Source organism: Natronosalvus caseinilyticus (assembly GCF_017357105.1).
GTDB classification, from domain to species: Archaea; Halobacteriota; Halobacteria; order Halobacteriales; family Natrialbaceae; genus Natronosalvus; species Natronosalvus caseinilyticus.
The window spans coordinates 2,209,069-2,322,063 of sequence record NZ_CP071596.1 but is presented as its reverse complement, the minus strand read 5'-3'; the positions used below and the strand labels follow the sequence as shown (position 1 = coordinate 2,322,063).

The 112,995-nt window shown below is 64.4% G+C and carries 108 protein-coding genes, 1 tRNA gene and 1 pseudogene (2 of these 110 cut by a window edge); 53 read left to right on the top strand and 57 right to left on the bottom strand.

Going from position 1 to position 112,995, the window contains the following annotated elements; genetic code table 11:
• From J1N60_RS11205 to J1N60_RS11185, 5 genes are all read right to left on the bottom strand, one after another.
• On the bottom strand, positions 1-561 hold the 5' portion of the coding sequence (locus J1N60_RS11205) for a Gfo/Idh/MocA family protein (protein ID WP_312907467.1). The gene continues 438 nt to the left of window position 1, outside the view; the window shows 561 of its 999 coding nt (coding positions 1-561); its start codon is at positions 559-561; its stop codon lies off the left edge, out of view.
• Entirely contained in the window at positions 558-1,520 is a 963-nt protein-coding gene (locus J1N60_RS11200; protein ID WP_312907466.1) for a Gfo/Idh/MocA family protein, read from the bottom strand. Before J1N60_RS11200 ends, J1N60_RS11205 begins: the two co-directional genes overlap by 4 nt.
• Before the next feature lie 315 nt (positions 1,521-1,835).
• The gene (locus J1N60_RS11195) at positions 1,836-2,609 is read right to left on the bottom strand and encodes an AAC(3) family N-acetyltransferase (protein WP_312907464.1); all 774 of its coding nucleotides are present in this window, start codon (positions 2,607-2,609) and stop codon (positions 1,836-1,838) included.
• Positions 2,610-3,049: 440 nt separating this feature from the next.
• Positions 3,050-3,802, bottom strand: a complete 753-nt coding sequence (locus tag J1N60_RS11190) for a fumarylacetoacetate hydrolase family protein (protein ID WP_312907463.1) — start codon at positions 3,800-3,802, stop codon at positions 3,050-3,052.
• 155 nt (positions 3,803-3,957) lie between these two features.
• Positions 3,958-5,430, bottom strand: coding sequence for an amidase (locus tag J1N60_RS11185; RefSeq protein WP_312907462.1), 1,473 nt, complete (start codon positions 5,428-5,430; stop codon positions 3,958-3,960).
• Between the two features lie 104 nt (positions 5,431-5,534).
• On the opposite strand from J1N60_RS11185, the gene J1N60_RS11180 reads away from it, so the two are divergent.
• The 5 genes from J1N60_RS11180 to J1N60_RS11160 all read left to right on the top strand — a co-directional run bounded on the left by J1N60_RS11180 (position 5,535) and on the right by J1N60_RS11160 (position 10,479).
• On the top strand, positions 5,535-6,311 hold the full coding sequence (locus J1N60_RS11180; protein ID WP_312907460.1) for an HpcH/HpaI aldolase family protein: 777 nt from the start codon (positions 5,535-5,537) through the stop codon (positions 6,309-6,311).
• Positions 6,312-6,599: 288 nt separating this feature from the next.
• A complete protein-coding gene (locus J1N60_RS11175; RefSeq protein WP_312907459.1) occupies positions 6,600-6,758 on the top strand; it encodes a hypothetical protein in 159 nt (52 codons plus the stop codon).
• A complete protein-coding gene (locus tag J1N60_RS11170) occupies positions 6,755-7,822 on the top strand; it encodes a Gfo/Idh/MocA family protein (RefSeq protein ID WP_312907458.1) in 1,068 nt (355 codons plus the stop codon). Before J1N60_RS11175 ends, J1N60_RS11170 begins: the two co-directional genes overlap by 4 nt.
• Before the next feature lie 211 nt (positions 7,823-8,033).
• Positions 8,034-9,323, top strand: a complete 1,290-nt coding sequence (locus tag J1N60_RS11165) for a DegT/DnrJ/EryC1/StrS family aminotransferase (protein WP_312907456.1) — start codon at positions 8,034-8,036, stop codon at positions 9,321-9,323.
• A 109-nt stretch (positions 9,324-9,432) separates the two neighbouring features.
• Positions 9,433-10,479 carry an NAD-dependent epimerase/dehydratase family protein gene (locus J1N60_RS11160; RefSeq protein ID WP_312907454.1) on the top strand — a complete coding sequence of 349 codons (1,047 nt, stop codon included), beginning with the start codon at positions 9,433-9,435 and terminating at the stop codon, positions 10,477-10,479.
• An 85-nt stretch (positions 10,480-10,564) separates the two neighbouring features.
• Here J1N60_RS11160 and J1N60_RS11155 read toward each other — a convergent pair whose 3' ends face one another.
• Positions 10,565-12,013 carry a hypothetical protein gene (locus J1N60_RS11155; protein WP_312907453.1) on the bottom strand — a complete coding sequence of 483 codons (1,449 nt, stop codon included), beginning with the start codon at positions 12,011-12,013 and terminating at the stop codon, positions 10,565-10,567.
• Positions 12,014-12,311: 298 nt separating this feature from the next.
• On the opposite strand from J1N60_RS11155, the gene J1N60_RS11150 reads away from it, so the two are divergent.
• The 4 genes from J1N60_RS11150 (at position 12,312) to J1N60_RS11135 (ending at position 17,969) form a co-directional block, all read left to right on the top strand.
• Complete coding sequence (locus J1N60_RS11150; protein ID WP_312907452.1) at positions 12,312-14,369, top strand: hypothetical protein; 2,058 nt, start codon at positions 12,312-12,314, stop codon at positions 14,367-14,369.
• A 292-nt stretch (positions 14,370-14,661) separates the two neighbouring features.
• Positions 14,662-15,423, top strand: coding sequence for an IclR family transcriptional regulator (locus tag J1N60_RS11145; RefSeq protein WP_312907451.1), 762 nt, complete (start codon positions 14,662-14,664; stop codon positions 15,421-15,423).
• A 306-nt stretch (positions 15,424-15,729) separates the two neighbouring features.
• Complete coding sequence (locus J1N60_RS11140) at positions 15,730-16,617, top strand: GNAT family N-acetyltransferase (protein ID WP_312907450.1); 888 nt, start codon at positions 15,730-15,732, stop codon at positions 16,615-16,617.
• 908 nt (positions 16,618-17,525) lie between these two features.
• Positions 17,526-17,969, top strand: a complete 444-nt coding sequence (locus J1N60_RS11135) for a universal stress protein (RefSeq protein ID WP_312907449.1) — start codon at positions 17,526-17,528, stop codon at positions 17,967-17,969.
• Positions 17,970-18,042: 73 nt separating this feature from the next.
• Here the strand turns inward: J1N60_RS11135 and J1N60_RS11130 are convergent, their stop codons facing one another.
• From J1N60_RS11130 to J1N60_RS11110, 5 genes are all read right to left on the bottom strand, one after another.
• Entirely contained in the window at positions 18,043-18,396 is a 354-nt protein-coding gene (locus tag J1N60_RS11130; RefSeq protein WP_312907448.1) for a hypothetical protein, read from the bottom strand.
• 175 nt (positions 18,397-18,571) lie between these two features.
• Complete coding sequence (locus J1N60_RS11125) at positions 18,572-19,039, bottom strand: metal-dependent transcriptional regulator (protein ID WP_312907446.1); 468 nt, start codon at positions 19,037-19,039, stop codon at positions 18,572-18,574.
• Positions 19,040-19,290: 251 nt separating this feature from the next.
• Positions 19,291-20,109 carry an ABC transporter permease gene (locus J1N60_RS11120; protein WP_312907445.1) on the bottom strand — a complete coding sequence of 273 codons (819 nt, stop codon included), beginning with the start codon at positions 20,107-20,109 and terminating at the stop codon, positions 19,291-19,293.
• The gene (locus J1N60_RS11115) at positions 20,109-20,786 is read right to left on the bottom strand and encodes an ABC transporter ATP-binding protein (protein WP_312907443.1); all 678 of its coding nucleotides are present in this window, start codon (positions 20,784-20,786) and stop codon (positions 20,109-20,111) included. Before J1N60_RS11115 ends, J1N60_RS11120 begins: the two co-directional genes overlap by 1 nt.
• A 121-nt stretch (positions 20,787-20,907) precedes the next feature.
• Entirely contained in the window at positions 20,908-22,416 is a 1,509-nt protein-coding gene (locus J1N60_RS11110) for a chromate transporter (protein WP_312907441.1), read from the bottom strand.
• A gap of 138 nt (positions 22,417-22,554) precedes the next feature.
• Here J1N60_RS11110 and J1N60_RS11105 point away from each other — a divergent pair, with 138 nt between their 5' ends.
• Positions 22,555-22,923, top strand: a complete 369-nt coding sequence (locus tag J1N60_RS11105) for a winged helix-turn-helix transcriptional regulator (RefSeq protein WP_312907440.1) — start codon at positions 22,555-22,557, stop codon at positions 22,921-22,923.
• A gap of 173 nt (positions 22,924-23,096) precedes the next feature.
• Here J1N60_RS11105 and J1N60_RS11100 read toward each other — a convergent pair whose 3' ends face one another.
• Together J1N60_RS11100 and J1N60_RS11095 are read right to left on the bottom strand one after the other, a co-directional pair.
• Positions 23,097-24,524 carry a hypothetical protein gene (locus J1N60_RS11100; RefSeq protein WP_312907438.1) on the bottom strand — a complete coding sequence of 476 codons (1,428 nt, stop codon included), beginning with the start codon at positions 24,522-24,524 and terminating at the stop codon, positions 23,097-23,099.
• Positions 24,525-24,684: 160 nt separating this feature from the next.
• On the bottom strand, positions 24,685-25,266 hold the full coding sequence (locus J1N60_RS11095; RefSeq protein WP_312907436.1) for a DUF7998 family protein: 582 nt from the start codon (positions 25,264-25,266) through the stop codon (positions 24,685-24,687).
• Between the two features lie 127 nt (positions 25,267-25,393).
• Here J1N60_RS11095 and J1N60_RS11090 point away from each other — a divergent pair, with 127 nt between their 5' ends.
• The 4 genes from J1N60_RS11090 (at position 25,394) to J1N60_RS11075 (ending at position 28,113) form a co-directional block, all read left to right on the top strand.
• On the top strand, positions 25,394-26,431 hold the full coding sequence (locus tag J1N60_RS11090) for a sodium:calcium antiporter (RefSeq protein ID WP_312907434.1): 1,038 nt from the start codon (positions 25,394-25,396) through the stop codon (positions 26,429-26,431).
• A 132-nt stretch (positions 26,432-26,563) separates the two neighbouring features.
• Positions 26,564-26,893 (top strand): cupin domain-containing protein, encoded by a 330-nt coding sequence (locus J1N60_RS11085; protein WP_312907432.1) that lies wholly within the window; start codon positions 26,564-26,566, stop codon positions 26,891-26,893.
• An 83-nt stretch (positions 26,894-26,976) separates the two neighbouring features.
• Entirely contained in the window at positions 26,977-27,537 is a 561-nt protein-coding gene (locus tag J1N60_RS11080) for a dihydrofolate reductase family protein (protein WP_312907430.1), read from the top strand.
• 87 nt (positions 27,538-27,624) lie between these two features.
• A complete protein-coding gene (locus tag J1N60_RS11075; RefSeq protein ID WP_312907428.1) occupies positions 27,625-28,113 on the top strand; it encodes a DUF2267 domain-containing protein in 489 nt (162 codons plus the stop codon).
• A gap of 80 nt (positions 28,114-28,193) precedes the next feature.
• Here J1N60_RS11075 and J1N60_RS11070 read toward each other — a convergent pair whose 3' ends face one another.
• The 3 genes from J1N60_RS11070 to J1N60_RS11060 form a co-directional block, all read right to left on the bottom strand.
• Positions 28,194-28,658 carry a YbhB/YbcL family Raf kinase inhibitor-like protein gene (locus tag J1N60_RS11070; protein ID WP_312912578.1) on the bottom strand — a complete coding sequence of 155 codons (465 nt, stop codon included), beginning with the start codon at positions 28,656-28,658 and terminating at the stop codon, positions 28,194-28,196.
• Between the two features lie 694 nt (positions 28,659-29,352).
• On the bottom strand, positions 29,353-30,024 hold the full coding sequence (locus J1N60_RS11065) for a helix-turn-helix domain-containing protein (RefSeq protein ID WP_312907426.1): 672 nt from the start codon (positions 30,022-30,024) through the stop codon (positions 29,353-29,355).
• Positions 30,025-30,152: 128 nt separating this feature from the next.
• Complete coding sequence (locus J1N60_RS11060; protein WP_312907425.1) at positions 30,153-30,368, bottom strand: hypothetical protein; 216 nt, start codon at positions 30,366-30,368, stop codon at positions 30,153-30,155.
• Between the two features lie 195 nt (positions 30,369-30,563).
• On the opposite strand from J1N60_RS11060, the gene J1N60_RS11055 reads away from it, so the two are divergent.
• The 6 genes from J1N60_RS11055 to J1N60_RS11030 all read left to right on the top strand — a co-directional run bounded on the left by J1N60_RS11055 (position 30,564) and on the right by J1N60_RS11030 (position 35,098).
• Positions 30,564-30,797, top strand: coding sequence for a DUF2249 domain-containing protein (locus J1N60_RS11055; protein WP_253434883.1), 234 nt, complete (start codon positions 30,564-30,566; stop codon positions 30,795-30,797).
• Positions 30,798-30,990: 193 nt separating this feature from the next.
• Positions 30,991-31,284, top strand: a complete 294-nt coding sequence (locus tag J1N60_RS11050; protein ID WP_312907423.1) for a DUF2249 domain-containing protein — start codon at positions 30,991-30,993, stop codon at positions 31,282-31,284.
• 197 nt (positions 31,285-31,481) lie between these two features.
• On the top strand, positions 31,482-32,585 hold the full coding sequence (nirK, locus tag J1N60_RS11045) for a copper-containing nitrite reductase (RefSeq protein ID WP_312907422.1): 1,104 nt from the start codon (positions 31,482-31,484) through the stop codon (positions 32,583-32,585).
• A 382-nt stretch (positions 32,586-32,967) separates the two neighbouring features.
• Complete coding sequence (locus J1N60_RS11040; RefSeq protein WP_312907420.1) at positions 32,968-34,431, top strand: heme o synthase; 1,464 nt, start codon at positions 32,968-32,970, stop codon at positions 34,429-34,431.
• Positions 34,428-34,883 carry a DUF3054 domain-containing protein gene (locus tag J1N60_RS11035; RefSeq protein WP_312907418.1) on the top strand — a complete coding sequence of 152 codons (456 nt, stop codon included), beginning with the start codon at positions 34,428-34,430 and terminating at the stop codon, positions 34,881-34,883. The genes J1N60_RS11040 and J1N60_RS11035 overlap by 4 nt, the downstream gene beginning before the upstream one ends.
• Positions 34,884-34,960: 77 nt before the next feature.
• Entirely contained in the window at positions 34,961-35,098 is a 138-nt protein-coding gene (locus J1N60_RS11030; RefSeq protein WP_312907417.1) for a DUF7560 family zinc ribbon protein, read from the top strand.
• A 69-nt stretch (positions 35,099-35,167) separates the two neighbouring features.
• On the opposite strand, the gene J1N60_RS11025 is transcribed toward J1N60_RS11030, so the two are convergent.
• Both J1N60_RS11025 and J1N60_RS11020 read right to left on the bottom strand, forming a co-directional pair.
• Complete coding sequence (locus J1N60_RS11025; RefSeq protein WP_312907415.1) at positions 35,168-35,629, bottom strand: pyridoxamine 5'-phosphate oxidase family protein; 462 nt, start codon at positions 35,627-35,629, stop codon at positions 35,168-35,170.
• A gap of 62 nt (positions 35,630-35,691) precedes the next feature.
• The gene (locus tag J1N60_RS11020) at positions 35,692-36,366 is read right to left on the bottom strand and encodes a helix-turn-helix domain-containing protein (RefSeq protein ID WP_312907413.1); all 675 of its coding nucleotides are present in this window, start codon (positions 36,364-36,366) and stop codon (positions 35,692-35,694) included.
• Between the two features lie 172 nt (positions 36,367-36,538).
• On the opposite strand from J1N60_RS11020, the gene J1N60_RS11015 reads away from it, so the two are divergent.
• The 3 genes from J1N60_RS11015 to J1N60_RS11005 all read left to right on the top strand — a co-directional run bounded on the left by J1N60_RS11015 (position 36,539) and on the right by J1N60_RS11005 (position 39,664).
• Positions 36,539-38,602, top strand: coding sequence for a sensor histidine kinase (locus J1N60_RS11015; protein ID WP_312907412.1), 2,064 nt, complete (start codon positions 36,539-36,541; stop codon positions 38,600-38,602).
• Between the two features lie 270 nt (positions 38,603-38,872).
• Positions 38,873-39,034 (top strand): DUF7560 family zinc ribbon protein, encoded by a 162-nt coding sequence (locus J1N60_RS11010; RefSeq protein ID WP_312907411.1) that lies wholly within the window; start codon positions 38,873-38,875, stop codon positions 39,032-39,034.
• 249 nt (positions 39,035-39,283) lie between these two features.
• Positions 39,284-39,664 (top strand): helix-turn-helix domain-containing protein, encoded by a 381-nt coding sequence (locus J1N60_RS11005; RefSeq protein WP_312907410.1) that lies wholly within the window; start codon positions 39,284-39,286, stop codon positions 39,662-39,664.
• A 31-nt stretch (positions 39,665-39,695) separates the two neighbouring features.
• Here the strand turns inward: J1N60_RS11005 and J1N60_RS11000 are convergent, their stop codons facing one another.
• From J1N60_RS11000 to J1N60_RS10980, 5 genes and pseudogenes are all read right to left on the bottom strand, one after another.
• On the bottom strand, positions 39,696-40,808 hold the full coding sequence (locus J1N60_RS11000; protein WP_312907409.1) for an aminotransferase class V-fold PLP-dependent enzyme: 1,113 nt from the start codon (positions 40,806-40,808) through the stop codon (positions 39,696-39,698).
• A 30-nt stretch (positions 40,809-40,838) separates the two neighbouring features.
• A pseudogene (locus tag J1N60_RS10995) lies at positions 40,839-41,870 on the bottom strand (NAD(P)/FAD-dependent oxidoreductase).
• Positions 41,867-42,226, bottom strand: coding sequence for a thioredoxin (gene trxA, locus J1N60_RS10990; RefSeq protein ID WP_312907407.1), 360 nt, complete (start codon positions 42,224-42,226; stop codon positions 41,867-41,869). The pseudogene J1N60_RS10995 and the gene trxA overlap by 4 nt, the downstream one beginning before the upstream one ends.
• Before the next feature lie 215 nt (positions 42,227-42,441).
• On the bottom strand, positions 42,442-42,972 hold the full coding sequence (locus J1N60_RS10985; protein WP_312907405.1) for a DUF2243 domain-containing protein: 531 nt from the start codon (positions 42,970-42,972) through the stop codon (positions 42,442-42,444).
• A 1-nt stretch (position 42,973) separates the two neighbouring features.
• Entirely contained in the window at positions 42,974-43,315 is a 342-nt protein-coding gene (locus tag J1N60_RS10980) for a four-helix bundle copper-binding protein (RefSeq protein WP_312907403.1), read from the bottom strand.
• Positions 43,316-43,452: 137 nt separating this feature from the next.
• Between J1N60_RS10980 and J1N60_RS10975 the strand changes: the two genes are divergently transcribed.
• Positions 43,453-43,740, top strand: coding sequence for a DUF7967 family protein (locus J1N60_RS10975; RefSeq protein WP_312907401.1), 288 nt, complete (start codon positions 43,453-43,455; stop codon positions 43,738-43,740).
• 87 nt (positions 43,741-43,827) lie between these two features.
• Here the strand turns inward: J1N60_RS10975 and J1N60_RS10970 are convergent, their stop codons facing one another.
• On the bottom strand, positions 43,828-44,865 hold the full coding sequence (locus tag J1N60_RS10970; protein ID WP_312907399.1) for a sulfite exporter TauE/SafE family protein: 1,038 nt from the start codon (positions 44,863-44,865) through the stop codon (positions 43,828-43,830).
• 1 nt (position 44,866) lies between these two features.
• Positions 44,867-45,016 carry a DUF7512 family protein gene (locus J1N60_RS10965; protein WP_312907397.1) on the bottom strand — a complete coding sequence of 50 codons (150 nt, stop codon included), beginning with the start codon at positions 45,014-45,016 and terminating at the stop codon, positions 44,867-44,869.
• 528 nt (positions 45,017-45,544) lie between these two features.
• Here J1N60_RS10965 and J1N60_RS10960 point away from each other — a divergent pair.
• A complete protein-coding gene (locus J1N60_RS10960; RefSeq protein ID WP_312907395.1) occupies positions 45,545-46,390 on the top strand; it encodes a universal stress protein in 846 nt (281 codons plus the stop codon).
• Positions 46,391-46,443: 53 nt separating this feature from the next.
• On the opposite strand, the gene J1N60_RS10955 is transcribed toward J1N60_RS10960, so the two are convergent.
• A complete protein-coding gene (locus J1N60_RS10955) occupies positions 46,444-47,094 on the bottom strand; it encodes a molybdenum cofactor guanylyltransferase (RefSeq protein WP_312907393.1) in 651 nt (216 codons plus the stop codon).
• Positions 47,095-47,314: 220 nt separating this feature from the next.
• Between J1N60_RS10955 and J1N60_RS10950 the strand changes: the two genes are divergently transcribed.
• A complete protein-coding gene (locus tag J1N60_RS10950; protein ID WP_312907391.1) occupies positions 47,315-47,770 on the top strand; it encodes a pyridoxamine 5'-phosphate oxidase family protein in 456 nt (151 codons plus the stop codon).
• A 42-nt stretch (positions 47,771-47,812) separates the two neighbouring features.
• On the opposite strand, the gene J1N60_RS10945 is transcribed toward J1N60_RS10950, so the two are convergent.
• The 3 genes from J1N60_RS10945 to J1N60_RS10935 form a co-directional block, all read right to left on the bottom strand.
• The gene (locus J1N60_RS10945) at positions 47,813-48,541 is read right to left on the bottom strand and encodes a DUF2270 domain-containing protein (RefSeq protein WP_312907389.1); all 729 of its coding nucleotides are present in this window, start codon (positions 48,539-48,541) and stop codon (positions 47,813-47,815) included.
• A 119-nt stretch (positions 48,542-48,660) separates the two neighbouring features.
• Positions 48,661-49,098, bottom strand: a complete 438-nt coding sequence (locus J1N60_RS10940) for an NINE protein (protein WP_312907388.1) — start codon at positions 49,096-49,098, stop codon at positions 48,661-48,663.
• 60 nt (positions 49,099-49,158) lie between these two features.
• A complete protein-coding gene (locus J1N60_RS10935) occupies positions 49,159-49,608 on the bottom strand; it encodes a DUF2085 domain-containing protein (protein WP_312907387.1) in 450 nt (149 codons plus the stop codon).
• A gap of 95 nt (positions 49,609-49,703) precedes the next feature.
• On the opposite strand from J1N60_RS10935, the gene J1N60_RS10930 reads away from it, so the two are divergent.
• Both J1N60_RS10930 and J1N60_RS10925 read left to right on the top strand, forming a co-directional pair.
• Positions 49,704-49,994 carry an amphi-Trp domain-containing protein gene (locus tag J1N60_RS10930; RefSeq protein ID WP_312907385.1) on the top strand — a complete coding sequence of 97 codons (291 nt, stop codon included), beginning with the start codon at positions 49,704-49,706 and terminating at the stop codon, positions 49,992-49,994.
• Between the two features lie 169 nt (positions 49,995-50,163).
• On the top strand, positions 50,164-50,631 hold the full coding sequence (locus tag J1N60_RS10925; protein ID WP_312907383.1) for an NUDIX hydrolase: 468 nt from the start codon (positions 50,164-50,166) through the stop codon (positions 50,629-50,631).
• A gap of 249 nt (positions 50,632-50,880) precedes the next feature.
• Here J1N60_RS10925 and J1N60_RS10920 read toward each other — a convergent pair whose 3' ends face one another.
• From J1N60_RS10920 to J1N60_RS10895, 6 genes are all read right to left on the bottom strand, one after another.
• Positions 50,881-52,266 (bottom strand): sodium:calcium antiporter, encoded by a 1,386-nt coding sequence (locus J1N60_RS10920; protein ID WP_312907382.1) that lies wholly within the window; start codon positions 52,264-52,266, stop codon positions 50,881-50,883.
• 71 nt (positions 52,267-52,337) lie between these two features.
• The gene (locus J1N60_RS10915) at positions 52,338-53,003 is read right to left on the bottom strand and encodes an AIM24 family protein (protein WP_312907380.1); all 666 of its coding nucleotides are present in this window, start codon (positions 53,001-53,003) and stop codon (positions 52,338-52,340) included.
• Positions 53,004-53,303: 300 nt separating this feature from the next.
• Positions 53,304-54,251: an amino acid ABC transporter permease gene (locus tag J1N60_RS10910; protein WP_312907379.1), complete on the bottom strand. Its 948-nt coding sequence runs from the start codon at positions 54,249-54,251 to the stop codon at positions 53,304-53,306.
• Complete coding sequence (locus tag J1N60_RS10905) at positions 54,248-54,979, bottom strand: amino acid ABC transporter ATP-binding protein (protein ID WP_305882359.1); 732 nt, start codon at positions 54,977-54,979, stop codon at positions 54,248-54,250. The genes J1N60_RS10910 and J1N60_RS10905 overlap by 4 nt, the downstream gene beginning before the upstream one ends.
• 4 nt (positions 54,980-54,983) lie before the next feature.
• The gene (locus J1N60_RS10900) at positions 54,984-55,712 is read right to left on the bottom strand and encodes an amino acid ABC transporter permease (RefSeq protein ID WP_312907377.1); all 729 of its coding nucleotides are present in this window, start codon (positions 55,710-55,712) and stop codon (positions 54,984-54,986) included.
• Positions 55,713-55,719: 7 nt separating this feature from the next.
• Positions 55,720-56,505: a transporter substrate-binding domain-containing protein gene (locus tag J1N60_RS10895; RefSeq protein ID WP_312907375.1), complete on the bottom strand. Its 786-nt coding sequence runs from the start codon at positions 56,503-56,505 to the stop codon at positions 55,720-55,722.
• A 304-nt stretch (positions 56,506-56,809) separates the two neighbouring features.
• On the opposite strand from J1N60_RS10895, the gene J1N60_RS10890 reads away from it, so the two are divergent.
• Complete coding sequence (locus J1N60_RS10890) at positions 56,810-57,610, top strand: glycosyltransferase family 2 protein (RefSeq protein ID WP_312907373.1); 801 nt, start codon at positions 56,810-56,812, stop codon at positions 57,608-57,610.
• Positions 57,611-58,032: 422 nt separating this feature from the next.
• Here the strand turns inward: J1N60_RS10890 and J1N60_RS10885 are convergent, their stop codons facing one another.
• Positions 58,033-60,288 carry an NADP-dependent malic enzyme gene (locus J1N60_RS10885; RefSeq protein WP_312907371.1) on the bottom strand — a complete coding sequence of 752 codons (2,256 nt, stop codon included), beginning with the start codon at positions 60,286-60,288 and terminating at the stop codon, positions 58,033-58,035.
• A gap of 127 nt (positions 60,289-60,415) precedes the next feature.
• Here J1N60_RS10885 and J1N60_RS10880 point away from each other — a divergent pair, with 127 nt between their 5' ends.
• Positions 60,416-60,910 (top strand): phosphopantetheine adenylyltransferase, encoded by a 495-nt coding sequence (locus tag J1N60_RS10880; protein ID WP_312907369.1) that lies wholly within the window; start codon positions 60,416-60,418, stop codon positions 60,908-60,910.
• 129 nt (positions 60,911-61,039) lie between these two features.
• Here J1N60_RS10880 and J1N60_RS10875 read toward each other — a convergent pair whose 3' ends face one another.
• A complete protein-coding gene (locus J1N60_RS10875) occupies positions 61,040-61,717 on the bottom strand; it encodes an IS6 family transposase (protein ID WP_312907368.1) in 678 nt (225 codons plus the stop codon).
• Between the two features lie 631 nt (positions 61,718-62,348).
• Between J1N60_RS10875 and J1N60_RS10870 the strand changes: the two genes are divergently transcribed.
• The gene (locus J1N60_RS10870; protein ID WP_312907366.1) at positions 62,349-66,479 is read left to right on the top strand and encodes a glucodextranase DOMON-like domain-containing protein; all 4,131 of its coding nucleotides are present in this window, start codon (positions 62,349-62,351) and stop codon (positions 66,477-66,479) included.
• Between the two features lie 341 nt (positions 66,480-66,820).
• On the opposite strand, the gene J1N60_RS10865 is transcribed toward J1N60_RS10870, so the two are convergent.
• Positions 66,821-67,129, bottom strand: coding sequence for a cyclin family protein (locus J1N60_RS10865; protein ID WP_253434773.1), 309 nt, complete (start codon positions 67,127-67,129; stop codon positions 66,821-66,823).
• 257 nt (positions 67,130-67,386) lie between these two features.
• Here J1N60_RS10865 and J1N60_RS10860 point away from each other — a divergent pair, with 257 nt between their 5' ends.
• The 7 genes from J1N60_RS10860 to J1N60_RS10830 all read left to right on the top strand — a co-directional run bounded on the left by J1N60_RS10860 (position 67,387) and on the right by J1N60_RS10830 (position 72,811).
• Positions 67,387-67,557, top strand: coding sequence for a hypothetical protein (locus J1N60_RS10860; RefSeq protein ID WP_253434770.1), 171 nt, complete (start codon positions 67,387-67,389; stop codon positions 67,555-67,557).
• Between the two features lie 47 nt (positions 67,558-67,604).
• Positions 67,605-67,686, top strand: a tRNA-Leu gene (locus tag J1N60_RS10855).
• 256 nt (positions 67,687-67,942) lie between these two features.
• Positions 67,943-69,097 carry an ADP-forming succinate--CoA ligase subunit beta gene (sucC, locus tag J1N60_RS10850; protein WP_312907362.1) on the top strand — a complete coding sequence of 385 codons (1,155 nt, stop codon included), beginning with the start codon at positions 67,943-67,945 and terminating at the stop codon, positions 69,095-69,097.
• Entirely contained in the window at positions 69,094-69,963 is an 870-nt protein-coding gene (sucD, locus tag J1N60_RS10845) for a succinate--CoA ligase subunit alpha (RefSeq protein ID WP_312907361.1), read from the top strand. The genes sucC and sucD overlap by 4 nt, the downstream gene beginning before the upstream one ends.
• A 183-nt stretch (positions 69,964-70,146) precedes the next feature.
• On the top strand, positions 70,147-70,989 hold the full coding sequence (locus J1N60_RS10840; protein ID WP_312907359.1) for an RAD55 family ATPase: 843 nt from the start codon (positions 70,147-70,149) through the stop codon (positions 70,987-70,989).
• Between the two features lie 206 nt (positions 70,990-71,195).
• Positions 71,196-72,152 (top strand): hypothetical protein, encoded by a 957-nt coding sequence (locus tag J1N60_RS10835; RefSeq protein WP_312907357.1) that lies wholly within the window; start codon positions 71,196-71,198, stop codon positions 72,150-72,152.
• Complete coding sequence (locus tag J1N60_RS10830) at positions 72,149-72,811, top strand: DUF8135 domain-containing protein (protein ID WP_312907356.1); 663 nt, start codon at positions 72,149-72,151, stop codon at positions 72,809-72,811. Before J1N60_RS10835 ends, J1N60_RS10830 begins: the two co-directional genes overlap by 4 nt.
• Positions 72,812-72,922: 111 nt before the next feature.
• On the opposite strand, the gene J1N60_RS10825 is transcribed toward J1N60_RS10830, so the two are convergent.
• The 4 genes from J1N60_RS10825 to J1N60_RS10810 form a co-directional block, all read right to left on the bottom strand.
• Positions 72,923-73,114 carry a 30S ribosomal protein S17e gene (locus J1N60_RS10825; RefSeq protein WP_254155956.1) on the bottom strand — a complete coding sequence of 64 codons (192 nt, stop codon included), beginning with the start codon at positions 73,112-73,114 and terminating at the stop codon, positions 72,923-72,925.
• 23 nt (positions 73,115-73,137) lie between these two features.
• Positions 73,138-73,782, bottom strand: coding sequence for a DUF447 domain-containing protein (locus tag J1N60_RS10820; RefSeq protein WP_312907353.1), 645 nt, complete (start codon positions 73,780-73,782; stop codon positions 73,138-73,140).
• Entirely contained in the window at positions 73,779-74,633 is an 855-nt protein-coding gene (locus tag J1N60_RS10815) for a triphosphoribosyl-dephospho-CoA synthase (protein ID WP_312907351.1), read from the bottom strand. The genes J1N60_RS10820 and J1N60_RS10815 overlap by 4 nt, the downstream gene beginning before the upstream one ends.
• 82 nt (positions 74,634-74,715) lie before the next feature.
• Positions 74,716-76,251, bottom strand: coding sequence for a PQQ-binding-like beta-propeller repeat protein (locus tag J1N60_RS10810; RefSeq protein WP_312907349.1), 1,536 nt, complete (start codon positions 76,249-76,251; stop codon positions 74,716-74,718).
• A 412-nt stretch (positions 76,252-76,663) separates the two neighbouring features.
• Here J1N60_RS10810 and J1N60_RS10805 point away from each other — a divergent pair, with 412 nt between their 5' ends.
• On the top strand, positions 76,664-78,859 hold the full coding sequence (locus tag J1N60_RS10805; protein WP_312907348.1) for a CDC48 family AAA ATPase: 2,196 nt from the start codon (positions 76,664-76,666) through the stop codon (positions 78,857-78,859).
• A gap of 88 nt (positions 78,860-78,947) precedes the next feature.
• Here J1N60_RS10805 and J1N60_RS10800 read toward each other — a convergent pair whose 3' ends face one another.
• The 3 genes from J1N60_RS10800 to J1N60_RS10790 form a co-directional block, all read right to left on the bottom strand.
• Complete coding sequence (locus J1N60_RS10800; RefSeq protein WP_312907346.1) at positions 78,948-79,673, bottom strand: protein sorting system archaetidylserine decarboxylase; 726 nt, start codon at positions 79,671-79,673, stop codon at positions 78,948-78,950.
• A 94-nt stretch (positions 79,674-79,767) separates the two neighbouring features.
• Positions 79,768-82,593, bottom strand: a complete 2,826-nt coding sequence (locus J1N60_RS10795; RefSeq protein ID WP_312907344.1) for a DEAD/DEAH box helicase — start codon at positions 82,591-82,593, stop codon at positions 79,768-79,770.
• Between the two features lie 5 nt (positions 82,594-82,598).
• Complete coding sequence (locus tag J1N60_RS10790) at positions 82,599-82,721, bottom strand: hypothetical protein (protein WP_312907343.1); 123 nt, start codon at positions 82,719-82,721, stop codon at positions 82,599-82,601.
• Positions 82,722-82,732: 11 nt separating this feature from the next.
• Here J1N60_RS10790 and J1N60_RS10785 point away from each other — a divergent pair, with 11 nt between their 5' ends.
• The 3 genes from J1N60_RS10785 (at position 82,733) to J1N60_RS10775 (ending at position 87,435) form a co-directional block, all read left to right on the top strand.
• Positions 82,733-83,911 (top strand): tRNA sulfurtransferase, encoded by a 1,179-nt coding sequence (locus J1N60_RS10785; protein ID WP_312907341.1) that lies wholly within the window; start codon positions 82,733-82,735, stop codon positions 83,909-83,911.
• A gap of 304 nt (positions 83,912-84,215) precedes the next feature.
• Positions 84,216-85,736 (top strand): outer membrane protein assembly factor BamB family protein, encoded by a 1,521-nt coding sequence (locus tag J1N60_RS10780; protein ID WP_312907340.1) that lies wholly within the window; start codon positions 84,216-84,218, stop codon positions 85,734-85,736.
• Between the two features lie 586 nt (positions 85,737-86,322).
• Positions 86,323-87,435, top strand: a complete 1,113-nt coding sequence (locus tag J1N60_RS10775) for a glutamate-cysteine ligase family protein (RefSeq protein ID WP_312907338.1) — start codon at positions 86,323-86,325, stop codon at positions 87,433-87,435.
• A gap of 103 nt (positions 87,436-87,538) precedes the next feature.
• Here J1N60_RS10775 and J1N60_RS10770 read toward each other — a convergent pair whose 3' ends face one another.
• Positions 87,539-88,699 (bottom strand): aminopeptidase P family protein, encoded by a 1,161-nt coding sequence (locus J1N60_RS10770; RefSeq protein ID WP_312907337.1) that lies wholly within the window; start codon positions 88,697-88,699, stop codon positions 87,539-87,541.
• Between the two features lie 217 nt (positions 88,700-88,916).
• Here J1N60_RS10770 and J1N60_RS10765 point away from each other — a divergent pair, with 217 nt between their 5' ends.
• Both J1N60_RS10765 and otsB read left to right on the top strand, forming a co-directional pair.
• The gene (locus J1N60_RS10765) at positions 88,917-90,572 is read left to right on the top strand and encodes an alpha,alpha-trehalose-phosphate synthase (UDP-forming) (protein ID WP_312907336.1); all 1,656 of its coding nucleotides are present in this window, start codon (positions 88,917-88,919) and stop codon (positions 90,570-90,572) included.
• Between the two features lie 7 nt (positions 90,573-90,579).
• On the top strand, positions 90,580-91,380 hold the full coding sequence (gene otsB, locus J1N60_RS10760; RefSeq protein WP_312907335.1) for a trehalose-phosphatase: 801 nt from the start codon (positions 90,580-90,582) through the stop codon (positions 91,378-91,380).
• A 75-nt stretch (positions 91,381-91,455) separates the two neighbouring features.
• Here otsB and J1N60_RS10755 read toward each other — a convergent pair whose 3' ends face one another.
• A complete protein-coding gene (locus J1N60_RS10755) occupies positions 91,456-92,217 on the bottom strand; it encodes a zinc metalloprotease (protein WP_312907334.1) in 762 nt (253 codons plus the stop codon).
• A gap of 80 nt (positions 92,218-92,297) precedes the next feature.
• Entirely contained in the window at positions 92,298-92,585 is a 288-nt protein-coding gene (locus tag J1N60_RS10750; protein WP_312907333.1) for a hypothetical protein, read from the bottom strand.
• Positions 92,586-92,833: 248 nt separating this feature from the next.
• Between J1N60_RS10750 and J1N60_RS10745 the strand changes: the two genes are divergently transcribed.
• Positions 92,834-93,100 (top strand): hypothetical protein, encoded by a 267-nt coding sequence (locus J1N60_RS10745; RefSeq protein WP_312907331.1) that lies wholly within the window; start codon positions 92,834-92,836, stop codon positions 93,098-93,100.
• A gap of 228 nt (positions 93,101-93,328) precedes the next feature.
• Positions 93,329-94,276 carry a biotin--[acetyl-CoA-carboxylase] ligase gene (locus J1N60_RS10740; protein ID WP_312907330.1) on the top strand — a complete coding sequence of 316 codons (948 nt, stop codon included), beginning with the start codon at positions 93,329-93,331 and terminating at the stop codon, positions 94,274-94,276.
• 15 nt (positions 94,277-94,291) lie between these two features.
• On the opposite strand, the gene J1N60_RS10735 is transcribed toward J1N60_RS10740, so the two are convergent.
• A complete protein-coding gene (locus J1N60_RS10735) occupies positions 94,292-94,774 on the bottom strand; it encodes a universal stress protein (protein WP_254155928.1) in 483 nt (160 codons plus the stop codon).
• 131 nt (positions 94,775-94,905) lie between these two features.
• Here J1N60_RS10735 and thiC point away from each other — a divergent pair, with 131 nt between their 5' ends.
• From thiC to J1N60_RS10720, 3 genes are all read left to right on the top strand, one after another.
• The gene (gene thiC / locus J1N60_RS10730) at positions 94,906-96,357 is read left to right on the top strand and encodes a phosphomethylpyrimidine synthase ThiC (protein WP_312907325.1); all 1,452 of its coding nucleotides are present in this window, start codon (positions 94,906-94,908) and stop codon (positions 96,355-96,357) included.
• A gap of 203 nt (positions 96,358-96,560) precedes the next feature.
• Positions 96,561-97,460 carry a PhzF family phenazine biosynthesis protein gene (locus J1N60_RS10725; RefSeq protein ID WP_312907324.1) on the top strand — a complete coding sequence of 300 codons (900 nt, stop codon included), beginning with the start codon at positions 96,561-96,563 and terminating at the stop codon, positions 97,458-97,460.
• 243 nt (positions 97,461-97,703) lie between these two features.
• On the top strand, positions 97,704-98,084 hold the full coding sequence (locus J1N60_RS10720; RefSeq protein WP_312907323.1) for a hypothetical protein: 381 nt from the start codon (positions 97,704-97,706) through the stop codon (positions 98,082-98,084).
• 262 nt (positions 98,085-98,346) lie between these two features.
• On the opposite strand, the gene J1N60_RS10715 is transcribed toward J1N60_RS10720, so the two are convergent.
• Positions 98,347-99,030: a hypothetical protein gene (locus J1N60_RS10715; protein WP_312907322.1), complete on the bottom strand. Its 684-nt coding sequence runs from the start codon at positions 99,028-99,030 to the stop codon at positions 98,347-98,349.
• 253 nt (positions 99,031-99,283) lie between these two features.
• Between J1N60_RS10715 and ppsA the strand changes: the two genes are divergently transcribed.
• Positions 99,284-101,629, top strand: a complete 2,346-nt coding sequence (gene ppsA, locus J1N60_RS10710; RefSeq protein ID WP_312907320.1) for a phosphoenolpyruvate synthase — start codon at positions 99,284-99,286, stop codon at positions 101,627-101,629.
• A 36-nt stretch (positions 101,630-101,665) separates the two neighbouring features.
• On the opposite strand, the gene J1N60_RS10705 is transcribed toward ppsA, so the two are convergent.
• The 3 genes from J1N60_RS10705 to J1N60_RS10695 all read right to left on the bottom strand — a co-directional run bounded on the left by J1N60_RS10705 (position 101,666) and on the right by J1N60_RS10695 (position 103,930).
• On the bottom strand, positions 101,666-102,133 hold the full coding sequence (locus J1N60_RS10705; protein ID WP_312907318.1) for a hypothetical protein: 468 nt from the start codon (positions 102,131-102,133) through the stop codon (positions 101,666-101,668).
• A gap of 171 nt (positions 102,134-102,304) precedes the next feature.
• On the bottom strand, positions 102,305-102,961 hold the full coding sequence (locus J1N60_RS10700; protein ID WP_425499352.1) for a class I SAM-dependent methyltransferase: 657 nt from the start codon (positions 102,959-102,961) through the stop codon (positions 102,305-102,307).
• Positions 102,962-103,195: 234 nt separating this feature from the next.
• Positions 103,196-103,930 carry an SDR family NAD(P)-dependent oxidoreductase gene (locus J1N60_RS10695; protein ID WP_312907314.1) on the bottom strand — a complete coding sequence of 245 codons (735 nt, stop codon included), beginning with the start codon at positions 103,928-103,930 and terminating at the stop codon, positions 103,196-103,198.
• Positions 103,931-104,112: 182 nt separating this feature from the next.
• Between J1N60_RS10695 and J1N60_RS10690 the strand changes: the two genes are divergently transcribed.
• The 3 genes from J1N60_RS10690 (at position 104,113) to cruF (ending at position 107,496) form a co-directional block, all read left to right on the top strand.
• Positions 104,113-105,621 carry a phytoene desaturase family protein gene (locus tag J1N60_RS10690; RefSeq protein ID WP_312907312.1) on the top strand — a complete coding sequence of 503 codons (1,509 nt, stop codon included), beginning with the start codon at positions 104,113-104,115 and terminating at the stop codon, positions 105,619-105,621.
• Positions 105,622-105,746: 125 nt separating this feature from the next.
• On the top strand, positions 105,747-106,619 hold the full coding sequence (locus tag J1N60_RS10685) for a prenyltransferase (protein WP_312907310.1): 873 nt from the start codon (positions 105,747-105,749) through the stop codon (positions 106,617-106,619).
• Positions 106,612-107,496 (top strand): bisanhydrobacterioruberin hydratase, encoded by an 885-nt coding sequence (cruF, locus tag J1N60_RS10680; protein ID WP_312907308.1) that lies wholly within the window; start codon positions 106,612-106,614, stop codon positions 107,494-107,496. The genes J1N60_RS10685 and cruF overlap by 8 nt, the downstream gene beginning before the upstream one ends.
• A 158-nt stretch (positions 107,497-107,654) precedes the next feature.
• On the opposite strand, the gene J1N60_RS10675 is transcribed toward cruF, so the two are convergent.
• From J1N60_RS10675 to glpB, 4 genes are all read right to left on the bottom strand, one after another.
• Complete coding sequence (locus tag J1N60_RS10675) at positions 107,655-109,286, bottom strand: PQQ-like beta-propeller repeat protein (protein ID WP_312907307.1); 1,632 nt, start codon at positions 109,284-109,286, stop codon at positions 107,655-107,657.
• 142 nt (positions 109,287-109,428) lie between these two features.
• Positions 109,429-110,607, bottom strand: a complete 1,179-nt coding sequence (locus J1N60_RS10670) for a Cdc6/Cdc18 family protein (RefSeq protein WP_312907305.1) — start codon at positions 110,605-110,607, stop codon at positions 109,429-109,431.
• A complete protein-coding gene (locus J1N60_RS10665) occupies positions 110,607-112,049 on the bottom strand; it encodes an anaerobic glycerol-3-phosphate dehydrogenase subunit C (protein WP_312907304.1) in 1,443 nt (480 codons plus the stop codon). The genes J1N60_RS10670 and J1N60_RS10665 overlap by 1 nt, the downstream gene beginning before the upstream one ends.
• 226 nt (positions 112,050-112,275) lie before the next feature.
• Positions 112,276-112,995 carry the 3' portion of a glycerol-3-phosphate dehydrogenase subunit GlpB gene (gene glpB, locus J1N60_RS10660; protein ID WP_312907302.1) on the bottom strand. Its footprint extends 591 nt past the window's final position, so the window shows 720 of its 1,311 coding nt (coding positions 592-1,311); its start codon lies beyond the right edge, outside the window — the gene reads right to left on this strand; its stop codon occupies positions 112,276-112,278.

Sequence of the window (112,995 nt, the reverse complement as noted above, 5' to 3'; positions counted from 1 at the left end):
CGTGAGGTGATAGACGAGGTCGACGATGTGAACCGAGTGGTCCATCACGGCACCGCCGCCAGCGGCTTCGGGATCGACGAACCAGCCCCCGGGCATCTGCCCGCGGTTCGTTCCGGAGATGGCGAGGAGGTCACCGACCTCGCCGGCGTCGAGGGTCTCCTTCGCCCGCTGGGCCGGGCCGCAGAACCGAAGCGGCATGGTGATACCGGCGCGGATACCCGACTCTTGCCAGACGTCGACGATCACCCGTGCGTCCTCGAGAGTCGGTGCGAGCGGCTTCTCACAGAGGACGTGGACGCCGGTGGCGGCCGCCCGCTCGAACCACTCGCGGTGGGCGGCGTTTGGTGCACAGATCACCGCGGCGTCGATCTGCTCGAGGAGTGCGTCGGCGTCGGCGACGTACTCGGTGCCATGGCGTTCGGCCGTTTCCTGGCCGCGGTCTGAATCCCCGTCCGTAACGCCGACGAAGTCGACGTCCTCGCGGTCGGCGAGTTCACCGGCGTAAGCGTCCGTGTGGACGTGAGCGGTCGACAGGATACCCATCGCGATGGGGTCGCTCATTTCGCCACCTCCTCGGGTGCGACGGGGACACCGCGGTCGGCCGAGCGCTCGGCGGCGAGCGCGAGACGAAGCGCTTCGATCCCCTCCGAAGCGCCGACCTCGGGGTCCGAACCGTCGTCGAGACAGGAGACGAAGTGCTCGAGTTCCCGCCGATAGCCGTTCTTCGCGAGCGGGCTCTCGACGGTCACGTCGCCGTCGGTCCACTCGGCGTAGGCTGACTCCTCGGCACTCGAGAACTCGACCAGGCCGTCGTCGCCAGCGAATTCGAGCTCGACGGTAAACGGCCGCGAGTCGGGTTGGGCCCACGAGGACTCGACGTAGCCGACGGCACCGTTCTCGAAGCGAAGGGTGACGAACCCGTGTTCGGACTCGTCGTCGCGGTGGCGGCGGGCGAACACCCGCTCGACGTCGCCCCAGCACCACCGGAGGTAGTCGAGATCGTGGATCGCCAGGTCGACGAAGATGCCGCCGCTCTTCTCGCGGTCGGCGAACCAGTTATCAGAGCCCCAGTCCGGGAACGGCGAGAGTCGCCGAGCGCGAGCGACGCCCTCGTTTCCGACCTCGAGGTCGCGAGCGTGTCGGTAGTTCGGGAAGAAGCGGGCGACGTGGCCGAGCATGAACGTCAACTCGGCGTCGGCGACGATCTCGTCGATCTCGTGTGCCTCCGAGAGGGTGCTGGCGATCGGTTTCTCGAGGAAGACGTCGACGCCGGCGGCGGCGGCCGTCCGAACCAGTTCCACGTGGGTGTGTGTCGGGGTACAGATGTCGACGTAATCGGGGTTCGTCTCCTCGAGCATCGTCGCGACGTCCGTGAAAGTCTCAGCCTCGAAGCCGAACTCCGCGACGAACTCGTCGGGGCCGCTCGGCGAGGCGACACCGACGATCTCGACGTCCATCTGGGCGTACTCCGCCGCGTGGGTTCGAGCCATGAATCCCGCCCCCGCGATACAAGCTCTCATACTGAGCACTGACACGCCAGAGCACTAATAAGCGTTTCGTGGGACGAGTCGAAGCGGGGGCGAACCGGGGAGCGATACACCGGTCCGAGTGAACTCGGTGGCTGGGCCGACCCGTTTCGCGACTGTCGAAAGAGGTACGCGGAACTGTCGTCTACGCATCGTCTTCGCTCGAGGTAGCCGACGGTCGAGAGCCCGAAGCCGCAACGGCGACCCGCGATCGCCGTTTCGAATGACGAAACAGAGCCTTGGTGTGTGTTCACACAGATATCCGGCGAACGTGACCCCAGCTTCCAGGGGGGACTGGTGACGTCCCAGTCACTGCCAGTCAGCGATGCGGCGGCGCGCGTACGCACACCGTTCACAGTCGGGAACGTCACAGAGGAGGAGCCCCGGCTGCTTATCGAGTACCTCCACCACCAGCGAGAGGAGCCTCGGCCCGTCGACGAGGCGCGCGGTTGCGTCGCCCACGCGTCCCTCCCGCTCGAGGCCCAGCCGGGTCGCGATACTCCCGACGACGCCGAATCCGCGGGAGCAATGCACCTGGTTCACCTCGACGGTTTCCGCCGATCCGTCCGCCCCTCGCATCGTCGTCTCGGCGAGTTGATCGCGGTAAGGCAGGTTGGCCAGTCGCTCGGCAACGTGGAGCGCCGAATTCGTCGTGTGGTCGACGCCGAGGAGGAGTATCTGCCCGTCTCTCTCGTCGATAAGCCGGTGGATCGGACTGCCAGGACCGATCGAATTTCGCAGTTCGTGGTCGGCGACCAGCGACTCGGCGCCCGGCCCGATCGCGGCGACGGACTTCGTCGGATGCGCGCTCCGGACTGCTTCCGGGTGATTCCTGCACGCCTCGGTGATCGCTCCGACAGTCGAGGGGGACATCTCTGGATCGTACGCCCGATCGTACCTGGTGAACGTCGGCATCAGTACGGTCCCATCGCCTACGGTATCACAGAGTGCGTCGACGACCGTTCGTGCGCCACCGTCGACCCAGCCCAGACTGCTCAGGGAACTGTGAACGATCACGCTGTCGCCGGCCTCGAGTCCGAGGCCACGGAATCCACCACGAAGTTCCTCCCGGGTGAGACTCATACTCCGTTTCTCTCCGGATTCGGGCATAACTGTTGCGACCGATCGATAGTCACTGGACAGCACAGACGGAGTTGTTTTGCTATTCGAAACGGCCGTGGCCATCGGCTCGAGGACGCGTCGTCTACCTGCGTGAACCGCCCATTGTCGCAGACTGTGGGTCTATCGCTCCATCCAAGTAAAGACAGATCACTCGAGACCACTCCCCTACGATTACACGCCTATGCCTGTAATGTTCTGGTGGCGAGGATCGATTGTCCCTCCTGTAGAACGCGAACGCATCACGCCAACGAGTCACAGGGGGTTTGGTGTTCTCAAACGCCCAATTCGGCCAAATACGTGTATAGACGGCCGAATACCGGATCCTCGAGCAATGACGAGTGCCACGTTACCAAGAAACACGTTTTGTGATTCGAAACGTAACTCGACCGCTGCGCTTCGAGTCACCCGCGATCGATTCGAACTGCGTGCTCGAGCGTTCCGATCCCCTCGATTTCGATTTCGACCCAGTCGCCGTCGGAAAGCTGTGCGACACCGGTGGCGCTTCCCGTCGCGATTACGTCGCCTGGTTCGAGCGTGAGATACGACGTGATCTCCTCGATCACTGCCGCCTCCGAGAACACGCAGTTCGATCGGTTCGTCCGTTGTTTCACCTCACCGTCGACACGCAGTTCCATGGTTGCATCGTCCGGTACGTCCTCCGGCTTCGCGAGGACGGGACCGATCGGCGTGGCGTCGTCGATTGCCTTCGCGCGAACGAGGTTCGCCGGATCGTAGCGGCTTTCCGGCGGCGAGAGGTCCGTAATCTCGTTGAGACACGTGAACCCGGCGATGACGTCCATCGCCTCGTCGCGAGAGACGTTTCGACACTGCTCGCCGATGACGACCCCCAGTTCCAGCTCGAAACAGTACTCGCCTTCGCCCTCGAACGTCGAGACGCCACCGTGACCGACCAACGTGTTCGGCGGCTTGACGAACAACAGTAGATCTCCCGGCGTCCTGGGCGATTCGTCGTCCTTCTCGAGGACGTTCGATTCGTAGTTCGGCCCGACACCGATCACCTTTGTCGGTTCCGTCGGCGGGAGTATTTCGACTTCGGTGGGGTCGTAGCTTCGGGTGTCCGTTTCGATCCCCTCTGCCGTCCAGTTGCCGGTCGCGACTCGCCCGGCAGCGTCGATGAATCTCGTCTTTCGCATCACCTCGGTCGAGACTCGAGAGAGCGATAAAGGTACTGGAACGGGGGACGATTGGTCGCGGCTCGCAGGTTCGATTCGTCTCCGTTTCCGCCCGGCGGTCGCCTCCTTCCCTCCTGCTCGACGGTGACTCACGCCCCATCAACGACCGTGCCCGATCAAATCGTTGGCAACGGAACCCGTACCCGTCGATCGTCGATCCGTTCGAACGCGGCGCTCGCCGCGAGGACGGTATCGTCGCGAAAGCGTCGGCCGGCAATCTGGAGGCCGACCGGGAGCCCCCCGTCGGTGAGGCCGGCCGGAACCGACGCCGCCGGGTGACCGGTGAAGTTGAAGGGCAGCGTCAGGTGCCACCCGCCTGAGGGGATCGGTTCGCCGTCGATAGAGCGGGGGCCATCGGTCGTCTTGTCGAACGCCGGGACGCCGACCGTCGGCGAGAGCAACAGGTCGTACTCCGCGAAGACGTCCTGGAGCCCATCGAGGACGTCCGTCCGGGCAACGTCGACGAGTTTGTAGTCGATCGCCGGATACTCCCGCCCACGTTCGATCGTGTCGATACTGTACTGGGACAGTGCGTCCCGATGGTCCTCGTAGAGATCGATCCCGTGTTCGCGCTTTACGTGGATATTGTGAAGCGCGTGGCCAACGGCCGACCACCCGGTGTACATCGTCTCCAGAATCTCCTCGTGAGAGCGTCCGTAGTCGACGTCGACCCGCTCGGTCGTGACGTCGGTGGCCGCTTCGAGCGCGTCGACGGCGTCGTCGACGACGGCGCGCACCTCGTTCGCGACTGGAAAGACACCGAGGTCGGGACTGTATCCGATCCGGAGGTCGCCGATCGCCTCGGTCACCGGGTCGGTTACCGCGTCGACGTACGCCGTTCCGTCGTCGGGGAGGCTGAACGGATCCCGCGGATGCGGCCCGGCCAGTACGGACAGCATCAGGGCAGCGTCCTCAGCGGTCCGAGTGATCGGTCCGGCACAACACGTGGGCGAGTGATGGGAGAAGGCGTCCGGCCGACTCGCGATCGGAACGCGGCCGTAGGACGGTTTCAACCCGAAGACGCCACAGAACGAGGCTGGAATGCGAACCGAACCGCCTGCGTCAGTTCCGTGGGCCAGCGGGACCAGTCCGTCGGCGACCGCCGCGGCGCTCCCGCCCGAGGAGCCGCCGGCGGTCCGCTCGAGGTCGAACGGCGTGGGCGTCGGACCGCGAAGCCGGTTGTCCGTCGTTCCGCTGCGCCCGAATTCGGGCGTATTGGTCTTGCCGATCACGATCGCACCGGCGGCCTGCAACCGTTCGGCGACGATCGAGTCTTCGCTCGGAACGTTGTCTTCGAACACGCGCGACCCGTACGTCGTCCGAACGCCGGCGACGTCGTAGAGGTCCTTGATCGCGACGGGGACGCCGTGGAGTGGACCGAGCGGGTCCCCATCGTCGATCGATCGCTGGGCGGCTCGCGCCTGCTCCCGGGCACGGTCGTCACAGACGGTGAGGAACGCGTTGATCGTGTCGTTTCGTTCGTCGATTCGCTCGAGGTGGGCCTCGACGACGTCGATTGGCGACAGGTCGCCTCGTCGAATCGAATCCGCGAGGTCGGTCGCCGAGCGACTACAGAGATCAGCTGTCATCGATACCTCGAGCCACGAATCCCGGTACGATAAGCGCTTGCGTTCGTGGGCGTGGCGACGGCCGAAGAAACACTTACTACGGTGGTTCGTCTCGTAACGGGTGGATGGATCATACGAACAGCATACGCCAGGAAATCGAATCAGGGGGCGTCGTTCTCGGCGCGGAAACTGCGACGTTCTCGCCGTCGGTCGTCGAAGTCTACGGCGACGTCGGCCTCGACTTCGTGTGGCTCGACTTCGAGCACGCGGGTCCGAGCCCGTACGATAGCACCGTTCTCGAGAACCTCACCCGTGCGGCTGAGCTCGCGGGGATCGAACTGCTCGTCAGACTGCCGACCGGCGAGCCGCCGTTGATCCGGAAGGTCCTCGACGCTGGCGTCAGGTCGATTCTGATCCCGCGCGTCGAGACCGCGGCAGAGGTACGGACAGCAGTCGAGGCAACCCGGTATCGGTACGAGGGCGGCGTCGGCGACCGCGGCGTCGGCAACAGTCGAAACAGTACCTGGGGGAACTCCGAACCGAATCAGGTCGAACTCGAGGACGACTCCGTGGCGATCGGCGTCATGATCGAAAACGAGACGGCGATCGAGAACCTCGAGTCGATCCTTGCCGTTCCGGAACTCGACTTCGTCTTCGTCGGTCCCGCGGACCTCTCGGTCTCCCTCGGCGGGTCGTGGCTCGATCCGCCGCCCGAACTCGACGAGCGGGTCGATTACGTGGTCGAGACCGCGGCGGACGCGGGGATGCCGGTTGGCGGAGTTGCGACGTCCGTCTCGTCCGCACAAGCGGCGGTCGACCGCGGCTATCAGGTGCTCCTCGTCGGCGGCGAGCTCAGTTCGGCGCGGAGCGTCCTCGGGGAGAAACTGGCGAGTCTCCGTTGAGGTCGCGGTCTCGACAGAGAACACGTCTTCTGTCGCCGATTATGTAGAAATACGCCGGTTATCGCATCGTCGACTCCATAGAAACAGGCTCGTTATCGCATCGGCGAATCGAGACGAGAGCCAACGACGATTTTCGAATAGCCCCCTCCGGCGATGGCCGATCTCGATGTGGAATTTACGCACCCACAAATTACATTATACTGAGGTCCATAGCGGAAGGCGGAGAACAATGCAGCCCAGTCGCCCATCTCAATCAGGAGCAGATTCGCCGTGACGTTCGACGTCTTCATGAACGAATACTGCGCGCCCGAACACGACTTCGATGGTACGGACCGTGACGAGCAGGCCGATCCAGTCACAGCGCCCTCTGCGCTCGTCTCGAGGACGGTTACGTTCGGGACGCTCGAGACGCCCGACACTCCAATCCTACCGGAGGGACGCCGGTGACCGATCGAACGATCGGCTACGCCGGCCTCGACCACCATCACGCGGAACCGTACCTCGAGACGCTCGAGACGCTCCCCGCGAGCGTTACGTGCGCCTGTGAACCGGATCCGGACTTCGACGCGTCCACCATTGCCCCCCTCGACGACGTTCCCGTATACGACGATCTCGAGCAGTTACTGAGTTCGGAATCGCCGGACGCGATCTTCCTGACGCTCCCGAACAGGGACACTCCCGGAGCGATCGAACAGGCCCTCGACGCGGGTGTCGACGTCTTCACGGAAAAGCCGGCAGCCCGAACCGCCCACGAACTCGAGCCGCTACTCTCGCGCGTCGATGTAGCCGACGAGACCGTCTGTGTCTCCTATCCCTGGCAATCACACCCGATCACGACGGAACTCGTGGCCCTCGTCGAGGAGGGATTCTTCGGCGACATGCGAGCGTTCGACGTTCGATACGTCGCCTCCCAGCTGTCGTTCCGGGACACCGACCACTTCATCTTCGACGAGGACGCGAGTCGCGGTGGCATCCTCCAGTGGCTCGGCATCCACTGGCTTCAGTTACTCACCGTGCTCCTGGAGGAACCGATCGCCCGCGTCAACGCGTGCATGGTCGACGGATCCGCGGCGGTCGAGGTCGAGGACGCGGCGACGTTGCAACTCGAGACGGCCGACGGCGTGCTCGGGACGCTCCACTGCGGTTACTACCTCGGCGAGGACCTCTACGACACGAAAATCGACCTCTACGGGACTCACGGTCGGAGCAGCTGGGATCCGATGGGGCGGGAGTTCGGGTTCGACGAGGAGACGACGCTCGAACTCGACGACGCGAGCGGCGAGTGGGCGTGTACGCCTCACCGGACGATCACCCACGAGTACGACCCGGCACCGGGCTACGGTGGGTCGTGGGGCAAGGAGTTCGTCGAGGCGTTCTTCGAGGCCTGCGACGGCAAGCGCGACCCGCCGGTCACGCTCCAGGACGCCGCCGCGGTCCTCCGGGTTCTCGACGCCGCCTACGAATCCGCGGAGAACGGCGAGTGGGTCGAGGTCGAAAACGCCGGTCACTGAGAGACACTGGTAACTGAGAGCCGTTCGTTCGCTCGAAGCGTTCGAACCGGACCCGGACTCACGAAACCGCTGCTCGAGTGGTAGCGATCGCTGGTGCCCCGAAACGCGACTGCTGGTGTCGAGTGCAGCGACCGTCATCTATATTGTGATCAAAATCACTAGTCACGTGTACCCACATGACGTATCCAACTGAGCGGAGGACGACGAACCGATGAGTGGTGTCCTCGCGATAAACGGCGGTCCCGAAGCGGTCACCGTCAACGACGACGACGTGTTCTCGTGGCCGATCATTACGGACGAAGACGAAGCAGCCGCCCTCGACGTCCTCCGGCGAGGAGCGATGTCCGGTACCGAGGTTACGAAACAGTTCGAAGCGGAGTTCGCGGACTGGCAGGGCCAGGAGTTCGGCCTCGGCCACAGTTCCGGAACGGCGTCGCTTCTGGGGGCGATGTACGGCGTCGGTGTCGGCGTCGGCGACGAAGTCATCGGCCCCAGCGTCACCTACTGGGCGGCCATATTGCCGTGTATGGCGCTGGGCGCGACACCGGTGTTCGCGGATATCGAGCCCGATACCCTGTGTATCGACCCCGAAAGCGTCGAAGAGCGCATCAGCGAACACACGAAAGCCATCGTCGTCGTCCACAACTACGGGCATCCAGCCGACATGGATCCGATCGTGGAGATCGCCCGCGAACACGACGTCGCGGTCATCGAGGACGTCTCCCACGCTCACGGCGGGGAGTACAGGGGCCGCAGGCTGGGGAGCATCGGCGACGTCGGCGCCATGTCGCTGATGAGTCGGAAGTCCTTCGCCGTGGGCGAAGCCGGAATGCTCGTCACCGACGACCGAGAGATCTACGAACGGGCGGTCGCGTTCAGCCACTACTCGCGACACTCCGACACTCTCGAGCGAGAGGACCTGGTTCGATTCTCCGGCCTCCCGTTCGGCGGTCACAAACACCGGATGCACCAGATCAGCGCGGCCGTCGGACGCGTCCAGCTGGAACACTACGACGAACGCATGGGGGAGATCCAGGACGCGATGAACTACTTCTGGGACCTGCTGGAGGACGTCCCAGGTATCCGCGCCCACCGACCCGACGACGAGGGGAGCAACGCCGGCGGTTGGTACGCACCGAAGGGACTGTACGATCCCGAGGAACTGGGCGGGTTACCGGTCGCCGACTTCGCCGACGCGGTCGCAGCCGAGGGATCCGTCTGCCGCGGTGGGTGTAATTTCGCGCTTCACACGCATCCCCTCCTCAACGAGGCCGACGTCTACGGACACGGGAAACCGACTCGCCTCGCACACGCCCACCGCGACGTCCGCGAAGAAGAAGGCGACCTCCCCGTCGCCGAGGGAATTCAGGAGCGCTGTTTCGCCGTGCCGTGGTTCAAACAGAACCGACCGGCAGTAATCGAGCAACACGCGGACGCCTACCGCAAGGTCGCGGAGAACTACGAAGAGTTGTTAGAAACGGTTTCCCAGGCTGACGACTGATCGGTGGCGGATCCGATCGAATTTGCCGACGCACATCGATCAGACAGGCCGTCGGTACCTTTATATCGAATTGTCGTTTCCATTCGAAGGTAACCCACGATACCCAGCTATGAGCGAAGGAAATACACGCCCCGCTGCAGTCTCGACCGAAGCACAGCTAGAAGACCTCCTCTCTGAACCCTACCCCGAGGACGTCGAATTCGCCCGACAACTCGAGGGCGATATCATGGTTCTCGGTGCGGGCGGAAAGATGGGGCCGACGCTCATCAGGCGGATCCTGCGTGCGAACGAGGAAGCTGACGCCGACACGACCGTGTACGCCGTCTCGCGGTATTCCGACGGCTCCCTCGAGGAGAGACTCCAGTCGTGGGGCGCCGAGACGATCCGGGCGGACCTCCTCGAGGAGGGCGCGCTCGAGTCGCTGCCGAACTGCGAGAACGTCATCTATCTGGTGGGCATGAAGTTCGGTACGACCGGCCAGGAGCCCAAAACCTGGGCGATCAACGCCTACCTCCCCGGCCGCGTCGCGAGCCGGTTCGCGGATTCGCGGATCACCGCGCTCTCGACGGGCAACGTCTACCCGCCGGTACCGGTCGACTCCGGCGGCTCGGTCGAGACGGACGTGACGGGGCCGGTGGGCGAGTACGCCCAGTCGTGTCTGGGACGCGAACGCGTCTTCCAGCACTTCTCGAAGGAAAATGGGACGCCCACGTGTCTCCTCCGGCTCAATTACGCCGTCGAGTTGCGCTACGGCGTGTTGCTCGACCTCGCGAAGCGAGTGTACGCCGAAGATCCGGTTCCGCTCGAGATGGGCCACGTCAACGTAATCTGGCAGGGTGACGCCAACTCCGTCTGCTTCCGTTCGCTGGACCTGGCGGATTCACCGGCCGACATTCTGAACGTCACCGGGCCGAACGTCCTCTCGGTGCGCGACCTCGCCCAACAGTTCGCCGACGAATTCGGCTGCGACGTGACGTTCCAGGGCGAGGAGAAGGAGACGGCGTTACTCAACGACGCGAGTCGGAGCCACGAGCTATTCGAAGAACCGAGAATGGCGGTCGACGACGTCGTCGAACTCGTCGCCTCGTGGGTCGAACAGGACGGTCCTACCCTCGGCAAACCCACGAAGTTCCACGTCCGGGACGGCGAATTCTGAGAGGGGCCGCTGACAGGGAGGCGATTCCTTCTCCTGGCCGCATCGATGTTCGAATCCCAGTTCGACCCGACTCGAGAGCCCGTACCTACTCGTACATCGACTCGATTTCCCACGCCTCGAGCGGCGTGAACCGCGACGGATCGAGTTCGAAACGCCGGCCGAACGGCGCGTCGATTACGCTTCCGAATTGCATGTGACCGTCCGCGACGTCGAGCGCGGCGAATCCATCCTCGTGACGCTCGTAGAGGTCGCCGTGGGCCTCGAGGAGCGTCTCCTGGAGGTCCTCGGGGAGAAAGCTCAGGCCGCGATAGTAGTGGTGGCCGTTGCGTTCGATGTGATCCAGTCCGAGCGTCCCCATCACCGCCAGGTCGTGGAGCAATTCGACCGGACCGATCGTGGTGAGGTCCTCCCCGCTCATGACGTAGTCGCCATCCGTCTCGCGGCGGCGTTTCTCGATGAGACAGGCGTTGACGACGCCCTTGAAGACGCCCTTGCAGTTCTTGTGGCTCGTGCCGGCGTAGCCACACTCGAGGGCGCGTCCGGCACTGTCCAGCCGATCGTCGGACTCGTCGATGATGATCGGCGGACTGTCACTCCACTCGGAGAGGACCTCGCGCGTCTCGTCGGTGAGCGCCTGCTCGCGTGGGAGCGGCTGTTCGACGTAGGCCACGTGATCGAAGACGGCGGCGAGGGCCGGATCGTCGGCGTGGCGTTCCCACTGCTCTTTGAAGACGCGGACGCTATCGTACTGCTCGTTCGCGTCGAGCGTGCAGAGATACGTGTCGTGTGCCCCCTCCTCGAGAACCGCACCGATTTGGGCGAGTCGGTCTGCGTCGCGCGCTTCGTCCGCCGAGAGTTTGATCTTGAAGTGGGATATTCCGTCGCGCTCGACGTACTCCTCGAGGGCCTGCGGGAGTCCGTCCTCGAGCCGGTTCGTCGCATCGATTTCGTCCCGCCGGAGCGGATCCGCCAGTCCGACCGTGTGGCGAACGGCCGCTTCTCGAGTCGGGTTCTCGGGCAGGTACGTGGTGAGCGATTCCCCCTCGAGTTCGGGGTAGATTCGTCCGGGGTCGACCCCGAAGGCGCCGTTGCGGATTCCGTCCGCGAAGGTGATGTCCTGATGGCGACAGAAGGCGTCGACGAGTGCCTGCTCGACCATGCTCACGCCGTAGCCCCAGAGCAGCGGCGGGTGTTCGGTGTCGGCGGCCCACTGACGCTGGCGCTCGTAGAGGTCGTGCCAGAGGTCGAAGACGGTCGGTGCGGGCTCGAGGTCACGGGCGTGGTCACAGGCAGCGGTGAACACCTCGAGCAGGCGCTCGTTCTGTTCGACCAGCGAGAGGTCGGGATCCTTGAGAAACCACATTGGGGCGATTCCGACCATCGAGACGCCCGTCACCCGCTCGCCGTCGACCGCGATCTCGATATCGAGAAAGTGGTGGGCTCCCTCGGTCGCGACGACGTTGCCGAAGTGAAACGGCATTCGGGTGTCGTTGTTGCGCACGTACTGGTCGGCACGGACGACTTCAATTTCCATACCGGGAGCAGTGCCAGGAGAGACATAAGTGTGCGTGATTGGGGCCAACGAGGCGGTCGGGCGGCATGGTCGGGAAACGGGGCGTGTGGTCAAGCGCTCTCGATTGAGACGACGTGCCCGCGGCTGAGTCTCGAGATCAGACGACTGACGTCGTCAGTCACGAGAGAGGAACTGGGCGCTCAACATCGGCCATGTGACCGTTCTCCTGAGCGTGGATTGGATTGAACGTTCACAGACTGTTGTCAATCAATTTAAGTTAAATTTAATTACCACAGTGCGGTGGTTGTCATTGGCTACCATGACTGATGCTAGCGAACGGGGAGAGACAGACGTATCCGACCGTGACGGCACGGTTGGCAGTACATTGAGTCGACGAGCGGCGATGAGCGCACTGGGGTTGGCCGGCCTCGGATTGGTGAGTGGCCAGGTCGGTGCGCAGGAGCGAAGCAAACAGCCGTGGACCCGCTGGGAAGGCGACGTAAACGCCGATGGCCACGATTTGCTCGCTCTGGGCGGACTCGAGATGGCGGCGACGTCAGAACGGATCTCGGATTTTGCCGGGCAGAACCTCAGCGTCGACGAGGGCGTGTTGAACGCCGACAGTACACTGGTTGACGTGATCGACATCGACGACTACGGTGCAGATCCGACGGGTGAGGAACCGTCGGACGACGCACTCGACGCGGCGATCGACGATCTGAGCGACGGCGACACCCTGGTGATGACCGACGGGGAGTACTGGTTCGACGGCGAACACGAGATCTTCGAGGACTACGTGACGGTTCTCGGCACGGGATCGAAACTGCGGGTCACCGGCGTCGGGTACGGGGCGTACGCGCACTTCATCTCGTTCGGTAACTGGACTGCCGTCAGCGACTTCGGCGGCGATACGGTCAACGCGACTGACGTCAGCGAAGGCGATCAGCGGATCGAAGTCGAGGACGTCTCGCCGTTCAGCGTCGGCGACGACGTCACGATCTCGGAGTCGAAGTACAACAACTCGCCGACGCTTTCCTGGGGCGGCACCGCCGGGCGTGGCACCTGCCCAACGAGGGCCGTCATCCGCGAAATCGACGGGTCGACGCTCTATCTCGACCGCGGCCTGAACTACGACCACGGCGCGGGTAACGCCGGCGTGTTCCTGCTGGACTCGGTCGTCGGTGGCCGGTTCGTCGACATGCACCTGACCGACGGCGGCGGCGAGGACGAGACCGAGGGCTTCCTGATGAGCGCCTACGCACGCGACTGCAAGTTCATCAACTGCACTGCCGAGAACTACGTCGGGTTCCCGTTCGTCGACATCCACTCGCTCCGAACGGTGATGGTCGACTGCGAGGCGACGAAACCGGTCCTCCCTGAGGGTCGAGCGTCTTCCCACTGGGAACCCTTCCAATTTCGCGGCAGTACGGACCCGACGGTCGTGCGCCCGTCGATCGACACCTGCCGGCGCGGGATCGACATCAACGCCGGGTCGAACGTGGTCAGAATCTTCGACCCGCGGATCAGGAACGCGTACCTCCACGGCATCTGCTTTCACTCGAACGCCACGCAGCAGGTCTACGGCGCCTACGAGGTCTACGGCGGCCGGATCGAAGGCGCCGAGGAGATACTCCACGACAAGTACCACGCCGGATACGGACTCTCGCTGTCGCCCAACCAGAGTCACGTGAAGGCGTTCGGAACGACCGTCGTCGGTCGCCCCGCCGCCGTCAATACCCCGTACGGCCAGGCATCGAACCTCACACTCGAGGGATGCGAACTCGAGACGTTTGCCGGGACTGGCGCGAACGTCGTAAACGGCAATCTTCGAAACTCGAAGTTCGAATCTGTCTCCATCGTCGGTCGCGGCGGGAACGACGACGTTGCCCTCAATCTCGCCGGAGCGGAGAACGTCTCCGTTTCCGGGGATGTCTCAGGAAGCTTCACGGACGACGTGGTCTACGTCGGAGACGCCGAGAACGTGACCCTCGAGGTCGACGTCCTGAACAACGATACCGCCGCCAGCGACGTGACGATCGAACGCTCACGGAACGTATCGGTGACCGGTACGCTGCACGGGAGCGGCCGGTCCGTCGCCACGAGCGGCGACGTCTCCGACGTCCGCGTCGTCGACGTCGACGCGAAGGCAGACGCGCCTCCCATCGGCCACCACGGTGCCGACGGCACCGTCTCCAACCTGTGGGTGACGGCCTGTAACACCGTCGGCGGTGCCAACACAGACATCGACTTCGCCAACGAACTGGAGGCGGAGGTCGAGGGTCTGTGGATCCAGAACAACGTCTGTGGCGACGTGTCATTCCACGGGAGCGCGAGTGACGAAGACAAGTTCGTGACTGGGAATCTGACCGGCCAGTAGCCGATCTAATCTCTCCATCACCTCTCCAGCCGGTGAGCGGACGAATCCGCGACCAGCTTTCCCTCCTCGAGCCGGTCGTGGACAGTCCGTCGTACCTGAAACGCCAGTCGAAATACGTCCCGCCGATTCGAGGCCGATACGGACTCCGACTGGACCGATGGTCGTCCCGTGACATAACGTAATACTGGATCTATGGAGTGCATATCGAGGGCAAACGCGCTCCAGTAGATGTCATTTGAGTGTGTTTAGCAGAGCCAAACATTTATCTTTCACATGCGCCCATTAGCCAGGTATGGCCGAAGCAAAGAATCCGGTTCAGGCGGTCCAGCGCTCCCTCGAGATCGTGGATATGCTCCGGGACACCGGTGGGGCCCGCGTCACGGAGGTCGCCAGGGAGATCGGCGTCTCGAAGGGGACTGCCCACTGCCACCTGGCGACCCTCGAAGAAGGTGGGTACGTCGTCAACGAGAGTGGCGAGTACAAACTGGGATTGCGGTTCATCGACCTCGCCCACTACGCGAAGAACCGCATCGACATCTACGACATCGCGACGACGGAGGTCGACACACTCGCCGAAGAGTCCGGAGAGATGGCGCTATTCACCGTCGAAGAAGACGGCGAAGGAATATGTCTGTACACGGCCCAGGGCGCAAATGCCGTCCAGACCGAGATCTACGTCGGGTATCGAAACGCCCTCTACCACACCGCTGTCGGGAAGGCGATGCTCGCGTTCATGCCAGCGAACGAGCGCGACCGGCTCATCCAGGACATGGAGTTCGACGCCTTCACCCCGAACACGATCACCGACGAGGAGGCGTTACGCACGGAACTCGAGACGATTCGTGAGAGCGGAATCGCGTACAACCACGGCGAGACGATCCAGGGGCTCGTCGGCGTCGGCGCGCCGATCCGCGACCAGGACGGGACGATCTACGGCGCGATCAGCATCATCGGTCCGGTGCGCCGGATGGACGAGGAACGCCTCGAGACGGAAATACCGGAGATGATTCGGCGGGCAGTCAACATCATCGAGATCAACATTACCTCGCTGTGAACGCGTTTCCGTCTCCGTGAACGCCGTCGGCGAAGGGACACGCCGGCATCAGGGACACTCGAAACGGAACTCCGTACGTCTCGGACGGGCCCCGTGCTGATTCGTCGAAACGGGGCCGTACTAGGTCGAAACAGACGAGACGTCGTTCGGGAGACGGTCGGACGCGACTGGAGCACGTGCCCGTCGTCTGGATATCCCCGAGAGCGTTGCAATTGGGCGGCACAGGCTCTCCTCTTGCCCAAAATCAGGGTCTCTCCACCCCAACCGCCAGAACTATGTTCGTTCTGGAACATCCATTCCCATCGAATGCTCGAGATACGACCACTCACGGCCGACGACCTCGACGACGCGCTGGCCCTCTCGACGCAGGCCGGCTGGAACCAGCTACCCGCCGACTGGGAGCGGCTGCTCACCTGCTGTCCAGCGGGCTGTTTCGCCGGCACCGTCGACGGCGAACTCGTCGCGACGACGACCGTGATCACCTACGGTGCTGACGGCGACGGAGCGGACGTCAGCTGGATCGGGATGGTGCTCGTCGACGAAGCCCACAGGGGACAGGGGTTTGGTAGTCGAATCTTCGAACACGGACTCGAGTACGCACGCGAGAACGGGGGCGACCTCGTCGGCCTCGACGCGACACACCTCGGAGAACCGATCTACCGAAACGACGGGTTCGAGCGCGTCGAACCCGTGTTCCGCTGGCAGGGTACCCTTCTCCGGCCAGAAGACGTAGCGGACGACCAGGAACCGGGACACGGTAAGGAGACCATCGAACGCCTCACCCCTCCGGACGTCGACGCCGTCCTCGAGTTCGATCGCCGCCACGTCGGTGTCGACCGGAGCACGCTACTCGAGGAACTGTTCGCCGAGTCCGAGGTTCGCGGGTTCTACTCGCGAACGTCGTCCGGGGTCGAGGGCTACGCAATCGTTCGACCGGGGAGAACGCACTGGCAGATCGGGCCGCTCGTGGCGATCGAGCCATCCGTGATCGATCACCTGCTCCGGGCCGTTTCGGCCGACCTCGCTGGTGAGGCGGTGATCGTCGATTCACCGGAACGAGGTCCAACCACGACCTCCCTCGAGACGTTCGGGCTCTCCCGCGAGCGAGAACTCGTGCGGATGACGTATCCGGACCGCGAACCGGCGCTGGCCGCCGAATCGGTCCACGGATTTCTCGATTTCGCGTTCGGCTGATTCGATTCCGCTTCGTCTCACGAAATGGGCTGTTAGCGGTCTCATAGCGTCTCGTCCACAATTGATATCGAGTGGCCGTTTGGACAGGAAAGCCACGGCCGTTACGAACTCGGTCGAGTGGTTCTCGCCCCTGGTTCTCGAGGCGCGACGAGCGACCGAACCGCGAATCACAGTCACGAGCGTGTAAGTATCTGCGTCACGATCAGAAGCTTTCGTCAAAAATTGTCAGCTTTGAGTTTGGTTTGGTCGTCGTCATCCTTAGTAGTGTATATAATACACACTATAATTCCAGATACGCTCTCGACTTCCTCCCCACTCGATAGGAAAGCATACAACGCGAAACTCGACGACACAAGGTTCGTTTGGAGCGTAGTCGACGGACCGTTGACCGCCCAGCTCTGTTCTAATGAGAGCAGGGAATTGTCGTAGCCGACAACCAGGAATACGCTTCAGAAGGAACGTATTGCTCGATCGACCGACTCAGGAACTCCGTTCTGGGTCGCTGTCGCATCATCAAAGTCGACGACACGAGGAAACCGGTTCGCCCCAGTTATATTGTGAGATTAGACCAATACTAATCTCTGCGGATAGTGGTAGAAAAGCATTAATACCGGCTCGAGACGGCTTCGTCGACCTCACCACACAACTCGTTCTACTGAGACACACGATAGCAATGCTCTCGTGCGTGCACGACAGATTAACATCCTCTCCGCGATAAAGGGCGAGGATTCCACAAAGCGGATATGCGGGTTGCGCGCTTCCTCGAGATTCACGTACGCTTTCGCGTGACCCGTCGAAGGCCACCACCGAGATCCGTTTGCAGCGATTGAAATGCCCCTCACGCTCGAGCGAGTGGCGGAACGTGTCTTTTTCACTGCAGGGCGTGTCAATCGATACAGAGACCGACAATGTACGACGAGATCCTCATTCCGACAGACGGGAGCGCCACTATCGATCAGACACTCGAGCACGCCCTTCCGATCGCTGCCGACAACGATGCGAGGGTCCACGCGCTGTCGGTCATCGACACGCGGATCGTCCAAGCAGCAACGGGCGAGACGCGCGAGGAAATCAAGGTCCAACTCGAACGCGAGAGTGAAGCGGCCGTCGCCGACGTCACCGACCGAGCGTCGGAGGCCGGACTCGAGGGAGTCGAGGCGGTCGAGCGCGGCACACCAGCCAAAACGATCCTCGAGTACGCCGAGACTCACGACGTCGATCTGATCGTCATCGGCACTCACGGGAAGAGTCCTCGAGAGAAACGGATTACGATGGGGAGCGTCTCCGAACGGGTCGTCGACAAGTCCCCGATTCCGGTGTTCGTCGTCCGTAGCGCCGATGGGGTCGTATAGACCGGCGGATTTCTATAGCCCAACGAGTTTTGCTGTACCTCGTTTGAGAGAGTGACCTGACCAGCAGGCCGCGTCAGTACTCGTTTTGCACCTTGTCCATCTTACACTGGACACAGAGGTCGTCAGCGAAGCAGGCGATATTATCGTAGGGACAGTCGTAATCTTCGACGGTTACGGAGAGGCTCCGCTTCGCGTGTTCCCACTCGGCCGCCCAGTCTTCGATGCGCGTATCGACCGAGGTGAACACGACCTCGTCGTCGCGGTCGATGATTTTCGCTGCAGTGACGTCGTGTTGATTTTCCTTCACCACCGCTATCGCGTCATAATAGGACGCACACCGAACCTCTTCAATTCCGTCAGTATCGTCCAACAATCGAACTCTGATGGAACCATCGTATTCCTCAGTCGGGTCCAGCCCACCTGGCATAGTGGTACTCATGGGACGACACGATAAAAGGCCCCACCCCCGCCCGTTTCTACGGCGAATCGATTTCGGGAAAGGGCCTCGGGAGCGACTCGAGTTCCGCCCTCGACGCTCGTCTCTTGCAGTATCCGACGAGAACAGGTGGGTAGCGATTCACGGCCTTCTGCGGGCTATCGGGCTATCCGAACGTTCTAACGAGGCACGTCCCGTCGTCGGCCAGACGACGACACGTTCGTTCGCTGGTCCGGTCGATACGCTCCTCGAGGCGGACGAGTCCTCGCCTCGGGAGTTCGTACCCGATACGGTAGGCGGTCTCGTCGTCGATGGCGTACGAGAGCGTACGGTCGAAGAAGGTGGCGACGACGCACTGACGCCACGCCAGCGCTTCCGCGTGTGCCGTTCCGCAGTCGGTCAGTTCGAACCCGGCGTAAGGTTCCGTCTCGAGAAGTGCGGCGTCGGCGAGTACGTCGACCATCTCGGTGACGCTGGCCGGCGCGACCGACAGCCGTTCGGCGAGTTCGCCGACTTGCACGCGACGGGTTCCGCGACCTGAGAGCCAGTAGCCGCCGAGGAGGTACCAGCCGGAGGTGGCGGTGAGCACGTTCGTCGAATCCGGATCTGAGCGCTCGCGCCTCGAGTCGCCCAATGGTACCCTCGATCGTTCACGGCTCGAGCCTGCTGTGGTGTCCGTCGACCACTACTCGCGCGTTGAGCCGGGAAATTCCTCGTCCGAATACGTTCGTATCTCGTATTCTGGTTCCGTTGAAATCCTTCAGCCCTGACAAGAACTGCGTGCTGAATACAGGGCGCGAATGCAGCACGAACCGAGGATGATCAATACAAATTGTGAACGGTCAGTACAGGAGAGCGATAACGACCGACGTCTGCGGCAGAGGTTTAGCTGCTCGAGTCCGTCTCGACGTGGCGCAACTGTTCGGCGTCGGTGAAGACGTACTTCCCGATCAACAGACTGCTAGTCATACTCGTCAACCCGCCGGCGGCGAAGATCATCGCCATGATGACGAACTGATAGAGCGCCGCGTAGATCGGATTCTCGCCCGCGAGGATCATCCCGGCCATGATTCCTGGGATCCAGACCCAGCCCAGGCTCTTCAGCGAGTCGATCACCGGGATGAGCGACGCCTGGACCCCTGTCTCGACGTGCCGTGAGATGACGGCCGTCGGCGGTGCTCCAAGTGCCAGTCCTGCTTCGATCTCCGCCCGGTTCGATGCAATTTCACTCTTGAAACGATCCAGTGCGAGCGAGTTGATCTGCATCGCGTTCGCGATGATCATACTTCCGACGGGGACGAGGTTCCGAACCGTCGCCTCGATCGCGCCAGCGAGCGTCATCGTGACGATCACGAGGCCCGATCCGAACACGATCGCAAAAAACGACACCCGCACGACGCCCGGCAACCCTTCGCCGCGGTTCTTCGAGATCCACGTCGCCCCGATCATCATCCCCAGCAGGATGACGCCGCTCCAGACGAAGTCCACCGTCAATAACACGCCGACGATCGATCCCATCGCGACGATCTGGATCAACCCCCGGACGAGGGCGACGGCGAGTTCGCGCTCGAGCGTCAGCCCTCGAAGATGGGAGAGTCCTACCACGAGCGCGGCGAGGACGGCCGCGACAGCGACCTGTGCGAGCCCCGTGAGGAGAACGGGATCGGCGAATTGTTCGAGGAACTCCTCGAGTACGGCGTCCATCAGGCCAACACCTCTTCAACCGGACCGACGCGGTCGACGCGACCGTTCCGAAGGACCAGCACGAGGTCACCGATTCGTCGCGCCTGATCCTCGTCGTGGGTAACCATTACGACGGTGAGATCGAGCTCACGGATGAGGTCGACGAGAAGTGCCTCCACGCGCTCTTCCGCTGCCGAATCGAGGTGGGAGGTCGGTTCGTCGAGCAGGAGGACATCGGGTTTGTTCAGCAGGGTACGAGCGATCGCGACGCGCTGTTTCTCGCCGCCCGAGAGCTCTTCGACGTCACGGTCCTCGTAGCCGGTGAGTCCAAGGCGTTCGAGCAATTCCGCGAGGTGCGTCTCGTCGATCGACTCGTCCCGGAGGAGCGGGCCACGAGCGACGTTGTCGAAAACGGTTCCGGGGACGAGCGCGGGATCCTGCGGAACGAGCCCGACGCGTCTGCGGAGACCTCTCGGGGGCAGATCCCGGTAATCCTCGCCATCGAGGAGCACCGTCCCCTCGGTCGGCTCGTCGAGACGGTTGAGCAGTCTGAGAAACGACGATTTCCCTGCGCCCGACGGGCCGACGACGACGAGCACGGTCGATTCGGGGACCGACACTGAGACGTCTTCGAGAAGGCGGTCGCCGTCGACGACCCGTCCGAGAGTTCGCGTCTCGAGTTTTGGAGTCGGCGTCATTGTTGATACAGACTCTGGCTCGCTCGAGCGGGAAGTGAGGATCGATCGGTTACACGCGGAGAGGGAGACCGATCGTACGAGCGCAGACGAGAAATCGCGTGAGTTCGGGTGAGATGTCTGATCATGCGAGCAACACGAGATGGTAAAACAGCCCAGCGGCCATCGCTATGGCGAGTGTTCGGAGCATTCCCTGCTTGAACCGGAAGATCAGCGCGAACGAGCCGGCTACAATTACCAGTGCGGCAACGTCGAGCGTCTCGAAGAAGGGAACGAGAAGGTCCATCCCGTACCCGTCGTATGTCCAGTGGTCCTCGAAGAGGACGTGCAGGCCGAACCAGACGGCGAGATTGAGAATGATACCGACGACGGCGGCGGTGATCCCCGAAAGGGCTGCCGTCAGCGATTCTTTTCCGCGGAGATACTCGATGTACGGCGCCCCGAGGAAGATGAAGAGGAAACAGGGAACGAACGTCACCCAGGTGACGACGATCGAACCCAGGATACCGGCGACGAGCGGATCGAGCATTCCCGGATTTCTGTACGCACCCATGAAGCCGACGAACTGGACGACCTGCACGAGCGGGCCGGGCGTCGTCTCGGCCATTCCCAGGCCGTCGATCATCTCGCCCGCCTCAAGCCAGCCGTAGGTTGCAACGGCTTCCTGAGCGATATAGGCGAGAACGGCGTACGCGCCACCGAAGGTGACGACCGCTACCTGGCTGAAGAAAATACCCTCCTGAGTAAATATGTGGCCGGCACCGAGAACGAGGTAGAGGCTCAATAGCGGGCCGAACCAGAGCGCTCCCCAGAAGGCGGCGACACGAGCGGCCCGCCACGTCGACGGTCGTTCGTGGTCTGCGATGAGTTCGTCCGAGATGACGGCCTCGGTCTCGCTCTCGTCGCTCGCGATTGGCTCGCCTCGATCGTCCAGGATCGATTCGTCCTCGCTTTCGCGGGCGTTTACCCCGTCTTCGTCACCTTCATCGGAACCGTGTCCCGTAATGACGGTGAACACCTCTGGGGCATATCGATGGCCGAAGAAGCCGACGAGCCCCGCGGTGAGAATAATTATCGGAAACAGGATATCGAAGACGAAGATACCGATGAACGCCCCCGCGGCGATGGCGACCATGGCCGCGTTTGCCAGCGCTCGAGAACCAATTCTGATCAGGGCCTCGACGACGATTGCGAGGACGGCAGCCTGCAGGCCGAAGAAGATCGCCTCGACGGACGTCACCTCCCTGAACTCCGCGTAGAGGATGCTGAGTGCGAGGATCGAGACGAATCCGGGGAGGATAAACAGCGTCCCGGCGACGATCCCGCCTTTCGTTTTGTGCAACAGCCAGCCGATGTACGTCGCGAGTTGTTGAGCTTCCGGTCCTGGTAGCAACATCGTGTAGTTCATCGCATGGAGAAATCGACGTTCGCTAATCCAGCGCTTCTGTGAGACGAGCAGTTTGTGCATCACGCCGATCTGTCCGGCGGGACCACCGAAGCTGTAGGCAGCGACCTGCACCCAAATCCAGAACGCCTCGCGGAACGAAACGTCGTGATCCGGGCCCGAGGCGACGTTCCCGGTCGAAGGTGTCGTGTCGGTCGATTCGTTCGAGTGGGCCGAATCGTCTGTCATTGACTACTGATCGATTTCGGACCGGATTATAGGTTCGAGTCCTCCGTTCAACAGTCGGTTCGGCAGTCGACAGCCGCTTCGAGCTATCAAAGCGAAGGGTGGAAAACAGGTATACTCCCGGCCGTTTATAGTCCATGTATGAACTCTGCTAGATGCGGTTGTGGGTGTAACGAGCCGGAAATCACCTACTACGAGCCGCTCATCGGTACGCTCGAGCTCCTTGCGAACAAGTACGCTCTCGAAACGATCGGTGTCATCGGTTCACACGGTCCGATGCGTTTTGCGACGCTCGAAGCGCACCTCCCAGAAGCGAGCAGTTCAACGCTCTCAAACAGGCTGCACGAACTCGTCGACGGCGAGTTGTCGACGAGGACGCAGTACGACGAGGTGCCCCAACGCGTGGAGTACGAGCTAACCGGACGCGGTCACGAACTTCAGGCTGCGTTGGAACCAATGCTCGAGTGGGCGTCGTCTCACGAGATTCCAGCACAGCCCCACGAGAGTTAACCCAGAGGAGAAATATTTCGCCGGTCAATACGCACGTGTAGTGAGTGGATGATTCACCGATGCCAATGTAATATAACCGATGTCGCTGTGCTGCACTCATCCTCTCTATGCAGGACGGGCGGTTCAAACCGATCACTCACTGAGGATTTCCCGAGCCCTATTGCTGTCTTCGGTCACCTGGGAGGCGAGTCGACGCCGGACTGGGGCTCAACCTGGGACCGGGGCTGAGAGGGCGGCGGCTCGCTTCCTGGCTCGTCGCTCGAGAACCGGCCGAACAGCAAGCCCGGAACCGAGTGGGGACTGTGGCGTCTAAGGATCAGGATCACGTTGAGCAGAAAGAGCGCAGCGCCGACTGTGACCGAGAGCCCACCGACGGTCGAGACCGTTCCCAGGGCCCCCGAGGCTCCCGAGAGTTCGAACGCGTCGCTGGCGACCAGCAACCCCACTCCGACGACGAAACAGACGAAGTCGACCCGTGCCACCCGGTCGTCGTAGAGGTCGTCGATCATAGGCACCGGTTCGAGACCGAGACGGTCGCTGTACCGGTGGACCCAGACGATGAACGGAACCACGTGGGAGAGCGTCCCGAGGACGACGAAGCCGACGACGCCGAGGATCAACAGCGAGAAGGCGCCGGGGGCGCCGAAGAGCGTAGCGGGGTCGAGTGGGTCGCGGAACCAGGCGAGAGCGGTCCAGATCGCCCACCCACCCATCGCCACGGCGAGGACGGCGTACCGACTGAGCATCGGCGTCCAGGGCACCTGCGCCTCGAGGAGCCGACGGGCCAGGATCACGCTCATTCCGAGGGCGCTGGCGACGACGAGGATCGCACCGATGCGTGCGAGTGGCGCGACGTCGAAGAGCCGTCCCCCAGCCAGCGCGAGGACGCCCACGGGATGGCCGACCGACTCAAGTCGACGGAGCGGGAGGTCGATTCCGTGGAGACTCGACTGGGTAAACATCGTGGCGAGCTGGTAGAGCGCCCCGTAGACGGTCGTGAGGACGGCCCCGTAGAGCGCGAGGGTCGCGTGGCTCATCCGGACCGATCCGTGGTTCACGGGCGTATCCGCGAGAATCGGCCGCGTCAGGCCGGCCGCGAGAACCACGCCCAGGCCGGTCAGCAGGACGAAGAAGCCCAGCGCGATGGCGAAGTGACGCTCGGTGACGTCCCACGGTCGAGCCGAGCGAAGCGTTCGCCCGACGTTGTAGACGAACGTCCAGAACCCCGCGAGCATCACGACCCCGCCGAGCGGGAGCCAGCGGTACGCGCCTAGCAGTAGCGCGGCGGCGAACGCGAGGAGGCCGGCGACGACCAGCCACAGCTGCGCGATCGCCAGTTGCCTCGAGTGAATGGCGACGCCCGACCAGACCGGGACGAACTGGGTCATCGCGCCCATGATCGTCACGGCGACCCAGCCCACCAGCAGGAGGTGAACGTGTACCAGCCCGAGGTTCCCGGGAACGAGTGTTCCGTCGAACGACTGGACGGCTCCCGCGAGGGCCCCGGCGAGCAACAGCCCGGTCCCGACCAGAAAGTGTCGAAGAGGGATCGTCATCGGCGGACCTCGATCCGCGTCGATCGATCCCGGTATCGCGCTCATAGTCAGTGAAAGGGGCTCGAGCTACCTCGAGATGGTTCCGAACATATTCCGGTCGGCGTTCGCTGGCGGGTATTTTGGCGGTGAGGCGGCGAGCGATGAGCGACGAGAGCACCTCCTGAGAAACGAGAAACCACGACCCAGAAACGCGACGGTCACAACCTCAGAACGGCGCGTCCGAACTGCCCCGGCTCGGCCCCGTCGCACCCATCGAGCGCTCCATCGGATTGGACCCGATGTCGCCGCTCGGCTCGTGATCGACTGCACCCGTTTCGAGAAAGACGGCCTCGACCTCCTCGAGCTGGGCGTTGATCGCCTCGCTCTGGTGGTGCATCGGCGCCGCGCGAACCGAGACGAGGTCGTACTCGTGGCGGTCGGAGAGGCCGTTCCAGGCCCGGAACGAGCCGATCGTGAGGGTGTGTGTCTGCGGGCAAAACGGCGTCGTCGGGGTGAACTCCGCCCGGAGGACCGCGGGGTCGTCGCGGTCCCGGGCGTACCGGTAGCCGGCGCCCGGGTGGCGGGTGTCGAGGTTGAGCCTGGCGAGGTTGTAGTTGAAGGTCATGTCGTAGACCTTCCGCTCCTCGAAGCAGTCTCGCGTGAGCCGATGAAACGCGAGGTGATCGTCGCCGGTCAAGAGGTCGTGTTCCTCGAGGGACGGCCCCGGCTTCGGAAGGTTCTCCGGAACGTAGTCGTCGTAGTCGTCGAAGAGGTCCTCCGCGCCGAACGGGGATCGAAAGCCGCGCATACCGAACGGGAGGGGCTCCGGTATCCTATGGGTAGTCCCGGACATATTCGCGTCGATGGCGACGGGCGCGTCGAACACGTCGACATTTCGGACCGATTTATATCCTTCCGTCCCAACACGTCCGGCAATGGTCTTCCCAGGAGTCCTCGCGGGCGGGTCGCTGGCCGACGTCGCCGTCGTCCTCGTGGCCACGGGCGTGATATGGATCGGGAGCGGCTGGCTCGAGGGGTCGGCCGATACGCTCTCGGCGTACTACGAACTCCCGGCCGTCGTCCAGGGATCGATCGTAGTCGCCGTCGGCTCGAGTTTTCCGGAACTCGCGAGCGTCGTGTTCACGGCGCTGGCCGGGACGTTCGACATGGGTGTCGGGGCAGTCGTCGGCTCCGCGATCTTCAACATCCTGGTGATCCCCGCGCTCGCCGGCATCTTTTCGCACGGAACCATGGAGACGAATCGGGCCATCGTCTACAAGGAAGCCCAGTTCTACATGATCGCCGTCTCGGGGCTGATCATCACGTTCGCGCTAGCCGTGATCTACAACCCCGTCCCCAACGGCTCGGGGCTCGGCGGCGAAATTACCCGCCCGCTCGCGATGCTCCCGATCGGGCTGTACGGCCTGTACCTCTTCATCCAGTGGCAGGACGTCAGCGATTACGAGGCCACGGAGGCGAAGCCGTCGATCGACCTCGCTCGAGAGTGGGCGAAACTCGCCGGCGGATTGCTCCTGATCCTCGTGGCGGTCCATCAGCTGGTGGGTAGCGTCGAATCGCTGGGCGCGACGTTCGGCATCCCGGAGTTCCTCGCTGGCGTCACGATTATCGCGGGTGCGACGAGCCTGCCTGACATGCTGGTGAGCATTCGGTCGGCTCGAGGCGGCAACGAGGAGACGAGCCTCGGTAACGTCCTCGGTTCGAACACGTTCGACCTGCTCGTGGCGATTCCCATCGGCGTGTTGATCGTCGGGACAGTCGCGGTGGACTTCGCGGTCGCCATCCCGATGTTCGGCGTGCTCACCCTCGCCACGGTGGTCCTCTTTGCGGTCATGCGAACCGACCTCTCGTTGACCACCCGAGAGGCGTACCTGTTGCTCGTGAGCTATCTGGTGTTCGTCGGCTGGGTGATCGCGGAAACGATCGGCGTGACCAGTTTGATCAGGGGTGTCTGAGACCAATCGTCGCTCGAGATTTGGACGTGGGCGCATCGCTCGAGGTCCGGTCGCGACCGTATCGATCGAGGTCCGGCACCCGAATCGATTCGGACGAATCCCCAAGGCTTCGGTATGCGTGCGTACCACTATATGCCACAACCGACCACCGATTCCGCTGCACCCACCGAACGCGCTGTCCTCAAGGACCTCGAGGGCTCACCCCACGCCCGCGTCTTCGAGGGCGAACCACAGACGATCAGGCTCACGCTCTCCGCCGGCGATTCCATCGCCTCTCACCAGCACCCCGACCGACAGATCGTCTTCTACCTGCTCGAGGGACGCCTGACCGTCACGCTCGGCGAGGACGACCACGACCTCGAGGCCGGCGATATCGTTCGCTTCGACGGCGACCAGTACGTCTCTCCGGCGGCCATCGAGGACAGCGTGGCGTTGCTGGTGCTGGCGCCTCGAGCCGATTAGCGATTAGCGATTAGGCCCGTCGTTATCGACGGGACGCACTCTTCGAGGCCAAGAACGATTGCCCCTGGAGTCGTACGAGCAGCGTGACCACCGGGACGATCACCCTCTACATCGCGATCAGCGTCGACGGATTCATCGCCGACGACGACGGCGACGTCGAGTGGCTCGAAGAGTTTGAATCGACGAGGGAGCGCGAAAGCGAAGGCGAAGGTGAAAGCGGATACGACGCGTTCTTCGCAGAGATCGACGCCCTCGTGATGGGCGCAAATACGTACGAACAGGTGCGGTCCTTCGGCGCGTGGCCCTACGAGGACAGGCCGACGTACGTGTTAACTCACGACGATACCGAACCGGTCGTGGACTCCGTCGAGACCGTCGAGTTCGTCGACGAACCGGTTGCGGATCTCGCTCTCCGACTCCGGGATCAGTACGCCAGTATCTGGCTCGTGGGTGGCGCTCAGGTCGCCCGGGCGTTTCTCGAGACGAGGCAGCTGGACCAACTCCAGTTGACCATCGCTCCCATCCTGCTCGGCGGCGGGATTCGCCTGTTCGGGACGAACGGGCCGAGAAACCGGCTGACGCTGGAAAAGACGACGTCGCTCGAGAGCGGGCTCGTCGAGCTTCGGTACGCAATCCAGGAGTAGTGGTTTCCCCTCGAGGTCGCTCGGGTAGTGAACGGGTATCTCCGCCCACTGTTGGTTTATAACGCTATTCGTCGTCCGTTCACTGCCATGAATTTCGACGAGTTCACCGGCGAGGTCCAGCACCGCCTCGAGCTTCCCGGCACCGGCGAGACCGTCCGCGCGACCCGGGCGACGCTTATGACGTTAGGACAGCGCATACCCGAAGGGGCAGCCGAGGACTTCGCGGCATCGCTCCCGATGGAGATCCAGTGGTACATGACCGGCGCCGTCCACGAGCATGGCCAGCGATTCGACTGGAAGGAGTTCGTCTCACGGGTGAGTGACATCGAGCGCGCCGACCCGCCTGAAGCAGCCTACCACGCTCGAGTCATCGTCGACTTCGTTCGGACGCAGGTTCCTGCTTCTGACTTCCAGCAACTCCGCGACCAGCTGCCCGAGAGCGAAGACGAAGAGAATTGGCGGAAGCTCTTCGAGGTCGTCGACGGCGGCGGCTGGGGCGAGGCCGAGGAGGCTCAGACCGGCGGCGGTCCACAGTCGACGGACGACGGTGACGGGGACGGGGACGGCTCCGAGTGACAGAGACAGGGACAATAACCGCCTCGAGTACCTCGACGGCGGTCGAATTGTCGGATCCCGTCCGAATCCGCCCAGCCGACCTACGGCGGATACGTCCCGGTCAACTGCGTCTGTGCGATCACGTGCCCGTTCATCGCCCTTCCGAGTTCGTCGGCCGAGGCGCCCGCCTCGAGGTCGAACACCGCGTCGAGGGCGTACGCCTTGAATCGATAGGTGTGCTCGGCGTCCGGTGGCGACGGGCCGCCGTAGCCGACGCCGCCGAAGTCGTTCTCGCCCTCGACGGCACCAGCGGCATCCCAGTCCTCCGGGATCGTGGTCGTCTCCGGCGGCACGTTCCACATCAGCCAGTGGACCCAGATCCGCCCGGCCGGTTCGACGGCGTCTGGATCGTCGACCACCAGGGCAAGCGAGTCGGCTTCGTCCGGTACCCTCTCGATCTCGAGCGGCGGGTTGACGTCCCGTTCGCTACGTCCGTACTCGTCGGGAATGCGCTCGCCGTCGTCGAAGGCGGGGCTGGTGAGTCTGAGGTCACCCCGCTGGTCCACTCTCGAGAGAGCGGGGTTGTCGTCGCTGTTCCCACCGCCGGAATCGCCGGGACCGCCGAATCCGCCGAAACACCCCGCGAGAATCGCGACGAGTGCGGTCGTAATCGTGCGTCGTGTCATGTTCATCTCCGTTCCTGTTGCGTCTCAGGTTCGCGTTCTCGAGCGCTCCGATGACCGTCGTCGTTTCGATCAGGACGACGCCCGCGGTCTCGAGTCGGTACGGAAGTCGAGCGCCCGAGTCGGGTACGAGAACCACTGCCAGGGGAATAAAACACCCACCCCGTCGGCGGCGGGGAGTACCGCTTCGATCGGTAGCGGTTGTCGTCGTTCGACGTGTGAGATGCCCGTCGGAGGGTTCTCGCGGCATTCGTCGCCCACGTACGCGATCCGAGTTATCCTGAACGCGGTCTGGCGGCACTCCCCTGTGTACGCGTGCGCCATCGGCGTATTGGGCCTAACGCTCGGTCTCGAACCGTGACGAATGCAAGAATGCGATATACTTCAATAAGTATAGTTAGTAGGGATCCGCGGCCCCACTCGAGCGATCGACGAGAGCTGAAACCACGACTGGCTGTCGCGAACTGAACGGGCGCTTCGGACTCGTTCGACGTTTCGTCGCCGACTCGAGCGTGGTTCGGCTCCCGAAGCGGTCGGTGATGGTGTCGACGAACTCCTCGTCGGGCGTCAGAATCGATCAGGACACCAGCTCTTCCTCGAGCGGCGGGTGTCGCTCCACGTCGACCAGATTGTCGACGAACTGCTTGATGATCGCCTCTTCAGCGCGGTGGAGCGTCTCGCTGCAGGTCGACTTCGCGATGTCGAGACGGTCGGCGAGGTCGGTCAGCGAACACCGGCGCGGGGTATCGTAGTACCCGTGCTCGACGGCGGCGACGACGAGTTCGTGCTGTCGCTCGGACAGTAACTGCGTGTCGTGGAGCCGTTCCTGGACGCTGTCGATGCGGTACTCGAGCCCGAACCGGGAGAACTGGTCGGCCAACTGGGAGAGTCGGTCCCGAGAGCCGGCGACCTCGAGCGTCGCTTTCCCCTGGCGAATCTCGACTGGGAGTTCGATTGGCATGCCGGAATCGCGCGAGGAGAAGAGCAACAGCGGAGCCGTGGTCTCGAAGTGGACCGTCGCCTCGTTCTCGCTCCACTGAATCAGCGAAATTTCGGTGAGCTGCGGGTGGTCTTCCATGTCCTCGAGGACGGCCGGGACGTCGGGGCCGGTGATTCGAACCAGGGCGAACCCCGATTCGGCGCCCGGAACCGCGGCGTCGACGTAGAAGGTCGCCTCCGGGTGGGCGCTCGAGACCTCCTGCACCCACACCTTCTCCGGGAGCGTGACGGTGAGCGTCGCGTGAGCCATACGAACACGTTCGGGTGCGTTCCCCTAATGAGTACCCCAGAATATGATCGGTCGGGAACGACCGCGGGGTTTATCATCTCGAAACGGAATCGCGGCAGGATCTCGCTCGAGATCGACGAGCAGCGGCGCTAGCGTTCTCCAGACGACGGATGGAAGTCGGCATAGACCGGCCAGAAGGGGACCAGCAGAAGGAAGACAGCGACGACGAAGGCGGGGACAGCCAACCGCGCTGGCAGTCCGAGCCACCACAGCAGGGCCGTGCTTCCGAGGGCGAGTCCGACGTGGAGGAGGACCGCGACCTGAACGGTGAGGAATCCGTGTGTACCAGCATCGGTCGGATACATCGAGTATCAGTACCGTTCGGATCCGCATAAGTGTTCTCGCGTATCCGACACGACGGTCGTCCGAACGCTACCTAATTATGGTGTGATACGCACGTGAGCACGCGATTCGGAGACGAGAGACGTCTGCGAGCCCAGAATCGACCCGAACGTATTCGGAGGAACGCCGATACCGGTGGAACCACTACCGACGACTGCATGACGACACTCGACGTCAGATCGATCCCGCCGGTCGACCGCCACCCGACGATTCACGACGCCTTTGACGAACTCGAGGCAGGCGAAACGCTGACGATCATCAACGATCACGAACCGAAGCCGCTGTTCTACGAGTTCCAGGCGGAAGTCGACGAGTTCGACGTCGACGGATACGCCGTCGAACAGGCCGAGGCGGGGAAATTCGTTGCGGAGTTCCCGAAACGAGCCGAGTAACGCACCATTCGAAACTGGTACTCTTACCCCGTCATCTCCACCGTTCGCGCGAAGACGCGAGCGTTTTCGTCTGTCGTCCGCAGTGATCACGCTGAGTTGTCATCCTCACCTGGCACCCTCGTCCATCAGTCTCGCTCGTCACCCGAACGCATTCGCGAACAAGTAGACGACCCTCGAGTTCATTTGTAGACGTATGTCTACTCACGGCCAGGGCCACGACCACAATTACAACCACGAGTCCGTCGTCGAACGGACGGCAGCGCCCGAGGACCGACCGCGAACCGTGCTCGACGTTCGATCGCTAGGGCCGCCGGCCCCGCTCGCGAACACGCTCGAGCGGCTGGTGGAGCTGCCCGAGGAGACGGTGCTGATCCAGCGAAACGACCGCGCCCCGCAGTTCCTGTATCCGAAACTCGAGGATCGAGGCTACGTGTACGAGACGCTCGAGATGGACGCCGAAGTCGTGACCGTCATCTGGCGAGCGTGACCGGATAGTGGGGTGTCGTCCCCAATTTCACCGAATTCGAACCCCGTCTGAACGAACTGCTTGAAGTTGACACCCTCATAACGAGGGGTCTTTTAAATATTTAAACTCCTATCCGAACACCTCCGTACGTATTTCCATTGTCCGGGAATCGTATTCATACTTGAACATACGTCAAGTCAAACTCCCAGGTGAGGACAATGACCCAACTGAATTCGAAACGACGGCGGTTCTTGCAGGGACTCGGTGTGGCTGGTGCAGTAGCGGTCGCTGGCTGTGTCGGGAACGCTGACGAGGGGAACGGAAACGGCAACGGAAATGGCAACGGCGAAGAACCAGCGGCCGACACGGAAGAGTCGCTCGCGAGTGCGAAACCGGTCGACGTCGACCGCGTCGCGGCCGATCCGACGGACATTCCAGCGCCGGTCGACTGGACCGAGCCGCGCCACCACGAAATCTCGATGACGACGACGGAGGTCACCGCGGAGATCGAACCGGGCGTCACCTTCGACTACATGACGTTCGACGACCAGATCCCGGGACCGATGATCCGCGTACGTCGGGGCGACACGATCCACCTCACGCTCACGAACAGCGAGGAGAACTCGATGCCACACAACATCGACCTTCACGCAGTCTACGGCCCCGGCGGGGGCGCCGAGGACACGACGATCAGTCCGGGCGAGAGCGCGGAGATCGAGTTCAAAGCGATGTACCCCGGCGTGCACGTCTACCACTGTGCGGTCCCGAACATGGACTACCACATCAGCGCCGGGATGTACGGCGCAATCCTCGTCGAGCCCGAGGACGGCCTCCCGGCGGTCGACCGCGAACTGTACTTCGGCCAGAACGAGCTGTACACGAAGGGCGCGCCCGGCGAGGAGGGCCATCACGCGTTCAGCTTCGACAAGATGAAAGCCGAGGAGCCAACCTACGTCACCCTCAACGGCGAGGCCTACGCGTTCACCGGGAACGGCTACGGCCCCGTGACCGTCCAGAAGGGCGAACGGGTTCGCGTCTTCTTCGCCAACGGCGGGCCGAACCTGACGAGTGCCCTCCACCCCATCGGGAACGTCTTCGACGCGTACTACCGCGAAGGCGACCTGGTCTCCGAGCCGGGCCGCTTCGTCGAAACCGCGCCAGTCGTCCCCGGATCCGTCGCGGCCGGCGAAATGGAGACTCCGGTTCCCGGACCGATCAAACTCGTCGACCACGCGCTCACTCGAGCCGCCCGGCGGGGGATGCTGGGCGTCATCGAGGTCGAGGGCGAACCTGAACCCGAGATATTCAATCCGGAACCGTAGGCTCGCCGTGTGCGGAGCTCGCTTTTCTTTTCCACGTTTTCTCTCCTCTACGATTCGACCCGCTTCTCATCCACGACTCGCGACGGTCGATGAACTGTCACTCGTCGAACGTACCGTCCTGTCGGATGTAACCAGGTGCAGATCCAGGCTCGAGGGATGGATCCCTGACCGTTCTGATAACTGGCGACGGAACCGACGACCGTCGGATCTGACGGTAAGGAACGTCAGAACTGCTACCCGCAACCTCCCCCTCTTACCCTCGAGACCTCTCGCCGCTCGAGCCGGTCGAAACATGTTCGGGGGAATTGTCGGGTACGACCGTTTCGAACGCCTTCGTGTGAACGGGAACTGAACCGCCCGTTCGAACACGCTCTACCCACTCATGACGACCCTGTTTACGACACGTCGATTCGTTCTCCTTCTCGCGACAACGACGCTCGCGACCTACGCGCTGCTCGCGACGGGGGCGGCGCTCGCGACGACCGACGCCGGGAGCGCCTGCGGGACGTGGCCGCTCTGTACCGACGGAATCGCCTCACTGACCGACCCGACGCTGATCGCCGTTCTCGGCCATCGACTGCTCGCCGGGATCGTCGGTCTGGTACTCGCCCTGACGATGGTCGGCGCCTGGAAGGCGGAGGCGAGTCGACGGACGCGTATCGCCATCAGCGGCGGCGTGGCCCTCTTCGTGATCCAGGTCGCCGTCGGTGGACTCGTCGTTGTTACTGGAGAACCCGTCGCGAGACGAGCCCACCTCGCGATCGCTGCCGTGCTCTTCACCGCGCTGCTCGCCGCCCTCGGCTGGACGCTCGAGGGCGAGTCGACCACCGAACGGACCACAGTCGACACCGCCGAGCCTGCACCGTCGTCCGAACCTGCAAGCGAATCGCCGTCGTCCGCACCCGCGAGTGAGCCGCCGTCGAACCCGACTCGAGCCAACGCGGAACGGTCGACGCACGCCCGACTCCGTTCGAAGGGGCGAACCTACCTCGAGTTGACGAAACCGCGGTTGATGTGGCTGCTGTGTCTGCTCGCGCTCGCGGGGATGGCGCTCGCGACGACCACCGGTCAGTGGCCCGACGGCGTGACCGTCGTGGCGACGCTCGCCGGCGGGGTGCTGGCGACGGGAGCGAGCGGGGCGTTCAACCACGCCTACGAGCGCGACCGTGATCAGCAGATGTCGCGAACGGCGGACCGGCCCGTGGCGACCGATCAGGTGTCGGCCGCTCGTGCGACCCTCTTTGCGTTCGCGCTGGCCGTCCTTTCGATGGTCGTGCTCGTGACGCTGGTCAGCCGTCTCGTCGCGGCGCTGACGCTGGCGGCCATCGTCTACTACAGCGTACTCTACACCGTCGTCCTCAAACCGAATACGACCTGGAACATCGCGATCGGCGGCGGGTCGGGCGCGCTTCCGGCCCTCATCGGCTGGGCTGCCGTCACGGGTTCGATCGGGCTGCCGGCGATCGTGCTCGCGCTGATCGTCGTCGTCTGGACGCCGGCGCACTTCTACAACCTCGCGATCGTCTACCGGGACGACTACGCGCGGGCCGGCTACCCGATGTTTCCGGTCGTCTCGGGCATCTCGGCCGCCCGGCGCCGGATCCTCCTGACCCTCGGCGGAACGCTGGTGATGACGACCGTGCTCGGCCTCGTGACCCCGCTCGGTTGGCTCTTCACCCTCTCGACGATTACCGCGGGTGGAATGTTTCTCGTCGCGGCAGTCGTGCAGTGTCGCCGCCGAACCGACCGCGCGACGCTCCGGACGTTCCACGCCTCGAACGCCTACCTCGGCGTCGTCTTGCTCGCCATCGTCGCCGAAGCGCTCGTCGTCGGAGTCCGACCATGACCATGAACGCGATATCCCAACGCATCCGACTCGCCAGCCTCGACTCGAGTACCGCCGTCGTCGCCGCCGTCGTCGCTCTCGGCGACGGAATCGCCATCCTCGCCTTCTTCGGCATCGGCTTGTTCTCGCACGCGGTCGAGCCGTGGGTGTACCCGATCCACACCCTTCGAACCGCCGTGCCGTTTCTGGTCGGCTGGCTGTTCGTGAGTATGCTCGTCGGGACGCTCCGGTTCGACACGCTTTCCAGCCCCACCAGGACCCTTCGATACGTCACGCTCGGCTGGATCGGCGCTTCGTTCGTCGGCGCCGCGATTCGGGCGACGGAATACTTCCCCGGGGGTGCCCCGCTCGAGTTCGTCCTCGTCAACGTCGTCTTCGGGCTGGCCTTCGTCCTGCCGTGGCGACTCTGCGTTTCGCTGCTCGGTCGTCGGACGCTTCGACGTCCCGTTTAAACACCCCCACATAGTGTGGCTAGACCCCTATCGAGACCCGTCGTGTTCGTCTAGGTAGAGGTGCCCAACCGACTCCAATGAAAACACACGAGTTTACCTGTCCGGACTGCGGCCAGCGAGGCCCCGTGGACGGCGACGTGCGCGACGCGACGGTCGAGTACGGGTGCCCAGTCTGCGGAACGACGGTTTCCCGCGAACACTTTCTCGTTCACTGATTGCGTTTTAGCGCGCCCAGCCACCGCCCGAGGGACGGACCGAGGATCACACCGAAAAACCGACAGGAGCTACGCGTCCCCGCGATCGATTTCGGTTCGGCGCCCGCTCAGGTCGTCGGGTTCAAACCGATAGAGTTGGATGTCGAGATTCGCTTTCGACTCGCCCCAGATTTCGAACAGCGGTCGCTTCGTCGTCCCGTACTGCTCAACGTCCTCGACGGTGAGATTGGCCGGGTCGATCGTCTCGAGCGTACCGACGGCCACGATGCTGTGGTAGGTCTCACCGCCATCTCGTTCGTTGTAAACGACGAGACGAACCTGGGGAGAAGAGGCGAGAAACTCGCGTTTCTCGCTTTCGGGCGTCGAAACCAGTCGCATGTAGAACGATCGGCTGTCGGCGTCGTATCCGTAGGAGATCGGGATCGCGTACGGCGTGTTGTCGCTGGCGAGTGCCAGGACGCCAGTCTCGTGGCGATTCAGGAAGGCGTCGATCTCCGTCGCCGTCATCTCGGTTTCCTCGGCTAGTGACATCGTCGTATGCAGAGTCAAAGCCTATGCGGCATTAAACTATTTCCGTTGTCGGTCGCCGACGGTCACGCGTCAGTCTCGAGGATGTCCTCGAAGAGCTTTCGCTGAGCGGCGACGAGGTGTTCGGTGAACGTCGACTGGCTAATGTCGAGCTCGGCGGCGATTTCGGTCGCGTTGGCCCCTTTCGGCCGCTCGAAATACCCGGCATCGTAGGCGGCCTGCAGGACCTCGTGCTGGCGGTCGGTGAGTTTCCCACGGTTGACGAACACTTGCTCTTCGGTCGACCCCTGCAACGGCGGCTGGAGGAGTCGCTGGACGTCGATATCGGGGTATCGTTCGCGGAACTCGGTCATGATCGCCTGGAGCTGGTCGAAATCCTCGGCGTGAAAGACCAGCGTGAGGCCCCCGTCCTCGGCGACGTAGCGGTGGACCGGACAGCCGAACGAGCCGAGACAGGCGCAGGGACACCTCGAGTCGTCGTGCGTGTGACGATAGAGGTTGGTGGGCCCGTAGGAGAAGATCGGACCGGAGACGTCGTCGATCTCCTCGTCGGTAGCGGCGAGGAACTCCGTGGTGCTCGTGGTACTCCTGGTATTTCCCTCGCTGTCGCTCGAGTTACCCTCGCTCGCCGCACTCGTCGACACCCGATCGACCGTCGTCCCCGTCCGCTGTGAAAAGGCCGCAATTGGACAGCCCTCGGGCGACCCGACTTTCACCGTCGCGCGAATTCCCGGCGACATCGTCTACCGGTGGGTTCGAAGTCCGGCCTAATGAAGATAGGGTTCCGCGGACTCGGGGCCGACGTGTCGGTCGACGGTCACTCGGCGAGCCACGGGGGACGGCGGTACTGTCGTTGAAGCGACGGTCGGATATCCAGAAGTACTATTTATTTGGCCCTTCTTTCGGAATGGTATGAATCCCCTGGCCCGATTCCACTCGGCGTTCGGTGGGCGTCGTGCGATCCTCGCACTCGGGGGACTGTACGCCGTTATCGGGGTGAGCTGGCCACTCACGCAAGTCGGCGAAGCGCTGTCGAGTTCGGCGGCAATAATCGTCGTCGTCCTAGTCAGCGGGTCCGGCCTCGTGCTCCTCTACGGGGGATACGGGCTGCCCCGGACCGACATTCAGCCGAGGTTCTTCACGACCATCGCCAGCTGGTGTCTCCGCGCGATTGGCGTGGTCGCCAGTATTCTCCTCTTCATCTATCTCGCCGGTCAGTTGTCGGATCCAGTGAACAACTTCCTCATCCTCTCTGCGCTCGCTGGCGTCGCCGGATTCGGCGCAGGAGCGTACGACGCGCGCGCAAAATCGCGAACGTACGTTCTCGAGCAGCGCAATCAGGAACTCCAGGACACGCAGGCGGAACTCGAAGAGACGCTCGATCGCCTCGCGGCGTCCGAACAGCGCTACCGAACGTTGACGGAGAACTTTCCGAACGGAGCCGTCGCCCTACTGGACACCGAGTTACGACACACGCTCGTCGCCGGGAACGCCCTCGAGGAAACCGGGTACGATCCGACCGAACTGCAGGGAAAACGCGTCCAGGACGCCTTCCCGCCGGAGGTCGTGGACGTCGTCGAACCGCACTATCGCGCGACGCTCGAGGGCGAATCGACAGTTTTCGAGCTGGAGACGCCGGAACAGGTGTTCGAGTTCCGAACCCATCCGTTGACCGACGAGGGCGGACGCGTGTACGCCGTGCTGGTCATGTCCCAGGACATCACCGATCGAAAACGCCGCGAACAGGAACTCACGGACCGGATTCGCCAGCAACAGGTCGTCGCCGATCTCGGCCAGCTCGCACTCGAGACGGACGATCTCGACGAACTCATGCACGAAGCGGCCCAGCGGGTGAGGGCCGCGCTCGACATCGAGTACTGCAAAGTGCTCGACCTCGATCCCCAGGCTGACGAACTGCTCCTCCGCCAGGGAGTGGGCTGGAAACCCGGGCTCGTCGGAGGAGCGACGGTTTCCGCCATCGAAGCCGACTCGCAGGCGGCATATACCCTGGCGAGCGATCGACCTATCATCGTCGAGGATCTGAAGTCGGAAACGCGGTTTACCGGTCCGGATTTGCTCCGAAACCACGACGTTCGTAGCGGAATTAGCACCATCATCGGCCCGAGTAACGATCCATGGGGGATCCTGGGAGCCCATGACACCGATCCGCAGGGCTTCAGCGACGAAGACGTCACGTTCGTCCAGAGCGTCGCCAACGTCATCGCGGAGGCCATCGAACGCCACCAGTACCAGCACGAACTCGAGCAGTCCGTGACCAGCCTGCGAGAATCCAACAAGCGTCTCGAGCAGTTCGCCTACGCCGCCTCCCACGACCTCCAGGAACCGCTCCGGATGGTCTCGAGTTACCTCCAGCTCATCGAGCGCCGCTATGGCGACGCCTTCGACGAAGACGGGGAAGAGTACCTCGAATTTGCGATTGGCGGGGCCGACCGCATGCGGGGGATGATCGAAGGATTGCTCGCCTACTCGCGGGTGGAAACGAGCGGCGAACCGCTCGAGCCGGTCGATCTCGAAGCCGTCCTCGAGAACGCTCGCGAGGACCTCCAGGTGCAGATTTCCCGGAGCGACGCGACGATGGCGGCCGAATCGCTCCCAATCGTCGAAGGCGACCACGATCAGTTGCGACAGGTCTTCCAGAACCTGGTGAGCAACGCGATTCAGTACAGCGGCGACGAGCCGCCGTCGATTCACGTCTCGGCGGAACGAAACGGTTCCAGATGGGTCGTTTCGGTTCGCGACGACGGGATCGGAATGGATCCCGACGAGACGGATCACATCTTCGAGGTATTCTCCCGGCTGCACAGCCGAACGGAGTACGAGGGAAGCGGGATTGGACTCGCCGTCTGCGAGCGAATCGTCGAACGCCACGGCGGCGAGATCTGGGCAGAGTCGGAACCCGATGGCGGAACCACAGTTTCGTTTACCCTTCCTCCGGCCGGTGAGCACATCGAGTGAGGGCCGCAGCGGTCACCATTACGGATGGATTGACGCGCGGACGCGTCCAGTCCAACTGGACACTCGAGCGTGATTCGCCTACTCGCGCTCGATCCATCTACGGTGACTCTCGAGCCTCGAGCGACGTCCTCGACGTCGTCGACTCGTCGTTCGGTCTCATCGAAGCGAGGAGTCGCCCCAGAAGGACGAGACTCGACGTCACGAGGTATTCTCATACCCTCAGAACGAGAGTGGACAACTTATTACTGGAGGCTGTCTGACCTAGTAGCAATGAGTGCAAGTGAGGACTATCGCTTCGTCTGTCCCGAGTGCGCCCAGGCCATCACGGTCAACGCGTCGATGCGGGACGCCCTCGTCGAGAACGGCTGTGTGGTCTGTGGGAGCACCGTCTCTCGAGCGGACTTCGAAGAGCTGGCCGAAAGCGACGCCTGAAGAACCGCCCGTCACCGACGCGTCGAACGCCCGTTTCTCTCTTTTCGCAACCAGCCGATTTCTCGATGGACGACTGTTCTCGATGGACGGCGACTGACGATTCGTGTACGAGACGACCTCGTTCCAACAGCCACTCGAGGCCGTGTGATGCGTTCACAGGTCTCGAAACCCCTATTTTCGCCACCCTATATAAACGACCCACGATATCGGTGGTGTACACTCGAGGGCCATCGGTTCCTCTACAGAAGTATGAGCCAGTCACTGACCGCGACGACGAGCCCCTTCGGATACGACACCCCAAACGACGAGACGACGATCACGACCGGCGACGACGTCCAGACGATTCTCGACGCACTCACCGACGCCGACTGCCGGACCATCCTCGAGGCCCTCAACGAGGACGCCGGGTATCTCACCGCATCCGAACTCTCCGAGCGCTGTGACGTCCCCCTCTCGACGACCTACCGCAAGATCGAGAAGCTGACCGACGCGGGGATGCTCGACGAGAAGCTTCGCATCCGCCGCTCGGGCAAGCACACGAGCGAGTACGGCCACCGCGTCGACGACGTCCAGATCTCGGTCGAAGCCGACAGCGGGATCGAACTGTTGCTCTCTCACCCCACCGCCTGATTGGCTCCGATTCTTCTCCTTCCTTCTGCAACTATCGTTCCAACGACTCGAGCAACGCGTCCAGGTCGTCTCGTGTATTGAACGCGTGAATTGACGCCCTGATAGCGTCCGGGTACGAGAGCGACCGAACGGCGACGTCCTGTTCGGCGAGGCGCTCGACCGTCGCTTCCGGATCGGGCACGTCGATCGTGACGAGCCCGGACTCGAACTCGCGAGGGCTGAGCAATGCGGAGTCCGGGAGGCCATCCTTGAGGTACCCGGTGAGGTCGGCGATACGGGATTCGATCGCGTCCGTCCCGAGCTCCTGGTGATAATCGATCGCCGCCGCCAGGCCTTCGTAGAGGGCCGGACTGGTCGTGCCGACCTCGAACCGACCGGCACCGGGTGCGTACTCGTAGTCGCGAGCGGCGGCGTCGATCACGCTCCGGTAGCCGATCGCACCCGGTACGCACTCGCGTTCGGTCCCTTCGCGAACGTAGAGGAAGCCGGCGCCGAAGGGGCCGAGCAGCCACTTGTGACCGGCGCCGACGACGAAATCGGCGCCCCACTCGGTGACGTCGACGGCCGTCTGGCCGGGCGACTGTACGGCGTCGACGAGGACCCGTGCGCCGGCATCGTGTGCCAGTTCGACGAGTTCCGCGATCGGCAGTCGCGTTCCGTGGGTCCAGGTAATCGAACTCACGACCAGCAGCGTCGCTCCCTCGAGTGCGTCCTTCGCGGCCTCGAGGTCCAGTCGGCCGTCTTCCGTCTCGAGGACGCGAACCTCCGTGCCGCGCGTACGCTCGAGCCGACGCCACGGCAGGATGCCTGCCGGGTGCTCGAGGTCGGTGCGGACGACGACATCGTGCTCGTCCCAGTCGAACGCGCCAGCGACGCGGTTGATGCCGTCGGTCGTGCTCTGGGTGAGCGCGATTTCGGCCTCGCGAGCGCCGATGAGGTCTGCGACCGCCGTCTTCGCCCGCTCGAGGCTCGAGCCGGCCGCGGCGTACATGCCCTCGCCGGTCGGCGCGTCGTACTCGTGGGACTCGAGGGACGACTCGATCGTCTCGACGACGGGCCGGGGGCTGGGTCCGCCGGCGCCGGTGTTCAGGTAGACGCCGTGCTCGAGCGCCGGAATGTCTGCGCGAAGGGTCTCGTAGTCCATGAAGGTAGGTGCGTCTACTCGTCGAAGGCCCTAATCGTTGGCCTCGATCGTGAGGGCTGCCGGTTTCGCTGCCAGTTCGGCGTCCGTCTCCTCGAGCCAGGCCTCGGCGTCGAGCGCGGCCATGCTCCCCGTCCCGGCTGCGGTGATCGCCTGGCGGTACTGCGGATCCATGACGTCGCCGGCGCCGAAGACGCCGGGCACGTCGGTCTCGGTCGTCGAACCGTGGGTCTCGAGGTAGCCCGCCGCGTCCAGCGAGACGGGCGTCTCCGCGAGGAAGTCGGTGTTCGGGACGTGGCCGACGCCGTAGAAGATGCCGCCAATGTCGACGGTTTCCTCGGTGACGTCCTCGCCGGCCTCGACTTTCTCGATCGGGTGGCCCTCGGGGTGGCTCACGAGCGTCGCGCCGATAACGCCGGATTCCCGGTCGCCGTGAATTGCGAGCAGTTCGGCGTTCCAGCGGAACGAGATCTTCTCGTGATCGCGAGCGCGCCGGGCCATTATGTCGGAGGCGCGAAGCTCGTCGCGCCGGTGGACGACCGTGACGCTCTCGGCGAACTTCGCGAGGAAGAGTGCCTCCTCCATCGCGCTGTCGCCGCCCCCGATGACGAGCACGTCGTCGCCGCGGTGGAAGGCCCCGTCGCAGGTTGCACACGTCGAGAGCCCGTAGCCCATCAACTCGTCCTCGTTCTTAGCACCGACCCAGCGCGCGCTCGCGCCAGTGGCGACGATCAATGCGCGCGTCCGGATCGTCTCGCCGTTCGAGAGGTCGAGTTCGAACGGCCGGTCCTCGAGGTCGGCCGCCTCGACGGTGCCCTGAGCGAACTCGGCGCCGAATCGCTCGGCCTGCTCCTTCCCGCGTTGGACGAGTTCCATCCCGCCGACGCCCTCCGGGAAGCCGAGGAAGTTCTCGACCTCCGTCGTGAGCGTCAACTAACCGCCGGGTTCGGGGCCCTCGAGGACGAGCGGCTCGAGGTCCGCCCGCGCGGCGTAGACGGCCGCGGAGAGGCCAGCGACGCCGGAGCCGACGACGACGATGTCGCGGTCACGTGTCTCCTCGCTCATTCGTTCGTATATCCCTCGACCAGGCTACGAAGTCGGTCGGCGGGCAACGCACCGACCTGCTGTTCGACCTGCTCACCGTCGGCGAACACCATGATCGTCGGGACGCCGCGAACGCCGAAGCTGGCCGCGAGGGGCTGGTTCTCGTCGACGTCGACCTTCGCGACCGTGGCGTCGGTCTCCGTGGCGAGTTGCTCCATTACCGGCTCGAGCATCTGGCACGGGCCACACCACGTTGCGAAGAAGTCGACGAGAACGACGTCGTTCTCGCTCACGACCTCCTCGAAGTGGGACTGGTCCTGGACGTAGACTGGTTCGTCGGCGGTCTGGTCGGTTCCGCTGTATGCATCAGATGACATCACCTCTTCGTATGGTCCGAGAGTGTTTAAAGATTTTGTGTATATTGCACAATACAGTATTGTGCCTCGAGTTGTGGAGCAGGGTCGTATCACGACCATTCCTTGAATTAATGGGTGTTGGCAGCACCCAGATCAAATAGAACGAATCACGAGCGATTTTCGATTGCGTACTTTCCAAAATTCTGTACGGGGTCGAAACGGCAGGACGACCGCAATCAGGCGGCTTCACTTCGGGTACTGCCGGCTGCGTCAGAGTGCGATCGAGCGATACCGTACCCGAGCGCGAGCAAGAGCACGCCCGACAGCAAGAACGCGACGTCGAAGACCAGAGTGCTTGCCGGCCCGTCGGGCCACACGTGATGGAGCTCGAGGAGGTGGTGATTGACGAGTCCCTCGACCAGGTTGAAGATTCCCCAGCCCATCAGAACCGAACCGAGCAGCGTACGGCCCGAGGGCGGGACGTACGGATGTCGCCACGCGCGGACGATTAACACGATGCCAACGACCGTGAACGCGTAAGTCGCCACGTGAAAGAGCCCGTCGGCAAGAACGTTGAGCCGCAAGGTAGCGAGGTCGGTCGTGTCCGTCCGGGCCGAGAGCATGTGATGCCACTGCAGGAGCTGGTGCAGGACGATGCCGTCGAAAAAACCGCCCAGGCCGACGCCGAGGACCGCTCCGGCCTGAACGAGCGGTTTCGACCGCGCGGACAGCCCGAGCCACGTCTCGGATCGCGGGGGTGCTGCCATGCTAGCTGGCCATTTCACGACACGATTCGGCACATTTCGGAAGGACCTCCGCACAGGTCTGACAGTGATCGTGGTCGTGCTGTTCGCACTCCTCGGCACAGGCCTCGCAGGCGTCCGCACAGATGGAGGCGAGTTCGCCGTGGTACGCCGAATCGCGTGCCATGAATCGCGCGTGGAGGGTCGCCAGGTCGGCGACGTCCCGACAGAGCCGGATGCACTCAGCCATCTCCTCGCCGTGGTCGGCACACGCGTCCACACACCACTCACAGACCTGGGCGGCCTCGAGGCAGTTGTCGATGCAGTCTTTCATCTCGTCGTCTCGCGGGAGCTGTTGTAGCGCCATCACAAGAACGAACAACACCAAACCGGTTCAACGCCACACATGCTCATGCAAGCGTCGCCCGGCGCACACGAGAGCGGTCCCCATCGAAGGGCACGTGACTGCCAAACGTCTTTGGGAATCCGCGTCTAGGACCCGGTATGGCGTCCGAAGCGGATCAGGAAGGCGTTCGGGTCTGGCTGGTCGAGCGAACGTACTCCGACGACGAACAGAACCTCATCATCCTCGTCTACGCGACGCCCGACGGTGAGCGCTACTTCCGCAAGGAACGGGCGCTCACGAGTTTCACCGACGCACGAGAGACGACCGCCGCACTCGAGGTCGACGCCGACAATCTCGGATCGGTCGACGACCCCGACCAGCTGGAACGCTACGCGACCGAGGCGTCCCGAATGGCCGCCGAGCACGAGCCTGACGATCCGATATAGCGTCCCCACGGGTTCGAGACCACTGGCTGACAGTCTCGAGTACCGTGTCACGTCGAAAACGGGTCCGCCGAATGCGTCGAGGCTCGACTAATCGGCCGTCGAACGGGCGATCCGAGCGTTCTGTCGCATCGTGACGACGGTGCTGTAGATGACGGCCCCGCTGACCATGAACGCCGAGAGCAAGATCAGCGCGAAGCTGACCATGTTCAGGACCCCCATCCCGAGGTAGTCCCCGGCCTGGCGGAACGCGACGGCGACCGACCCACCCAGGAGCATCAGCCCGAAGTAGATCTTGATGTCGCCCTCGTCGACGATGCTGGTCGCCGCTGAACCGATCCGTGCGCCGAGTGCGCTGCCAGCCAGCAGCGGTGCGACGATCGAGAGGTCAACGCCGCCCTCGAGGCCGTAGAGAAACGACCCGATCCCGCCAGAGAATACAATCTCGAACAGGTCGGTCCCGACGGCCACCGGAACGGGAACCCCGATCAGGTAGAACATCGCGGGCATGCGGATGAACCCGCCGCCGACGCCGAGGAAGCCAGACAACAGCCCCGTGGCGAACGCGACGCCGAGGACCATCCACAGCGAGACCGTGATCCCGCCGGCGATGGTCATCATCGGGGGCACGTGGTAGGACTGGATCTTCTTCGCGATGTCCGGGATCGCGTCCGGATCGATCTCCTCGTCGGCGGCGTCGTGGTGGCCGCTCGAGCTATCGGTACCGTCACTCTTCAGCGCGTTCCGGGTGACGAACAGACCGATCGCGCCCAACAACACGACGTACGTGATGCCGATGACGCCGCTGGCGAGGCCGAGTTCCTCGAGGTAGAAGACCCCGATCCGTCCGACTTCGATGCCGGCGGTCGTCCCGACGATCATCAATCCGCCGAGTTTGTAGTCGACCTGGCCGAGGTCGTGGTGTTTCATCGTCGCGATGACGGCGGTCCCGAAGACGAATGCCATACCGCTCCCGACCGCGACGCGGGCCGGGTAGCCCATGACCAGGAGCGCCGGCGTCACGAGGAAGGATCCGCCCATTCCAAAGAAGCCGAACAGGACGCCGACCATGAAGCCGAAGCTCACGAACAGGACGAGCATCGTGAGCGCGATGCCGAATACCTCCATGTTAGACGTTCTCGATCGCGTCGATCAGGGGCGGTGCGGCGACTCGCTCGAACAAACCGTACCCGCCGTAGAGGACGATCGCCTCGACGAGGACGGCTCCCACGAGGACGCCTGCCTGTGCTGGTTCCGAGAGTGAGGCGAGCTCGATCATTCGTCTCGACCTCCGTTCTGCGTGTGTTTCGGTTGTGTGCGGATCATGATTTTCTGCTCATCACCTTCTACTGGGGAAGTGCCTATAACGCTTTTGGGACTGTTGTACAATATTACTGCAGCCTATCACACGCCTAACCAACAGAGATATTCGCATAGGTTATGGGAATACAGGTGTATTCGACGAGGCGGTTGAGCAAGGACCCTGTCGCCTCACGCGCGGAACGACCCCCAGTCACGAGGACACGTGGTCACCGGTCACGAGGGCATCTGGTCTGATGCACCTGTTTCGCTCGCCAGTCGATGCGCTCGCTGTAACCGTTCGCTGGCTCATCGCGACCGCACCATCGTGTCGAGGACTCGAGCCGTCCGTACGGGTCGCGAAGAACGGTGGCACATTCGTACGCCTACCAACCTGTATCGAACGAACTGTTGTACACACCGAATAGAGCAATCAATGCCCGATACATTCCCCGGACGGTATTGGATGAAACAAACAATATTATACGTGGGGGTCCCTAGTGGCGGTATGAAGGCCGTCATCGCAACCGACCTGTCCGCAGCCAGCGAAGCCACGATCGAGACCGAAACCTGCCTCGAGTGCCTCGGCCGGATCGGCATCGAGGAGATTCACCTGGTGACGGTCATTCCCTCGAACGTGCACGCGGGCATGCCCGGCATGGACTTCGAGGGACGGCGCGAACGCGCACTCGAGCGATACCGAAAGGTCATCGAAGGCGCCGGATTCGACGTCGAGAGTCACGTCGTCCGGGGGACACCCCATCGGCGAATCAGGGGCATCGCGGAGACGATTGGTGCGAGCATGACCATCGTCGGTTCGCGGGGAAAAAGCCCACTCGAGAACCGGGTGATCGGATCGACCGCGCGTAACCTCGCGCGAACGAGCGAGACGCCGTTGCTCGTCAACCGGATCGAGCGCGGCGTCGACGAACCCGAAATCGTCCGCAAACACCTGTTCCAGCGAATGCTTTACGCGACGGACTTCTCCGAGAACGCCGACCGCGCCTTCGACGCGTTCTCGTATCTCCGGCACGCCGCCAAAGAGGCGACCCTCGTTCACGTCGAGACGCCGAAAGACCCCGGGCTACCCGAGGGTGAGGACCCCCGCCAGCGACTCGAGGAACTCGCCGACCAGCTCGAGGAGTGGGGAATCGACACCCGGATCGAGATACGACGGGGCGACCCGGCCGACGAGATCCTCGACGTCGAGACGGAGTACGAGCCGACGACGACCCTCGTTGGCTCACGCGGGCACAGCCGCCTCCGACGGCTCCTGCTCGGGAGCGTCTCTGAGGACCTCGTCGCCCGTGCGAACGGGAACGTGTTGCTCGTGCCGCCACCGCATGTGGCCTGATCATCGTGCCACCACTGCGAGTGGCCTGATCGGCTGGGTCGGAATTTCTGCAGTCAGAATCGCTTCCGTGCCACCTCGAGGTCCGCCCGCGTGTCGATGCTGTCGAACGAATCGACCGTGGCGTATCGGCTCCAATCGGCCGGCTCGAAGACGGTCCACTCGAGCCTGTCGAGCGCGGCCAGGATCTTGCCCTCGTCGACCTCGAGCGCCGCGCGACAGGCGTCGGCCATCGGTTCCGCCCGGTAGACCGCGTGGGTGGTCTCGAACCAGCCGTCCGGGTGTTTCGGGACGACGGCCGCCGTCCGTTCGTCGGAATCGTGAGCGTCACCGCCCTCGAGTCGCTCGAACAACGCCTCGAGCAACGCCGGTTCGACGAACGGCATGTCACACGCCACGACCGCCGCGACGGGAGCGCTCGCGGCCTCGAGACCCGTCGCGATCCCGGCGAGGGGGCCGCGGTCGGGCGTCTGGTCGACGGCCACCTGGATCGTCCGCGACTCGGATTCGAGCGCGTCCCGGAGGACGTCGACCTGCTCGGCGCGGCAGTTGACGACGAGTTCGTCCGTTACGCCCTCGAGTCGGTCGGCGACGTGGCCGATCAACGGGGTGCCGTCGAGGTCGGCGACCGCCTTGTCGCCGCCCCGAAAGCGAGTCGAAAATCCGCCCGCGATGATGACGCCGGCGCGCGAGGATGTCTCGGGCATCGTGGCTCGAGTTCCCCTTGGCGGTCCGGGTGAATCAGTGCATCGAAGGAGACGAAGGGATCTCGAGGTGCCGAGGATACGAAAACCGTCATTGACGTGGCGTACTCGAGCGTCGGCGAGCAAAGAGCGTCGGAGCGCTCGGGATGAAATGATCCGTTTCTCGAGACAGTCCCTGCGCTCGTAAATGGCCTATTTTTGTCCGACGGTCGTACCGGCCGACATGCAAGGGCTCCGCTGGGTACAACTCGGTGGCGAGGACCTCGATTCGTTTCTCGACCGGGGCGGCACCGGCGTACTCTCGTTCGGCTCGACCGCCGAGGAACCGCCGTTCTCGATTCCGGTTTCCTACGGCTACTACGCTGACGAGGGCCACTTCTACTTCCGGCTTTCGTTCCCGGAAGGGCACAGCGGCGGCAAATCGGCGGTCCTCGACCGACCGGTCTCGTTCGTCGTCTACGCGGAGACCGACGACGGGTGGCACAGCGTCGTCGCGACCGGGTCGCTCGAGGAGATTTCGGACGCGCCGTACGAATCAGCGGCGGTCCAGGGGATGTGGGCGGTACAAATTCCGGCCGTCGACGTCTTCGAACGGCCGCCCGACGACGTGACGTTTCGCGACTTTCGGCTCGTGCCGAACCGCGTCACGGGTCGGAGAGAAGTCGAGACGGCGGAGTGACCGTCGTTCGAAAGTGGTGACGATGGGGTCGAAAGGTTCGGTCTAGCGCCCGGATTTCCACTCGCCGTGCTCGCCCTCACGAAACTCCCCTTTCGCCTGTCGCTCGCGCGGCCAGAGGCCGATGGCGACGGCGGCCAGGTACCACAGAGCGCAGACGGTAACGACCACTTCGCCGGGAACGAGGGCGACCGACGCCGACTCGAGCCAGGCCTCTCTCGGGACGAACGCCGTGATTCGAAAGACCCACGCCAGCACCAGCACGGTGAACAGGGCCAGGTAGATTCGGCGGAGTCGGTTCGCGAGCGCCTCAAGCAGCGATACTTTCACCGTCGGCCGTCGATAATCGTCGCTCAGCTCGGTGCGCCAGTCGGGATTATCGAGGGCAGCGTCGGGATCGAGCGTCGTCGCGAGCAGGTTCTGTTGCATGAGTCGCACTCTGGCGCGGTACACGTCGTAATCCCGGTAGCGTCTGGCCTCGATGAATAGGAACGTGGTGACCACCAGCCCCGCGATCAGGATGATGTAGTGGGGGTTGTCCGTACTCGAGAACGCCCAGGTCAGGATGGCCGCCATGATGGTGACGCTCCAGGTCGTCGTCTGGTCGAGGCGCGAGCGCCAGGTCGTTTCCCGGGAGACCTCTCCGCGATAGGTGTCCCCTAACACCGAACTGACGGTCGTTCGGTCTCGCTCGAGGTCGCTTCCGATCGCTGCGTCGCCGTCTCGTGTTCGAGTATCGCCGGAGTCGGTCGCATCGTCGCTCGAGGGTGGCATACGACGTCTACATCGACGAGACTAATGAACGAAGGCGGGGGCCAGTACCTCGAGACGCGGACGCAATCGGAGTAAGAACGACGACTGGGCCCGTTATCGACCCAGCACAGTTGGACTCGTTATCGACCCAGCAGACTCCCGTCGGCCCACTTCTCCTCGTACTCCGCGTCGTCGGCTATCAGCATGAGGATGCCCTCGATTAACCCGAGGACCGCCGGAATCCCGGTCCAGAAGAAACACAGGTACAGCACGCCGAGCTTCATGTTCCCCTGGTAGAACTTGTGAGCGCCAATTCCGCCCAGCAACAGCGCGAGGACGCCGGCGGCGATCTTGTCCGAATTGGACGACCCACTACCCGACGAGGGCTGTCGAGCACCACACTCTGGACACATCTCAGCCTGTCTGGTGATGAGCGACCCGCACTCGACGCAGTACTTCTCGTTCGCGCCGCGTTCCCCGTGGCTTCCCTCGAGAGAAATCGACTGGTTGACCCCGCAGCTGGGACAGACCGACGCTTGGTCCTGGATTTCGTCGCCGCAGTTGATGCAGTGTTTCATGGGCAGGTGTCAGCGAAACTTCTCACGCTCGAGGTAAATAACCAGGTGCAAGTGTGCTGTTCAGTCGGCTAGGCGAAGCGAGTACGAGAGCAAGAGGGCAGCGAGGTGCCCGTAGGCGAGACCGACGACGAGTACCGCCAGCACCGACTCGAGGACCAGGAGCGAGAGCCCCAGTCCGTAGCCGAAACCGAGCAGTGCGCCGGTCAGCGTTCGCGCAGTGTTCGTCCCGCGGGCCTCTCGAAAGGTCGTCATCGACCAGTCGAGGAGTGCGGGTGCGGGGAGGATTGCCACGAGAAGCGTCGGGTTCGCTGGCAACGGAGCGAACAGATACGCGAAGAAGCCGGCGACGATGCCAGGATAGATGCCCAGGCACCTAGCACAGACGTCCACCCGACGACCGAAGACGACCGGCGAGTAACACCGGTGTCGTTCCGAGGGCAGGTGGTGGGCGAGCAGGAACCGCCGAGTCTCGGCGAGTCCCTTCCAGAGTTCTGCTCGATCGACGCCCATACGTACTCGCGTCGGAGCGACCGGATGAATCTACTGGACGGTCACACTGACTCGAGCGACGCCCCTATCCGCATCCGACCCGAATCGATACCACCATGTCGTCAGACGAAACCAACTCCGAACGAACGGTGATCCGAAGCGGCCGGAAGTTCGAACGGGCGTACCGTCTCGACGCGGACGAAGTCGGCGCCTTCCTGATCTCCCTGGGCGAACAACTCCAGATGGGTGACAAACTCACGATCAGCGACGACGAGTGGGAGCTCCCCTTCGCGTTCGGCGAACCGATCGAACTGGAGATCGACTTCGACGGGGTGGGCGACCCGGAACTGGAGGTCGAACTCGAGCTTCCGGGGCGGACCGACGAAACTGCGCCGCGAGTCGAGTAAGTCGAACGAGCCGAACGAGCCATACGAATCGGATCGCACACGCCGACGACTCGAGACGCGCTCGAGGACGACTGCCTCGACTTGCTCGTCTGTCGGAAGAGACCTTTAATCATACTAGTACGCATTGGGTGGAACCTTTTTACGTATTACCGTGATTAGGTGGTATAGAATGGGCACTCGATCACCGACGTACGTGCACAAGTCGTGCGCGTACATCACTCGAGACGAAGCGGAGCTACTGGCGTTCGAGAGCCCCGAGCACGACGGACTGCAGATTCCGAAGGGAACGATCGAAAGCGGTGAATCACCTCGAGCAGCCGTCTTTCGGGAAATCGTCGAGGAGAGCGGCCTCAGTGCGGTTGGCTTGACCAAACACGTCGCCACCGACGTCTGGAACCGGTACGAGTCCCCACCGAAGTACTACGTCAGACACTTCTTCCACGCGACGGTCCACGACGCGCCCGACGAGTTCACCCACGTCGTCACCGGCGAAGGCGAAGAAGTCGGCCTCGAGTTCGAGTACTCCTGGGTCGACCTCCGAGAGCCACACTCGTTCGCGCTCGACCTAGACGACTACGTCCATCTGCTCGAGGGGACGCCGGACCAGCCGACCGCCGTCGGCTCCGCTGCCGACTGACCACTGTCCGCTTTCAGATGGATCTGAACGACGTGATTCTCGCGACTGGTGGATAGCGATCGGTACCGGAATATCGATCGTTTTCGAGGGTCGAAGACTGGTGTCAAGACCGTCGAAAAGTTCGCACTCGAGACTCGAAGCGAAGACTACTGCGAGTCAGCGTATAGCGATACCTCCCGGATCGTGATACCTCTCGGTTCGGCGACGACGAGTGGGCGACGTGCACTTCTTCGAACGACGGGTTCTGGATCAATCGTCTGCGCCGTGAGCACGACTATCATCGGGTGACATCGCGTCGCCGATCGTCCCCGCAGTCCGGCGGAGGAGGAGCCAAAATTCTCGACGACGCTTGACGAACAACGTCACCCCGAGAACGATGTAGACGATGGAGTACGCCAGCAGAAGTTCGATACTCGAGACGGGGAGCGTCACGAAGTCCCGGATGATAATGAACTCGAGCAGAACCTGTGAGAGGAACAACACGAGCAGCGTCAGCGCCTCTGTCACGGAAATTTCGAACCGGATTAGCAACGAGACGGCGAAGAACGACTGGGCGGCGGTGAGCCAGATTTCGGCCTCCTGCTTGAAGTCGAACGCGAGCACGCCGTAGCGCCCCAGCGCGATCGAGTAGACGACCACGAGCGTCCCGATGAGCAGCGTCCACTGGTTGAGCTTCGAGGAAATGAGGGCGTTGAACCCCGCCGTCGAGCGCGCCTTGTTCACCAGGTAGACGACGACGATGAGTTCCGGCGCCTCCGAAGCCAGTGGGGCGATCCACTGGATCATGAAGAACGCGGGGATGCCGATCCCCTCGCCCAGGAACTCGAGGCCGTGAGCGAAGGGTTCGACGGCCGTGAAGATCATCGTCCCGGAGTACGCGAACAGCGCAAACACGGTAGCTATCCGGAGTCGTTTCGGGAAGTGCTGGAGGTACGCGGGAACGCCGACGTGATCCATATCGGGTTCGACGTCGCCGCGGATGATTACCGCAATGTAACAGGCGTAGAGTCCGACCAGGACCAGCATGTCAAGGATGTCGATGCCGCCGTTGAGCGGCACGAGGAACGCCCACAGGGTCGCCAGCAAGAGGAAGACGACCTCGAGGCCGATCTCGCGGTCGAGCACGACCGAATCGGAGAGGATGCCGCGCCGGTTTCGAACCGCTGGGTCGGTGGCCGCTCCCGCCCGATAGATCGTGAAAAGTGCGACGCCGGCCCAGCCGAGGCCGATGAGAATGCGGTTTGCACCGGTCATGTTGGCGACGGCGAGGTTCCCAGCTTCGGCGCCCCGCGGGGTTCCCGCGTACGCGCCCGCGTTCCACGCGTAAAGCGCGTCGACGGCGTACTCGGGGGCCACCGCCAGGACGGCGAGGACCGCGATTGCAAACGCCTGCGGGACGTCCTTCTCGGCGGTCTCGGCGGCCCACGCGAGGAGGAATGCCGAACCGAGGACGGCGAGTCCCGTCACGATCACGGTCTCGAGAGTCGAGAGCGTGGCGAGCACGGTCGGCGCCTGGTACTCGAGTCCCACGACGGACGTCAGCCAGGGGAGGATGGTCGTTGCTCCGCCCACGACGACCCAGGGGAGTGTCAGTGCGAACGCAGCTGCCAGGGCGAGGAAGACTCGTCGGTTCATAGTGCAACTCTCGTGACCTGAAACGCGTACCGGCCACCCTACGGTGCGCCTCGAGATGATACTGTGGCCTGCTACTGCTGTGGACCGTGTTCCTCGTACGGCTGCACGACGACGAACCCCTCCGATCCCGTGAACTCGAGCTGGTAGGTCTCGTCTGAAGACTGGCCGATCATGTTCGAGAGCGTCCGGTCGACGTGACTCCCGGGCGTCGTGCCGCTCCAGGCAACGGTCGCGCTCGGGTCGGTCCGGACCGGCGGCCGCAGTACCAGCGGCGACCCGTGGGTCGTGATCGCAACGCACCCCGGCCCCATGAGCGAGACGTTCGTCAGTCCGCCCGCCGAGAAGCCCGCGATGCTCTTGATGGTCCGAATCTCGTAGTTCACGCTCGATTCGAACGCGAGCACGTCGTCACCGTTGACCGAAATCTCCTCGCCGGCCTCGAGTTCGAGCAGCTGGATCTTCTTCTCCTGATCTGCGAGGTAGAGGTGGCCGGTACCGGTCGCCTCCATCACCGGGGTTCCCTCGCTCGTCGCTTTCTCCTTGAGGAAGCCCTTGATGCCGCCCTCGGCGGAGGACTTTCCTTTGAACGAGACCTCGCCGCTGTAGGCGATCATCGAGCCGGCCTTCGCGATCACCGACCCGTCGAGGTCGATGTCCAGCAGTTTGTCGCTCTCGAGTTGAAAGGTCTCGCCGCCCTCCCTGGGTTCGTTCGCATCGACAAATTCGTTGACGTTCATGATAACTGAGCCGTTTGGCTCTACCGGTCCTGATGGAAGGGAGTTGGCAAATAGATATGTGTTCAGGCTTGTCGCATTCAGTCGATTGGAACTGGTCACCACCGATTAGCATCGATGAGGGATAGGACAGTCACTCGAGCATGGCGAGGCGTATCGTCGTTGTGGAGTAGAACCGTCCGTGAATTAGTGGCCTCGGCACTCATAGGGCTCGTCATCACCGGGTGCCGAGTCCGGTTCGGAGCGAGTACGTCGTCATCGGCCGCTCGAGCCTACGTCCTCCACTCAAAAAATCAGTTCGTTCTAGTCCCGTCCCGATGCTGTTCCCAGTCCCGGAATCGCAACCGTTCGCTCAAGGCGGGCCATCGCGAGCGACGTCGTGAGCACCAGCGCGAGGTAGAAGAGCGCGACGACGATGTAGATATTGGTGAACTGGAACGTATCCGAACCGATGTTCCTGGCCTGGCGGAACAGTTCGGGGACGGTGATGAACGCCGCCAGCGAGGAGTACTTGATGAGGTAGATGAACTCGTTGGTCCAGCCGGGGATCGCGAACCGAAGCCCCTGCGGGAGGACGACGTGACGGATGCCCTCCGTCCTCGAGAGGCCGACGGCTCTGGCCGCCGTGAGCTGTCCTGGGTCGACCGACTGCAGGGCCGCCCGGATGTACTCGGCCTGGTAGGCCGAGGAGTTGATCGTGAAGCCGACGATGGCGACGAAGATGGCGGCCCGCGGAATCCCACCCTGGCCGACGAAACCGATCGAGTCGAAAGTGCTCGCCAGTGGCAACCCGAAGTAGAGGAAGAAGAGCTGGGCGAGCAGGGGCGTCCCGCGGATGAGTTCGGTGTAAGCCAGCGAGACCCGGCTGAGGATCGGGCCGCCGTACGTTCGCGCGACGGCGAGGGGGACGGCGATCACCAGCCCGAAGAGCATCGAGAGGACCGTCAGGTAGACGGTGATGAACGCGCCAGCCGCCAGCGACGGCGCCGATTCAATCGCCAGGCTTACGAGGTCGAACGATTCGAACGGCTCGAGGGGGAGCCAGGGCTCGCGCTGGCTGACTCCCAGCTCCGAGCGGATCAGGTCCGGGAACCCGACGGCCGTGAACAGGCTGTCGAGCCACGCGTTGTGGTAGGCCCAGCGGGCGAGCAGCCACGTCCAGAAGACGACCCCGATAGCGCCGACGACGAGCCGTCGCCGGCCGGGGAGGGTGTCGACCGCCGAGCCGCGAGCCTCCTCGAGCGCCGTCATCGGTGGACGGTGAGGTCGCCGAGGAAGGCGGCGGTGCGATCGTGTTCCGGGTCGTCGAACAACGCCTCGGGCGGGCCGCGCTCGACGATCCGTCCCTCGTCAAGGAACGTCAGCGTCGTGGCAGCCGAGCGGGCGAAGCCCATCTCGTGGGTCACACAGAGCATGGTCATCCCCTCGTCAGCGAGGTCTTTCATGACCGCGAGCACCTCGCCGATGAGTTCGGGGTCGAGCGCGCTGGTCGGCTCGTCGAAGAGGATGAGTTCGGGGTCCATCGCGAGCGCGCGGGCGATGCCGACGCGCTGTTGCTGGCCGCCCGACAGCTCGGCGGGGTAGGAGTCGGCCTGGGGTTCGAGTCCGACGCGCTCGAGGTAGTCCATGGCTCTGGCGTCGGCTTCCTCGCTCGAGAGCCCGAGGACCTCTTCGAGCCCGAGGGTGATGTTGCCTCGCGCCGTGCGGTGGGCGAAGAGGCTGAAGTCCTGGAAGACCATGCCGACGCGCCGCCGGAGGTCGTTCTCGTCGATGTCGTGGATCTCGACGTCGTCGAGGTAGATGGCCCCGTCGTCGATCTCGGTGAGTCGGTTGACACACCGGAGCAGGGTCGACTTCCCCGACCCGCTGGGGCCGACGATCACTTCGACGTCCTGGGACTCCATCTCGAAGCTGACGTCGTGCAGTACCTCCTCGTCGCCGTAGGATTTGTCGACGTGGTCGACGCGTAACAGACTCATAGGCTCAGTCGTTTCCTCCGGGAATCGCGTAGCGGTCGTGCAGGCGGTCGAGCGTGCGGTTCGTCGTGAACGTCAACACGAAGTAGATCAGGCTGATAACGAGCAGCACCTCCATGACGGCGGTGTCGTTGCCGGGCTGAAGGTAGATCCGCTCCGCGCGAGTGAGCAACTCCGCGAGCCCGATGGCGAAGGCGACGCTCGTGTCCTTGAGGACGATCGTGAACTCGTTCTGGAAGCCGGGGATCGAGCGCCGGATCGCCTGCGGGAAGATCACGTGTTGGATCGCCTTTCGCCGGGTCATGCCGACCGATCGGGCGGCTTCCATCTGCCCTTCGCTGATCGACTGGATGGCGCCGCGAAACACCTGTCCCTGATAGGCGGCGCTGCGGAGCCCTAGCGCGAGCGTCGCTGCGATGAACGCCTTCAGCCCGATGTCGAGTTCGAATATCTGTATCGTCCCGAGACGGGGGATCGGCAACCCGAAGAAAAAGAGGACGATCAGGACGACGATGGGCGTACCCCGGAGGACGACGCCGGCGGTGCTCACCGCCTCGCGGAGCCACCCCGAGCCATAGACCTCGACGGCGCCGGCCGGGAATCCGGCCAGGAAACCGAGCGACAGGCTCGTCGCGGTGAGCAGGATCGTGACGAACGTCCCTAGGGCGAGGAATCGCCAGTTCGCGACGATTACCTCCCAGTCGCTCGCCTGCAGGACGACGGCATCCACCTCCATCGCTCGGTCACTCGAACCAGTTTTCGACGAGTTCCTCGTAGGTGCCGTCGTCCTGGATCTCCGCGATCGCGTCGTTGATGTCGCCGAGACGGTCGTCGTCCTGGCGCATCCCGAGGCCGAACACCTCCCCAGTTTCGATCTCAAAGGCGACCTCGACGTCGCGGCTGTCCGCGAAGTTCTGGGCGACCGGAATGTCGATGACGATGGCGTCGACGTTGCCGTTCTCGAGGTCCTGGACGGCCAACGTGTAGTTGTCGTACGGTCGGGTGTCGTCGCCCTCGAGGATCCCCTCGTCGACGAGCGCCTCGACTTCGTCCTCGCCGGTCGTCCCGCTCTGGGCGCCGACGACCAGTCCCTCGAGGTCTTCGACCGAACTCGGGTTGACGTCGCCGCCAGCGGCGACGAGTACGGCCTGGTTGGACTCGTAGTACGGGTCGGAGAACGCGATGGCCTCCTGGCGCTCCTCGTTGATCGTCATCGCCGCAGCGATTAGGTCGATGTCGCCCTCGGTGAGCGACGGGATGAGCGAGTCGAACTCGATGTCGGTCCAGTCGCCGACCTCGTAGCCGGCCCGATCGATGGCCTCCTCGGCGAGGTCGATGTCGAAGCCGACGAGTTCCCCGTCCTCGGTGTACTCGAACGGCGGGAATCCGGACGCCGTCCCCGGGACGATCACGTCCTCGTCGCCACCGCCGAAAACGTCGCCGAGACAGCCAGCGACGCCGGTGGTTGCACCAACCGCGCCGACGGTCTTGAGGTACGCACGGCGATCCATGTCGAATCTGCGAGTCATACCCGTGAACTCGCAAGACTGACGTTTTAACGTTTCGCACGAGGGTCGCAAATCGGCGCTCTCGAGCCCCTCGAGAGTGGCTTGCGGCAAATATTGTGCGGCACTTATCAGTACACTATCTGGTTACTACCCGATTACTACCTGACCACTCTCCGATCACAAGCGAAGAACACCGTGACGTCGTCTCTCGATCCGGACGTCGACCTGATAGATGACCCGAACAGGTGGCCCGAACGTCGACACGATTCGACAGTCGAACGAAGAGCCGACAGTATAAGTCAGTGCCTCGAGACCAGGGTCCTAGATGCGACGTTCGAGGCGGCGGTCGACGGGGTTGGACACTGGAGACAACCGAAACCGGGAGACGCGTGCGGACGGCGGTTGTGAACCCGAACGGACCGACGCGGGTGACCGCACCGACGGCCAACGCGCCAGACGCGCCGACCGCTCGAGCCGACCCCTGGTCAGTTTCGTCGTTCCCGCGCGCAACGAAGCCGAGTACATCCGGGGAGCCCTCTCGAGCATCGAGGCCCTGGACACTGCCTACGGCTACGAGGTGATCGTCGTCGACGGCGACTCGAGCGACGCCACTCGAGACGTCGCCCGCGAGTACGATGTGACGGTCGTCTCCGGCCCGGCGGACGGAATCGCGGCGGGGCGAAACCGCGGTGCTCGCCGGGCCGAGGGCAAGTGGCTGGCCTTCGTCGACGCCGACACCGAGGTTCGTGCCTCGTACCTGACCCGGATGCTCGGGTTCGTCGAGGCCGAGGGGCTGGCCGCGGCTTCCTCGCGCTGTCGGGTGACCGGCCCCCTCCGGGCGAAGTGCATGGAGGCGACGATCAACTACGCGTTTCCGCGACTCGAGCGGCCGATCCTGCCGGGGTTCAACACGTTCGTCCACCGCGACGCGTTCGAGGCGATCAGCGGCTTTCCGCCGGTCGCCAACGAGGATACGGCGTTCAGTCGGGCGCTCGCGCGCTCGTTCCCGACGGGGTACTGTCCGCGGGTGCTGGTCGAGACGTCGGGTCGACGAATCGCGGCGAGCGGTCTGACGGGCACGCTCTGGCACTACGTCAGGTTGGACGTCGGGCGCGTGTTTGGGTGATCGCGTAGAACGAACGGGCTACTCGACGTCTAACCTCGGTCGGAAGACTGGGAACTACCGAACCGGGAACCGAACTAGGACAATCGATTCTACCCGCTGAAATCGAGGACGTAACGCCGTATAAACGGGTGCTTGAATATGACAGGTTAACGTTCTTTGTGTCTGTCGGTGACTTTCAAATTGGTCTGAAACCTCGAGCGCGAGAGGACACAGACCGCTTGGAATTCACCCGTTGACGATCGAATCTGGCCACCTCTCCCACCCTCCCCCCCCCCCTCCCGAGGTGGCCATTCTCACTCCTCACTGACACCTGACACCTGGCACCGACTTCGAGCGACTAGTCGTCCGAGAGTCGTACCGCTGCGGTTGGCGATTCAGAGTCAGAAGTCAAAAATTGAGATCACCGAACACCAGTACGCGCGTTACTCCGACTGGGCGTCGACGACCGCCACTCCGGCCAGGTTGACGATGTCTTTGACCTCGTCGCCTCGCTGGAGCACGTGGACCGGTTTGTCCATCCCGACGAGCATCGGGCCGATGGCCTCCGCACCGCCGAGGCGCTGAAGGAGTTTGTAGCCGATATTGCCCGACTCGAGGTTCGGGAAGACGAGCACGTTCGCCGGCGCGTCCAGGTCGGAGAACTCGTAGGTACCGGTGAGGATGTCCTCGACGACGGCCGTGTCGGCCTGCATCTCGCCGTCGACGGGGAAGTCAACCTCGGGGTCGCCCTGGAGCATCGCGGCGGCGCGACGCGGCTTTCGGGTCCCCTCGTTGTCGACGCTCCCGAAGTTCGAGTACGAGAGCAGGGCCGCTCGCGGCTCGACGTTGAACCGGCGGGCGAGTTTCGCGGTCTGTTTCGTGACCTCCGCCAGCACCTCCTCGTCGGGGTCCTGGTTCACGGTGGCGTCGGCACAGAAGACGATCCGATTCTTGAACGTCATGAGGTAGACGCCCGCGGCGTAGTCGACGTCGTCGGCGGTGCCGATGACCTGCAACGGCGGCCGAAGCGCCGAGGGATAGTGGTGGGTCAGGCCCGTGAGCAGGGCGTCAGCATCCCCCTCTTCGACCATCACACTGCCGAAGTAGTTCGTGTCCCGGCGGATCAGTTCAGTCGCCTCCGAGCGCGTGATCCCCTTGCGCTGGCGCAGCTCGAACAGCCGTTCGGCGTACTCGTCGTAGGCACCCGCGGTCGGGTCCGCAACGGTGGGCGTGAAGTCGAGGCCGAGGTTCGCCGCCGTCCGGGCGATCGTGTCCTCCTCGCCGATGAGGATCGGATCGGCGATCCCCTGTTCGGCGAGCTGGTAGGCCGCGCGGATCATCTTCTCGTCCTCTCCTTCAGCGAGCGCGACCCGCTTGGGGTCGCTCTTGGCCTTGTTGAGAACCACGCGCATCATCTCCCGGGACTTCCCGAGGCGGGCCTCGAGTTGCTCCTCGTAGGCCTCGACGTCGATCTCGGTCCGGGCGGCCCCGGAGTCCATCGCGGCCTGGGCGACGGCCGGTGCGACGCGGAACAGCACCCGGGGGTCGACCGGCTTGGGGATGATGTAGTCGGGGCCGAACTGGATCGCCTCGTCGCCGTAGGCCTTGACGACGGCGTCGGGGACGTCCTGGCGGGCGAGGTCCGCGAGCGCCTCGGCTGCCGCGACTTTCATCGCCTCGTTAATCTCGGTCGCGCGGACGTCGAGGGCGCCGCGGAAGATGAACGGGAACCCGAGGACGTTGTTAACCTGGTTGGGGTAGTCCGAGCGTCCGGTGGCCATGATGACGTCGTCGTCGCGGGCATCTTTGGCCTCCTGGTAGCCGATTTCGGGGTCCGGGTTCGCCATCGCGAAGATGATCGGATTGTCGCCCATCGATCTGACCATCTCCGGGGAGACGATGCCGCCCACCGAGAGGCCGACGAAGACGTCCGCACCCTCGAGCGCGTCCGCCAGGTCGCCTTCGGGGACGTCGCGGGCGAACTCGCGTTTGTACTCGTTGACGTCGCCGGCGTCGGCTCGCGCCTGCGTGATGATTCCCGAGGAGTCACACATCTGAATGTTCTCTCGCTTCGCGCCCAAGGAAACGTAGAACCGGGCCGTCGAGAGCGCGCTCGCCCCGGCGCCAGAGAAGACGATGTTCAGGTCCTCGAGGTCCTTGCCGGCGATTTCGGCGGCGTTGACGAGTGCGGCGCCGGAGATGATGGCCGTCCCGTGCTGGTCGTCGTGGAAGACGGGGACGTCCATCTCCTCGCGGAGGCGCTCCTCGATGGTGAAACACTCGGGGGCCTTGATGTCCTCGAGGTTGACGCCACCGAAGGTCGGTTCCATCATCTTGATCGCCTCGACGAGTTTGTGGGGGTCGGCCTCGTCGAGTTCGATGTCGAAGACGTCGATGTCGGCGAAGCGCTTGAACAGGACGCCCTTGCCCTCCATGACGGGTTTCGAAGCCTGGGCGCCGATGTCGCCCAGCCCGAGGACGGCAGAGCCGTTCGAGACGACGCCCACGAGATTGCCCTTCGCCGTGTAGGTGTAGGCGTCGGTTTCGTCCTCGTGGATCTCCATACACGGCGCGGCGACCCCCGGCGAGTACGCCAGCGAGAGGTCCCGCTGGGTGTTCGTCGGCTTCGTCGTCGAAATTTCGATCTTGCCCGGTGGCTCGCTCCGGTGATACTCCAGCGAGTCTTCGTCCAGTCCCATATCGGGGAGAGGAACGTGCAGTACAAAAAACGATGCGAAGCGGATGTTCGACGATCGTCGTATATCGCTCGCGAGCGGGAATCGACGATTCGACCCTTTTATACGCACCCCACCAGTGACAACGGGTATGGACGTCGCGCTTGGTGGGACCTTCGACCCCGTTCACGATGGCCATCGACGGCTTTTCGAACGGGCGTTCGAACTCGGGGACGTGACCGTCGGGCTGACCAGCAACGAACTCGCGCCGAAGACCCGACACGTCGACCGGTACGTCCGTCCCTACGACGAGCGAAAGCGCGACCTTGAGGCCGAACTCGAGACGCTCGCCGAGGAACACGACCGCGAGTTCGAGGTCCGTACGCTCACCGAGCCGACGGGAATCGCGACCGAGGCCCAGTTCGACTACCTGATCGTCTCGCCCGAGACGGTCGAGGGTGGCAAGAAGATCAACGACCTGCGCCGCGAGCGTGGCCACGACCCGCTGGAACTCGTGGTCGTCCCCCACGTCCGCGCCGAGGACGACGACATCATCTCGAGTACGCGTATCGTCAACGGCGAGATCGACGAGCACGGAAACCTGACGCCCGACCGCGAAGGGCGGGAGTCCTCGAGGCCGGAGTAATCGGACAGTCCGAAACCGAATCGCTCGCACTGTTGGATTCGATTCTCCGGGTGGATTCGCTTCGTTGTCCTGAATACCGATACGCGTGTTGATAAATTATTTCTGCCACTATGAGTTATGGGGCACTGTCTAGTTCTGCACCTCCTCGATCGGCGTCTTTCCGTCGAGAGCTTGGTGCGGTCTCTGACGGTTGTAGTAGTGCATGAACTGCTCAAACCATTCGCGTGCGCTCGACCGACTGCCCACCCATGAATTGTGGAAGCGGTCGATGCGAATTTTGAGGGTGTGAAACCATTTTTCGATGAGGTTTCGCTCGGTATAGTTGATCCGACCGCTCAATCCTAATCGAGCAAGGGCAGTCCGATATCCGAATTGATCCACGAGAAATACGGTGTCGGAGAGATCGTATTTCTCGTCGAGTCGATGTAGAAACGCAGCTGCCGGATCGGTGCCATGCCGACCAAATAACGCGACGTCGAGAACCAGCTTCGTCTCGGTGTCTATTGCAGCGTACAACCAAGACCACTCGCCGTTGATCTTGACAGCAGTCTCGTCAACCGCGACCCGCTTCGGCTGCGCCTCAGGCGGGTCGCATCCGTTGTTAGCCAGCCGATGCACCCAGTTCCAGACCGCTCCATGCGAGCGTTCAACGCCTAATTCTGCTAATATTGAAGTTGTCTCGCGGAGCGAACACCCGGTTTCGTGGAGGCGGACGGCGAACGCCCTGACGGGCGTCGCTGTCCGCTCGTTCTCCCAAGATTCTTCTAAATCCGCGTCGTAGGACTCGCTGAGCAGGTCTGCGAGCATTCTAGCCCAATTCACTCAACGACCTGCTCGTTCCTCAAACTGGCTCAACTAGACAGTGCCAGTTATGGCTAGCTATGTCGAACTCGATCATTCTACTCGTTCTCGCGGCACTCGCTCTCCAGTTTCCAATCGCTATCCTGGTGTACATCGATGCGAAGCGACTCGACCTCGAGAATCCAGAGAGGTACTGGTTAGGTATCGTCGTACCTGCGGGCGGCCTCGTCGTGGTCCTGTATTATCTCTCTGAACGAAAGACGCTCCCCAGGAAAGAAGTGGAACGCTCGTAGCGAGAAGCCATTCTGGTACGTGTGTACTGACCGTAGTGAGTCTCGAGCAGTCCACTCTCCGGATTTCGACGGAGCCGGCCCAACGTTTCTGGGAACCTTCTCTCACCGGCGATCCCCGTCTGATAGCGTCGCCTTACTGGCCCGTAACCATTTGCCTTCCATCGTTTCTCTCGAGGGATGACTCCGGTGTGAATACCGACCTATCGCACCAACAGATACGATTAAGTGTGATGAAAAATTACACCGTAGTTGTAACACGTCGTCCCCACTGGTGGCACGGCCCGTGTCCTCAGGCCACACGCTCGAGGCCGCCATCACGGGAACGACGGCACACCATCGCACCCATGAGCGACAATTCACGAGATGATGACTCGAGATCGCTGTACAGACGAACCGTCCTCGGCGGCGTTGCGGGACTCGGCGCCTACGGACTGACGGCCGGGCTGAGCGGTTCGGTCGCGGCGAGCGCCCCGGAGGGCGTGACAGCGAGCGGCATCGACTCCTTCCACCCCGGCCATCCGCGCTTCGTCCAGGTCGGCGAGAAACTGTGGAACTCGGCGTTCGTCGGCCCCGAGATGATCGGTGGACGAGACAACCTCGCCCCGCCCGTTCCCGAGGCCAGCCCAAATCCGGAGGGCTACGCAGCCGAGGACTTTACCTGGTCCGTTGCACAGCGTCCAGAGGGGAGCGAGGTCGACCTGACCTACCAGTCGTCGCTCGACCCGGATCGACCCCGGTACGACGAGGGCCGGGACAACGTCGCCGAGTTCGAGGCCGACGTCCCCGGCACCTACGTCCTCGAACTCGAGGCGCCCGACGGCACTCACGAGTTGACCATCCACGCGTTCCCCGAATCCGAGGGCGGAGCGGGCGGCCAGCCCCGGATCGAACTCGAGGGTCGGTACGAGGACGGCGAGTACGTCCTGGAGACGAACGCTCGACTCGCGCCGAACAGCCGGGCGACCCGGGCCGACCTCGAGGTAGTCTTCCTCGTTGACGACCGCGACGCGCTCACGACCGAGGACATCGAGGTCGACGGACTGACCGGCCGCGTACCCGAATCGGCCCTCGAGGGCGAGTCCGCCCGTATCCACGCGGTCGCCTCCGACGGCGACAGTCTGAGCACCCTCGATACGATCGAACTCGGACCAGACGGTGCGATCTCCCTGCCCAACCGCCCGCCGGAGTGGATGGCCGAGGGCGTCATGTACCAGATCTTTCCACGCTCCTGGGCGGGCGAACGCGGCGCGACGACGTTCGAGGATCTGATCGACGGCGTCGATTACCTCGCCGACCTGGGCGTCGACGCGGTCTGGCTGACGCCCGTCGTTCCGGCCGAGAGCGTCGACAAACTCTTCGGGAATAACAACGACTCCGGCTTCCAGGAGGGACCACCCGGCGGCGGACCCCACGGCTACGACACGAACGACTACTTCGGGATCGCCGAGGACCTCGTCCCGGACGGAATGGACCCTATCGAGGCCTACGCGGCGTTCGTCGACGCCTGCCACGAGCAGGACATCAGGGTCGTCTTCGACCTCGTGAGCAACCACGCCGGACGCGGCCACGCGTACTTCCAGGATACCATCGCCGAGCAGGGATCCGAACCGCCGGCACCGAACTGGGAGTATCCGCCCGTCGAATCCTGGAACGAGGACTCGAAGCACTTCGACTGGTGGGACCGCCTCGAGGCGCCGATTACCCACGACGGCGAAACGGTGGAACCGGCCCCCAGTCCGACCGGCTTCTGGGGCCTCCGGGTCATGCCCAACTGGAACTACGACAACGTGGCGGTCCGCGAGCACATGCTCGCCGTTGCCGAGTTCTGGTCGGGCGAGGTCGGCGTCGACGGCTTCCGCTGCGACATCGCCTGGGGGGTCCCCCACAGCTTCTGGAAGGCGGTCCGCGAGGTCGTCCGGTCGAACGACAGCGAGTTCCTCATGCTCGACGAGACGATCCCGAAGGACCCTGCATTCTCGGAGAACGAGTTCGACATGCACTTCGACACCGAGGGGTTCACGACGACGACCCACGACGTCGCCAGCGGACTGGCCTCGCCCACCGACCTCTACGACGACGTCAGGGCGCGAGCTGCGGAGGGCATCCCGGACCACTCGCTCGTCCTCAACGCGGTCGAGAACCACGACGAGTTGCGCCTGCTCAATCAGACCGTGATCGACCAGGCGAACCCGAACCACGACGAGACCTCCGACGACGAGTGGGAGCGCGGCGCCGCCCTCCAGCGCGCCTGCTGGGCTGCCGGCGTCACTCTCCCCGGCGTCCCCTTCGTCTACTACGGCCAGGAGCGCCAGATCAGCCGCTTCGGCGAGGGTCGACAGATGGGCGAGGACGACCCGCGAGGCTACAACGACGACGGCTCGGTCAACAGCGGCGCCGACGTCCGCCCCGGTGGCCGCCAGCGCGCGTTCATGAACTGGGAGGAGTACGACGAGGACCATCTCGAGTTCTACCGGACGCTCATCAGTACGTACCACGACCTCGACGTGCTGAAAACCGACGCGGACCTCGTCGGCGAGTGGCACGAGTCCGACGATCGCGTGCTCGTCTTCGGGCGCGACGCCAGTCACCTCGAGGACGTCGCCGGGCCCGAACGCGTCGTCGTGATCGTCAACTTCGACCCCGAAGGGGCAGCGACCGTCGACCTCCGCTCTGACGTGCACGCGACCGACATCGTCTCCGGTGCGGATCTGGAGGTTGAGGCCGACGACGAACGACGCACCGTCGAGGTCGAGCAGGTCGCGATCCTCGAGACGCCGACGTTCTTCGCCGCGGGCGACCGTATCGCGAACCTGTCGGTGACTCCCGGAACCGACAAGGGTGGCAACGGCCGCTACCAGTACCCGACCGACGACCGGTTCACCGACGGCATCTTCGACCTGACGGCGTTCTCGGTTCACGACGGCGGCGACACCTACCAGTTCCGCGCAGCGGTCGGCGGCGACCTCGAGAACTACGACGGGTACGACGGCGGGTTCTCCGCCCAGCACCTCCAGTTGTATCTGGCCGACGGTTCCGACGACGGGACGACGGAGATGCGCGAGGGTGTCAACGCAACCCTCGAACGCCCCCACCAGTACCGGGTCGTCGTCGACGGCGAAAATGGGACGCGACTCGAGGCCGCCGACGGGACGCTCCTCGCCGAGGGTGACGTCGCCGCGAACCCGGCCGCCGACGAGATTCTCGTCGACGTGCCGAAGGCCGCGCTGGTGGTACCCCTCGAGGATCTGGACGTCGCGGTGGTAATGCTGGGCTACGATCCGAACGCGCCGGGGAACGTCATGCAGGCCGAGGCGGAGGCCACCGAGACGACCTTCGGCGGCGCACAGAACGACGCCGCGCCCAACGCGATCGACGTGGTGACGCCGGCCGACGTCGACTGGTACCGGGGGCTGGCTTACAGCGACGGAACGCGAGCGACGGTGCAGTACGTCCCGCTCGTAACCACGCTCGAGCCGGTCGCCACGTTCGACGAATCTACCGGCGAGCCCTACGGACCGGGAACCTACGAGTACCCGACGAGCGACGACTTCTACGAGGGCGCCTGGGACATCGACGAACTGACCGTCTCGGCCTCGCGCGATCACGTCGAGTTCGCGTTCACGATGGCCAGCGAGATACAGAACCCGTGGGGGCTGCCCCGCGGCTTCTCTCACCAGTTCTTCCAGGTGTACGTCCACGACCCCGACGCCGACGGAGAGGGAATCACGGAGGGTCGAACCGGGCTGAACGCCAACATGGCGACGCCCTACCACTACCGCGTCGTCGTCAACGGCGAGTCGGTCAAGAGCGTCGAGTCCGCGACTGGCGACGCCGTGACGTCGAACGTCGAGACGAACGTGGAAGGGCGCACGATCTCGGTCCGCGTCCCCGCCGACGCCATCGGCTGGGACGTCGAGGCCGACGGTGGGATCGGCATCGCGGCCCTCGTCGCCCCATTCGACGGCTACGGGGACGGCGCGATCCGCGGCATCGCCCCAGAGGCCGGCGAATACGTCATCGGCGGCGGCACCGGCGAGAACGATCCGGCCGTGATGGACATGGTCACCCCCGAGGGCGTGGACCGCGTCGAAGTGCTCTCGGAATCCGACGGTTCGGTGCCACAACTTCCGTTCGTCGCGCTCGGTGGCGTCGACTTGCCCGAGGCCGGGGATGGGTCCTCGAGCGACGGGAGCGACGGAAACGACAGCAGCGACGGGAGCGATGGGGCCGGCGGCGACGACGGGAGCGACGGCGATGGCGACGACAACAATGGTAGCGACGCCGACGGCAACAGCAATGGCGAAAACGAAAGTACGGACGAGAGTGACGGCAACTCGAGCGACGACAGCGGAAGCGACGGAAACAACGGATCGGAAGCTGATGGCCTCCCCGGCTTCGGCGCCGTCGTCGGCACCGCAGGTGTCGCCGGCGGAACCGCACTGGCAGCGAAGCGCCTCAGCGAGGACGACGAATAACGCCTCGCTACTCGCGTTGTCGTCGGTATTCGAAGCCGGTGAGCGTGGTCGTCTCGAGCGTGAATCGGTTGGCAACACCCGGTGAGCGCATCGGGCGAAAACGCATCTCGACGTGCCGAATACCTATCGGGCAACGGAACACTTTCACCGGTGTAGCGGCGGCCTACCGGAACGACATTGGCGTTTTCCCGCTGGAACGATTCCGTGAATCGGGATTATCGACCATTACTCAGTGCGTCGAGCGAGAGTCCAGCAGCTGCCGACGGAAGATAGTGAGTACAGGAGGTGGCGAGAAGATGGTCGCGAGGGAACGAAGTACTCGATCACCGATCGGCCCTGGCCTACCACTTCGGCGGCTCGAGGCCGGCACCGGCCAGCAGGTCCTTCCAGCGCTGCTGGATGGAGAGGCGGGAGACGTCCGCCGCGTCGGCGACGGCACACTGGGTGCGGCCGTCGCCCGCGACGAGCGACCCGGCGTAGATACTCGCAGCCAGCACCGCCGGCTTCGATCGATCGGCCTCGGGGACGTTCGCGAGAAAGAGATCGGCGGCCGTCGAGCGAGCCTCGCCCGTCAGCTCGAGGCGATCCGCGGCCTGCTCGAGTTCCTCGAGCCACGGTTCGTGTTCGACGCGCGTATTGGCGCTGTACATGCTCGTTACAACGGATGGTTGCACCATAAACACACGGTTGGCGGTCCCTCCCGTCGCGTCCCACCGTCGTTCATCCGTCGCGGACTCTGGTGGCGGCCGTGACTCTCATCGCAATAACGTGCTACGCCAGACAACGTCCAGCTACGAAACCCTAGGCTAACTGGCCGTTCGCCCGGGATTTCACTAGGTCACTCTTACTAAAGCGGTTCGGATTCGAAGCAAGGACAACGCACCCGGCGGGGGGTACGCGTCACCACATGAACGAACCAACTTGCAAACTCGTCTGTACTGGCTGCGGGCTCGAGATGCCGTATCGAGACCGATCGCTGGCCGAGCAGGCAGCCGAACTCCACCAGTTGCGAGACGCCGAGCACATTACGTTCATCGTGCCGCCGGACTGGTCGCCAGAGGAACCGGTGACGCACTAGGACGGACCGATACTTTCTTAGCCGATTCGACGTGTATTCGAACTCGAGCGCGGGTAGCCAAGTGGTAACGGCGCAGCGCTTAGGACGCTGTCTCGTAGGAGTCCGCAGGTTCGAATCCTGTCCCGCGCATGCCTCTCCGAGCACTCCGCGAGGAGAGGCATCGCGACGAGGGATTCGAACGAGAGAAGTCGCGCGCAACGAAGTGAGCACGTCTTCGCGTTGTTCGAATCCTGCCCTCGTACTGACCCGAGTCCAACCAGTGCAACCTCTCGATAGCAGGGGCCGAGTGTCGAGCGTCGAACTCGAGCCACGTGACTTCGAGACACCACACTCGACGCAAACTCCCATGATTTAAGCAACGGCGCGACTGCGTTTCGAGTGCGCAATGAAACTCCACGAGTACCAGGCGAAGCAGGTGTTCGCTGACGCCGGGGTTCCGACGCCAGCGTCGACGCTCGCGTCGGACGTCGACGGCGTCCTGGCGGCCGCCGACGAGATCGGCTATCCGGTCGCGATCAAGGCACAGGTTCAGGTCGGGGGTCGCGGCAAGGCCGGCGGGATCAAACTCGCCGACGACGCCGACGAGGCCCGCGACGCGGCCGAATCGATTCTCGGGATGGACCTCAAGGGCTACCACGTCGACCGCGTGCTGGTCGAGGAAGCCGTCGACTTCGTCAACGAACTGTACGTCGGCGTGACGATGGACCGCGGAGAGGGCAAGCCCGTCGCCATGGTCTCGACGAAAGGCGGCGTCGACATCGAACAGGTCGCCGAGGAGACGCCCGAAGCGATCGCTCGCGAACACGTCGATCCCGCCTTCGGCATGCACCCCTACCAGGCTCGCAAGGCCGTCTACGACGCGGACGTCGATCCGGACCTCGCCCTCGACGTCGCGGGCGTCCTGACGACGCTCTACGAACTCTGGGACGACCGCGACGGATCCGACGCCGAAATCAACCCGCTGATGGTCACCAGCGACGGCGAGGTCATCGCGGCCGACGCCGTGATGAACATCGACGAGGACGCCCTCTTCCGCCAGCCTGAGCTCGCGGAGATGGAAGACGAAGCCGCGAGCGGCGACGAACTCGAGCAGAAAGCCGACGAGTACGACTTCGACTACGTCCGCCTCGAGGGCAACGTCGGGATCATCGGCAACGGTGCCGGCCTCGTGATGACGACGCTCGACCTCGTGGACCACTACGGCGGGAAGCCCGCGAACTTCCTGGACGTCGGCGGGGGCGCGAAGGCCGAGCGAATCGCCAACGCGCTGGACATGGTGTTCTCCGACGAGAACGTCGATTCGGTCGTGTTCAACATCTTCGGGGGCATCACCCGCGGCGACGAGGTCGCCAAAGGGATCAACGAGGCCCTCGGACAGTTCGACGAGATTCCAAAGCCGGTCGTCGTACGGCTGGCCGGAACGAACTGGGAGGAAGGCATGGAGATTCTGAACGAGGACCTCGTGACGGTCGAACAGACCCTCGAGGATGCGGTTCAGCGTGCCGTTGCTTACGCTGAGGACGAGGAGGGAGACCAATGAGCGTTCTAGTCGACGACGACACTCGCGTGGTTGTACAGGGAATCACCGGCGGCGAAGGGAAGTTCCACGCCGGTCAGATGCTCGAGTACGGGACCAACGTGGTCGCCGGCGCCGTCCCCGGAAAGGGCGGCCAGGAGGTCCACGGCGTCCCGGTCTACGACACGGTCGACGAGGCCGTCGAGGAAGAAGACGCCGACGCCTCGGTCATCTTCGTCCCGCCCGCGTTCGCGGCGGACGCCATCTTCGAGGCCCTGGATACGGACCTCGACCTCGCGGTCGCGATCACCGAGGGCGTCCCGACCCAGGACATGGCGAAGGTCAACAAGCGCCTGACCGAGACCGACACGCGGCTCATCGGGCCGAACTGTCCCGGTCTGATCACGCCCGGCGAGGCCAAACTCGGCATCCTGCCGGGGAACATCTTCGCCGAGGGTGACGTCGGTCTCGTCTCCCGCTCCGGGACGCTGACCTACCAGGTCGTCGACAGCCTCACTCAGCGCGGAATTGGCCAGACGACCGCCATCGGTATCGGTGGCGACCCGATCATCGGAACCGACTTCGTCGATGCCCTCGAGCTGTTCGAGAACGATCCCGACACGAAGGCGATCGTCATGTGCGGCGAGATCGGTGGCGAAGACGAAGAGGAGGCCGCAGCGTACATCGACGAGCACGTCGAGACGCCCGTCGCGGGCTTCATCGCCGGCCGAACGGCTCCGCCAGGAAAGCGGATGGGTCACGCGGGCGCCATCGTCTCTGGGTCCGGAACTGGCACCGCAGAGAGCAAGATCGACGCGCTCAACGATGCGGGCGTCCCCGTCGGCGACACGCCAGAGGAAGTCGCCGATCACATCGAGAGCTTCCTCTAGAGCGCGAGACGGTCGGATTTCGTCGTTTCGTCGTTTCGTTTGTAGGCTTCGAGGCAACTCGAGATGAGGACACGCACTCAAGCCGAGGACGCGTTCGTTCACTGCACGACTCTCAGAGCTCGTCCGTCAAACGAACTCGAGCCTGCCACAACATGTAAGCGAGTCCCCTGCGACGCTGACCGTATGCAGCGGATGCCACTCGGAATCTCGCGGTTCGACGCGATGATCGGCGGCGGGGCACCGAGCGGGAGCGTCGTCTTGCTGGCCACCGAGGCGGGCGCGGGCGGCCGGGAGTTCTGTTACACGGCAACGGCCATGAACGGCCTCGCCAGGGCCGACGGCGACCAGTTCGAGTTCTACTACGGCGACCTCGAGCCCGGCGTCGCGCTCCCCGAGAGGGTCCACTACGTCTCCTTTACGAGCGAGCGCGACGCCATCGTCGACGAGATGCGGTTCGTCCTCGACGACGACCTCGTCGAGACGGGGACGTCGGCCGTCTCGTTCGTCGACCTCTCACAGGAGTTCTTCCAGTTGACGCCGGTACCGACCGACTGGTACAGCGACACGCGAACCGACATCACGAACCTGGGCGACGGGACGAACCGCCGGAACGTGCTCGAGGCGCTCGGCGAGTACCTCACGGAACACGCCCCCGGAAATCTGGTCGTCATCGACTCCGCGACGGACCTGCTCGCGGCCGCAGCCACCAGCGATCAGTTCTCCCAGAGCGGTCTGACGATATTACTCAAGGGGCTCAAACGAGCGGCGTACCGATGGGGCGGCATCGTCCTGTTGCTCGTCGACGTCGAAACGCTCACCGGGCAGGCGTTCGGTCGGCTCAAGGAAGCCGTCGACGGGACGCTACACTTCGAGTGGGAGAGCGGAGGCTCCGAACGGGATCGGACGCTGGTCGTCGAAGAGTTTCGAGGGGTGCTCTCGCGGCTCGAGGACGAGAACATCGTCCAGTTCGAAACCGAGATTCGCGACAGCGGATTCGACATCAGTAACGTGCGAAAGATTCGGTAGGTTCCTACCTGATTCCCATTCTGTTCCCGTCTCCACCGTCTCCATTCTGTCCATGCCGACCTTTGTATCGTGCCCCACCTCCTCTCCCTGTCCTCCACCCAACCACACCCGTCGACCGAATACCACGTCGAGAGCCAATCTCCTGTACGTATCGAGCGCTGAAACCGACACAACCCCTAAGAGTGCGCCCGTCGAATCGGGTACGCATGGCGAGCGAGAACCACGAGGACGGGGCGGTCTCGTTCGCGTTACCGGTCGATGTGAACGATTGGATCGACGAGGAGGCCGACCGGCGCGGCGAGACTCGAGCAGCGTTCTGTCGACGGCTCCTGTCGGCGACGCACGCGGTCACCACCGACGATGCGGGACCCGACGATGAAGGCCCTGACGAAGACCAGATCGAGCCCGCCGACTCCGTCGACTCCGAGACGCTCCGATCCGCACTCGAGGAGCAGCGAACCGAGTTCGTCGACCACGTCGAGGACGTTCGCGAGCGCGTCGTCCAGGTCAAGCAGGAGGCTGATCGAAAGGCACCAACGGACCACGACCACGACGAGTACGCCGACCGTTCGGCGGTCGAAGCGCTCGACGAGGACCTCGAGACCATGGCAGGGCGACTGTCGGCGTTCGAGGACCGGATCGACGCGCTTTCAAGCCTGGAAGCCGACCTCGAGGACCTCTCGGAGACGGTCGACTCGGGCTTTGAGAACTTCGAGGACGTCCTCGAGCACGTTCTGGAGACCACCGACGAACTCGAGCGGCGGTCGACGACGCTGGCGACGGCGGTGCTCGACCTTCGCGAACAGCGAGACGCCCTCGCGGCTCGCGAGCGTCGCCGTTCGGAGGCCGAACGACTGCAGCGAGCGGCGAGTCGGCTCGGGATTCAGACGGCCACCTGCGCGGCGTGTTCGACGGCCGTTTCGATGGGACTCCTGACCGAGCCGGCCTGCCCACACTGTGGCACCCAGTTCGCGGACGTCTCGAAGAAGCGTTCGTTCCTGGGATCGAACACGCTCGAGACGGGCGAGCCGCCGGCCCTCGAGCCGGCAGCGCACGCGGCGGTCGATACCGACGAAACGGCGTCGGTCTTCGAGACGGTCGAGGCCGACGCGGAACCGGCGGACGACGGCCGATCGACCGCGAACGAGGAGGAAGGCAAATGAGTGACGATCGTAGCGACGACGGTGGTGATGTGAGTAGGGAGTTCGACGACGGTGATGTGGATGCAGACACGAACTCGGATCCAGATTCGGATTCGGCATCGGACTCGAACACGTCGGACTCGAACACGTCGGACTCGAACACGTCGGACCCGGACGCGAACTCGAGACCGGATCAAAACTCAGAACCGGACGAGGACTCGAGAGCCGTGGCATTCGACGAACGAACGCTGGAACCCGACACCATTGACGAGACGCCGCCAGCACTCGAGCCGGCCCCCCAGGAACCCGACGATCGCGCGGACCCTCTCGGCGACCTCGCGAAGCGAGTCTCGGAGCGGGCGACCTCCTCGCGGACGAGTGATCCGGCCGTCGACGACCTGTTCGACCGGGAGGACGTGGCCGAAATCGATCGCGAGCGTCTCTGGGCGGAACTCGAGGACGAGTCCACGGACACACCGCTCGAGGCGTCCGCCGAACGGGAGTATCGGACTATTCCGAAGCGAAGTTACTGCCACCAGTGTGAGTACTTCTCGGACCCACCCGCGGTCACCTGCACCCACGAGGGGACGGAAATCCTCGAGATGCCGTCAATGGACACCTATCGCGTCGTCGACTGTCCCGTCGTGCTCGAGGACGAGGCGCTCGAGCGGGATCGATGAGCGTCGTCTCGAACGCGCAGTGAATCGAGTCGCGATGGTGTCGACTCGCCGGCTCGAGAGTCGTCAGCGTCGTCACTCACCGAGTCAGTGACAGTCGAGAAAATCCTCGTTTCAGGCCGAAACGGCGGCGCCTTTCTTTCGCGTGACGTAACCCGCGATTCGGTTTCGAACGCCCTTCGATTCGATGTTCGTCAGCTTCGTGACGCTGTCTTTGTTCTGCTCGAAGTCGGTCGTGAACGCCTCCGGATACTGCTCCAGGAGGATGTTCCCCGTCTTTTTGATGTAGGCCGGCTTGATTGCCATACCCGTTATTCCGTGAGCGCCTTCTAAAGCCATTCGTTCTCGTCTCGCGCCCGCGCCGACGGGTCCCACTCGCTGTACGCCACGAGATTCGCGAACGCCGCCCGCTCCCTGGCTCCGCCAGCCCGGCCGACTACCTCGAGGGAGTGCTCGAGTCGCTCCTCGAGCCGCGTGCGATCGTAGCCCTCGACGCCCAGCCGGGAGGCTGCGACAGTCGCCTCGATCACGGCGCCGAAGCCACGATTGATCGGGATCGGCGTCACCGACTCGCGTTCGATGGCCGATTCGCGTGGCTCGAGCGTCCAGGCCGCCCAGTCGGTGCCGTCGGCCGTGCCCGTATCGACTTGCTCGACCGCCACGCGAGCCCAGGCGTCGGCGGACTCGAGTATCGGGTCCTCGCGTTCGGTGATCGAGAGCGCGGCGGCGACGAAGTCGACCGGGTCGCGGGTGAACTGGACGTAGCCCTCGCCTCGCCGCTCGAAGTTCCGGCGCGTTCGCGTGTTCCCCCAGGTTCTGGCAGTGGCGGGGTCGTCGGCGAACACGCCGAGGGCGGCGACGTTCCACAGCCCGTTGGGCCCGAGCGTGGTGACGACGGTTTCGCTGACGCCGCGTAGCTCGAGTGGCCACCCGACGGTGTTCGCGCCGTCGTCTACGGTTCCCGGATCGCTCATACCTCGACCGTTTCGTGCTCGAGGGCGATGAATAGCCCGGCCGCGGTGAGATCCGCCGTCGTCCCCGGGTTGATCCCACGGTCGACCAGCTCGTCGGCGAACGCCTCGACCGCCGGCCGATCGTCCGCGAGGACGTCCCGCTCGTGGAGCGTTGCAGCGCGGTCGGTCACCTCGACCGCGACGTCCTCGCCGTGGCGGGCGGCGACGAGCGTATCCGGTCGCTCTGCGAGCAACGAGAGGAAGACTGAAGCGGCGCGCTCGAGGATGGGACCCTCGGCCGCAGCGAGGCGGTCGGCTGCCGCGAACGACCGCTCGAACCCGCGAACCCACTCGCGAGCGACGTCGTCACCGGGGACGCTTCGATCCATCACGTCGTACAGCGTCAGTTCGCGCGCCTCGAGCGCCGGAATCGCGTCGCTCCCGCGGCGCACGTCGAGAGGTTCCATGTCAGCCGGCGGGTCGCCAACGAAGACGTCGACGTGATCGAACGCGCGATAGAACGCCGCCGCGTCGGCGACGGTCGTCGACTCGACGACGGCCTCGGTGGCGGACCGGGTCAGGTCGTCACCGACTCGAGCCGTTCGAACCAGCGGAACGAGCAAGAGCAGTGCCCCGAACTGCGTGTTGCCGCCCTCCTGTTCGGCCATCCCTTCGACGGCACGTTGGAACGACGGGCCGACGGGCGCGCCGTCGGCCGCCATCTCGAGGCCGCCACGAGCGCCCACGGCCCCCGCGAGGAAGTGTTCGAAGCGCAAGTCCTTGAGGTCGCGGTTGCGATCGACGTTCCCGGGTTTTGGGGTGCCGGCGACCTCGAGCAAGAGCGCGAGTTCGGCGGTTCGATCCGGTCGCATGCCTACACCTGCACGCCGGCGGGGCTTAGGCGTACGTGTCTCGTGGCCGCCGAGTCGTTTCGCGTACCGTCGCTACTGACGCCTAGCACTCCTCCGGATCGGTGACGATCAGTGTCCCCGTCTCGGTCACGTCGTTCGCGGAGGCGATCCAGTCGTGTTCACCCGCCCCGAGATCCCTGCTCGTGACGATGAAGTGAACGGCGTCGGTCTCGCCACCGTCCAGCTCGAGGGAAACCGACTCGTCGTACGGACCGATCTCGAGTCGGACCTCGATCGTGGTCGTCTCGTTTCGTCGGTTCGTCACGGTAACGTCGAAGTCCGTGCCGTCTTCGTCGGGGTCGGGATCGGCGTCTTCCCGGTACTCGATCGATTCTGGGGCCTGAACCAAGAGATGGGGTGGATTGTTGTTCTGGTCCTCGTCCCCATCTTCGGACGGTCGGAGGGCCGCGATCCTGTCCCGCATCGAGACGTACAGTGCGTCCCCGTCGGAGACGTACGTCATGTCCGGCCACATCGCCCCCTTGTAATCCTCGACGCCGAGTTTCGCGAGCGAAAACGACCAGAGTTCGTCCCCGTTTTCGATATCGAATCCGTACAACTCTGGCTGTTCACTCGAATACGGGTGGTACGCGATGATGACGGTTCGATCAATGACGATCGGGCGACCCCACGCATCCGTCGAGCCGCCGATCGACCACCGGTAGTCCGTATCGTAGTGGTACGCTCCGAAGCCGTGCCTGCCCGCCCGGACTCTCGCCGAGTCGGTGACCGCAAGCGGAAACCGATACGAGACCTCACCGACCCGTTCGCCTGTTTGCACGTCGAGAACGGGGAACTCCTCGCCGTCGCTGATCCTACCCGTAAAGAGGCGTCCTGCCCCGACGGTGAGGTCGTCGTGGTAGCCTCCGGTCGAGTTGGGATACCGTTCCCGGTAGGTCCATTGCTCGTCACCCGTAACCGGGTCGAACGCCACGAATCCCGCCTCGCCGACCCCTGCGTAGATCGATTCCTCGTCGGCGGCGATCGGCGTCGATGCGAACCGGGCCGTTTTCTCGCCGTCGCGGGTCTCGAGCGTGACCGACTCTCGCTCCCACCGGATCGAGCCGTCGGCCCGGTCGAGCGCGTACAGCGTCTCGTCGACGACGACGTACACCGTCTCGTATGCGACGACCGGATCCGGAACCGAAACCTCGCTATCGGACTCGAAGCCCGCTCGCCAGCGAACCTCGCCCGTCGAAGCCTCGAGTGCCGTCACGGTATCACCGCCAACGTAGACGGCGTCGTCGACCACCGCCGGCGTCCCCGCGGCACCGACGTCGTCGCTCTCCCACCGTACCGTGCCGTCCTCGGCCTCGAGTGAGTGTACTTCCCCGTCAGTTCGAAGGTAGACGGCCCCATCGACGACGGCGACGTCTCCCGTGTAGTCGTACTCCCAGGCGACAGACGTCGGCGCGGGCAACCAGCCATCGAGCGGGATAGCCGACGAGTTTTTGATACCTCCGTGATGGGAGGACCAGCCACGTTGCGCTTCGAACGAGCGTTCCGGCTCCTCGGTCTCCTGTGTCGCTCCGGCGGAGACGAGAATGCTCCCAGTCGCGAGTGCTGCACCTGATGCCAAAACGGATCGTCGTTTCCAGGACGACATACGGGCGAAAAACGGACCTCTTCCTATTCCTATGCAGGTGTTTATCCGAACGTTTCACGCAGGGAAACTGTTGTTCGCGCTGTAACTATAGCGCCGGCACGGGATCGGTCGACCGTCGAGGGCGAGGCGGCGACCGACTCCACGAAGCGGGCTTCCGCTCGAGCAATCGGTATTGTCCACCTGTCGTTTCGGACGACGGCACGGAAATTGAACGGCGGATGTGGCGGATTCCAGCGGGTCACGGTCGACGTTTCCAGTGTGACTCGCCCTCGCGTCTCGAGAAATCCCACTCCCGACACCGGTCGATGGACACTCACCCGTCGATCATCGAACGCGTCGTCGCTGGTGGGAAATTCTCAAGGCGACTCCCCCACAACGATCTGTCATGATCGAGACGGACGACGGCGTCACGCTGACCGTGCGCGCGGCGGAGAAGCGCGACGCCGGCCGTGGCGTCGCACGGATCCCCGAGACGGCGCGGCGAAACCTCGGCGTGTTGAGCGGCGACACCGTCGTCATCGAGGGTGAGGGGCGAACCGTCGCGAAGATGTGGCCGGCGGATCCGGCGATCCCGGAGCAGGTCGTCCAGATCGACGCCGATACCCGCGCGAACGCTGGCGTGAACGTGGGCGACACCGTCGAGGTGCGAGCGACGGACGGCTCGTCCATTCGGGAGGCCGAAACCGTTACGCTCTCGCCGCCGCCGTCGCTGAGCGACGCCGAGTCGCGACTGGCCGAGCGCGTCGCCAACCAGAAACTGCGCAACCGGCCGATTCGCGCCGGCGAACAGATCCGGATCGAGGGCGTCGCGGCCGACCCCTTCACCGTCGTCGAGACCGAACCCGCGGGCGACGTCCAGATCACCGGCTCCACGACCGTGCTGGTCTTCGACGACACCGATACCGACGGCGCCGACGCACCGAGTTCGACGCCGTCTCGAGACGTCGACGACGGACGCGAATCGGCAGGGACGGCGGCCAAGCCGAATCGACCATCGGGCGTCACCTACGAGGACATCGGCGGCCTCGACGAGGAACTCGAGCAGGTCCGGGAGATGATCGAGTTACCGATCTCCGAACCCGAGCTGTTCAAGCGCCTCGGGGTCGAGCCGCCGTCGGGCGTCCTGCTGTACGGACCGCCTGGCACGGGGAAAACACTGATCGCCCGCGCAGTGGCCAACGAGGTCGAGGCCAACTTCGTCACCATCTCCGGGCCGGAGATCATGTCGAAGTACAAGGGCGAGTCCGAGGAGCAACTTCGACGGACCTTCCAGGAGGCACGCGAGAACGCCCCGACAATCATCTTCTTCGACGAAATCGACTCCATCGCGGGGACGCGCGACGACGACGGCGACGCCGAGAACCGAATCGTCGGCCAGTTGCTGACCCTGATGGACGGCCTCGACGCCCGGGGCGAGGTGATCGTCATCGGGGCGACGAACCGGGTGGACACCATCGACCCTGCTCTCCGGCGTGGCGGGCGCTTCGACCGCGAGATCCAGATCGGCGTCCCGGACGTGGACGGCCGACGCGAGATCCTCGAGGTTCACACCCGCGGGATGCCCCTTGCTGACGACGTCGACGTCAACAAAATCGCGAGTCGGACCCACGGCTTCGTCGGCGCGGACCTCGATTCGGTCGTCACCGAGGCCGCGATGGCCGCCATCCGTCGCCGTCCCACCGACGCCGACGACCGCGCGGCCTGGAGTGCGAATCCCACGGTTACCCGGGCGGACTTCGACACCGCGCTCGCGGCCGTCGAACCCTCCGCGATGCGCGAGTACGTCGCCGAGTCGCCCAACACCGACTTCGCGGACGTCGGCGGCCTCGAGGACGCCAAACAGGTCCTCCGGGAGTCCGTCGAGTGGCCGCTGACCTACGAGCGACTCTTCGATCGGACGAACACCGATCCGCCGTCGGGCGTTCTCCTCTACGGGCCGCCAGGAACGGGGAAGACGCTTCTGGCTCGGGCACTCGCCGGCGAGACGGACGTCAACTTCGTACGCGTCGACGGCCCGGAGATCGTCGACCGCTACGTCGGCGAAAGCGAGAAGGCGATCCGCAAGGTGTTCGAGCGCGCCCGCCAGTCGGCCCCCTCGATCGTCTTCTTCGACGAGATCGACGCCATCGCGGCCAATCGCGACGACGGTCACGAGGTGACCGACCGCGTCGTCTCCCAGCTGCTGACCGAACTCGACGGCATGCGCGAGAACCCGAACCTCGTGGTGCTGGCGGCGACCAACCGCAAGGACCACCTCGACCCGGCCTTGCTCCGGCCGGGCCGCCTCGACACGCACGTCCTCGTGCCAGAACCCGACCTCGAGGCCCGCCGCAAGATCCTCGAGGTCCACGGCCGCGGCAAGCCGTTCGGGGAGGACGTCGACCTCGACGCCCTCGCCGACGATCTCGACGGCTACACCGGGGCCGACCTCGAGGCGCTCGTCCGAGACGCCTCGATGCGAGCGATCCGCGAGGTCGCCACGAAGTATGGTCCCGACGAGGCGAACGACCACGCCGACGACGTGGTGGTCGAGCAGCGCCACTTCGAGGCGGCTCGAGAGGCGGTGGACGCCAAACGCTAACGGCTGGTGCTGGCCGGTCGACGGCTGGTGATGGCTGGCTGGTCGCCGCCTGTGCTGGCTGATCGGTCGGACATCAGCCAGTGGACGATCAGGGCCTCGAGCCGCCGGCGTCGAGTCCGTCGTTGTCCGACAGCAGATTTTCGTCAGTCTCGAGGATCACCGTCTCTCCAGCAATCATCTTCTGGCCCGGCTCGACCGCCAGGTCCTCGGGGTCGACTGTGGGTGGAAACACCACATCGACGCGGCTCCCGAACGCGATGTGGCCGATTCGCTGGCCGCGCTCGAGCGAGTCACCGGGTTCGACGTAGGGGTGGATACGGCGGGCGAACGCGCCGGCGATGAACGTGACCTCGGCTTCCGTCGGTCGTTCCTGGGTTTCGGTTTTGTTGGCGCTCGAGTTGGAGGTCTCTTCGTCGTCCTCGGAAAACGTCCCCTCTGCAGGCTCGAGGTGCAAATGAACTTTCTCGTTCCGGTCGGAGTCCTTCGAGAACGCGGGTTTGAATCCGCCCGGCGAGTGCTCTACGTCCCGAACCGTGGCGTCGAACGGCGCACGGACGACGTGGACGTTGTGGACGTTCATGAACGTCCCCAGCCGAAACCGGTCGCCCTCGGTCCGCATAACGGATACCTTTCCGTCGGCAGGTGCGACGACGCCGGACAGGGGCGGCGTTCGCTCGGGGTCGCGAAAGAACGCGAGCGTCCCGACGCCGAGCAGGAGGGTCGCGATGCCGACGCCGACGCTGATGAGGTAGGCGAACGGGGCCACGACCAGCGGAACGATGGCGTAGCGCCACGCGCCCGGCGCGAACTTCATAGTCGGGCGAACGCGGCGTGAACGCATGGGCGTTACGACCGCGGCTCGAGAGGAACCGATTCCCGCTCGAGCCTGACGCCGTACTCGATTCCAGTCAGTCCCAGAACGCCTTCGTCCGGGCGTACTGGCGCTCCTTCTCGAGGATGTCCCGGTAGAAGTCGGCTTCGTTCTCGCGAAGACGGCTGATGATCTGCGCGGCGTTGTGCGGGCCGACGCCGCGGGCGGACATGGCGACGACGGCCTGCTTGCCGTGGCTCTGGACCAGATTCGCATTTTTCACCGCGCGACGGGTCAGCTCCTCCTGTTCCTCGTCCTTCGAGTCGGCCCGGACGGCCTGGAGGACGTCGTCAGCCCACGGACTCAGCGCCGCCACGCGCGTCGATCCGCAGTTCGGGCACTCGGGCTGTTCTGCGACCCGCTTCACTTTCGTCCGCGAGTACCACTCTCGACAGTGGGTACACAGCAGGGTCACCCGGTCGTCCTGCAGGCGCTCCTTGACGGTCTGGATGACGCTCGCGTCGGCGTTCTCGGGGACCAGCAGTTCCTTGCCACCGGAGCGGCCCGCGCTCCCGATGGCTGTCCGGCCGCGAACCGTCTCGAGCGATATCTCGCCGGACTGGAGACGCGAGAGGACGCGACTCGCGCCCGTCACGTCGAGGTCCTCGTGGAACACCTCGCGGATCGACTCGGCGTACATCGGCGTGTCCTCGAGCGCCTTGAGCAACCGCTCGTTCGACATGCGGCCGGATCCCTGCCAGCGCTTGAGCGCGCCGAACTTCGCCGAGACCTGCGAGAGGCGGTAGGCGAGGGCGTCCGACCCCTTCAATCCCAGTTCGACGATGGTGCCGACGTGGTCGGGGTCCGTCTCGGTCAAGACGGCCACGATATCGCTCGTCGCCACGTCGGTCGGCACCTCGAGTTCGATCCGGTAGGGGTCGGTGTCGAGCCCGATCGACGATCCCGACTGCTGGCCGAGAAGGGCCGAGAGCACCCGGCCGAGCGTCTCGTTCGTCCGGTGACCGAAGCAAACGTTGCAGACGACCGTCCGTCCCTGTCGCTCGAGCACGATTCGGTCGTGGGTCGGCATCGGCGCCTCGCCCTCGAGCTGTTTCCGGAGCCCAGAGACGGCCCCGAGGAGCGTCGAATCGTCGCCCGGGTAGCGCCCACCGAGGTCGCGAGCGACGGGCGCGTCGTCGGCACCGGTCTCGAGTTGCGAGCTGACGGTCCCGCGGATCTCGCCGACCTCCTGGGCGACCGGTTCTGGGACGGGAATTTCCTGGCCGATCCAGGAGGGGACCTCGCCGGCGGGGTCCTCGATGGGCGTGACCCGTACTCGCTCCTCGTCGTCGTCGATTTCGACGATGCGCCACATCTCCCCGCGCTGGATGAAGACGGCCCCCGGCTGACCGAACGTCGTGACGAAGCGTTCGTCTAAGGTGCCGATCTGGCCGCTCGAGGCGATGTCGTGGACCTCGTAGGTTGCCTCGTCGGGGATCATCGAGAGGTTGGCGTAGACGTACTGCCAGGTGCCGCCGGTAGTTTCCACTCTGTCGGTACTCTCGTCGAACCAGACGATTCGATTCCGGTGAAGCTCCGAGAGGACGCTCCGGAGGGCCGACTCCTCGAGGTCGCGGAACGGATAGGCGCGGGCAAACAGGTCGCGGATCTCCGTCAGGTGGCGCGACCCCGTCGACTGGACGATCCCCGGAATCTGGTTGGCGACCACGTCGAGGCTCCCGTCGTGGATCTCGGCCGGTTCGACCTCACCCGCGCTCGCCCGGCGAGCGATGGCCAGTGCCTCGAGCGTGTCGTCCGGCCGGGTCGTCACGATGGTCCCCCGCGAGACCTGGTCGCGGCGGTGGCCTGCCCGTCCGATTCGCTGGAGCAGTCGCGAGACCTGGCGCGGGCTCTGGTACTGGATCACGTGGTCGATCCGGCCCACGTCGATCCCGAGTTCCATCGAGGAGGTACACAGCAGCGCGTCGAGGCCGCCGGCTTTGAATCGATCCTCGACGTCGATCCGGGCCTCTTTCGAGAGCGAGCCGTGGTGGACGCCGATCGGCAAGTCGAGGCGGGTGAACCGTGAGCCGAGCGCCTCGGCCGTCTGGCGGGTGTTGACGAAGATGAGCGTGGACTCGTTTTCGGCGACGAGGTCCCGGATGAATCGGACGTGGCTGGCCGTCGTCGCATCGGTGGCGAGTTCGCCCGCGAGTCGGTGGTCTTCCTCCGTGATCTCGGGCTGACGAACCCGCACGTCGATCCGGCTCCCGACGTCGATTTCGCGTATCGTACACGATCTGTCCCCGGTGAGGAACTGGCCGACCGATTCGGGGTCGCCGACGGTCGCGGAGAGTCCGATTCGCTGGAACGAGCCCGAGAGTTCGCGGAGTCGCTCGAGCCCCACCGCCAACTGGGCGCCCCGCTTGGAGGCGGCGAGTTCGTGAACCTCGTCGATCACGACGTGGGAGACGTCCTCGAGCCCTTCCCGAAGGCGCTCGCCGGTGAGCATCGCCTGGAGCGTCTCGGGAGTCGTCACGAGCACGTCGGGCGGATTCTCGGCCTGTTTTCCGCGCTGGTACTGGGTGGTGTCGCCGTGACGGACGTCCACCTCGAGGCCGAGGTACTCGCCCCACCACTCGAGGCGCTCGCGCATGTCGCGGTTGAGCGCCCGCAGCGGGGTGACGTAGAGCGCACCGAACCCGTCTGGCGGATCGGCGACGAGGTCGTCGAAGACGGGAAGCATCGCCGTCTCGGTCTTGCCACTCCCCGTGGGCGCGATTACGAGTGTGTGTTCGCCGGCCGCCAGCGGCGGAATCGCGAGTCGCTGTGGCGCCGTCGGCGTCGCGAACCCGCGTTCGGAGAGGGCCTCCCGGACGCTCGAGCCGAGGTGGGTGAAGGCGGCGACGTCCCCGTTGGTCATCGATTCTAGCAGGCGCCGAACGAGGATAAAAGCCGTGTTACCGGCCCGACGTGCACTGTGTTCTCGAGCGTCTCGCCCGCCAGTACCGCGGCCTCGTCGCTCGTAATCCCCTTATACGCCGGACCCATTACTCCCCTCCATGCACCCGCCCGGCGCCGACACCGTCCTCGTCCGACACGGGGACCTCAACACGAAGAGCAACACCGTCAAGCGGTACATGCTCGACTTCCTGCTCGAGAACCTCGAGGCCGTCCTCGCGGACCGCTCGGTGACCGGCGACGTGGAGGGCAACTGGAACCGGCCGCTGATTCACACCACCGAGGACGCCGTGGAGGCTGCGGCCGCCGCGGCCGCCGACGTCTTCGGGGTCGTCTCGACCAGCCCCGCAATCGTCGTCGAGGCCGACCTCGAGACGATCTGCGACGCGCTCGCCGAGACCGCTCACGCCCGTTACGACGGCGGCAGTTTCGCCGTCGACGCCACCCGCGCGGACAAGCGCCTGCCGTTTACGAGCGAGGACGTCGCCCGACAGGGTGGCACCGCGGTCTGGGAGGCCGTCGAGGACGAGTTCGAACCCGAGGTCGACCTCGAGGACCCCGACCTCACCTTCGGCGTCGAGGTTCGCGACGAGGCGGCCTACGTCTACCTCGAGCGCCTCGAGGGGCCGGGCGGCCTGCCCCTTCGATCGCAGGCGCCGATGGTGGCGCTCGTCAGCGGCGGTATCGACTCCCCCGTCGCGGCTTACGAGATGATGCGTCGAGGCTCGCCGGTGATCCCGGTCTACGTCGCACTGGGCGACTACGGCGGCCCGGATCACGAGGCGCGAGCAATCGAGACCGTCCGCTCGCTCTCGCGGTACGCGCCGAACGTCGACCTGAGCGTCTACCGCGTGCCTGGCGGGGAAACCGTCTCCCTGCTCGCGGAGACGATGGAAGAGGGGCGGATGCTCTCCCTGCGGCGATTCTTCTACCGGATCGCCGAGCAGATCGCTGAAGAACACGGCGCGAGCGGAATCGTCACCGGCGAGGCAATCGGCCAGAAGTCGAGCCAGACGGCCCAGAACGTCGCCGTCACGAGTCGTGCGACGCGACTGCCGATCCACCGACCCCTTCTCACGCGAGACAAACAGGAAATCGTCGCGCAGGCCCGCGAGATCGGCACCTACCGCGACTCGACGATCAACGCCGGCTGTAACCGGATCGCGCCGGACCGCGCCGAGACGAACGCCCGTCTCGACCGGTTGCTCGAGGTCGAGCCAGACGACCTGTTCGAACGTGCTGAAGCGGCGGCAGCGAGCGCCGAGCGGATCGAGCTGTAGCGAACTCGAGGTTCGGACGCCGTTCGCCGGCGAAACTGAACGCTGGCGTCGCCTATACTATACAAACTATAGCGTATCAGAATCCCCTTCGCGGGAACTCTGTTCGAATACGCTTCGATCGACGACTGACCATACGGCAACCGAAACGGTGTCGGCGCCGTGACGACCACTTTCGTTCATTTCTCGACGATAGTGTTCCACAGCGTGATAGTTCAGCACAACGAAATAGTTCTCGAGCGTGCAATCTGGTCATATCCGTCCGATAATAATAACACAAATTAATAATCACCGTGGCATGGCAGGTTTGAACCGCCGTACGGTACTGTCAGCAGGCGCAACGCTTTCGACAACCGGAGTTCTCGCATCGGTCGGGTCAGTCCTCGCCGACGAGCACGGAGAAGGCGACGAGGATAGCGTCGAGGACGGAGACGGTTCTCATCGCGAACGTCCGACCGAAATCGCCTGGCGGTACGACGGGGCGCACGACCTCGGTTCGACCGTGATCGCCGACGACCGCATCTACACCCTGGCCCAGGGAGGCGTAACCGCACTCGACGCCGAGGACGGCTCGAGCGAGTGGAAGACGGGCGACATCGGCGCCGAACGAACGCTCTCGATCGACGGCGACGCGCTCTACGTGGGTGGTGACCCGATCCAGGCAATCGACGCCGAGACCGGCGAGGTACGCTGGGAGAGCGAGATCGACAGTCCCGAGCTGGCGGTCGGTCACGGCATGGTCTACACCGCGAGCGAGCACGCCGTTTACGCGCTCGACGCCGAAGACGGTTCGATTCGGTGGGAGCGCGAGCGCGTCGAAGTAGAGACGGACGACGGGACGGAAACGGCCGAAGAATTGCAGTTCGGCGACGTCTCCGACGATGCCGTCTACGTGTTCGATTCGTCCTACGCACCTGGACGCGCAGGGATGTTCGCCGGGCTCGATCCAGAGACGGGCGAGACGGTGGTCACGGTCGACCACGACGAGTCGGTCACTCAACTCATCGCCGGCTCGGGCTACGTCGCCCTCTTCCCCGGTTACGACGCCACCTCTCTCTACGATATGGACACCCGGGAGGTCGTCGCCAGTACGTCCAGGACGCTCGATCACACCATCGTCGACGAGACGTACTTCGCGCTCGGCAGGGACGGGACACTCTCGGCGTTCGATCTCTCCGAGAGCGCCGAACACGTCTGGACCCTCGATCAATACCACAGCCTCCCCGCACTCGAGGACGAAACGGTGCTCACGGTGTACGGTCCGGACTCGGCCGACATGCCCAACGACGAAGACGACGAGGATCGGGTGATCGCCTACGACCTCGAGACCGGCGAGGAACGCTGGCGGTACGCGTTCGACGAGCGCGAGTGGGTCGGGACGGAGGAGTCGATCGTCGCCGACGAAAACACCGTTTACGTCAGTCGCGAGGGGGAATTACTGGCCCTTCGAACCGAGGACGAATCTGACGACGGCAAGGAAGACCCCGACGAAGACGATCCGGCCGACGACGATCCGGAAGAGGAACCCGGTGACGAGGAACCGACGTCGATCGATCTCTCGGTAACCGGCCCGGATTCGATCGCTCACGAAGAGTCGGCCGACTTCACCGTCACCCTGTGTAACGACGGCGCGGAGTCGGTCGAACTCGACGTGACGCTCGAGGTCGAGGATCGCACCCGGTCCGGAACGGTCGAGATTGCGGGCGAGGACTGCATCTCGAGTACCTTCACCGTCGCCGGGAGCGACCTCCCGACGGGCGACGTCGAGTGGGCGATTGTCGCGGGCGAGCAACGCGTCGACGGGATGCTGACCGTCGAGGGCTGCTGACGAGTCCGTTTGCCCGATTCGAGTCGCGGTCGACGAGCTTCCTCGCTCGACGAATGGTTGCCCGGTCGATTCGATCCTTTCGCAGGCAGAGAGGCTCGGGTACCTGGCTCGTAAGTTCGTACGTCTCGAGCGATTGCTCGAGGTCGAACCCGACGACCTGTTCGAGCGCGCCGAAGCGGCAGCGGTGAGCGCCGAGCGGGTCGTCGCCGTTCCGAGACTGCGCAATCACGCCTGGAAATCGCTGAGAGAGAACTCGCATCGCTGTGGATTTGGACTACGGAACGATTCGGAACGCCGTTGCAGTTCCCCTGTTCGTGGGGAGCAGTAACTTGCACCTCTGTTCGAACGTCCCTCCAGAATCGGTGACACCGCGTACGACTGATAGCCGGCCTGACGTTCGAGTCGCCAAGTATCTGTAATCACGACAGATCACATCCGGCCTAATTACTTTGGAGGAGGGGTCTTCCCGCTCACTCGGTTGATTTCTGTACGGTCGTACGGCGACAGATCCCCGTTTTCGGGGTCGATCCCATGCCGTCGTCGCTGTGATGTGAAACCGCTCACCGTGCAGTAACTCACCAACACTATGAAACTCAGTCTCGAACTCGAATACTGGACCGTCGACGATACGGGTGCACTCGCACCTGCAAAACCGGTGCTCGACCGCATCGACGACCTTCACGCCGAGAGCGCAGACCCCGTGCTCGAGGTCGTCACCGACCCGTGCGACACCATCCCTGAACTACGGGAGGAGGTCGCGTGCAGACTCCAGGAAGCGATCGACGTCGGGCGAGAAGAGGGACGCCACCTCGTCCCGCTCAGTACGCCGCTCAACGCCGGTTCGTTCGGCACGAGCGAGACGCCTCGGACGCGGATTCAGCGTCAGGTTCTCGGTGACGCGTTCGAGAAGGCCACCCACTGCGCCGGCACCCACCTCCACGTCGACCAGATCGAGGGGGCCGAAGCCGACCAGTTGAACCTCCTGACTGCACTGGACCCGGCGTTTGCGCTCGCCGGGAGTTCCACGTACCACCAGGGAGAGAAGGTGGCTGCCTGTGCGCGCCCCCACGTCTACCGGCGGACGTGTTACGGCGACCACCCTCGACTCGGTCGATTGTGGCCCTACGCAGAGGACGTAGGCGAGTGGAACGACCGGATCGACGCCACGTTCGACGACTTTCGCCGCCAGGCGATTGCCGAAGGCATCGATCGAGAGACGTTCGACGAGCACTTTACGCCGGAGGATACGATCTGGGCACCGGTTCGGTTGCGCGACGAATTCGACACGATCGAATGGCGGGCCCCGGACGTCGCACTCCCTGGACAGGTCCTGCAACTCGCCGAAGACGTTCGAGACATCTTGAGCCTCGTCGAGAGCAGATGCGTGGAGATCGGTGGACGTGGCGACGTTACGGGGTCGACCGTGTCGATTCCCGAGTTCGACCGAGTGAAACAGCACGTGAGTAACGCCATCGATTACGGGCTCGAGGCGCCTACTGTCGAGCGATACCTCGAGACGATGGGGTTCGACCCCTCCGCCTATCGTCCCCTCTCGACGGATCTCGAGGATGGACCTCGGCTGTCTCGAGCGCGAGCACGGCGACTTCGCCTTCGCTACGCCCACCGGCTCGAACGGGACGTCGACGCGCTCACCACCGAGCAGTCGCCAGCACGGTCTCCGGTTCTCCAGCCGGTCTGAACCAGCGTTTACTCTGCTGACGGTCTGCAGGCACCCATCAGTCTTCCTTCGCCGACGGTCCTCAGGTACACAGTAGCACCCAGTTGGACGGGTGCAACTCTTGTCACCGGCGAGCGCCCTCGCACGCCCAGTCCAGCGGCGTCGTATTCAACCGCTCGCAGCCGTCCTCCGTGACCACCACGAGGTCCTCGAGTCGGACTCCGAACTCGCCCTCGAGGTAGATTCCCGGCTCGACGCTGAAGACCATTCCCGGCTCGAGGGTCTGCTCGTTCCCCTCGACGATGTACGGCGGTTCGTGAACCTCGAGACCGACGCCGTGGCCGGTGCGGTGAACGAAGGCGTCGCCGTACCCTACGTCGTCGATAATCTCGCGAGCGACGGCGTCGACCGACTCCGCCGTGACGCCGGGTTCGACGTGCTCGATCGCCGCCCGCTGGGCGCGGGCGACAGTCTCGTGTACCTCCCGATACCCCTCGGGCGGTTCGCCGGCGAATACCAGCGTCCTGGTCTGGTCGCCGGGATAGCGGGCCTGGGCAGACTCGAGGTCCGCGTCGACGAACGCGCCGAAGTCGAGGACGACCGGCTCCCCGGCCTCGATGGGACGGTCGCTGGGCTGGTGGTGCGGGCGCGCTCCGTTCTCACCCGCGGCGACGATGGTGTCGAACGCGGGACCGCGGCCGCCCTCGGCCTCGAGCAGCCGATCGATCTCGTCGGCGAGTTCCCGTTCGGTCATCCCGACGACCGCCTCGCCGCGTTCGCGGAGCGTCATGGAGACGCGGTCGGCGAGGGCCCCTGCTCGTCGGAGGGTCGCCCGTTCAGTTCGATCCTTTTTCAGGCGAAGGGGCTCGAGCACATCGCTCGCGAGGTCGTACGTCGCGTCGGGAAACAGGCCGCGGACGTCCTTGGCGAACGTCGTCCAGAGGCGGTCGTCGAGGAAGATCGTCTCGCCGCCCCCGGGCCCCGCCTCGAGACCGGCGGATTCGAACACGCTCGCGAGCGCCTCGACGGGGTCGTCGCCATCGTCCCAGAGGACGACCCGATCGATGGGCGCGACCTCGAGTTCCGCCTCGTACATCGCAGGTGCGACCACGACCGGCGATCCGTCGCGGGGAACGACGGCCAGGAAGTGACGTTCGGACGGCGACTCCTCGACGCCCGTCAGATAGGTGAGCGCCGGACCGGGCGAGGCGACCAGTGCGGCGCCACCGCGGTCGGCGAGTCCTCGCTGGCACCGCCGTACTCGTTCGGCGAACGGCTCGTTCATAGCTGACGATGCGAGGGGAGCCCCTTGAACGTTGCTCGAGGTGTCGGTCGCTGATCGCTGATCCCAGGTCACTGGTTGGCACTGCTGGTCGCCGGTTGATGCAAGCCTCGATCGACCGTGAATGTCCCGGAAGGAGGCGGATCACGGAGGGCTATATCAATGGCCTGTGACTGCAGGCCGCGAACGAAACAGTAGGGCAAACGAGGAAATTTCATAGATGCGATCTACGGAGCGAGTAGCGGTGGCGGAGTCGAATCAAGCGAACGATTTACGGGACGACGGTCGACGGCTCGTGACCGACGGTGGCGTCGATTTCGACGCCCCGGAATCGCTGCTCGTCGTCTCGAATCGGCAGCCGTATCGTCACGAGTGGGCAGACGACGGTGATGGCGGTCACGGCGACAGCGGCGACAGCGGTGACAACGAAGCGAACGGAGCGGACGTCGACTCGAGCGAGCGTGACGTCACCGTCGACGAACCGACCGGCGGCCTGACCGCCGGACTCGACCCCGTAATGCGAGCGACCGGCGGCACGTGGATCGCGTGGGGCGACGGCAGCGCCGACCGCGCGGTCACCGACGAAAACGACCGCGTCGACGTCCCACCCGAAAGCGACGACCAGTACACGCTGCGGCGGGTCTGGCTCTCGGACGAGGCCGTCGACGGCTACTACACGGGCTACAGCAACCGCGTCCTCTGGCCGCTCTGTCACGGGATGACCGAACTGCTCGAGTTCCGTCCGACCGACCTCGAGTGGTATCGGCAGGTCAACCGACAGTTCGCCGACGCCGTCCTCGAAGAGGCCACCGACGAGTCCGTGATCTGGCTCCAGGACTACCACCTCGGACTCGCACCGTCGATGATCCAGGCGGCGGCGCCAGCGGGTGCGACGGTCGCTCAGTTCTGGCACATTCCGTGGCCGGATCCGTCGTCGTTCGCCGCCTGTCCCAACGCCCGTGAACTCCTCGTCGGACTGCTCGGATCCGACGTGTTCGGCTTCCACGTCGAGCGCTACGGGACGGCCTTCCTCGAGTGCGTCGAGGAAACGCTCCCGTCGGCGACGGTCGATTACCGCGAGCGTACCGTCGAGTACGACGGCCACGAGACGCGAATCGTCGCGACGCCGATGGGCGTCGATGCGAGCAGTTACGAGGAACGGGCCCGAACGATCGGAGACGACAGGTGGGATTCCCTGCGCGAACGGTACGCCATCCCCGACGGCTGTGCGGTCGGCCTGGGCGTCGACCGCCTTGACTATACCAAAGGGATCCCGGAGCGACTGGCCGCCCTCGAGCGCCTCTTCGAGGGGTATCCCGAGTGGCGCGAGTCGTTCACGTTCCTCCAGAAGGCGACGCCGAGTCGGACGGAGATTCCGAGCTACGATCGACTCGGGCGGCAGGTTCGGTCGACCGTCGACCGGATCAACGAGCGCTTCGGCACCGACGACTGGCAACCGATTGTCTACACGGAGGACTATCTCGACCGAGACGACCTCACCATGCTCTATCGGGAGGCCGACCTCATGGTCGTCAGTTCGGTTCGCGACGGCATGAATCTCGTCGCCCAGGAGTACGTCGCGTCCTCGATCGACGGCGACGGCGCACTCGTTCTCAGCGAGCACGCGGGAGCGGCGGACGCGCTCGGCTATCCGGCGTTCACGATCGACCCGGCGGACGTCGATCGATTCGCGCGAACGATCGCCGACGCCCTCGGGGCCCCGAAGAGCGAGCGCACGACCCGGATGGCCGCCCTGCGGAACTACGTCTTCGGACACGACCTCGAGTGGTGGATGGGCAAGCAGTTCGCCCACATCGAGGCAGCCCGATTTCCATCAGTCAACCGGCGAATGAGCGACGCGTCACGATCCCTCTGAGTTCCCGATGTCCCTCCAGCAACGAACGACCCGAGACCTGCAGGAACGACTCGCAACCGGACTCGAGCGCCACGACGAACTGCTGGCGTGTTTCGACTTCGACGGCACGCTGGCCCCCATCGTCGACGACCCCACGCGGGCGCGACCGCTTCCGGCGACCGAACGCGCCCTCGAGCGCCTCGATTCCCACGAGGACGTGACGACGGCAATCGTCAGCGGTCGCTCGCTCGCCGACGTCTCCCGACGCGTCGACGGACCGTCGGTCTACGGCGGGAATCACGGCCTCGAACTCGCGCGGGACGACTCGGTCGCCGTCCACCCCGTCGCGCGGAAGCGATCCCGCCTGGTCGAGCGGTGCTGTGACGTCCTCGAAGACCGCCTCGAGGGCGTCTCCGGCTGTCGCATAGAGAACAAACGACTCACGGGAACGGTCCACGTCCGCCACGTATCGCGGGAGATGATCCCGGTCGTCGAACAGGAGACGCGATCGGTCGTCGACCGGGTCGGGGACGGCGACCTCGAGTGCAGCCACGGCAAGGCCATCCTCGAGTTCGGTCCGCGCGTTCCCTGGACGAAAGGCGACGCCGTCTCCTTGCTTCGGTCGAAGCGAGCGCGGGATCCGTTCGTCCTGTACGTCGGCGACGACGTGACCGACGAGACGGTCTTTCGTCGCCTCGGTCCGAATGGGCTAGGGGTGGCCGTCGGACGAGCGACGGAGACGGCCGCCTCGTGTCGGGTTCGATCGCCTCGAGCCGTGGCTCACCTCCTGGACTGGCTCGTCGACGCGACGGCGGGGCGATTCGAGTGAGGGTCGTAGAGAAATGTCCCGGTGACCATCGGGGATTGATGCCGCAGTGACGACTGGAGGTCGACGTCGCCGCAACTACCGCAGATTGACGCCACCCTTGTATTCGCGTAACGTGGACTCCGCGCAGAGCGAAAACCGGTGCGTGAGCTTTCGATCCGGGTATGGCGACAGAGCGTACTCCTGGCCACAGCGAGATTCGTCGGAATCGAACGACGAATCCCACGCGTAGGCGCTCATCATCGGCGTCGACACGGTCGCTTCGTTGGCGACGTACGTCCGCCCGTGTTCGTGGCGGAGCCCGAGCGTGTGGCCGACCTCGTGAATCACGACCTGGATGGTGAGGTTGGGTCGCGAGTACGGGAGTTCGACCGCTTCCTGGTCCGGAGACTCGAGTTCGGCGATGTGGCGCGCTCCGCCGACCGAGGCGACGTGTGGAATCGCGTACCCCGTCGGCGACGTGTGCATCGGCCCGTCGGTGACCAGCAGGTTGACGTCCTTCGCGGCGTCGACCGAACCGACCCCCGTCGCCCCCGATCCGACGGCCAGGGGCCACCGCCCCGACCGGACAGGCCGGGCACCGTCCTCGGAATCGACGGGCACCACGCCGCCGAAGGAGACGTCGACGTCCCAGAACTCGTACTCGAGGGCGGCCTCGAGGTGGGCCGTGAGCAGGTCGGAAATATCGTACGTCGAGGCCCGTTCGGTCAGCCAGAATCGCACCTCGATTTCGGTCGACGGCTCGCGCGTGGCGTACCTGAGCGTTCCCAGCGTGCCCAGCGAGCCGACCCCGGCGAGAAACGACCGACGCTTCACGCTCGGAGCGTTGAACGAAACCATCTAGAAACTTGGTATTCACATCGCCATCTATTAAGTGTGTGACACCGACGTGGGCCCAGTCGTCTGCGACCGCGTCAGTGTCACTGTCGCGTATCGATCGCTCGCGTCTTCACCCGCTGGCCCGTCGTCACCCTGATTTCGATCCAGTCCGGTACGTTGCTGGCAGCGACCGGCGTCAACGACAGGAGCGCGTCACCGTCGGCAACCAGTCGTCGACCCGATCGGTGGCGGAGACAGGGCTCCCACGTTCCCGAGCGGTGTTTCTCGAGGACGTCCCAGCTGGTGTAAAATCGTCCGTCCGATCCCAGGTACACGGTTCCGAACCGACTGCCACCGACGTCGTCGTTCCCGTCGCACTCGCCTCCCATCGTGGTCGACTCGAGAGTGGGATACCAGCCGTATTCAGTTACGGGTGAATATACGGTTCGTTTATCAGTCTCGATGGGCGACTGGTCTCGGCGGTGTCTGGTTCCAGGCGGTGTCGAATCGGTGAATCGGCGAATTCGATTCTATCAGTCGTCGAACCAGTTTCGGTTCCACGAGCAACCTCGGGCGTTCACGAGCGGGGGACGACCGAACACAATAGATATATGTTCGGGTTTCGAGAATAAATACAATGGCTACGCAGCGAGCGACGTATCAGTGGGGGCGCATCGCTGCATTCCTCCTCGGAATCGGTCTCCTTCTCGTCGCTCTCCGGATAGGATTGTTCGGAATTCTGCCAGATCCGCTCGCTGCGGGGCTCTGTTCGATTCCCGCCGCCGCGTGTCTCTACGGAGTGACGGACCTGTCGTGGCGATCAGCCGTACTTTCCGGGCTCGGGGCCGGTATCGGGATCGCCACGGGAACGTATCTCAGCGGAACCGTGCTCGCGATGGTGTAGGCGAGTCCAAAGGGATTTTCGTAGTCAACTGGACCGCTCGAGACCCACTCTTCAGCGACGTATTCCGGTTCTCCGTGGGGAACCTGTGAATTCCCCCGAGACTCCCTATCGGTCCCGCTCGACGCTCGGCCGGACGAACCGTCCCGACCAAACTGCCGCCACCCGCGACCACACCGACCGCCACCCGCGACCACCTCGATTAAGTATCCCGCGAACCGCTTCACACGCATGAACGACACGCGACGGGCCGTCCTCGAGGCGCTGGCCGATGGCCCCGTGTCGGGGCCGGACCTCGCCACCGAACTCGAGTGCTCGCGCGCGGCCGTCTGGAAACACGTCGAGGCCCTCCGGGACGCCGGCTTCGACGTCGAGAGCACCGGATCGGGGTACGTCCTGGCCGGCGATTCGATCGACGCGTACTCCGGGCCGGCGATCGAGTACGGTCTCGAGGCACCGTTCGCGGTCGAGTACCACGAGACGCTCGCCAGCACGAACGACCGTGCACGCGAGTTAGCGGGGTCCGGCAAGACCGACGTCGTCGTGGTCGCCGACGAGCAAACCGGGGGACGAGGCCGCCTCGAGCGCGTCTGGGACGCCCCCGCGGGCGGCGTCTGGCTCAGTATCGTCTGTCGACCCGAGATCCCGCCCGCTCGCGCACCGCTCTACACCCTCGCGGCCGCGGTCGCTACAGCTAAGGCCGCTCGAGAGGCGGGCATCGACGCGGCGATCAAGTGGCCCAACGACGTGATCGTGCCGGTCGGCGACGAGGGCGACTACCGCAAGCTGGCAGGCGTGCTGACGGAGATGGAGGGCGAAACAGACCGCGTCGCGTGGCTCGTCGTCGGCATTGGCGTCAACGCCAACCTCGAGGTCGCCGACCTGCCCGAGGGGGCGACGAGCATCAGCGACGAGGCGGGGGCCGTCGACCGACGCCGGTTCGTCCAGCGAGTGCTCGAGACCTTCGACGAGTACCGGTCGGATCTGGACGCGGTGATCCCCACCTGGCGCGAGCTCGCGGCGACGCCCGGCCAGCGCGTTCGGGTCGACGTCGCCGGAACCGAACTCGTCGGTCGAGCCGTCGACGTCGACGAGCACGGCGCGCTCACGGTCGCGACCGACGAAGGCGAGCGGACGGTGACGGCGGGCGACTGCGAGCACCTTCGCCCGATCGAGTGATCGGCGTTGAACGGGCTACTCGACGGTCGCCTGGGCGTTCTGCACGCCCTCGAGTTCGTCGTCGCGGTCGCCGTCGACGCGAACGGTCAGGACCGGGACGCCGGCCCGTCTGACGACGCGTTCGGTGACGCTTCCGAGCAAGAGGCGGTCGATGCCGCCGCGTCCGTGGGTCCCCATGACGACGAGGTCACACTTCTCCGGTTGCGCCTCGGCGACGATCACCCGGCTGGGCGATCCCTCGAGCACCTGCGTCTCGACGGTCACGTCGTCGGGTGCGAGTTCGACGACGCGCTCGACGGCCGCTTCCCCCTCTTCTCGGAGTGCGTCGGTGATCCCATCCCACGCAGTCTCCATCGGCAGCCCGCCATAGTTCGCCGCGTTGACCACGTAAATCGCGCGCACCGTCGCGTCGTGGAGTCGGGCGAGGTCGATGGCGTACTCGACTGCACGCTCGCCCTCGACCGAGCCGTCGGTCGGGACGAGGATACACTCGTACATGTGTTATCATTGTTCATACTCTCTCCGGGGATAAGAACGTTGCTGTCGGGTTCCTCTCGCTCTACAGGGAATGGGCGTTCGCCTCGGGTCTGTATAAAGAATTATAATCTAGTAGTACTACCCAGTTATCGATGGCAGAGACGCAACTACAGGCCGCCCGATCGGGCACGGTCACCGACGCGATGGCACGAGTCGCAGCGCGAGAACAGCGCGACCCGGAAACCGTTCGGAAGGCGGTCGCCGACGGTCGCGCCGTTATTCCAGCGAACGTCGGTCACCGCGCGCTCGATCCGATGATCATCGGCCGCTCGTTCGCGACCAAGGTCAACGCCAACATCGGCACCAGCGAGACGACGAGCGACCTCGAGACCGAACTCGAGAAGCTTCACACGGCCGTGCACTACGGCGCCGATACCGTGATGGATCTCAGCACGGGCGGCGACCTCGATCGCATACGAGCGGCTAACATCGAGCACTCGCCCGTGCCGATCGGGACGGTTCCCGTGTACGAGGCGGTCAAACGCGCCGGTTCGCCTGAAGACCTGACGACCGAGCTGCTGCTCGAGGTGATCGAAAAGCAGGCTCGACAGGGCGTCGATTACATGACGATTCACGCGGGAATCCTCCTCGAGCACCTGCCGCTGACGGAAGGGCGAACGACCGGAATCGTCTCGCGAGGAGGTTCGATTCTCGCGAAGTGGATGGAAGCCCACGGGGAACAGAATCCGCTCTATCAGGTCTACGACGACATCTGTGCCATCTTCGAGGAGTACGACGTGACGTTCAGCCTCGGAGACAGCCTCCGTCCGGGATCGCTGGCCGACGCCTGCGACGAGGCGCAGTACGCCGAACTCGACACGCTGGGACACCTGACGCGGCGGGCCTGGGAGCAGGGCGTCCAGGTCATGGTCGAGGGGCCCGGCCACGTCCCGATGGACCGGATCGCCGAAAACGTCGAGCGCCAGCAGGACGTCTGCGATGGCGCGCCGTTTTACGTCCTCGGCCCGCTGGTCACCGACGTCGCGCCGGGATACGACCACATTACGAGCGCTATCGGGGCGGCGATGGCGGCCAGAGCCGGGGCCGCGATGCTCTGTTACGTCACGCCCAAAGAACATCTCGGGCTGCCAGAGAAAAACGACGTCCGAGACGGTCTCGCGGCCTACCGAATCGCCGCCCACGCCGCCGACGTCGCGAACGATCGGCCCGGGGCTCGAGACTGGGATGATGCCCTCTCGGAGGCCCGGTACGCGTTCGACTGGTCGACCCAGTTCGACCTCGCCCTCGACCCCGAGCGCGCCCGGTCGTTCCACGACCAGACGCTCCCCGGTGACAACTACACGGAGGCTCGCTTCTGTTCGATGTGCGGTGTCGAGTTCTGTTCGATGCGCATCGACCAGGATACTCGCGAAGAGGGAGAACTGGATCGGCTGACGGCACGGACAGATCTCGAGGCCTCGCCGGCGGCCGCGGTCAACTTGCCTCCAGTCGGCGTCCACGACGGGGGTACGGTTGCAACCGACGAAGTCGACGTCGAGGGAGACCGCGATCCGACTGTTGACGCGCCCACCGATTCGCGCTAACGTACGTGCCTTCGGACACGAACTCCCTGAATACGACCGCCTTCGGAAACGATCGCCCTCGAGCCGTCGGCCGATGGCGTCTACCTCCTCGCGAGGTTCGACGGATGGCGTCTACCTTCCCGAGAGTCCGACCGATGGCGTCCACTTCCTCGTGAGATCCAGCCGTCGGTGGATTCATTTGGCTGTCAGCCGTCGCCGCCAGCATGGAGACGAGACGCGTACTGCAGGTCGACGCGTTCACCGACGAACCGCTAGCCGGCAACCCCGCCGGCGTCGTCCCGAGCGCGACCGACCTCTCGGAGACGCAGATGCAAGCCATCGCCAACGAAATGGCCGTCAGCGAGACGGCGTTCCTCCTCGAGAGCGACGACGCTGACCGCCAAATCCGCTACTTCACCCCCACCCAGGAGGTCGACCTCTGCGGGCACGCGACCATCGCCAGCTTCGCCTGGCTCGCCGAGCACGGCGACGTCGAGCCCGGAACCTCGACCCTCGAAACGAACGTCGGGGTTCTCGAGATCGACGTCGAGGCCGACGGCACCGTCTGGATGACCCAGGACGCCCCGACGATTCGTGAGGTCGACCTCGAGTACGAGGACGTCGCCGTCGCACTCGGGGTCAATCAGGCAGGGCTCGAGGGCGTCGCCGCGGACCTCCCGCTGGCGGTCTCCTCGACCGGCCTCCCGTTCCTGCAGGTCCCGATCACCTACCTCTCGGACGTAGGCGGGGCCGACCCAGACGCGACCGCCGTGGCGGCGCTCGCCGATCGCGTCGACGCCGCCGGCGTCTACCTGTTCACGTTCGACGCGCTCGAGGCCGAGTCGACCCTCCACGGCCGAGCGTTCGTTCCGGGGGCCGGCGTTCCGGAGGATCCCGTGACCGGCACCGCGAGCGGTGCCTGCGGCGCCTACCTCGAGCACTTCGGCGCGTTCGACGACTTCCCCGAAGAACTGCGCCTCGAGCAGGGCCACTACGTCGACCGGCCGGGACTCGTCCGCGTCCGCGTCGGCGACCAGGTGCAGGTCGGCGGACGGGCGGTGACCGTCCTGGACGGCTCGTTGCAGGTGCCCGCAGCGGAGGCGGACGACATACTCGAGGTCTGAGTGTCGGCTCGAGAGACTTTGTTAAAACCCTTAGAGATTGGTACGAATCGCGTGCTGAATACAGAGCGCGAGTGTAGCACATCATCTGACCCGATCTACGAAAGGTGGTGACCGATCAGTTCAGGAAGTATACGCATAATTACGTCCAAAAAACATATAGTGGTAACACACTCATCACAAATGACAATGATAACTCGTCGTCACCTCCTTGCTATTTGTGGGATTTCGGCGACAACGGGTTGTATGGAACGTATCTCTGCTGACTCTGAGACTGGTATTCGGCTTGGCAGTATTCGGATAGCCAATACAACAGATGAAACACAGAAAGTCGATCTGTGGATTGAGAGAGACAACGAGTTTGTGTACCACGACAGCAATGAAATCGAGGCGAATAACGAGGTGTGGATTGAGCCAACGTGGTCGTCTAAGCCAGCAGAGTACGACTTCTATTATGTTATCAGTGGTGTAGACGAGTTGCAAGTCGCCAATCTCACTGAACTCCACGAGGAAGAGACAGAAGGAGACTGTCTCTTTGCAGATATATGGATTGTAGACGGGGTTGAGGATAGTACTGTGACAGCGAAGGATGTCGAAGAACAGGAGGCAGCCACCTGCAACTTCTAAGTCAACGGTCAGTACGCACGTGTAGTGAGCGGATGGTTCACCGATTTCGCTGTGAAACAACAAAGTTCTCGTGCTGAACTCATCCTCTGTATGCAGCACGCTCTCAGGTTCCCCTCAAATTTTAAATATTCGACAGGACATTTTAGGAGTTGAGTCGGGACACTCGAGATCGATCGCCGTCAAGTACACGGGTTCTGCCGCTACGGGACGCCGTTTCAGCGTCCGTAAGAAATGAGAACGAACGACGCGAGGAGAGAACGATTCAGGGTAGCGGATCGGACCCCTGATTCGTCCCTGACTCGTCGCGTTCACGGTCGCTCGAGCGAGTCGACCCAGATCCTGTCGAATCAGACCCTCCCGTAGCGGTCGACGAACCCGGTTCGGACCGAGAACTCGAGGTCGTTCCCTGATTCGTTCGAGACCCCTCACGGTCGAGCGGGCGACCCCCTGCGCCGCCGGTCGAGGAACCGGACTCGAGCGCCGACGGTTCGTCGCCCGTGCCGGACTCGAGCGCCGTCCCCTCGTCGAAACTCGCGGCGTGTTCCTCGCGCTTGAGCTCCTGGACGCTCCGGCGGGTCTCCGCGACGTCCTCCTCGAGGTCCGTCAGCCGGCCGTCGAGGCCCTGCAGGATGTCGCTCTTGAGCGTTTGCCGGTCGAACTGGCGGGCGGCTTCCTCGCCCGCGGCCACCGGGACGGTGTACAGGAGCGCGAACGTTCGGCCGAACTGCCAGATCGCGATCCCGAGGAGCACGAGGATCACGGTGATCACCGGACTCGTCACCTCGAGCGCCTCCCCCGGACTGGTCGGATCCGAGAACAACGCGCCGATCGATCCCGACAGGCCGACCATGAGTCCGAGCGCGACGAGCAGGAACCCGCCGATCAGCGAGCCAGTCACGATCGCCCGATACTGGAGCGTCCGCGTGAGTACCTTCGCAAGGTCCATACGCGAGAGACTCTCACTCGAGCGGTATAGTCACTTCGGGACTGCACTGGAGCGGGACGCATTTATCCACCGATGAAGGTCGCTTATGAACCCACAAATACCGCACTATACGGACGTCAGCGGGGGGAATAGGCCTATCTCACCCGTCCGACCGAACCCGCCGCCGTCCGAGAAGTTCATTCGGTTTCGAGTTGGTAATTACAAGCATTGTTCGCAACCTTCTTTATTCGATGCGGTGTCCACGAAGATACAGATGGCAGTACTCTGGCTGGACGAGATCAGCGCCGACGACATCGAGACCGTCGGCGGCAAAGGTGCCTCTCTCGGGGAACTCACGGACGCTGGGTTGCCCGTCCCACCCGGGTTCGTCGTCACCGCCGGGACCTATCGACGCTTCATCGAGGGCGCCGGCATCGACGAGGAACTGTTCGAGGTGGTCGACGTCGACGTCGAAGATTCGAGCGCGCTCGCGAGCGCGGCCAACGGCGCCCAGGAACTCATCCTCGAGACGCCGTTTCCCGACGCCCTTCGCGAGGAAATCCTCGAGTCCTACCGCGAGATTGGAGGTGACGAGGAAGCCTTCGTCGCCGTGCGCTCGTCGGCGACGGCCGAGGACCTCCCGGACGCCTCCTTCGCCGGCCAACAGGAGACGTTCCTGAACATCACTGGGGACGACCTGCTCGACCGCGTCCGCCGGTGCTGGGCCTCGCTGTTCACCCAGCGGGCAATCTACTACCGACAGGAACAGGGCTTCGACCACTCCGTCGTCAACATCGCCGTCGTCGTCCAGCAGATGGTCGATGCCGAGACCTCGGGCGTCATGTTCACGAGCCACCCATCCACGGGCGACCCTACCATGATCATCGAGGCCGCGTGGGGACTGGGCGAGGCCGTCGTCTCCGGGGCCGTCTCCCCGGACAACTACGTCGTCTCCCGCGAGGACGGCTCGATCGACGTCACCGTCGCCGACAAGAAGGTGATGCACGTCAAGGACGAGGCGACGGGGGAAACCGTCGAACGCGAGGTCGACGAGGACCGCCGGAACGCGCGGGTGCTCTCCGATACCGACATCGAGCAACTGGTCGAACTCGGCGAACGCGTCGAATCGCACTACGACACGCCCCAGGACGTCGAGTGGGCGATGGTCGACGGCGACATCTACATGCTCCAGTCACGGCCGATCACGACCATCGATGGTGGATTCGAACCCGACGTCGAAACCTCGGGGCTCGACCAGGCAGGAGCAGACGCAGAGACCGGCCTCACCGACGGCAGCGGCTCGCAAGCAGTCGCCGGTGGCGAATCCGACGACTCGGGCTCGAAAACTGGCGAGGTCATCGTCGACGGCCTGGGCTCGAGCCCCGGCACCGCCAGCGGCGCGGTCCGGATCATCCGCAAGCTCGACGAACTCGACAAGGTCGAATCGGGCGACATCATCGTCACCGAAATGACCACGCCCGACATGGTGCCGGCGATGAAACGCGCCTCCGGCATCGTCACCGACGAAGGCGGCATGACCAGCCACGCCGCCATCGTCTCGCGGGAACTCGGCGTCCCCGCAATCGTCGGCACCCAGAACGCGAGTACCGTCCTCGAGGACGGCCAGATCGTCACCCTCGATGGCGACAAGGGAACGGTCCTCGAAGGGGCGAGCGAACCCGATGAGGACCGCGAACCCGTCGAGGAGGTTCGGCCACAGTCGCCGGTCAAGCCGATGACGGCCACGGAGGTCAAGGTCAACGTCTCGATTCCCGAAGCGGCAAATCGGGCGGCCGCGACTGGCGCCGACGGCGTCGGCCTGCTGCGCATCGAGCACATGATCCTCTCGCTCGGCAAGACGCCCGCGAAGTACATCGAGGACAACGGCGAGAACGCCTACGTCGGCGAACTCATCGAGGGCATCCGGGCGGTCGCCGACGAGTTCTACCCGCGCCCCGTCCGCGTCCGCACCCTCGACGCCCCGACCGACGAGTTCCGCGAGCTCGAGGGCGGCGAGGGCGAACCCGCCGAACACAACCCGATGCTCGGCTACCGCGGCATCCGCCGCAGCCTCGACCGCCCGGACGTCTTCGCCTACGAACTCGAGGCGTTCCGTCGCCTGTTCGAGATGGGCTACGACAACGTCGAGATCATGTTCCCGCTGGTCAACGACGCCGAGGACGTCTTCCAGGCCAGGCGGCTCATGCAGGAAGCCGGCATCGACCCCGAGAAGCGCAAGTGGGGCGTGATGATCGAGACGCCCGCCTCGGCGCTCTCGGTCGGCGACATGGCCGAGACGGGCATCGACTTCGCCTCCTTCGGGACGAACGACCTCACCCAGTACACGCTCGCGGTCGACCGGAACAACGAGAACGTGGCCGACCGCTTCGACGAGCTTCACCCAGCCGTCCTGCGCCTGATCGCCGACGTGATCGAGACCTGCCGCGAGCACGACATCGACACGAGCATCTGCGGCCAGGCGGGCTCGAAACCCGAAATGGTCCAGTTCCTCGTCAACGAGGGCGTCAGTTCGATTTCGGCCAACATCGACGCCGTCCGCGACGTCCAACACGAGGTCAAGCGCGTCGAACAGAAGCTGTTGCTTGAGTCGGTACGTTAAAACTCGAGTCGGCGTCCCGACTCACGTTTCCTTTCTTCAGTCATCACTGCCACGGAACCCGGCGAGGAATGCACTCGCGCCGCGATAGAGGACGACGACGCCGGCGAACCCGACGAGGAGTCCGAGAATCGCTGCCGCCCAGCCGAACCCGGCAATCGCCGTCGAGAATCCGATCCAGGTGGCGCCGGCGAGGACCGCGAAGACACCGAGCGTGAGGAGCAGGAATCGAGCCATCGCGACTCGCCGCGAGCCTCGCCCGAGCGCCTCGAGTCCGCCCAACCGGATCGCGGCAACCTCGACGGCGAGCTGGAGGCCCAGGAGCAGCGAGACGCCCACCAGCAGGAGGCCGCTGCCCCCGCCGGTCACCAGGTGGTCGTAGTCGAGGGCAACGAGCAGGTCAGACAACAGCATGTACAGCACGACCGTCGAGGGAAGCCCGACGAGGAGAACCGAACCGATGTAGACCAGCGTCGCCATCAACAGCGGACGATCGGTCGAGTCCATGCGTACCCGTTCGTGATAGTGAAATAAAATGTTTCGGACGTGGTAGTATGTTAACGAGGTGTCCTCAGAAGAGCGAGACGGAAAGAGACCCAGTGCGGTCGACCTCGGGGGACGTATAGAACGCGGTGCAGCCGATCTCGAGGGGTAAGCGTCAGGAAGGGGAGAAACAGCTCAGAGTGCTTCCTCGAGTTCGCCGACGTCGACTCCCGTCTCAGCCGCTGGCTCGCTCTTCCGGTAAAACACTCGCAACGTGTCGACGCTGTCTTCGGTTCGTGCCAGCTGGGTGAATCCCAGGTCGGTGAAGATTGGTTTCCACTGCCTGAAGTAGAGCGGAAAGTCCTCGACCTGCGTGGTCCGCAACAACTGGTCACCGTCGGGCTCGTTCTCCTTCGTTACCAGCAAGTTGTCGGTCACACGGGCGATTTCGTCGAAGACCCACTCGTTGTCTGGGTGGATGTGCTGGAGGGCCTCGACCGAGAAGACGACGTCGAACTGGCCGTCCTCGAGCCGCGGGAGGACGTCCTCGAGCGGTTCCCAGTAGAACGTACCGTCCTCGGCTAACTCGGGATAGCGCTCGGCCATGACGTCGCTGGCGTCCTCGTTCAGGTCGATCCCGTGGAGGTTCTCGTATCCGTGCTCGCGGAGGTGCTCGAGGTGACGGCCAGCGCTGCAGCCGACCTCCAGGATCGTGGCGTCGCGATCGACGCGCGCGTCGAGCACCGAGCGGATCGATTCCGTGCCGCCGGTCGTCCCCATGTCGGCGTAGAACTCCGGCGAGTAGACGCCCGAGCGCTCCGCCCAGCGTTCCTGGACCTCGTCGGGGTCCATTCGCCTCGAGTCCATCGAGAGTAACAGTGTACCGAAGGCGCCGAGGGCTGCCTGCGGGCGGGTGCGAAGGTAGGTGAGCGTGCCCTCGTTCGCGAGCGTCTCGCGCTGGCGATTGATGGTCGCTCGGATCCACCGGGTGGCCGCCGACAGTCTCGTCATACCGGGCGTACGGCGTGGCATCGTAAACACCTGTGGTCTCGAGGCCGCTCCTATCCGTCGACCGCCGATCGCTTCCTACCTGTCGACTCCGCCGGTCGTCTCGTCTCTCGTCGCTCGTTTCCAGTCGGCGAGGTCGACGACCTCGCCGTCGAGCGCGTCCGGGTCGCACTCGGTCGCCGCCCAGACGAAGAGTTCGGCCACCGATACGGGGTCCCGTCCCTCGCCGCCAGTGAGGTCGGTGGCGATCTGGCCTGGATCGAGACAGCCGACGACGGTGTCGGTGTCGGTGTCGGCGGCGAACCCGCGAACAACCGCCTCGGCACCCGCTTTCGAGACGGCGTAGGAGCCGTAGCCCGGCTTCCCGTCACGGGCGACCGAACCCGTCGGCACGAGCACGCGAGCGCCGTCGCGCAAATGCGGCAGGGCTTCCGTGATCGCCGCGAACACGCCGCGCGCGTTCGTCCGCCAGTGGTCGTCGAACCGGCTGTAAGACTCCTCGTCGAGCGGCGTCTCGCCTGCGTCGCCGTGATAGACGCCGGCGCAGGCGACGACGACGTCGATCCCGCGCTCCGGTCCGGCCATCGAGGCGGTCTCCATCAACCGCTCGCAGTCGAACTCGTCGCGAACGTCGGTTCGGAGGCCCGTGACGGCCCCGTCGGTCTCCGAGTCGAGGTCCGCGACTGTCTCCTCGAGTTCGGCGGCGTCTCGAGCCCCGACGACGACCGTCCACGCTTCGGTCGCGAAGGCCCTGGCGACCGCTCGACCGATTCCGCGCGTCCCGCCGGTGACGACGACCGTCCGTTCGTCCATGCGTACCCCACGGCGGCCAGTTACTCGAGCGTATCGACTCACTTTGGATAGTTGCTCGAGTGCACCGAGTGTCGGCGACCGGTTACTCGAGTGCATCAACCGGCGATGAGAGACCCCCTTCGCGAGCGATACCTACGTAGGGAGGCACACGTTTATCACCGATCCAACACTACGTTGGGACCATGCACTCGCTCGCGGGAGAGTCGGTCGTCGTGATCGGGGCCGGGATCGGCGGGCTGTCGACGGCGTGCTACCTCGCGGACGCCGGGGCCGAGGTGCGAGTCATCGAGAAGAACGAGCAACTCGGGGGCCGGGCCAGCCGCCTCGAGAAAGACGGCTTTCGCTTCGACATGGGGCCGTCCTGGTACCTCATGCCGGACGTGTTCGAGCGGTTCTTCGCGACGTTCGACCGCTCGCCGAGCGACTACTACGACCTCACGCACCTCGATCCGCACTACCGAATCTTCTTCAAGGACGGAGACCGGGTGGACGTCACGCGCGACCTCGAGCGGACCAAAGCGGTGTTCGAATCCTACGAAGATGGCGCCGGCGAGGCGTTAGAGCGCTACCTCGAGAAATCGAGGGAGAACTACGAGGTCGGGATGGAACACTTCGTCTACGAGGACCGCGAGCGCCTGCGCGACTATCTCGACCTCGACGTGGCCCGCCAGGCCCGCGGCCTCTCGTTGCTGGGGTCGATGCAGGGTCACGTCGAGAACTACTTCGACCACCCGAAGCTCCAGCAGATAATGCAGTACACTCTCGTCTTCCTCGGCGGATCGCCGCGAAACACCCCCGCGCTGTACAATTTGATGAGCCACGTCGACTTCAACCTCGGCGTCTGGTACCCCGAAGGCGGTATCGGCGGGGTCATCGACGGCATCGCCGACCTCGGGCGCGAACTCGGCGTCACCTACGAGACGAACCGGCCCGCGACCGAGATCAAGGGCCGCGAGGGGGCGTTCTGCGTCGAAACCCCGAAGGGGCCCCTCGAGGCGGACCTGGTGGTCAGCAACGCCGACTACGCCCACACGGAACAGGACCTGCTCCCGCCCGAGAAGCGCGGCTACGACGCCGACTACTGGGCGTCGCGCACCTACGCCCCCTCCGCGTTTTTGTGCTACCTCGGTGTGGAGGGTGACGTGCCGGACCTCGCCCATCACACCCTCGTGCTCCCGACGGACTGGGAGCACCACTTCGAACAGATCTTCGACGAGCCCGCCTGGCCGGACGACCCCGCCTACTACCTCTGTGTCCCCTCCGAGACCGACGAGACCGTCGCTCCCGCGGGCCACAGCAACCTGTTCGTGCTCGTTCCGATCGCGCCAGGCCTCGAGGACACCCCCGAGATCCGGGAGGAGTACCGCGACCGCATCCTCGCGGACATCGCCGAGCACACCGGTACCGACCTTCGCGATCGGATCGTCCTCGAGGAGACGTTCAGCGTTGAGGACTTCGCCGACCGGTACAACAGCTTCGCGGGCACTGCGCTGGGGATGGCCCACACCCTTCGACAGACGTCCCTCTTTCGGCCGCCACACCGCTCGAAGGAAGTCGATGGCCTCTACTTCACCGGGTCGTACACCACGCCTGGCATCGGCGTTCCGATGTGTCTCATCAGCGGCGAACTCACGGCCGAGAAGGTGCTCGAGGATTTCGGTACTGACGGCGCTGACGGCGCTGGTAGCTGACTCGAGGCGACCACCATGGCACCGACCGACTCCCAGATCCGAAGCCAGACCGTGGTGAACCGACACTGTCACTCGGTGGCGACGGCGCCGTTGCCAGCGAGGGAATCGTTCCCCGGTGAGCGACCGTGACCGCCAACCGACGCCCCTCGAGCGAGCGCCCGCTCCTCGACCCGATCGCGTACCTGGTGACGCTGTCTCGACCCCGGTTCTGGCTGTATCTCGCCGGGCCGGTGCTGGTGGGGATCGCTTACGCCGCCGAGAGCGTCGGGGACCTGCTGTCGCTCACCGCGCTCGTCCTGTTCGCGTACTTCCTGGTCCCGGCGAACGTCTTCCTGTACGGAATCAACGACGTGTACGACCGGGAGATCGACGCCGAGAATCCGAAGAAGGAGGGTCGCGAAGCGCGCTACGAGGGACAGCGATTCGTTCCCGCTGCCGTCGTCGCCTGTGCGCTCGTCCCACTGGTCCTGTTCCCGTGGCTTCCAGCGCCGTCGTGGCCCTGGATCGCCGTGTTCCTCCTGCTGGGTGCGGGCTACAGCGCGCCGCCGCTCCGGTTCAAGACGACGCCGGTGCTCGATTCGGTCTCGAACGGGCTCTACATCGCACCCGGTGCGGCCGCCTACGCCGCCATCTCCGGCTCTCAGCCGCCGCTACTCGCGCTGGTCGGCACCTGGCTCTGGGCGATGGGTATGCACACGTTCTCGGCCGTTCCCGACATCGAACCCGACCGCCGGGCTGGGATTCGGACGACTGCGACCGTGCTGGGGAAACGGCGCACGTACGCGTACTGCGCCGCTTGCTGGCTCGCCGCCTCGCTTGCCTTCGGGGCGCTCGACTACCGCCTGGGACTGTTGCTCGGCATCTACCCGCTCTTCGTCCTCGGCGTAGCGACCTCGAGCGTGGCCGTCTCCCGAGCCTACTGGTGGTTCCCGGCGATCAACACGGTCGTCGGCATGGCGCTGACGATGGGCGGACTCTGGGGGGTGTTCTATGGCTGACGGCGGGACCGAGGTGGCCCGAGATCGAGCAGACAGAGAACGAATTCAGCGTCGCCTCGAGGCGCTCATCCTCGAGAATCGCTTCACCATCGCTGTGATCTTCCCACTGGTGGGCGCGATCAGCCTCGTCGGGAGCGCCGAAGGCGTAATTCCGGACCCCTTCGCGTACAACCCGCTGTTGATCCTCTTCGGGATGCTCGTGATGCGTTCGCCCCTCGTGGTGGGGCTCCTCCCTCGAGTCAGCTGGCGAGCGCTCGGCTGGCTCGGCCTGCTCACGGGCTACACCTACGGCGTCGAACTGCTGGGCGTGCGTACCGGCTGGCCCTACGGCGACTTCGAGTACGTAATCTCGCTCGGGCCGATGCTCTTCGGGGAGATTCCGCTGGCCTTGCCGCTGTTCTTCGTTCCACTCGTACTCAACGCCTACCTCCTCACGCTGCTCGTCTTCGGCCGTCGAGCGAAGAATCCGCTGATCCGACTCCCGGCCGCCGTCGTCGCCGTCGTCGCCGTCGACCTCGTGCTGGACCCCGCAGCGATCTCCATCGGCTTCTGGGCGTTCGAGGCGGGAATCTACTACGGCGTCCCGCTCTCGAACTACGTCGGGTGGCTCCTCTCGGGGACCGTCGCCGTGATTCTCGTCGACCTCGCCTTCGACCGCGAACCGCTGCTCGAGCGCGTCCGCGAGTGTCCGTTCATCCTGGACGACCTGGTGAGTTTCGTGCTCCTGTGGGGCTCGATCAACGTCCTCTACGGCAACTGGATCGCCGCGGCCGTCGCTGGCGGCTTCTGTCTCGGCCTCCTGCGGACCGGTCGCTACGATCGCACGATGGTCGCGAACGCTGTTCCGAAGGGGCTTCGAAGCCGGGTGCTCGAGTAGCCCCGGCGGAACGGCTCGAAGAGGGGGCCGAGAATCGGGTGACTGGTCGCCGTTACGCAGCCCTCGGTACGTTGACGGGCGCCGACTCGCCGAATCGATTGTTGGCGACATCGACGCCGAGCGGTGTACGCGCGAACACAGCGGGAGGCGTAACCGACTTACCGATCAGATTTGATCTCGATGGTCCCCGTTTCGGTCATCTCGCCGACGGTGACGATCCACTCGTGATCGCCTTCGCCGATTTCGTCGCCCCCGACCGTGAAAGTCGTCTCGTGACCATCGCCGCCGTCCAGGTCGATCGGCGTCGAACGGTCGACGTCGCTGACGGCGAGCTCGATCGTCGTTTCGACACCGGTGTCGCCCCGGTTTTCCACGGAGACCTCGAAGGGAATGGTTCCGTTCACGTGGCCGCAGGGGGGAGCGCACACCTCGAGGTCGAGGTCCATTTCGTCGCCGTCGTCCGGGTCGTCCTCGCCCGGGCGCAACGCCACGATCTCGTCGTCGAACCGCGCGTAGATCGTGCCCTCGTCGACGGCGGCGAATCCCTGAAACGCTGGATCGACCTGGTACTCCCACTCGACGTCGCCAGTTTCGAGGTCGAAGCCGACGATTCCATCTCCGCGAACGGCCATCAGCGTCTCCCTCGCGATGAGCGGGGCCTGGAAACCGACGCTGTCGGCGCTCCAGCGTGGTCCGGAGTCCGGGGAGGTGACGGTCAGCTTCCCGCCGCCGGGGAAGCTCGTATCGTGTACGACCCGAACGTCGGCCGTCGCCGCCCTCGTGAGTTCGGATTCGCCCACGAACGCACCGGTGTCGGCATCGAGGATGTAGCCGTACGCCGTGTCGCCGGCAGATTCTTGAGCAAAGACGATGTCGTCCGTAGCCAGCAGGCTGTAGGAGGCCCCGTCCTCCGGCGCGACGGCCCACTGGGTCTCGCCGGTCTCCGGGTCGAGTGCGGCGATACCGCCGTCGTAACCCTCGGCGTCGGACGAGAAACGGTCCGTGATCGCGTAGAGGGAATTGCCAGCGACGGCGGTCGTTTCGTGAGCGAACGATGACCGGATGGGGTCGTCCGCTTCGTCGTACTGCGGTTCCACGTCGACCGCCTCGCGCCCCCATCGAACCGATCCGTCGGCGGCGTCGAGCGCGTAGCACGTTCCCCCGGCGACCACGTACACCGACCCGTCGACGGCCGACGGGCTGGCGAGCCACTCGTCGGTGTCGAACGTTCGCTGCCACCGAACCGATCCGTCAGCGGTGTCGAACGCGGTGACCTTCCCCTCGCCGCCGAGATAGAGGGTGTCCTCGAGTACCGTCGGTCGGTACTGCGCCTCGACGTCGACCTGCCACTCGATGTCGCCGGTCTCGGCGTCGAGCGCGCGGAGTTCGGTTTTGTAGTAGGGAATCGAGCTCGTTTCGCGCCCGGTCAGTACGTAGACGCGACCGTCGACGACGGCAACGGAATCACCGTGGTACGCGGACGCGTGCGAAATTTCGTGTCGCCAGACGACGGTTCCCGGTTTCGGGAACGATCCCTCGAGGGGCAGGTAGCGCGAGTTCGCGGCGTTCCCGCGGGCCGAAGACCAGCCGTTCGGGTCACCAATCGCGGCCGTGCTCGAGGGCTGGTCGTCAGCGTCGTCGCCAGAGGCGGGATCATCGTCCGACTCCGATTCGTTCGCCGAGTCCGAATCCGACTCCTGGGCGACCGTCGAACCGATCGCCGCGAGAACGCTCGAAGTAGTGAGTGCTGTACAACCCGCGAGTACCGTACGGCGGTTCCACCGTGGCATACTGGTCGAAAATCGAACCAGTCATACTACTATCGGGTTCATAGACCTCGATTTCGTGTCACGAAACTGTTTCAAATTGTGGTCGAACCGCTCGCCGTCTCGGTATTAGACTGCGGAATCGTTTACAGTTCGAGCGTTCCGGTCACTCCTGAGCCGCCGTCAACGCCTGGAACGCAATCGTCGGGAATCGCGGCTCGAGCGTGCTCGGGCGACGACCCCCACTCCCTCCTTCGCTCCCGACCGCCTCGTCGATCGACACCCGCTCGAGCAGTCCTCTGTCGGCCAGTTCGTACAGAAACCGCTTGACGGTCCCACTCGTTAGCGACGACGAGCGAGCGACGTCGTCCGCGAGGGTCCGAATCGATCGACGGTCGCCCTCGTCGTCACACACCTGGATCAGCGCGACGAGCACGCGCTGGCGCGATTCCGGCAGGGCCAGCGCCCGGTCGACGTGGACGCCGCCGCCCGGCACGTCCGCCTTCGCGGCCTCGAGGTGGCGGTCGTCGATCGCTTCGGCGCCCGCCTCCGTCGCCAGGTACGCGGCGCCGAACACCGCCGCCAGCGCGTCGTGAGCGTTGCCGTCGGCCCACTCCGCCAGCGACCGCACTGCCTGGTGGTCGAGCGTGCCAGCGGCCAGTCCCACGGCGGTTCGCTCGGTCACCACGTCGACGAGTTCGTGCTGGCGGTAGGCCGGGACCTCGACGACGGACTCGTCCCACCCGGCGGGCGTTCGCCGCCCGACCGGGACGACCGTCGTGCTCTCCTCGACCGCCTCGAGCAACTCCCGAACCCGCGATACGTCGATCGTTTCCGGCTCGTCGTGGTGGTCGACGGCGATCATCGCTCGGCGGTCGGGCCGGGTGAGTCGCGTGGCGAGTCGGTCGCGAAGGTCGTCCGTGCCGACGCCGCTGGTCGGAACGGAATCCGTCGAGAGCGACGAGAGAACGGCCCGATAGAAGGCGAACGCGCTGGTCGTCCGCCGGGCGTCGACGTAGACGAACCGGATCGCCCGCTGGTCGCTGCCGGCGCGCGTCGTCGTCCCGATCGGTCGTCTCGAGTCGCCCAACTCCGCTGCCAGCGCGGCGAAGAGCGCAGTGATCACGGCCGAGGTTCCGGCCCCGGCTGGCCCGACGACCGCGAACGGTTCCGGCAGACCGTCGCTGAAGGCGGGTTCAACCGCGTCGAGGAGCGCCTCGAGGGTCGAGCCGCGGCCGACGGGTTCGCTGCGGTGGACGGTGGGGCTCAGCACCTCCCGATCGAGGACGAACCCCGAATGTGGCTGGGCGGTTCGCCGACGAGCGATTCGTTCCGCGAGGTCCATCAGTTCGCCCCGAACGGCTCGTCCTGGCCTTCGCGGTTCGGTCCGACCGTCTCGTCGATGCCACCGTCCGTCGCCGCTCGCTCGGTCCCTGGAGAGTTCGGAACGAGCGCCGCTTCGAGCACCTCGAGTGGGTGTTTGATCTCGTATCCGGTCCCGTGTTCCATCTGCATCGCACAGGTCGGACACTCGGTGAGGCCGGTGTCGCCGTCGGCGCGCTCCATGTGCTCGAACATCTCCTCGCCGATCTGCATCGAGGTCTCGTAGTGCTCTTCCTTCCAGCCGTAGGTGCCCGAAATTCCGGAACAGGACTCGCCCACGTCCTGGGCCTCGACGCCATCGATGGTCGTCAGCACCTCGATGGCCTGCCCGTCCAGCCCCTGATTTCGGGCGTGACACGGCACGTGGTAGGCCAGGTTTGGCACGTCAGCACGTGTCCCTTCGAGTTCGCCCTCGAGGTCCTCGTGAACGCGGAGGTACTCCAGGCCCTCCCAGGTGTTGCTCGAGACGTCGTCGACGCCGTCGATGTCGAACAGTTCGGGGTACTCCTGGCGAAGGGACATCGAACACGAGGTGCAGGAGGCGATCACGTCGGCGCCGTCCTCGATGGCGGCCGCGAGTTCGGAAACGTTGGTGTCGGCGGCCCGACGGGCGTCGTCGAGCATGCCGTTCGCGAACATCGGCGTCCCCGAACAGCGCTGCTCGGGTACCACGACTTCGTAACCGAAGTGTTCGTACACCCGCACGAGCGCCTTGCCGACCTCGGGCGTGTTGTAGTTCGAGTAGCAGCCGTGGAAGTAGGCTACCCGCTTTTCGGCGCCGGACTCGCCGCGTTCCTCCCGAGCCGCCTGTGCTCGTTCTCTCGAGGCGTCGCTCCCGCCCCGTGCTCGCCACCACTCCCGGAAGGTTTCGGTCGCGAACTCGGGGAACTCGCGTTCGCTCGTAATGCCGAGGACCTTCTCGTTGAACACGCTGGTGAGCGTGAGCCCCATCACGAAGTTCGTCAACCGGGGGACCTTGCTTCCGAGGTGGGCCATCAGCCGGTAGTTCGAGAGCAGCCGGTTTCGCCAGTACTCGAGCGATCGCTTGCTCATCCGCTCGTCGACGTACTCCCCGCGAGCGCTGTTGTGCATCTGAGAGAGCGGCACTTCCGAGGGACAGGCGTGGTCACAGCGCATGCAGTTCGAACACTTCATGATCGAGTCGTCGACGTCGTGGTCAGACTGGCGTTTCAGCCGCCACTGCTCCGGTCCCTGGAACTTCGGTCCGGGGAACTCGTCGTCGACCTCGGCGACCGGGCAGTTGGTGTCGCACGTCGAGCACTTGTAGCAGTTGTCCGCGCCCGGTCGGAGGTCCATCTCGTCGGCCTCCGGAAAGACCTCGATGGGGTCGAACTCGTCGTCGCCCGGGACGTGGTCGTCGGTCGGTCGCGTTGCGTCGCTCATTGAATCACCGTCATGTGAATCTGGATCTGGGTCTGTCGCTGAATGTGTGCCAGGGTCTGGTTCTGAGCCTGGGTCTGAAAACCGCTTCCGCCGCAGGTCTCGGTCGAACGTCGATTCGGTCGCTGACTCTCGCACGCACTGTTCGAGGTCACACTCGAGAGGCCACTCGAGGCCGCGTCCAGCCCGTGCAGCGCGTCCGGACTAGCACGCGAACGAATCGCTCGACTCATCCGCGCACCTCCGATCCGGCCCGGTCGCCCGCGACGAACCCCGTCGCGAGCGAGACGCCGCTACCGGACTTCTCGGCGGCGAAGTCGTAGCCCGAGAGGACGGCACCGGCCGCCCGCAGGTTCGCGAATTCGAGGTCGCCCTCGGTATCGAGCGGGCGTAACTCGCGGTCGACGGTCACGCCGAATCGGGCGAACGGGTGGTCGCCGAAGGCGTCGCCGTCGAACCAGTCGTAGCGATCCGGTGACGCCTCGACGTGGCAGTCGAAGATGGGTTCGAAGACCCGCTCGCGCTCGGATCGAACCCCCTTGCCGACGAGACCGCCGGTGGCGAGAACGTACTCGTCGGCGCGGTAGGGGACATCTCGGCCCTTGCGGTCGACGAGGACGTGTTCGATTCGCTTCGTGCTCGAGGCGCCGCTGCGACCATTGTCCGCCCCCTCGTAGTCGACCACCGGGACCCCCGTCGTGACCCGAACGCCGGTGTCATCGAGCGCGTCGTACAGGCGATCCTCGAGGCGCATTCCGGGCAGGCTCGGTGGCCCCGAGGGCACCTCGAACACGTCGACGCCGAGGCGCTCCTCAAGGTCCCGGCGGACGGTCGCGTGATTGTCGTCGCCGAGAATCGGCGGGAAGCCCACGCGGGACTCGCCCTCGAGTTGATCGCGAACGATTGCGGCTAGCGCGGCGCGCGCGGACGTCTCGCCCCGGCCGACGTC

Excerpts from the sequence above, each read along its gene's own strand:
- J1N60_RS11200 (WP_312907466.1), bottom strand. The coding sequence starts at position 1,520 with ATGAGAGCTTGTATCGCGGGGGCGGGATTCATGGCTCGAACCCACGCG.
- J1N60_RS11195 (WP_312907464.1), bottom strand. The coding sequence starts at position 2,609 with ATGAGTCTCACCCGGGAGGAACTTCGTGGTGGATTCCGTGGCCTCGGA.
- J1N60_RS11190 (WP_312907463.1), bottom strand. The coding sequence starts at position 3,802 with ATGCGAAAGACGAGATTCATCGACGCTGCCGGGCGAGTCGCGACCGGC.
- J1N60_RS11185 (WP_312907462.1), bottom strand. The coding sequence starts at position 5,430 with ATGACAGCTGATCTCTGTAGTCGCTCGGCGACCGACCTCGCGGATTCG.
- J1N60_RS11180 (WP_312907460.1), top strand. The coding sequence starts at position 5,535 with ATGGATCATACGAACAGCATACGCCAGGAAATCGAATCAGGGGGCGTC.
- J1N60_RS11175 (WP_312907459.1), top strand. The coding sequence starts at position 6,600 with ATGAACGAATACTGCGCGCCCGAACACGACTTCGATGGTACGGACCGT.
- J1N60_RS11165 (WP_312907456.1), top strand. The coding sequence starts at position 8,034 with ATGAGTGGTGTCCTCGCGATAAACGGCGGTCCCGAAGCGGTCACCGTC.
- J1N60_RS11160 (WP_312907454.1), top strand. The coding sequence starts at position 9,433 with ATGAGCGAAGGAAATACACGCCCCGCTGCAGTCTCGACCGAAGCACAG.
- J1N60_RS11155 (WP_312907453.1), bottom strand. The coding sequence starts at position 12,013 with ATGGAAATTGAAGTCGTCCGTGCCGACCAGTACGTGCGCAACAACGAC.
- J1N60_RS11150 (WP_312907452.1), top strand. The coding sequence starts at position 12,312 with ATGACTGATGCTAGCGAACGGGGAGAGACAGACGTATCCGACCGTGAC.
- J1N60_RS11145 (WP_312907451.1), top strand. The coding sequence starts at position 14,662 with ATGGCCGAAGCAAAGAATCCGGTTCAGGCGGTCCAGCGCTCCCTCGAG.
- J1N60_RS11140 (WP_312907450.1), top strand. The coding sequence starts at position 15,730 with ATGCTCGAGATACGACCACTCACGGCCGACGACCTCGACGACGCGCTG.
- J1N60_RS11135 (WP_312907449.1), top strand. The coding sequence starts at position 17,526 with ATGTACGACGAGATCCTCATTCCGACAGACGGGAGCGCCACTATCGAT.
- J1N60_RS11130 (WP_312907448.1), bottom strand. The coding sequence starts at position 18,396 with ATGCCAGGTGGGCTGGACCCGACTGAGGAATACGATGGTTCCATCAGA.
- J1N60_RS11120 (WP_312907445.1), bottom strand. The coding sequence starts at position 20,109 with ATGGACGCCGTACTCGAGGAGTTCCTCGAACAATTCGCCGATCCCGTT.
- J1N60_RS11115 (WP_312907443.1), bottom strand. The coding sequence starts at position 20,786 with ATGACGCCGACTCCAAAACTCGAGACGCGAACTCTCGGACGGGTCGTC.
- J1N60_RS11110 (WP_312907441.1), bottom strand. The coding sequence starts at position 22,416 with ATGACAGACGATTCGGCCCACTCGAACGAATCGACCGACACGACACCT.
- J1N60_RS11105 (WP_312907440.1), top strand. The coding sequence starts at position 22,555 with ATGAACTCTGCTAGATGCGGTTGTGGGTGTAACGAGCCGGAAATCACC.
- J1N60_RS11100 (WP_312907438.1), bottom strand. The coding sequence starts at position 24,524 with ATGAGCGCGATACCGGGATCGATCGACGCGGATCGAGGTCCGCCGATG.
- J1N60_RS11095 (WP_312907436.1), bottom strand. The coding sequence starts at position 25,266 with ATGCGCGGCTTTCGATCCCCGTTCGGCGCGGAGGACCTCTTCGACGAC.
- J1N60_RS11090 (WP_312907434.1), top strand. The coding sequence starts at position 25,394 with ATGGTCTTCCCAGGAGTCCTCGCGGGCGGGTCGCTGGCCGACGTCGCC.
- J1N60_RS11085 (WP_312907432.1), top strand. The coding sequence starts at position 26,564 with ATGCCACAACCGACCACCGATTCCGCTGCACCCACCGAACGCGCTGTC.
- J1N60_RS11075 (WP_312907428.1), top strand. The coding sequence starts at position 27,625 with ATGAATTTCGACGAGTTCACCGGCGAGGTCCAGCACCGCCTCGAGCTT.
- J1N60_RS11065 (WP_312907426.1), bottom strand. The coding sequence starts at position 30,024 with ATGGCTCACGCGACGCTCACCGTCACGCTCCCGGAGAAGGTGTGGGTG.
- J1N60_RS11060 (WP_312907425.1), bottom strand. The coding sequence starts at position 30,368 with ATGTATCCGACCGATGCTGGTACACACGGATTCCTCACCGTTCAGGTC.
- J1N60_RS11055 (WP_253434883.1), top strand. The coding sequence starts at position 30,564 with ATGACGACACTCGACGTCAGATCGATCCCGCCGGTCGACCGCCACCCG.
- J1N60_RS11050 (WP_312907423.1), top strand. The coding sequence starts at position 30,991 with ATGTCTACTCACGGCCAGGGCCACGACCACAATTACAACCACGAGTCC.
- nirK (WP_312907422.1), top strand. The coding sequence starts at position 31,482 with ATGACCCAACTGAATTCGAAACGACGGCGGTTCTTGCAGGGACTCGGT.
- J1N60_RS11040 (WP_312907420.1), top strand. The coding sequence starts at position 32,968 with ATGACGACCCTGTTTACGACACGTCGATTCGTTCTCCTTCTCGCGACA.
- J1N60_RS11035 (WP_312907418.1), top strand. The coding sequence starts at position 34,428 with ATGACCATGAACGCGATATCCCAACGCATCCGACTCGCCAGCCTCGAC.
- J1N60_RS11030 (WP_312907417.1), top strand. The coding sequence starts at position 34,961 with ATGAAAACACACGAGTTTACCTGTCCGGACTGCGGCCAGCGAGGCCCC.
- J1N60_RS11025 (WP_312907415.1), bottom strand. The coding sequence starts at position 35,629 with ATGTCACTAGCCGAGGAAACCGAGATGACGGCGACGGAGATCGACGCC.
- J1N60_RS11020 (WP_312907413.1), bottom strand. The coding sequence starts at position 36,366 with ATGTCGCCGGGAATTCGCGCGACGGTGAAAGTCGGGTCGCCCGAGGGC.
- J1N60_RS11015 (WP_312907412.1), top strand. The coding sequence starts at position 36,539 with ATGAATCCCCTGGCCCGATTCCACTCGGCGTTCGGTGGGCGTCGTGCG.
- J1N60_RS11010 (WP_312907411.1), top strand. The coding sequence starts at position 38,873 with ATGAGTGCAAGTGAGGACTATCGCTTCGTCTGTCCCGAGTGCGCCCAG.
- J1N60_RS11005 (WP_312907410.1), top strand. The coding sequence starts at position 39,284 with ATGAGCCAGTCACTGACCGCGACGACGAGCCCCTTCGGATACGACACC.
- J1N60_RS11000 (WP_312907409.1), bottom strand. The coding sequence starts at position 40,808 with ATGGACTACGAGACCCTTCGCGCAGACATTCCGGCGCTCGAGCACGGC.
- trxA (WP_312907407.1), bottom strand. The coding sequence starts at position 42,226 with ATGTCATCTGATGCATACAGCGGAACCGACCAGACCGCCGACGAACCA.
- J1N60_RS10985 (WP_312907405.1), bottom strand. The coding sequence starts at position 42,972 with ATGGCAGCACCCCCGCGATCCGAGACGTGGCTCGGGCTGTCCGCGCGG.
- J1N60_RS10980 (WP_312907403.1), bottom strand. The coding sequence starts at position 43,315 with ATGGCGCTACAACAGCTCCCGCGAGACGACGAGATGAAAGACTGCATC.
- J1N60_RS10975 (WP_312907401.1), top strand. The coding sequence starts at position 43,453 with ATGGCGTCCGAAGCGGATCAGGAAGGCGTTCGGGTCTGGCTGGTCGAG.
- J1N60_RS10970 (WP_312907399.1), bottom strand. The coding sequence starts at position 44,865 with ATGGAGGTATTCGGCATCGCGCTCACGATGCTCGTCCTGTTCGTGAGC.
- J1N60_RS10965 (WP_312907397.1), bottom strand. The coding sequence starts at position 45,016 with ATGATCGAGCTCGCCTCACTCTCGGAACCAGCACAGGCAGGCGTCCTC.
- J1N60_RS10960 (WP_312907395.1), top strand. The coding sequence starts at position 45,545 with ATGAAGGCCGTCATCGCAACCGACCTGTCCGCAGCCAGCGAAGCCACG.
- J1N60_RS10955 (WP_312907393.1), bottom strand. The coding sequence starts at position 47,094 with ATGCCCGAGACATCCTCGCGCGCCGGCGTCATCATCGCGGGCGGATTT.
- J1N60_RS10950 (WP_312907391.1), top strand. The coding sequence starts at position 47,315 with ATGCAAGGGCTCCGCTGGGTACAACTCGGTGGCGAGGACCTCGATTCG.
- J1N60_RS10945 (WP_312907389.1), bottom strand. The coding sequence starts at position 48,541 with ATGCCACCCTCGAGCGACGATGCGACCGACTCCGGCGATACTCGAACA.
- J1N60_RS10940 (WP_312907388.1), bottom strand. The coding sequence starts at position 49,098 with ATGAAACACTGCATCAACTGCGGCGACGAAATCCAGGACCAAGCGTCG.
- J1N60_RS10935 (WP_312907387.1), bottom strand. The coding sequence starts at position 49,608 with ATGGGCGTCGATCGAGCAGAACTCTGGAAGGGACTCGCCGAGACTCGG.
- J1N60_RS10930 (WP_312907385.1), top strand. The coding sequence starts at position 49,704 with ATGTCGTCAGACGAAACCAACTCCGAACGAACGGTGATCCGAAGCGGC.
- J1N60_RS10925 (WP_312907383.1), top strand. The coding sequence starts at position 50,164 with ATGGGCACTCGATCACCGACGTACGTGCACAAGTCGTGCGCGTACATC.
- J1N60_RS10920 (WP_312907382.1), bottom strand. The coding sequence starts at position 52,266 with ATGAACCGACGAGTCTTCCTCGCCCTGGCAGCTGCGTTCGCACTGACA.
- J1N60_RS10915 (WP_312907380.1), bottom strand. The coding sequence starts at position 53,003 with ATGAACGTCAACGAATTTGTCGATGCGAACGAACCCAGGGAGGGCGGC.
- J1N60_RS10910 (WP_312907379.1), bottom strand. The coding sequence starts at position 54,251 with ATGACGGCGCTCGAGGAGGCTCGCGGCTCGGCGGTCGACACCCTCCCC.
- J1N60_RS10905 (WP_305882359.1), bottom strand. The coding sequence starts at position 54,979 with ATGAGTCTGTTACGCGTCGACCACGTCGACAAATCCTACGGCGACGAG.
- J1N60_RS10900 (WP_312907377.1), bottom strand. The coding sequence starts at position 55,712 with ATGGAGGTGGATGCCGTCGTCCTGCAGGCGAGCGACTGGGAGGTAATC.
- J1N60_RS10895 (WP_312907375.1), bottom strand. The coding sequence starts at position 56,505 with ATGACTCGCAGATTCGACATGGATCGCCGTGCGTACCTCAAGACCGTC.
- J1N60_RS10890 (WP_312907373.1), top strand. The coding sequence starts at position 56,810 with ATGCGACGTTCGAGGCGGCGGTCGACGGGGTTGGACACTGGAGACAAC.
- J1N60_RS10885 (WP_312907371.1), bottom strand. The coding sequence starts at position 60,288 with ATGGGACTGGACGAAGACTCGCTGGAGTATCACCGGAGCGAGCCACCG.
- J1N60_RS10880 (WP_312907369.1), top strand. The coding sequence starts at position 60,416 with ATGGACGTCGCGCTTGGTGGGACCTTCGACCCCGTTCACGATGGCCAT.
- J1N60_RS10875 (WP_312907368.1), bottom strand. The coding sequence starts at position 61,717 with ATGCTCGCAGACCTGCTCAGCGAGTCCTACGACGCGGATTTAGAAGAA.
- J1N60_RS10870 (WP_312907366.1), top strand. The coding sequence starts at position 62,349 with ATGAGCGACAATTCACGAGATGATGACTCGAGATCGCTGTACAGACGA.
- J1N60_RS10865 (WP_253434773.1), bottom strand. The coding sequence starts at position 67,129 with ATGTACAGCGCCAATACGCGCGTCGAACACGAACCGTGGCTCGAGGAA.
- J1N60_RS10860 (WP_253434770.1), top strand. The coding sequence starts at position 67,387 with ATGAACGAACCAACTTGCAAACTCGTCTGTACTGGCTGCGGGCTCGAG.
- sucC (WP_312907362.1), top strand. The coding sequence starts at position 67,943 with ATGAAACTCCACGAGTACCAGGCGAAGCAGGTGTTCGCTGACGCCGGG.
- sucD (WP_312907361.1), top strand. The coding sequence starts at position 69,094 with ATGAGCGTTCTAGTCGACGACGACACTCGCGTGGTTGTACAGGGAATC.
- J1N60_RS10840 (WP_312907359.1), top strand. The coding sequence starts at position 70,147 with ATGCAGCGGATGCCACTCGGAATCTCGCGGTTCGACGCGATGATCGGC.
- J1N60_RS10835 (WP_312907357.1), top strand. The coding sequence starts at position 71,196 with ATGGCGAGCGAGAACCACGAGGACGGGGCGGTCTCGTTCGCGTTACCG.
- J1N60_RS10830 (WP_312907356.1), top strand. The coding sequence starts at position 72,149 with ATGAGTGACGATCGTAGCGACGACGGTGGTGATGTGAGTAGGGAGTTC.
- J1N60_RS10825 (WP_254155956.1), bottom strand. The coding sequence starts at position 73,114 with ATGGCAATCAAGCCGGCCTACATCAAAAAGACGGGGAACATCCTCCTG.
- J1N60_RS10820 (WP_312907353.1), bottom strand. The coding sequence starts at position 73,782 with ATGAGCGATCCGGGAACCGTAGACGACGGCGCGAACACCGTCGGGTGG.
- J1N60_RS10815 (WP_312907351.1), bottom strand. The coding sequence starts at position 74,633 with ATGCGACCGGATCGAACCGCCGAACTCGCGCTCTTGCTCGAGGTCGCC.
- J1N60_RS10805 (WP_312907348.1), top strand. The coding sequence starts at position 76,664 with ATGATCGAGACGGACGACGGCGTCACGCTGACCGTGCGCGCGGCGGAG.
- J1N60_RS10800 (WP_312907346.1), bottom strand. The coding sequence starts at position 79,673 with ATGAAGTTCGCGCCGGGCGCGTGGCGCTACGCCATCGTTCCGCTGGTC.
- J1N60_RS10795 (WP_312907344.1), bottom strand. The coding sequence starts at position 82,593 with ATGACCAACGGGGACGTCGCCGCCTTCACCCACCTCGGCTCGAGCGTC.
- J1N60_RS10790 (WP_312907343.1), bottom strand. The coding sequence starts at position 82,721 with ATGGGTCCGGCGTATAAGGGGATTACGAGCGACGAGGCCGCGGTACTG.
- J1N60_RS10785 (WP_312907341.1), top strand. The coding sequence starts at position 82,733 with ATGCACCCGCCCGGCGCCGACACCGTCCTCGTCCGACACGGGGACCTC.
- J1N60_RS10775 (WP_312907338.1), top strand. The coding sequence starts at position 86,323 with ATGAAACTCAGTCTCGAACTCGAATACTGGACCGTCGACGATACGGGT.
- J1N60_RS10770 (WP_312907337.1), bottom strand. The coding sequence starts at position 88,699 with ATGAACGAGCCGTTCGCCGAACGAGTACGGCGGTGCCAGCGAGGACTC.
- J1N60_RS10765 (WP_312907336.1), top strand. The coding sequence starts at position 88,917 with ATGCGATCTACGGAGCGAGTAGCGGTGGCGGAGTCGAATCAAGCGAAC.
- otsB (WP_312907335.1), top strand. The coding sequence starts at position 90,580 with ATGTCCCTCCAGCAACGAACGACCCGAGACCTGCAGGAACGACTCGCA.
- J1N60_RS10755 (WP_312907334.1), bottom strand. The coding sequence starts at position 92,217 with ATGGTTTCGTTCAACGCTCCGAGCGTGAAGCGTCGGTCGTTTCTCGCC.
- J1N60_RS10750 (WP_312907333.1), bottom strand. The coding sequence starts at position 92,585 with ATGGGAGGCGAGTGCGACGGGAACGACGACGTCGGTGGCAGTCGGTTC.
- J1N60_RS10745 (WP_312907331.1), top strand. The coding sequence starts at position 92,834 with ATGGCTACGCAGCGAGCGACGTATCAGTGGGGGCGCATCGCTGCATTC.
- J1N60_RS10740 (WP_312907330.1), top strand. The coding sequence starts at position 93,329 with ATGAACGACACGCGACGGGCCGTCCTCGAGGCGCTGGCCGATGGCCCC.
- J1N60_RS10735 (WP_254155928.1), bottom strand. The coding sequence starts at position 94,774 with ATGTACGAGTGTATCCTCGTCCCGACCGACGGCTCGGTCGAGGGCGAG.
- thiC (WP_312907325.1), top strand. The coding sequence starts at position 94,906 with ATGGCAGAGACGCAACTACAGGCCGCCCGATCGGGCACGGTCACCGAC.
- J1N60_RS10725 (WP_312907324.1), top strand. The coding sequence starts at position 96,561 with ATGGAGACGAGACGCGTACTGCAGGTCGACGCGTTCACCGACGAACCG.
- J1N60_RS10720 (WP_312907323.1), top strand. The coding sequence starts at position 97,704 with ATGGAACGTATCTCTGCTGACTCTGAGACTGGTATTCGGCTTGGCAGT.
- J1N60_RS10715 (WP_312907322.1), bottom strand. The coding sequence starts at position 99,030 with ATGGACCTTGCGAAGGTACTCACGCGGACGCTCCAGTATCGGGCGATC.
- ppsA (WP_312907320.1), top strand. The coding sequence starts at position 99,284 with ATGGCAGTACTCTGGCTGGACGAGATCAGCGCCGACGACATCGAGACC.
- J1N60_RS10705 (WP_312907318.1), bottom strand. The coding sequence starts at position 102,133 with ATGGACTCGACCGATCGTCCGCTGTTGATGGCGACGCTGGTCTACATC.
- J1N60_RS10700 (WP_425499352.1), bottom strand. The coding sequence starts at position 102,961 with ATGGACCCCGACGAGGTCCAGGAACGCTGGGCGGAGCGCTCGGGCGTC.
- J1N60_RS10695 (WP_312907314.1), bottom strand. The coding sequence starts at position 103,930 with ATGGACGAACGGACGGTCGTCGTCACCGGCGGGACGCGCGGAATCGGT.
- J1N60_RS10690 (WP_312907312.1), top strand. The coding sequence starts at position 104,113 with ATGCACTCGCTCGCGGGAGAGTCGGTCGTCGTGATCGGGGCCGGGATC.
- cruF (WP_312907308.1), top strand. The coding sequence starts at position 106,612 with ATGGCTGACGGCGGGACCGAGGTGGCCCGAGATCGAGCAGACAGAGAA.
- J1N60_RS10675 (WP_312907307.1), bottom strand. The coding sequence starts at position 109,286 with ATGCCACGGTGGAACCGCCGTACGGTACTCGCGGGTTGTACAGCACTC.
- J1N60_RS10670 (WP_312907305.1), bottom strand. The coding sequence starts at position 110,607 with ATGGACCTCGCGGAACGAATCGCTCGTCGGCGAACCGCCCAGCCACAT.
- J1N60_RS10665 (WP_312907304.1), bottom strand. The coding sequence starts at position 112,049 with ATGAGCGACGCAACGCGACCGACCGACGACCACGTCCCGGGCGACGAC.